General features: G+C 63.0%; 103 protein-coding genes and 8 pseudogenes (1 of these 111 running past the window's edge). 53 read left to right on the forward strand and 58 right to left on the reverse strand.

Going from position 1 to position 113,860, the window contains the following annotated elements; genetic code table 11:
- From putA to RAD04_RS07880, 3 genes are all read left to right on the forward strand, one after another.
- On the forward strand, window positions 1-1,288 hold the 3' end of the coding sequence (gene putA / locus RAD04_RS07870; protein WP_461623307.1) for a bifunctional proline dehydrogenase/L-glutamate gamma-semialdehyde dehydrogenase PutA. Its footprint begins 1,712 nt before the window's first position; 1,288 of the gene's 3,000 nt are visible here — the last part of the coding sequence; its start codon lies off the left edge, out of view; it ends in the stop codon at window positions 1,286-1,288.
- A gap of 328 nt (window positions 1,289-1,616) precedes the next feature.
- Window positions 1,617-2,822: a CaiB/BaiF CoA transferase family protein gene (locus RAD04_RS07875; protein WP_461623308.1), complete on the forward strand. Its 1,206-nt coding sequence runs from the start codon at window positions 1,617-1,619 to the stop codon at window positions 2,820-2,822.
- 169 nt (window positions 2,823-2,991) lie between these two features.
- The gene (locus RAD04_RS07880) at window positions 2,992-3,639 is read left to right on the forward strand and encodes a glutathione S-transferase family protein (protein ID WP_461623309.1); all 648 of its coding nucleotides are present in this window, start codon (window positions 2,992-2,994) and stop codon (window positions 3,637-3,639) included.
- Between the two features lie 48 nt (window positions 3,640-3,687).
- Here RAD04_RS07880 and RAD04_RS07885 read toward each other — a convergent pair whose 3' ends face one another.
- From RAD04_RS07885 to RAD04_RS07910, 6 genes are all read right to left on the reverse strand, one after another.
- Complete coding sequence (locus RAD04_RS07885; RefSeq protein ID WP_018317242.1) at window positions 3,688-3,852, reverse strand: hypothetical protein; 165 nt, start codon at window positions 3,850-3,852, stop codon at window positions 3,688-3,690.
- A gap of 75 nt (window positions 3,853-3,927) precedes the next feature.
- Entirely contained in the window at window positions 3,928-5,439 is a 1,512-nt protein-coding gene (locus RAD04_RS07890; protein ID WP_461623310.1) for a hypothetical protein, read from the reverse strand.
- Window positions 5,440-5,531: 92 nt separating this feature from the next.
- On the reverse strand, window positions 5,532-6,506 hold the full coding sequence (locus tag RAD04_RS07895; RefSeq protein WP_461623660.1) for a hypothetical protein: 975 nt from the start codon (window positions 6,504-6,506) through the stop codon (window positions 5,532-5,534).
- A 339-nt stretch (window positions 6,507-6,845) separates the two neighbouring features.
- Window positions 6,846-7,343: a TPM domain-containing protein gene (locus tag RAD04_RS07900; RefSeq protein WP_461623311.1), complete on the reverse strand. Its 498-nt coding sequence runs from the start codon at window positions 7,341-7,343 to the stop codon at window positions 6,846-6,848.
- Window positions 7,344-7,348: 5 nt separating this feature from the next.
- On the reverse strand, window positions 7,349-8,248 hold the full coding sequence (locus tag RAD04_RS07905) for a TPM domain-containing protein (RefSeq protein ID WP_461623312.1): 900 nt from the start codon (window positions 8,246-8,248) through the stop codon (window positions 7,349-7,351).
- Window positions 8,249-8,380: 132 nt separating this feature from the next.
- Window positions 8,381-8,989, reverse strand: a complete 609-nt coding sequence (locus tag RAD04_RS07910; protein ID WP_104464076.1) for a LemA family protein — start codon at window positions 8,987-8,989, stop codon at window positions 8,381-8,383.
- 269 nt (window positions 8,990-9,258) lie between these two features.
- Between RAD04_RS07910 and RAD04_RS07915 the strand changes: the two genes are divergently transcribed.
- Genes RAD04_RS07915 through RAD04_RS07925 form a run of 3 tightly spaced genes read left to right on the forward strand, consistent with a single transcriptional unit; the run spans window position 9,259 to window position 12,471 of the window.
- Window positions 9,259-10,113 (forward strand): enoyl-CoA hydratase, encoded by an 855-nt coding sequence (locus tag RAD04_RS07915; RefSeq protein ID WP_461623313.1) that lies wholly within the window; start codon window positions 9,259-9,261, stop codon window positions 10,111-10,113.
- A gap of 6 nt (window positions 10,114-10,119) precedes the next feature.
- Window positions 10,120-11,259 carry an acyl-CoA dehydrogenase family protein gene (locus tag RAD04_RS07920; protein WP_461623314.1) on the forward strand — a complete coding sequence of 380 codons (1,140 nt, stop codon included), beginning with the start codon at window positions 10,120-10,122 and terminating at the stop codon, window positions 11,257-11,259.
- Window positions 11,260-11,274: 15 nt separating this feature from the next.
- Window positions 11,275-12,471, forward strand: coding sequence for an acyl-CoA dehydrogenase family protein (locus tag RAD04_RS07925; RefSeq protein ID WP_461623315.1), 1,197 nt, complete (start codon window positions 11,275-11,277; stop codon window positions 12,469-12,471).
- Between the two features lie 215 nt (window positions 12,472-12,686).
- Here the strand turns inward: RAD04_RS07925 and RAD04_RS07930 are convergent, their stop codons facing one another.
- The 3 genes from RAD04_RS07930 to RAD04_RS07940 all read right to left on the reverse strand — a co-directional run bounded on the left by RAD04_RS07930 (window position 12,687) and on the right by RAD04_RS07940 (window position 17,124).
- Complete coding sequence (locus RAD04_RS07930) at window positions 12,687-15,011, reverse strand: xanthine dehydrogenase family protein molybdopterin-binding subunit (protein WP_461623316.1); 2,325 nt, start codon at window positions 15,009-15,011, stop codon at window positions 12,687-12,689.
- 215 nt (window positions 15,012-15,226) lie between these two features.
- Entirely contained in the window at window positions 15,227-16,102 is an 876-nt protein-coding gene (locus RAD04_RS07935; RefSeq protein WP_461623317.1) for a dihydrodipicolinate synthase family protein, read from the reverse strand.
- A gap of 56 nt (window positions 16,103-16,158) precedes the next feature.
- Window positions 16,159-17,124 (reverse strand): VOC family protein, encoded by a 966-nt coding sequence (locus tag RAD04_RS07940; RefSeq protein WP_461623318.1) that lies wholly within the window; start codon window positions 17,122-17,124, stop codon window positions 16,159-16,161.
- Window positions 17,125-17,308: 184 nt separating this feature from the next.
- Here RAD04_RS07940 and RAD04_RS07945 point away from each other — a divergent pair, with 184 nt between their 5' ends.
- Together RAD04_RS07945 and RAD04_RS07950 are read left to right on the forward strand one after the other, a co-directional pair.
- On the forward strand, window positions 17,309-18,175 hold the full coding sequence (locus tag RAD04_RS07945) for a S1C family serine protease (RefSeq protein ID WP_461623319.1): 867 nt from the start codon (window positions 17,309-17,311) through the stop codon (window positions 18,173-18,175).
- Window positions 18,172-18,543 (forward strand): response regulator transcription factor, encoded by a 372-nt coding sequence (locus RAD04_RS07950; protein ID WP_461623320.1) that lies wholly within the window; start codon window positions 18,172-18,174, stop codon window positions 18,541-18,543. Before RAD04_RS07945 ends, RAD04_RS07950 begins: the two co-directional genes overlap by 4 nt.
- Here the strand turns inward: RAD04_RS07950 and RAD04_RS07955 are convergent.
- The 4 genes from RAD04_RS07955 to RAD04_RS07970 all read right to left on the reverse strand — a co-directional run bounded on the left by RAD04_RS07955 (window position 18,538) and on the right by RAD04_RS07970 (window position 23,425).
- Entirely contained in the window at window positions 18,538-19,608 is a 1,071-nt protein-coding gene (locus tag RAD04_RS07955) for a sensor histidine kinase (RefSeq protein ID WP_461623321.1), read from the reverse strand. The genes RAD04_RS07950 and RAD04_RS07955 overlap by 6 nt on opposite strands.
- Window positions 19,595-20,287 (reverse strand): response regulator transcription factor, encoded by a 693-nt coding sequence (locus RAD04_RS07960; protein WP_461623322.1) that lies wholly within the window; start codon window positions 20,285-20,287, stop codon window positions 19,595-19,597. Before RAD04_RS07960 ends, RAD04_RS07955 begins: the two co-directional genes overlap by 14 nt.
- A 100-nt stretch (window positions 20,288-20,387) precedes the next feature.
- Window positions 20,388-20,918 (reverse strand): hypothetical protein, encoded by a 531-nt coding sequence (locus RAD04_RS07965; RefSeq protein ID WP_461623323.1) that lies wholly within the window; start codon window positions 20,916-20,918, stop codon window positions 20,388-20,390.
- A 170-nt stretch (window positions 20,919-21,088) separates the two neighbouring features.
- A complete protein-coding gene (locus tag RAD04_RS07970; protein WP_461623324.1) occupies window positions 21,089-23,425 on the reverse strand; it encodes a Tex family protein in 2,337 nt (778 codons plus the stop codon).
- A gap of 232 nt (window positions 23,426-23,657) precedes the next feature.
- On the opposite strand from RAD04_RS07970, the gene atzD reads away from it, so the two are divergent.
- Window positions 23,658-24,767 (forward strand): cyanuric acid amidohydrolase, encoded by a 1,110-nt coding sequence (atzD, locus tag RAD04_RS07975; RefSeq protein WP_461623325.1) that lies wholly within the window; start codon window positions 23,658-23,660, stop codon window positions 24,765-24,767.
- A 129-nt stretch (window positions 24,768-24,896) separates the two neighbouring features.
- The gene (locus RAD04_RS07980; RefSeq protein WP_461623326.1) at window positions 24,897-26,372 is read left to right on the forward strand and encodes an amidase; all 1,476 of its coding nucleotides are present in this window, start codon (window positions 24,897-24,899) and stop codon (window positions 26,370-26,372) included.
- 19 nt (window positions 26,373-26,391) lie between these two features.
- On the opposite strand, the gene RAD04_RS07985 is transcribed toward RAD04_RS07980, so the two are convergent.
- Entirely contained in the window at window positions 26,392-27,618 is a 1,227-nt protein-coding gene (locus RAD04_RS07985) for an LON peptidase substrate-binding domain-containing protein (protein WP_461623327.1), read from the reverse strand.
- Between the two features lie 185 nt (window positions 27,619-27,803).
- Window positions 27,804-28,124 carry a hypothetical protein gene (locus RAD04_RS07990; protein ID WP_165637419.1) on the reverse strand — a complete coding sequence of 107 codons (321 nt, stop codon included), beginning with the start codon at window positions 28,122-28,124 and terminating at the stop codon, window positions 27,804-27,806.
- A gap of 117 nt (window positions 28,125-28,241) precedes the next feature.
- Here RAD04_RS07990 and RAD04_RS07995 point away from each other — a divergent pair, with 117 nt between their 5' ends.
- Together RAD04_RS07995 and RAD04_RS08000 are read left to right on the forward strand one after the other, a co-directional pair.
- Window positions 28,242-29,150, forward strand: a complete 909-nt coding sequence (locus RAD04_RS07995) for a PaaI family thioesterase (RefSeq protein WP_461623328.1) — start codon at window positions 28,242-28,244, stop codon at window positions 29,148-29,150.
- A gap of 67 nt (window positions 29,151-29,217) precedes the next feature.
- Window positions 29,218-29,583, forward strand: a complete 366-nt coding sequence (locus RAD04_RS08000) for a hypothetical protein (RefSeq protein ID WP_165637420.1) — start codon at window positions 29,218-29,220, stop codon at window positions 29,581-29,583.
- Here the strand turns inward: RAD04_RS08000 and poxB are convergent.
- The 3 genes from poxB to RAD04_RS08015 form a co-directional block, all read right to left on the reverse strand.
- On the reverse strand, window positions 29,580-31,316 hold the full coding sequence (gene poxB / locus RAD04_RS08005) for a ubiquinone-dependent pyruvate dehydrogenase (protein WP_461623329.1): 1,737 nt from the start codon (window positions 31,314-31,316) through the stop codon (window positions 29,580-29,582). The genes RAD04_RS08000 and poxB overlap by 4 nt on opposite strands.
- A gap of 108 nt (window positions 31,317-31,424) precedes the next feature.
- Complete coding sequence (locus RAD04_RS08010) at window positions 31,425-32,057, reverse strand: 2-dehydro-3-deoxy-6-phosphogalactonate aldolase (protein ID WP_461623330.1); 633 nt, start codon at window positions 32,055-32,057, stop codon at window positions 31,425-31,427.
- A 1-nt stretch (window position 32,058) separates the two neighbouring features.
- Window positions 32,059-32,985: a 2-dehydro-3-deoxygalactonokinase gene (locus RAD04_RS08015; RefSeq protein WP_461623331.1), complete on the reverse strand. Its 927-nt coding sequence runs from the start codon at window positions 32,983-32,985 to the stop codon at window positions 32,059-32,061.
- 213 nt (window positions 32,986-33,198) lie between these two features.
- On the opposite strand from RAD04_RS08015, the gene RAD04_RS08020 reads away from it, so the two are divergent.
- Window positions 33,199-34,296 carry an LLM class flavin-dependent oxidoreductase gene (locus tag RAD04_RS08020; protein WP_091958104.1) on the forward strand — a complete coding sequence of 366 codons (1,098 nt, stop codon included), beginning with the start codon at window positions 33,199-33,201 and terminating at the stop codon, window positions 34,294-34,296.
- A 57-nt stretch (window positions 34,297-34,353) separates the two neighbouring features.
- Entirely contained in the window at window positions 34,354-34,908 is a 555-nt protein-coding gene (locus RAD04_RS08025) for a flavin reductase family protein (protein WP_461623332.1), read from the forward strand.
- Between the two features lie 160 nt (window positions 34,909-35,068).
- On the opposite strand, the gene RAD04_RS08030 is transcribed toward RAD04_RS08025, so the two are convergent.
- From RAD04_RS08030 to RAD04_RS08045, 4 genes are all read right to left on the reverse strand, one after another.
- Window positions 35,069-36,934, reverse strand: a complete 1,866-nt coding sequence (locus RAD04_RS08030; protein WP_461623333.1) for a sigma-54-dependent Fis family transcriptional regulator — start codon at window positions 36,932-36,934, stop codon at window positions 35,069-35,071.
- 223 nt (window positions 36,935-37,157) lie between these two features.
- On the reverse strand, window positions 37,158-40,463 hold the full coding sequence (locus tag RAD04_RS08035; RefSeq protein ID WP_461623334.1) for an acetyl-CoA carboxylase family protein: 3,306 nt from the start codon (window positions 40,461-40,463) through the stop codon (window positions 37,158-37,160).
- A gap of 12 nt (window positions 40,464-40,475) precedes the next feature.
- Entirely contained in the window at window positions 40,476-42,197 is a 1,722-nt protein-coding gene (locus RAD04_RS08040; protein WP_461623335.1) for an AMP-binding protein, read from the reverse strand.
- 162 nt (window positions 42,198-42,359) lie between these two features.
- On the reverse strand, window positions 42,360-44,042 hold the full coding sequence (locus tag RAD04_RS08045) for a methyl-accepting chemotaxis protein (protein WP_461623336.1): 1,683 nt from the start codon (window positions 44,040-44,042) through the stop codon (window positions 42,360-42,362).
- 285 nt (window positions 44,043-44,327) lie between these two features.
- Between RAD04_RS08045 and RAD04_RS08050 the strand changes: the two genes are divergently transcribed.
- Window positions 44,328-44,828, forward strand: a complete 501-nt coding sequence (locus tag RAD04_RS08050; protein WP_461623337.1) for a hypothetical protein — start codon at window positions 44,328-44,330, stop codon at window positions 44,826-44,828.
- An 11-nt stretch (window positions 44,829-44,839) separates the two neighbouring features.
- Window positions 44,840-45,307, forward strand: coding sequence for a hypothetical protein (locus RAD04_RS08055; protein ID WP_461623338.1), 468 nt, complete (start codon window positions 44,840-44,842; stop codon window positions 45,305-45,307).
- Between the two features lie 60 nt (window positions 45,308-45,367).
- Here the strand turns inward: RAD04_RS08055 and RAD04_RS08060 are convergent, their stop codons facing one another.
- Entirely contained in the window at window positions 45,368-45,967 is a 600-nt protein-coding gene (locus tag RAD04_RS08060; protein ID WP_461623339.1) for a TetR/AcrR family transcriptional regulator, read from the reverse strand.
- Window positions 45,968-46,127: 160 nt separating this feature from the next.
- Between RAD04_RS08060 and RAD04_RS08065 the strand changes: the two genes are divergently transcribed.
- Entirely contained in the window at window positions 46,128-46,505 is a 378-nt protein-coding gene (locus RAD04_RS08065) for a tautomerase family protein (RefSeq protein ID WP_461623340.1), read from the forward strand.
- Between the two features lie 76 nt (window positions 46,506-46,581).
- Here RAD04_RS08065 and RAD04_RS08070 read toward each other — a convergent pair whose 3' ends face one another.
- Together RAD04_RS08070 and RAD04_RS08075 are read right to left on the reverse strand one after the other, a co-directional pair.
- On the reverse strand, window positions 46,582-47,511 hold the full coding sequence (locus RAD04_RS08070; protein WP_461623341.1) for a CobW family GTP-binding protein: 930 nt from the start codon (window positions 47,509-47,511) through the stop codon (window positions 46,582-46,584).
- 3 nt (window positions 47,512-47,514) lie between these two features.
- The gene (locus RAD04_RS08075) at window positions 47,515-49,005 is read right to left on the reverse strand and encodes an amidohydrolase family protein (protein ID WP_461623342.1); all 1,491 of its coding nucleotides are present in this window, start codon (window positions 49,003-49,005) and stop codon (window positions 47,515-47,517) included.
- A gap of 805 nt (window positions 49,006-49,810) precedes the next feature.
- Between RAD04_RS08075 and RAD04_RS08080 the strand changes: the two genes are divergently transcribed.
- Window positions 49,811-50,131, forward strand: coding sequence for a HigA family addiction module antitoxin (locus RAD04_RS08080; RefSeq protein WP_461623343.1), 321 nt, complete (start codon window positions 49,811-49,813; stop codon window positions 50,129-50,131).
- Between the two features lie 189 nt (window positions 50,132-50,320).
- The gene (locus RAD04_RS08085) at window positions 50,321-51,274 is read left to right on the forward strand and encodes an alpha/beta hydrolase (protein ID WP_461623344.1); all 954 of its coding nucleotides are present in this window, start codon (window positions 50,321-50,323) and stop codon (window positions 51,272-51,274) included.
- Window positions 51,275-51,292: 18 nt separating this feature from the next.
- Here RAD04_RS08085 and RAD04_RS08090 read toward each other — a convergent pair whose 3' ends face one another.
- On the reverse strand, window positions 51,293-53,110 hold the full coding sequence (locus RAD04_RS08090) for a DEAD/DEAH box helicase (RefSeq protein ID WP_461623345.1): 1,818 nt from the start codon (window positions 53,108-53,110) through the stop codon (window positions 51,293-51,295).
- 494 nt (window positions 53,111-53,604) lie between these two features.
- Here RAD04_RS08090 and RAD04_RS08095 point away from each other — a divergent pair, with 494 nt between their 5' ends.
- Together RAD04_RS08095 and RAD04_RS08100 are read left to right on the forward strand one after the other, a co-directional pair.
- Entirely contained in the window at window positions 53,605-54,075 is a 471-nt protein-coding gene (locus RAD04_RS08095; RefSeq protein ID WP_461623346.1) for an aminoacyl-tRNA deacylase, read from the forward strand.
- A gap of 182 nt (window positions 54,076-54,257) precedes the next feature.
- Entirely contained in the window at window positions 54,258-54,677 is a 420-nt protein-coding gene (locus tag RAD04_RS08100; protein WP_461623347.1) for a CBS domain-containing protein, read from the forward strand.
- Between the two features lie 546 nt (window positions 54,678-55,223).
- On the opposite strand, the pseudogene RAD04_RS08105 reads toward RAD04_RS08100, so the two are convergent.
- From RAD04_RS08105 to RAD04_RS08120, 4 genes and pseudogenes are all read right to left on the reverse strand, one after another.
- Window positions 55,224-55,409: pseudogene (locus RAD04_RS08105) on the reverse strand (SAM-dependent methyltransferase); the annotation flags it as partial.
- A gap of 19 nt (window positions 55,410-55,428) precedes the next feature.
- Window positions 55,429-55,887, reverse strand: a pseudogene (locus RAD04_RS08110) (autoinducer binding domain-containing protein); the annotation flags it as partial.
- Window positions 55,888-55,950: 63 nt separating this feature from the next.
- On the reverse strand, window positions 55,951-57,516 hold the full coding sequence (locus RAD04_RS08115; protein WP_461623348.1) for an amidase: 1,566 nt from the start codon (window positions 57,514-57,516) through the stop codon (window positions 55,951-55,953).
- Window positions 57,517-58,024: 508 nt separating this feature from the next.
- Window positions 58,025-58,477: a hypothetical protein gene (locus RAD04_RS08120; RefSeq protein WP_461623349.1), complete on the reverse strand. Its 453-nt coding sequence runs from the start codon at window positions 58,475-58,477 to the stop codon at window positions 58,025-58,027.
- A 4-nt stretch (window positions 58,478-58,481) separates the two neighbouring features.
- Between RAD04_RS08120 and RAD04_RS08125 the strand changes: the two genes are divergently transcribed.
- The 4 genes and pseudogenes from RAD04_RS08125 to RAD04_RS08140 all read left to right on the forward strand — a co-directional run bounded on the left by RAD04_RS08125 (window position 58,482) and on the right by RAD04_RS08140 (window position 60,590).
- A complete protein-coding gene (locus RAD04_RS08125; protein ID WP_461623350.1) occupies window positions 58,482-59,216 on the forward strand; it encodes a recombinase family protein in 735 nt (244 codons plus the stop codon).
- Window positions 59,114-59,515, forward strand: a pseudogene (locus RAD04_RS08130) (recombinase family protein); the annotation flags it as partial. The gene RAD04_RS08125 and the pseudogene RAD04_RS08130, both read left to right, overlap by 103 nt.
- 27 nt (window positions 59,516-59,542) lie before the next feature.
- Window positions 59,543-60,112, forward strand: a complete 570-nt coding sequence (locus RAD04_RS08135) for a hypothetical protein (RefSeq protein WP_461623351.1) — start codon at window positions 59,543-59,545, stop codon at window positions 60,110-60,112.
- Window positions 60,113-60,410: 298 nt separating this feature from the next.
- Entirely contained in the window at window positions 60,411-60,590 is a 180-nt protein-coding gene (locus RAD04_RS08140) for a hypothetical protein (RefSeq protein WP_461623352.1), read from the forward strand.
- A 543-nt stretch (window positions 60,591-61,133) separates the two neighbouring features.
- Here RAD04_RS08140 and dsr1 read toward each other — a convergent pair.
- Window positions 61,134-64,961, reverse strand: coding sequence for an anti-phage defense-associated sirtuin Dsr1 (gene dsr1 / locus RAD04_RS08145; protein WP_461623353.1), 3,828 nt, complete (start codon window positions 64,959-64,961; stop codon window positions 61,134-61,136).
- A 767-nt stretch (window positions 64,962-65,728) separates the two neighbouring features.
- On the opposite strand from dsr1, the gene RAD04_RS08150 reads away from it, so the two are divergent.
- Window positions 65,729-65,929, forward strand: a complete 201-nt coding sequence (locus tag RAD04_RS08150) for a hypothetical protein (RefSeq protein WP_461623354.1) — start codon at window positions 65,729-65,731, stop codon at window positions 65,927-65,929.
- A gap of 26 nt (window positions 65,930-65,955) precedes the next feature.
- Here the strand turns inward: RAD04_RS08150 and RAD04_RS08155 are convergent, their stop codons facing one another.
- The 6 genes from RAD04_RS08155 to RAD04_RS08180 all read right to left on the reverse strand — a co-directional run bounded on the left by RAD04_RS08155 (window position 65,956) and on the right by RAD04_RS08180 (window position 69,750).
- Window positions 65,956-66,168 (reverse strand): hypothetical protein, encoded by a 213-nt coding sequence (locus tag RAD04_RS08155; RefSeq protein WP_461623355.1) that lies wholly within the window; start codon window positions 66,166-66,168, stop codon window positions 65,956-65,958.
- A gap of 1,371 nt (window positions 66,169-67,539) precedes the next feature.
- The gene (locus RAD04_RS08160) at window positions 67,540-67,806 is read right to left on the reverse strand and encodes a group II intron maturase-specific domain-containing protein (RefSeq protein WP_461623356.1); all 267 of its coding nucleotides are present in this window, start codon (window positions 67,804-67,806) and stop codon (window positions 67,540-67,542) included.
- Window positions 67,803-68,603: a reverse transcriptase domain-containing protein gene (locus tag RAD04_RS08165; protein ID WP_461623357.1), complete on the reverse strand. Its 801-nt coding sequence runs from the start codon at window positions 68,601-68,603 to the stop codon at window positions 67,803-67,805. Before RAD04_RS08165 ends, RAD04_RS08160 begins: the two co-directional genes overlap by 4 nt.
- Window positions 68,604-68,739: 136 nt before the next feature.
- The gene (locus RAD04_RS08170) at window positions 68,740-68,937 is read right to left on the reverse strand and encodes a hypothetical protein (protein WP_461623358.1); all 198 of its coding nucleotides are present in this window, start codon (window positions 68,935-68,937) and stop codon (window positions 68,740-68,742) included.
- Between the two features lie 112 nt (window positions 68,938-69,049).
- Entirely contained in the window at window positions 69,050-69,247 is a 198-nt protein-coding gene (locus RAD04_RS08175; protein ID WP_461623359.1) for a hypothetical protein, read from the reverse strand.
- A 254-nt stretch (window positions 69,248-69,501) separates the two neighbouring features.
- Window positions 69,502-69,750: a DUF6894 family protein gene (locus RAD04_RS08180; RefSeq protein WP_461623360.1), complete on the reverse strand. Its 249-nt coding sequence runs from the start codon at window positions 69,748-69,750 to the stop codon at window positions 69,502-69,504.
- A gap of 263 nt (window positions 69,751-70,013) precedes the next feature.
- On the opposite strand from RAD04_RS08180, the gene RAD04_RS08185 reads away from it, so the two are divergent.
- Window positions 70,014-70,721, forward strand: a complete 708-nt coding sequence (locus RAD04_RS08185; RefSeq protein WP_461623361.1) for a Crp/Fnr family transcriptional regulator — start codon at window positions 70,014-70,016, stop codon at window positions 70,719-70,721.
- A gap of 362 nt (window positions 70,722-71,083) precedes the next feature.
- Here RAD04_RS08185 and RAD04_RS08190 read toward each other — a convergent pair.
- Both RAD04_RS08190 and RAD04_RS08195 read right to left on the reverse strand, forming a co-directional pair.
- Window positions 71,084-72,116: pseudogene (locus tag RAD04_RS08190) on the reverse strand (IS110 family RNA-guided transposase).
- A 1,761-nt stretch (window positions 72,117-73,877) separates the two neighbouring features.
- Window positions 73,878-74,762, reverse strand: a complete 885-nt coding sequence (locus RAD04_RS08195) for an SDR family oxidoreductase (RefSeq protein WP_461623362.1) — start codon at window positions 74,760-74,762, stop codon at window positions 73,878-73,880.
- Window positions 74,763-74,844: 82 nt separating this feature from the next.
- Here RAD04_RS08195 and RAD04_RS08200 point away from each other — a divergent pair, with 82 nt between their 5' ends.
- Window positions 74,845-75,525, forward strand: a complete 681-nt coding sequence (locus RAD04_RS08200) for a TetR/AcrR family transcriptional regulator (RefSeq protein WP_461623363.1) — start codon at window positions 74,845-74,847, stop codon at window positions 75,523-75,525.
- Window positions 75,526-78,022: 2,497 nt separating this feature from the next.
- On the opposite strand, the gene RAD04_RS08205 is transcribed toward RAD04_RS08200, so the two are convergent.
- Window positions 78,023-78,346, reverse strand: a complete 324-nt coding sequence (locus RAD04_RS08205; protein ID WP_461623364.1) for a hypothetical protein — start codon at window positions 78,344-78,346, stop codon at window positions 78,023-78,025.
- A gap of 102 nt (window positions 78,347-78,448) precedes the next feature.
- A complete protein-coding gene (locus tag RAD04_RS08210; protein WP_461623365.1) occupies window positions 78,449-78,925 on the reverse strand; it encodes a DUF3833 family protein in 477 nt (158 codons plus the stop codon).
- A 303-nt stretch (window positions 78,926-79,228) separates the two neighbouring features.
- Here RAD04_RS08210 and RAD04_RS08215 point away from each other — a divergent pair, with 303 nt between their 5' ends.
- The gene (locus tag RAD04_RS08215) at window positions 79,229-79,438 is read left to right on the forward strand and encodes a hypothetical protein (protein ID WP_461623366.1); all 210 of its coding nucleotides are present in this window, start codon (window positions 79,229-79,231) and stop codon (window positions 79,436-79,438) included.
- Window positions 79,439-79,575: 137 nt separating this feature from the next.
- Here RAD04_RS08215 and RAD04_RS08220 read toward each other — a convergent pair whose 3' ends face one another.
- Window positions 79,576-79,914, reverse strand: a complete 339-nt coding sequence (locus tag RAD04_RS08220; protein ID WP_461623367.1) for a hypothetical protein — start codon at window positions 79,912-79,914, stop codon at window positions 79,576-79,578.
- Between the two features lie 224 nt (window positions 79,915-80,138).
- Here RAD04_RS08220 and RAD04_RS08225 point away from each other — a divergent pair, with 224 nt between their 5' ends.
- On the forward strand, window positions 80,139-80,330 hold the full coding sequence (locus tag RAD04_RS08225) for a hypothetical protein (RefSeq protein WP_461623368.1): 192 nt from the start codon (window positions 80,139-80,141) through the stop codon (window positions 80,328-80,330).
- Between the two features lie 171 nt (window positions 80,331-80,501).
- Here RAD04_RS08225 and RAD04_RS08230 read toward each other — a convergent pair whose 3' ends face one another.
- Together RAD04_RS08230 and RAD04_RS08235 are read right to left on the reverse strand one after the other, a co-directional pair.
- Window positions 80,502-80,726: a hypothetical protein gene (locus RAD04_RS08230; protein ID WP_461623369.1), complete on the reverse strand. Its 225-nt coding sequence runs from the start codon at window positions 80,724-80,726 to the stop codon at window positions 80,502-80,504.
- Between the two features lie 1,333 nt (window positions 80,727-82,059).
- Complete coding sequence (locus RAD04_RS08235; RefSeq protein WP_461623370.1) at window positions 82,060-82,758, reverse strand: outer membrane protein; 699 nt, start codon at window positions 82,756-82,758, stop codon at window positions 82,060-82,062.
- Window positions 82,759-83,005: 247 nt separating this feature from the next.
- On the opposite strand from RAD04_RS08235, the pseudogene RAD04_RS08240 reads away from it, so the two are divergent.
- The 4 genes and pseudogenes from RAD04_RS08240 to RAD04_RS08255 form a co-directional block, all read left to right on the forward strand.
- A pseudogene (locus RAD04_RS08240) lies at window positions 83,006-83,296 on the forward strand (transposase); the annotation flags it as partial.
- Between the two features lie 404 nt (window positions 83,297-83,700).
- On the forward strand, window positions 83,701-84,060 hold the full coding sequence (locus RAD04_RS08245) for a hypothetical protein (RefSeq protein ID WP_461623371.1): 360 nt from the start codon (window positions 83,701-83,703) through the stop codon (window positions 84,058-84,060).
- Window positions 84,061-84,306: 246 nt separating this feature from the next.
- A pseudogene (locus RAD04_RS08250) lies at window positions 84,307-84,503 on the forward strand (hypothetical protein).
- Window positions 84,504-84,854: 351 nt separating this feature from the next.
- Window positions 84,855-85,220, forward strand: a complete 366-nt coding sequence (locus RAD04_RS08255) for a response regulator (RefSeq protein WP_461623372.1) — start codon at window positions 84,855-84,857, stop codon at window positions 85,218-85,220.
- A 90-nt stretch (window positions 85,221-85,310) separates the two neighbouring features.
- Here the strand turns inward: RAD04_RS08255 and RAD04_RS08260 are convergent, their stop codons facing one another.
- Window positions 85,311-85,538, reverse strand: a complete 228-nt coding sequence (locus RAD04_RS08260) for a hypothetical protein (protein WP_461623373.1) — start codon at window positions 85,536-85,538, stop codon at window positions 85,311-85,313.
- A gap of 1,403 nt (window positions 85,539-86,941) precedes the next feature.
- Between RAD04_RS08260 and RAD04_RS08265 the strand changes: the two genes are divergently transcribed.
- Window positions 86,942-87,664, forward strand: a complete 723-nt coding sequence (locus RAD04_RS08265; RefSeq protein WP_461623374.1) for a hypothetical protein — start codon at window positions 86,942-86,944, stop codon at window positions 87,662-87,664.
- Window positions 87,665-87,936: 272 nt separating this feature from the next.
- Here the strand turns inward: RAD04_RS08265 and RAD04_RS08270 are convergent, their stop codons facing one another.
- Both RAD04_RS08270 and RAD04_RS08275 read right to left on the reverse strand, forming a co-directional pair.
- Window positions 87,937-88,254 carry a hypothetical protein gene (locus RAD04_RS08270; RefSeq protein ID WP_461623375.1) on the reverse strand — a complete coding sequence of 106 codons (318 nt, stop codon included), beginning with the start codon at window positions 88,252-88,254 and terminating at the stop codon, window positions 87,937-87,939.
- A 25-nt stretch (window positions 88,255-88,279) separates the two neighbouring features.
- Window positions 88,280-89,398 (reverse strand): DUF1236 domain-containing protein, encoded by a 1,119-nt coding sequence (locus tag RAD04_RS08275; protein WP_461623376.1) that lies wholly within the window; start codon window positions 89,396-89,398, stop codon window positions 88,280-88,282.
- A gap of 211 nt (window positions 89,399-89,609) precedes the next feature.
- Here RAD04_RS08275 and RAD04_RS08280 point away from each other — a divergent pair, with 211 nt between their 5' ends.
- Entirely contained in the window at window positions 89,610-89,837 is a 228-nt protein-coding gene (locus RAD04_RS08280; RefSeq protein WP_011090370.1) for a hypothetical protein, read from the forward strand.
- A gap of 285 nt (window positions 89,838-90,122) precedes the next feature.
- Here RAD04_RS08280 and RAD04_RS08285 read toward each other — a convergent pair whose 3' ends face one another.
- The 6 genes from RAD04_RS08285 to RAD04_RS08310 form a co-directional block, all read right to left on the reverse strand.
- The gene (locus RAD04_RS08285) at window positions 90,123-90,629 is read right to left on the reverse strand and encodes a PRC-barrel domain-containing protein (protein WP_461623377.1); all 507 of its coding nucleotides are present in this window, start codon (window positions 90,627-90,629) and stop codon (window positions 90,123-90,125) included.
- A gap of 144 nt (window positions 90,630-90,773) precedes the next feature.
- Window positions 90,774-90,995: a hypothetical protein gene (locus RAD04_RS08290; RefSeq protein ID WP_461623378.1), complete on the reverse strand. Its 222-nt coding sequence runs from the start codon at window positions 90,993-90,995 to the stop codon at window positions 90,774-90,776.
- A 21-nt stretch (window positions 90,996-91,016) separates the two neighbouring features.
- A complete protein-coding gene (locus tag RAD04_RS08295; protein WP_461623379.1) occupies window positions 91,017-92,114 on the reverse strand; it encodes a glycosyltransferase family 4 protein in 1,098 nt (365 codons plus the stop codon).
- Window positions 92,115-92,245: 131 nt separating this feature from the next.
- A complete protein-coding gene (locus RAD04_RS08300; RefSeq protein WP_461623380.1) occupies window positions 92,246-92,455 on the reverse strand; it encodes a hypothetical protein in 210 nt (69 codons plus the stop codon).
- Window positions 92,456-92,566: 111 nt separating this feature from the next.
- Entirely contained in the window at window positions 92,567-92,962 is a 396-nt protein-coding gene (locus RAD04_RS08305; protein WP_461623381.1) for a hypothetical protein, read from the reverse strand.
- A gap of 14 nt (window positions 92,963-92,976) precedes the next feature.
- Complete coding sequence (locus RAD04_RS08310) at window positions 92,977-93,177, reverse strand: hypothetical protein (protein WP_461623382.1); 201 nt, start codon at window positions 93,175-93,177, stop codon at window positions 92,977-92,979.
- Between the two features lie 292 nt (window positions 93,178-93,469).
- Here RAD04_RS08310 and RAD04_RS08315 point away from each other — a divergent pair, with 292 nt between their 5' ends.
- Window positions 93,470-93,868 (forward strand): hypothetical protein, encoded by a 399-nt coding sequence (locus RAD04_RS08315; RefSeq protein ID WP_461623383.1) that lies wholly within the window; start codon window positions 93,470-93,472, stop codon window positions 93,866-93,868.
- Between the two features lie 85 nt (window positions 93,869-93,953).
- On the opposite strand, the gene RAD04_RS08320 is transcribed toward RAD04_RS08315, so the two are convergent.
- Both RAD04_RS08320 and RAD04_RS08325 read right to left on the reverse strand, forming a co-directional pair.
- On the reverse strand, window positions 93,954-94,454 hold the full coding sequence (locus RAD04_RS08320; protein ID WP_461623384.1) for a hypothetical protein: 501 nt from the start codon (window positions 94,452-94,454) through the stop codon (window positions 93,954-93,956).
- Window positions 94,455-94,473: 19 nt separating this feature from the next.
- A complete protein-coding gene (locus tag RAD04_RS08325; protein WP_461623661.1) occupies window positions 94,474-94,815 on the reverse strand; it encodes a DUF1236 domain-containing protein in 342 nt (113 codons plus the stop codon).
- Window positions 94,816-95,450: 635 nt separating this feature from the next.
- Here RAD04_RS08325 and RAD04_RS08330 point away from each other — a divergent pair.
- The 4 genes from RAD04_RS08330 to RAD04_RS08345 all read left to right on the forward strand — a co-directional run bounded on the left by RAD04_RS08330 (window position 95,451) and on the right by RAD04_RS08345 (window position 97,841).
- Window positions 95,451-95,912, forward strand: a complete 462-nt coding sequence (locus tag RAD04_RS08330) for an Hsp20 family protein (protein ID WP_461623385.1) — start codon at window positions 95,451-95,453, stop codon at window positions 95,910-95,912.
- 83 nt (window positions 95,913-95,995) lie between these two features.
- Window positions 95,996-96,487: an Hsp20/alpha crystallin family protein gene (locus RAD04_RS08335; protein ID WP_461623386.1), complete on the forward strand. Its 492-nt coding sequence runs from the start codon at window positions 95,996-95,998 to the stop codon at window positions 96,485-96,487.
- 82 nt (window positions 96,488-96,569) lie between these two features.
- The gene (locus tag RAD04_RS08340) at window positions 96,570-96,899 is read left to right on the forward strand and encodes a hypothetical protein (RefSeq protein WP_461623387.1); all 330 of its coding nucleotides are present in this window, start codon (window positions 96,570-96,572) and stop codon (window positions 96,897-96,899) included.
- A 486-nt stretch (window positions 96,900-97,385) separates the two neighbouring features.
- A complete protein-coding gene (locus RAD04_RS08345) occupies window positions 97,386-97,841 on the forward strand; it encodes a YybH family protein (RefSeq protein WP_461623388.1) in 456 nt (151 codons plus the stop codon).
- A 253-nt stretch (window positions 97,842-98,094) separates the two neighbouring features.
- Here RAD04_RS08345 and RAD04_RS08350 read toward each other — a convergent pair whose 3' ends face one another.
- Both RAD04_RS08350 and RAD04_RS08355 read right to left on the reverse strand, forming a co-directional pair.
- Complete coding sequence (locus RAD04_RS08350; RefSeq protein ID WP_461623389.1) at window positions 98,095-98,457, reverse strand: PRC-barrel domain-containing protein; 363 nt, start codon at window positions 98,455-98,457, stop codon at window positions 98,095-98,097.
- Between the two features lie 239 nt (window positions 98,458-98,696).
- A pseudogene (locus tag RAD04_RS08355) lies at window positions 98,697-99,010 on the reverse strand (hypothetical protein); the annotation flags it as partial.
- A 448-nt stretch (window positions 99,011-99,458) separates the two neighbouring features.
- Here RAD04_RS08355 and rpoH point away from each other — a divergent pair.
- The 5 genes and pseudogenes from rpoH to RAD04_RS08380 all read left to right on the forward strand — a co-directional run.
- Window positions 99,459-100,320: pseudogene (rpoH, locus tag RAD04_RS08360) on the forward strand (RNA polymerase sigma factor RpoH); the annotation flags it as partial.
- Between the two features lie 69 nt (window positions 100,321-100,389).
- Window positions 100,390-101,508, forward strand: coding sequence for a glycosyltransferase family 4 protein (locus RAD04_RS08365; RefSeq protein WP_461623662.1), 1,119 nt, complete (start codon window positions 100,390-100,392; stop codon window positions 101,506-101,508).
- A gap of 239 nt (window positions 101,509-101,747) precedes the next feature.
- A complete protein-coding gene (locus tag RAD04_RS08370; protein ID WP_461623390.1) occupies window positions 101,748-102,062 on the forward strand; it encodes a co-chaperone GroES in 315 nt (104 codons plus the stop codon).
- A gap of 37 nt (window positions 102,063-102,099) precedes the next feature.
- Window positions 102,100-103,719 carry a chaperonin GroEL gene (gene groL, locus RAD04_RS08375; protein WP_461623391.1) on the forward strand — a complete coding sequence of 540 codons (1,620 nt, stop codon included), beginning with the start codon at window positions 102,100-102,102 and terminating at the stop codon, window positions 103,717-103,719.
- Between the two features lie 191 nt (window positions 103,720-103,910).
- On the forward strand, window positions 103,911-104,255 hold the full coding sequence (locus RAD04_RS08380; RefSeq protein WP_461623392.1) for a hypothetical protein: 345 nt from the start codon (window positions 103,911-103,913) through the stop codon (window positions 104,253-104,255).
- A 632-nt stretch (window positions 104,256-104,887) separates the two neighbouring features.
- Here RAD04_RS08380 and RAD04_RS08385 read toward each other — a convergent pair.
- On the reverse strand, window positions 104,888-105,451 hold the full coding sequence (locus RAD04_RS08385; protein WP_461623393.1) for a hypothetical protein: 564 nt from the start codon (window positions 105,449-105,451) through the stop codon (window positions 104,888-104,890).
- 557 nt (window positions 105,452-106,008) lie between these two features.
- Between RAD04_RS08385 and RAD04_RS08390 the strand changes: the two genes are divergently transcribed.
- The 7 genes from RAD04_RS08390 to RAD04_RS08420 all read left to right on the forward strand — a co-directional run bounded on the left by RAD04_RS08390 (window position 106,009) and on the right by RAD04_RS08420 (window position 113,726).
- A complete protein-coding gene (locus RAD04_RS08390; RefSeq protein ID WP_461623394.1) occupies window positions 106,009-106,887 on the forward strand; it encodes an N-acyl homoserine lactonase family protein in 879 nt (292 codons plus the stop codon).
- Window positions 106,884-107,921: an ABC transporter ATP-binding protein gene (locus RAD04_RS08395; protein ID WP_461623395.1), complete on the forward strand. Its 1,038-nt coding sequence runs from the start codon at window positions 106,884-106,886 to the stop codon at window positions 107,919-107,921. The genes RAD04_RS08390 and RAD04_RS08395 overlap by 4 nt, the downstream gene beginning before the upstream one ends.
- Window positions 107,918-108,619: an ABC transporter permease gene (locus RAD04_RS08400; RefSeq protein ID WP_461623396.1), complete on the forward strand. Its 702-nt coding sequence runs from the start codon at window positions 107,918-107,920 to the stop codon at window positions 108,617-108,619. The genes RAD04_RS08395 and RAD04_RS08400 overlap by 4 nt, the downstream gene beginning before the upstream one ends.
- Before the next feature lie 4 nt (window positions 108,620-108,623).
- Window positions 108,624-110,159 carry a GldG family protein gene (locus tag RAD04_RS08405; protein WP_461623397.1) on the forward strand — a complete coding sequence of 512 codons (1,536 nt, stop codon included), beginning with the start codon at window positions 108,624-108,626 and terminating at the stop codon, window positions 110,157-110,159.
- 8 nt (window positions 110,160-110,167) lie between these two features.
- The gene (locus RAD04_RS08410) at window positions 110,168-110,698 is read left to right on the forward strand and encodes a hypothetical protein (RefSeq protein WP_461623398.1); all 531 of its coding nucleotides are present in this window, start codon (window positions 110,168-110,170) and stop codon (window positions 110,696-110,698) included.
- Window positions 110,695-111,798, forward strand: a complete 1,104-nt coding sequence (locus tag RAD04_RS08415; protein WP_461623399.1) for a HupE/UreJ family protein — start codon at window positions 110,695-110,697, stop codon at window positions 111,796-111,798. The genes RAD04_RS08410 and RAD04_RS08415 overlap by 4 nt, the downstream gene beginning before the upstream one ends.
- Window positions 111,799-112,586: 788 nt before the next feature.
- Entirely contained in the window at window positions 112,587-113,726 is a 1,140-nt protein-coding gene (locus tag RAD04_RS08420; protein ID WP_461623400.1) for an FAD-dependent oxidoreductase, read from the forward strand.
- Window positions 113,727-113,860: the final 134 nt, after the last annotated feature.

Here is a 113,860-nt window from a genome sequence, read left to right on the forward strand (position 1 = left end):
GCGCGCGGCGGCGCTGGAACAGGCTGCGCATCTCCTGGAGAGCCGCAGCGCCCGTTTCATCGCGCTGCTGCAATGCGAGGGCGGCAAGACGCTCGACGATTCGCTGTCGGAGCTGCGCGAGGCCGCCGACTTCTGCCGCTATTATGCCGCAGAGGGCCGCAAGCTGTTCGGCGTTGATGCGGCAATGCCGGGTCCGACCGGCGAAAGCAACGCGCTCGCCATGCGTGGCCGCGGCGTCTTCGTCGCGATCTCGCCGTGGAATTTTCCGCTCGCGATCTTCCTCGGCCAGGTCACGGCCGCGCTGATGGCCGGCAACAGCGTCGTGGCAAAGCCGGCCGAGCAGACCCCACGCATCGCGCGCGAGGCTGTCGTCCTGCTGCACGAGGCCGGCATCCCGAAAGATGCGCTGCATCTCGTTGTCGGCGACGGCCGTATCGGTGCCGCCCTGACCGCGCACGCTGATATCGCGGGCGTCGTCTTCACCGGCTCGACCGAGGTCGCCCGCAACATCAACCGGACGCTCGCCGCCAAGGATGGGCCGATCGTGCCGCTGATCGCGGAGACCGGCGGCATCAACGCCATGATCGCGGATGCCACCGCGCTGCCCGAGCAGGTCGCAGACGACGTCGTGACCTCCGCGTTCCGCTCCGCCGGCCAGCGCTGCTCGGCGCTGCGGCTCCTGTTCGTGCAGGAGGACGTCGCCGACCGCATGATCGAGATGATCGCAGGCGCGGCACGCGAGTTGAAGATCGGCGATCCCCGTGACGTCGCGACCCATGTCGGCCCGGTGATCGACCTGGAGGCCAAGCAGCGGCTGGACGCCCATATCGTGCGGATGACGAGTGAGGCGAAACTGCACTTTGCCGGCACGGCGCCGCAAGGCTGCTTCGTCGCGCCGCATATCTTCGAGCTCAGGGACGCCGGCCAGCTTACCGAGGAAGTGTTCGGCCCGATCCTCCACGTCGTGCGTTACCGTGCCGAAAACCTCGAGCGCGTGCTTGCTGCGATCGCGCGCACCGGCTACGGCCTCACCCTCGGCGTCCATTCCCGCATCGACGACACCATCGAAGCCATCATCGATCGTGTGCAGGTCGGCAACATCTACGTCAACCGCAACATGATCGGCGCCGTCGTCGGCGTGCAGCCGTTCGGCGGCAACGGCCTGTCCGGAACCGGCCCCAAGGCCGGCGGCCCGCACTATCTCGCGCGGTTTGCGACGGAACAGACGGTGACGATCAATACGGCCGCAGCCGGCGGCAACGCGGCGTTGCTTGCGGGGGAGGAGTGAGCGGCAAGTCCCGGATCTCACAGCATCGCAATAGCAGTTCCGTCATCCTGAGGCGCGAGTGGCGCGATGCCACGCATCGCGCCGGGAGCCTCGAAGGATGAACGGCCCCGATGCAGCCGGGCCGTCGCCCTTCGAGGGCCGCTGAAGAAGCCGCCACCTCAGGGTGACGGGGATGGAATTCGCGCCCACCGGACGCACGCCGGCCGCCGCAATGGGCCCTGCGCCGAGCGCCGTTGCATCCCGGCAAAACATCAGTCTAATTGCTCCATCACCTGCCGCGCCAATTCCAGCGCGCGGGAAACGACAAGAGCGAGGGAGCAACGCCGCGATGGAAAAAGGCATCTTTTCAGGCCTGAAAGTTCTGGACTGCGCGAGCTTCATCGCAGCGCCCGCGGCCGCGACCGTGCTGTCGGATTTCGGCGCCGACGTCATCAAGATCGAGCCGCCCGGTGCCGGAGACCCCTACCGCAATCTGCCGAATTTGCCCGGCTATCCGACCGGCGAGCACAATTTTGCCTGGCTGCTGGAAGCCCGCAACAAGAAGAGCATCGCGCTCGACCTTGCCAAGCCGGAGGCGCAGGCCGTGCTCTACAAGCTGGTGGAAGAGGCCGACGTCTTCATCACCAACATGCCGCCGCCGGTGCGCGCCAAGCTCGGCATCACCCATGATCACCTCGCCCATCTCAACGACCGGCTGATCTACGCCTCCTTCACCGGCTATGGCGAGAAGGGCGAGGAGGCCAACAAGCCCGGCTTCGACAGCAACGCCTATTGGGCGCGCTCCGGCCTGATGGACCTGGTCCGCGCCGACACCGACACCACCCCGGCCCGCTCGGTCGCCGGCATGGGCGACCATCCCTGCGCCATGGCGTTCTATGGCGCCATCGTCACCGCGCTCTATCAGCGCGAGAAGACCGGCAAGGGCTCGCACGTCGCCTCCAATCTGATGGCGAACGGGGTGTGGGCCGCGAGCGTGCTGGCGCAGGCAAAACTCTGCGGCGCCAAGTTCGGCGAGCGGCGTCCGCGTGAGCGCGCGCTGAACGCAGTCGCCAACCACTATCAATGCAAGGACGGCCGCTGGCTGATCCTGTCGCTGCTGAACGAGGAGAAGCAGTTTCCGACGCTGGCGAAGTGCCTGGGACGCGAAGACCTCATCACCGATCCGCGCTTCGCCACCAAACCCGACCGTCACGCCCGCTCGGTAGAGCTGATCAAGATCTTCGACGAGACCTTCGCGACCAGGGATCTTGCCGAATGGCGCAGGATTCTCGACGGCAACGGCCTCGTGTTCGGCGTCGTCGCCATTCTAGATGACATCCCCAACGACAAGCAGATGCTCGACAACGAGGTGCTGGTGCCGTTCGAGAATGACACCATGCTGACCATCTCCAGCCCGATCTGGATCGACGGCACCAAGAAGGTCCAGCCGCGCAAGCCGCCCGCTGTGGGCGAGCACAGTGACGAGATTTTGCGCGAGGCGGGATACGACGAAACCGCGATCAAGCAGCTGCGGTCGTCGGGGGCGGTGGGCTGAGGCCGGAGCGCGCGCCACACACTCCACTGTCGTCCCGGCCTAGTGCGCAATTGCGCACCAGGCCGGGACGACACTGAGCAAGACGCATTGCTGGATTGCTTCGCTGCGCTCGCAATGACGAGGCGAGACGATGTAGCTTCATCGCCAACATCACGCCTCGCGAGGTCCCATGCCCAGCTACCGCCTGCACTACTTCCCCGAATCCGGCAACAGTTACAAGCTGGCGCTGATGCTGACGCTTTGCGGCGAGAGGTTCGAGCCGGTCTGGACCGATTTCGGCGGCGGCGTCACGCGCACGGCGGAATGGCGCAAGGCCGTCAACGAGATGGGCGAGATTCCCGTGCTCGAGGTCGATGGCGTGAAGATGACGCAGACCGCGCCGCTCCTCTTGAAGCTCGCCGAGCAATATGGGCGTTTCGGCGCCGACACGGAGGAAGAGAAGTTCGAGCTGCTGCGCTGGCTATTCTGGGACAACCACAAGCTCACGGGCTACATGGCAACCTATCGCTTCATGCGCGCCTTCACCGAGAAGAACGACCCGCAGGTGCTGAAACACTTTCGCCGCCGGCTCGAGGACTTCCTCGGCATTCTCGACGGACATCTCCAGCACAACGCCTTCGCGATCGGAGCGAAGCCGACGGTCGCCGACATCTCGATGATGGCCTATCTGCATTATCCGAGCGACGAGCACGGATTCGATTTCGCCACGAGCCATCCTGCCATCCACGCCTGGCTCGGCCGCATGGCCGCACTGCCCGGCTGGAAACCGGCGTATGAGCTGCTGCCGGGCAAGCGGATGACGAATTACGCGAAGTGAGGGCTTTTCTTTCCCCTTTCCCCGCACGCGGGGAGAGGGGAAGAGCAATTACCTCAACGACAGCCAGCCGAGCGTGAACAAAATCCCACCGACGATGACGGCCATCGCGATCGCCCAGATGCTGACGCGGGCGCTGCCGGTGACCTGCTTGACTTCCTCATTGCGCGCAATCTCGCGATTGCGCTCCTTGTTGGCGTCGCCAGTATTTGTCATGAATCATCCAAATCGCTTTGTCGTTTTGCGCATGATCTTGTCGGAAAACCGCTACACACTTTTCCGGATCATGCGCTAACGCGTCTTGATGAAGCACATGCCGATGCGGCGCGAGGCCGCGGCAGCCTGACAGGTGAGACCGTTAGCACAGCTCCATGACGTAAAACTCTCATCTCGCGTTCCCGATCCCGCATCTTGCAAGGAACAATGCGCGCCCCAGCCGTCCTGATACTCGCTCCCGGCGAGCTCCTGGCTGCCGCGGGTCTGCGGCCGGCTCGCAAATCCACGTGAGAAATCAGGGCGTTTGCCCGCGGCGAACGCGGTCAGGATGTCGCGGCGGCGGGGCTGGTCGCCGAGAAAGTGCGGCGAGGCCGGTACAATGGTGGAATTCGACGGCCTGTCCGCCAACCAATCGACGCCCGGAAAGTGAAAGCCGCCGATGCCGCGGGTCTGGTGGCAGCCTGAGCAGGTGACGTCGTTGAGACGGCGCTGAAAGCCCGCGACCGAGCGGATGTTTTGCATGTCGCCGCGCGCGACCGCCTGCTTCAACGCACCGACCACGTCGTTATCGGTGAAGACCGCTTTGCCCTCCCCCTCAGCCTGCAACATGCCGAATTCCGGCTGCAGCGTCGAAGCATCGAGGCCGGCCGGCGTCGGCATCACCGCGCTTCTGGCCAGGAATTGCTCGGGGATCAGCACGGTGCCGCGATCGAACTCGCGAAGATGCTCGGGTGCGAGCAGCCAATCCTTGAAGTCGCGCCGAAGCGCATCGTCCGCCATGATGCGGTCGCGGTCGATCTGGTTCTCCAGCGTCGATTCCTCGAAGGCCTTCGTGGCGGAATTGTACTTGAACACCTTGAGCAGATAGTCGGAGCGGAAATCGTGCAGCGCCGACTTCGCCGCGACCGAGAGCTGGATGTTGGTCTCGATGCGATCGAGCATGGCGTCGTCTCGACTGCCGATCAGCTCTTGCCAATTGCCATTGTCGAGCCAGCGCCGCGCGAGCTCGGCGCAGGTGATCGGCTTGCCGTTCGCGTCCGTCTGGCGCGCATCGCGCGCCTTCATCACCAGATTGAGCGTCATCGGCAGCCGCGTCGCGGTCTTTCCGTCGAATCGCGCCAGCCGATAGATCAGCCGGATCTCGCCGCAGGACTCCTCCGAGGCGTAGGCGCGGTCCATGCGGTTGACGATGCCGGCCAGCACGAAGCGCGTGTCGCGCGATTTCAGCACGGCCCGATCGAACAGTTGCACGTCAAAGCCCTCGCCGACGCCGATGATCTCGCTCGGATAGGCCGCCTTTTGCCCTTTGATGTAGCGGTCGAACTCCGCATCGATCGCCGGCGGAATGTCCTTGAGCTGGGACAGCTCTGAAAACAGCCGGTCGGTCGTCAGCGAACCATCCGCTTTGCGCTCCGGCGACAACAGGCGCGAGATCGTGAGAGCGTCGCCCTCATCGAGCTTGCGCAGCAGATCGGGATCGGTGATCGCGGTGCCGCGCGTCAGCGGCGCAGTCTGCGCGGCCGATAGCGCGGCGGTACCGCCGAACAACACGGCGGCAGCAAGGAGAATTCGCAACGCGCGGCTCATGCCTGAGGTAACACCGCGGCGGTCCGCCTATTCAAGCAAAAAGGCGCTTCACATGGTGGTGAAGCGCCTTTCGAAAGTCGTATCTGGGCCGCTCAGCGCGCGACGATCAGGCCCTTGCTGGTGACAACCACCCAGCGGCCGTCCTGGCGGCGGATCGCATCGACGCGGCCAAGGCCGGGGATGGGATCGCCGGGATAGACCTCATAGAGCCCGTCGCGGCCCTCGATCAGCGCACCGCCATTGGCGGCGTTGCGCAGCCGCCAGCCTTCGACCGTCGGCAGGCGGCCGACCTCGGTCTTGGGCGCGGCAGCCACTGGGGCCGGTGCGGCCGCGGCGGTCGCAACCTGGGTCGGCGCGATCGAGCCGGTGGTCTCCTTGGGCACCGCTGCTGCGGCCTGCGCGGGGGCGGCGGGCGGCGTGGCGCGGAGCTTGTCGACGGTCTCGGACAGCTTTGCGATTTTGGCCATCGGCTCGGCCTGCGCCTTCTCGAGCTTGTCGAGACGGTCATTGGCCCGGTTGAACTGGGTGACGCCGGTTTTCGAGCTGTGCTCGACATTGGCCTTGAGCGCGACGAGGTCGGCATCGATCCGGGCGACCGAAGCATCCAGCGCGCTGGTATCGGCGACCTGCACCGGCGCCTGGGCCGGGGCGGCGAAATGCATCATGCCCGCGGTCGCGAGCGCGCCGCTGATGGCGCCGACGCTCGCCGCGATCACCACCACCGCGGCCATCGCCGACAGGCGGCGCTTGCCGCCAGTCTCGCGCGGCTCCTCCGCCTTCACATGCGGGGCAAAATCCTCACGGTCCCAGGAGCGTTCCGACGGAGCCATGACGATGAGCTTGCCGGACTTCGGTTCAGGCTTGGCTTCGGCTTTGGCTTCGAGCTTCGGCACCTCGATCCGCGACGCCTCGATCTTTGGCGGCTCGACCTTCACCGGATCCGGCTTGGGTGGCGCCTCATGGTCCGGCGCAATCGAGGGAGCCTCGATCCCAGCGGCCTCGACGGCCTGCGGCGCGGTCGCCGCAGCTTCGACGACGCCGGTGTCCTGGGCAGCCTGCTCGGGCATTGGTTCGCTCACGGCTCAAATACTCCAGTCTGGGTTGACCTTTTGGTAACTTTCATTGCTTGCGAAATCCTTACCTGCGGACCCGCTTACCGAAATTTTAGGAAGTTATCCGGGGCCGAATTTGGCCGGGAAAGTGGAACCGGTGTGGCGGGCGTGAAACAAATTGTAATCGGGCGAAGATGAACGGCAGAGCAACGGGAGACTCACGGCGCGACCTCCACCCCATTGCGAGCGCAGCGAAGCAATCCAGAATCCCTCCACGGAGGCAGTCTGGATCGCTTCGTCGCAAGAGCTCCTCGCAATGACGGTGTGGATGGCGCCCGACTACATCACAGCCCGTCACATCACGACCGGCGCATCCGGCAGCTCGTTCGCATGCGATGCGCCGGGCGGAAAATACCGCGCCAGTTCGCGCGACACCGCCGCGATGCCGTCGATCACGCCGCGCTCGAACTGGCCCGACCTGAACTCCGCCTCCATCGCGCGGCAGATGCTCTCCCAGCCTTCGGCACCGACCTTGGCGTGGATGCCGCGGTCGGCGACGATCTCGACATCGCGGTCGGCGAGCAGGAGATAGATCAGGACGCCGTTGTTATGCGCGGTGTCCCAGATGCGCAGATGCGCGAACACGTCGAGCGCGCGATCGCGGGCCGGCTGGTTGCGGAACAGCGGCGCGCCGTCGAGTGCGCCTTCGACCACGAAACGGACCTGGCCGGAATGGGTGGTCTCGCCCTGCCTGATTGCCTGCTTGATGCGGGCGAGCACGGCTGGCGGAAAGATCTGCTTTGCCCGCCAATGGTGCTGCACCAGATGTCTGGCGATGCGCTTGATGCTCATGACCGCTACCAGCTCCCCGAGGCACCGCCGCCGCCAAAACTGCCGCCACCGCCGCTGAAGCCGCCACTGTCACTGCTGCTCGACGATCCGCTGCTCCAGCCGCCCGACGAAGAGCCGCTCGACCACGCGCCGCCGCGCGAGCGGCCAGTGCCCGGCGTGATCGCCGAAAACAGATCGGCGACGAATCCGATGATGAAGCCGAGCGCTCCGACAGCCATGGCGAGCGCGAAGGAGCCGAGAATGAGCCAGGTCAGCCCTGCGATGATGCCGCCGGTCACCAGGGATCCAAGCAGTCGCCCCAGCATGGCCCGGAAGAACCCGCCGACCCCGATCGAGGCCAACAGCGTCACGATGAAGATCGGCGCGAGATCGTCCAGATTGCCGAAGTTGACGGTGGGAGAAGGAACCGGCAACGGCTCGCCGTCGATGACGCGGATCATGCGATCGACGCCATCTGCGATGCCGCCGCCGAAATCGCCCGTCCGGAATTTCGGTGTGATGATCTCGTCGATGATGCGTCGCGAGGTGACGTCGGTGAGCGCGCCTTCGAGGCCGTAGCCGACCTCGATGCGCAAATGCCGGTCGTTCTTGGCGACGACGAGGATCGCGCCGTCGTCGACCCTCTTGCGGCCGATCTTCCAGGCCTCCGCAACGCGGATCGAGAACTGCTCGATCGTCTCCGGCTGCGTGCTCGGCACGATCAGGACGGCGATCTGGCTGCCCTTGCGCGTTTCGAAGTCGCGCAGCTTTTGCGACAGCGCGGCGGTCTCGCTGCTGGACAGCGTCCCGGTCTGATCGACCACGCGGCCGGTGAGCTCGGGGATGGCGACGTCGGCTGAGGCGGAGGATGCGAAGGCGAAAAGGAGTGCCGCAACGAAAACCGCGCGCCACACACTCAGTGTCATCGCCCGGCTTGACCGGGCGATCCAGTATTCCAGAGACGCCAGCGAGATACGGAGAGGCCGCGGCGTACTGGATTCCCCGCCTTCGCGGGGAATGACAGTGGTGGGTGAAACGAGCATCGGAGCCGAACGCGCTTACTTCGACGGCGCCGGCGACGGGTTGAAATCGACCTTCGGCGCGGTCGAGATTTCCTTCTCGTTTGCGACCGAGAAGTTCGGCTTCTCCTTGTAGCCGAACATCATCGCAGTGAGGTTGCTCGGGAACGAGCGAATGGTGACGTTATAATCCTGCACCGCCTTGATGTAGCGGTTGCGCGCCACCGTGATGCGGTTCTCGGTGCCCTCGAGCTGCGACATCAAATCCTTGAACAGCGCGTCCGACTTGAGCTGAGGGTAGTTCTCGGTGACGACCAGCAGCCGTGACAGCGCGCTGGAGAGTTCGCCCTGCGCGGCCTGGAACTTCTGGAAGGCGGCCGGATCGTTCAGCACCTCGGGCGTCGCCTGGATGCTGCCGACCTTGGCGCGCGCATTGGTGACGCCCAGCAGCACATCCTTCTCCTGCTGGGCAAACCCCTTCACCGAGTTGACGAGATTGGGCACGAGATCGGCGCGGCGCTGATACTGGTTCACGACCTCGGACCAGTTTGACTTGATCTGCTCGTCCTCGCTCTGGATCGCGTTGTAGCCGCAATTGGTGAGACTCAGCGAGGCCAGCGCCGCCAGCACGGTCAGGATCTTGCGCATTAAATTTCTCCCGGTGGAATCCCGTAACTCAATATCAGATAGCGATAACGCGGTACCAGCTTTTCGGGTTCATTCCGGGGCGCGAAGCGAGCTATGGTGCGCCCTTGCGCACCTGAAAATCTCGAGATTCCGGGTCTGGTCCTTCGTACCATCCCGGCATGGCTGCGCTGGATGAGCGCACCCCAGCCGACTGACGCAAGCCTCTTGCCTATCCCTGACCGACATAGTCAACTCGACGAAACAATAAGACAGAACACCGGGGGAACGCGATGACCTCGTTCGAGACCATCCTCGTGGAGAGGCCGGATCCGGCGATCACCCGGATCGTGATGAACCGGCCGGAGGCGCGCAACGCGCAGAACCTGCAAATGACCTACGACCTCAACGCCGCCTTCGACGCGGCGGTGCAGGACGATTCGGTCAAAGTGATCATCCTCGCCGGCAACGGTCCGCATTTTTCCTCCGGCCATGATCTGCGTCCCGGCAGCAAGAATACCGCCGGTGTCGATTTTCCACCGATCGGAAATTGGGGCGGCTTTGCTGAACCGAATGCCCATGGCCGCTCCGCGCGCGAGCAGGAAATCTATCTGCAGATCACCCGGCGCTGGCGCAATCTGGCGAAACCGACCATTGCCGAGGTCCACGGCAAGTGCATCGCCGGCGGGCTGATGCTGGCCTGGGCCTGCGACCTCATCGTCGCCAGCGACGATGCACAGTTCTGCGACCCCGTCGTGACCATGGGCGTCTGCGGCGTCGAATGGTTCGTGCATCCCTGGGAGCTCGGTGCGCGCAAGGCCAAGGAGTTCCTGTTCACCGCCGACAATTGGAGCGCCGAGGTGGCGCAGCAGCTCGGCATGGTCAATCAGGTCGTGCCGCGCGCGGAGCTTTCTGCGCGCACGCTGGAGCTGGCGCGCAGGATTGCGGCAAAGCCGGCCTTCGCGCTGAAGATGACCAAAGAAGCGGTGAACCGCTCGGTCGACGTGATGGGCCAGCCTGCCGCAATCGACCAGGCCTTTGCGCTGCATCAGCTTTGCCATGCCCACAACCTTCAGGAATTCGGCATGATCGTCGATCCCTCCGGCTTGCATCCCTCCGTGCGCAAGCCGCCGGCGGCCGCGGAGTAAATTGCGATGGACCTCAATCTCAGTGACGAGCAAAGGCTGCTGCGCGAGAGCGCGGAGCGCTTCGTGACCGGAAGCTACAATGCCGATCACCGCCGCAAGATGGCGAACGATCCGCTCGGCTTCAGCCCGGCCGTGTGGAAGCAGTTCGCCGAGCTCGGCTGGCTGGCGCTGCCGATCGCCGAGGAGTTCGGCGGGCTCGGCGGCGGCGCCGTCGAGATCAGCATCTTGATGGAAGCCTTTGGCCGTGGGCTGGTGACGGAGCCCTATATCGCGACGGTCGTGCTGGGGGCTGCACTGATCGACCGCTGCGGCACCAATGAGCAGAAGCAGGAGAGCCTGCCGAAGATCGCGGATGGATCATTGAAGCTTGCGTTGGCGCATTCCGAGCGCGCGGCAAGGTTCGATCTCGCCAGGGTCGCAACCACCGCCGACCGGACCGCGCAGGGCTGGCGCCTTGCCGGAAGCAAGATCGCGGTGCTCGACGGTCATGCCGCCGACGAGATCATCGTCTCCGCGCACATTCATGATCATCAGAGGCCTTCGGGACGGATCGGCCTGTTCCTGGTGCCGGCGACGACGCCTGGCCTCGTCGTCAGCGACTATCCGCGCCTCGGCGGCGGACGCGCCTGCAACATCGAGCTGTCCGACGTGCATCTGCCGGAGGACGCCCTGCTCGGTGACGGCCACGACGCGCTGCCGGCCATCGAATGGGCTGTCGACCGCGCCATGGCCGCGCTCGGCGCAGAAGCCGTCGGCATCATGCAGACGCTGCTGGACACCACGCTCGAATACACCAAGATCCGAAAGCAGTTCGGACGGCCGCTGTCGGCCAACCAGGTGATCCGCCATCGCCTCGCCGACATGGCGATGCAGGTCGACGAGTCTCGCTCGATGGCGCTACGGGCTGCGCTCAAGGCAGATGCCGCGCCGGTCGAACGGGCACGGGCCGCCTCCGGCGCGAAAGCCAAGATCGGCAAATGCGCGCGCTTCGTCGGCGAGCAGTCGATCCAGCTCCACGGCGGCATGGGTGTCACCGAGGAGCTCGAGGTCGGCGCCTATTTCAAGCGCCTCGTCGCCTTCGACACGCTGTTCGGCGGCAGCGCGCACCACTATGCCCGTCACGCCGAACTTGGCCGCAAGGCCTGATACCGGGAGAGCCTCATGGACCTGTCGTTCAATGCCCAGGAGCGCGCCTTCCAGAGCGAGGTGCGCGGTTTCATTGCCAAGAATCTCACCGAGGAGATGAAGCGCGCGACCGCGCTGACGCCGTCGGTGTTCTCCGACCCTGACATCGGCATGGCCTGGCAGCGCGCGCTACACAGGCAGGGCTGGGGCGCGCCGGGCTGGCCGGTCGAGCATGGCGGGCCGGCCTGGACGCCGGCGCAGCGCTGGATCTTCGAAACTGAGTCCGCTCGGGCCGGCGTGCCAAATGTCAACGTGATGGGCGTGAAGATGGTCGGGCCCGTCATCATCGGTTTCGGCTCGCCCGAGCAGAAGAACTTCTACTTGCCGCGGATTCTCTCCGGCGAGGATTATTGGTGCCAGGGCTATTCCGAGCCGGGCTCCGGCTCCGACCTCTCATCGCTGAAGACGCGCGCGGTGCGCGACGGCGGCGACTACATCATCAACGGCACAAAAATCTGGACCACGCATGCGCATCACGCCAACCGCATGTTCGCGCTGGTGCGCACCAGCGACGGACCGCGGCAGCAGGACGGCATCAGCTTCATCCTGATCGACATGAAGACCCCGGGCATCACCACGCGTCCCATCCTCACCATCGGCGGCGACCACGAGGTCAACCAGGTGTTCTTCGACGACGTCCGCGTGCCCGTGGCCAACCGCGTCGGCGAGGAAGGCAAGGGCTGGACCTACGGCAAATATCTGCTTGAGTTCGAGCGTGGCTCGGGCATCGCCTCAGCCAAGCTGCGCGAGGGGCTGAAAGCGATCGCCGACCTTGCCGAATCGGACCTGACCGGACGCGCCATCGACAGCCCCGATATCGCGGCGCGCATCTCGGAGGTGGAGGTCGATATCGACGCGCTTGAAATGACCGAGCTGCGCGTGCTCTCCGCGTTGCAGACCGGACAGAATCCCGGCGCGGTGTCGTCGATCCTGAAGCTGCGCAACAGCGAGATTCGCCAGGCCGTGACGCGGCTCGGGGTCGACGTGATCGGCCACGACGCCCTCGCCGTCGAGCCGACGCGACCGCTCTACCAGCTCAACCACGAGCCGGCGACGCCGGAGGAGATGCTGACAATGGTGCCGGAATATCTCAACGGCCGCGCCTACACGATCTTCGGCGGCACCTCGGAGATCCAGCGCGACATTATTGCGAAGATGATGCTGGGGATTTGAGGGCGCGGAGGGAGCCCGAGTTGGCGCCGCATTCTCCGCCGTCGTCCCCGCGAAGGCGGGGACCCATAACCGCAGGGAGATGTGGTTGCGGGGACTCGGAGTTACCAGCTCGCGCCAAACTCCTCCCTGTGGCTATGGGTCCCGGGTTCGCGCTTTGCGCGCCCCGGGACGACAGTTGAGTTTGTCGCGACAGCCACCACAACAACGCGCTGCGTCTAACCCGCCACCTTCGCATCCCTGATCGCCTGCCAGATCTTCTGCGGCGTCAGCGGCGTGTTCAGCTGGGTGATGCCGAGCTCGGCGAGCGCGTCCATCACGCCGTTGGTGACGCAAGGCGGGCCGCCGATGGCGCCAGATTCGCCGCAGCCCTTGGCGCCGAGCGGATTGGTACGGCAGGGCGCGGTGTCGTCGAGCGTCACCACGATCGGCGGCACGTCGTCGGCGCGCGGGATGCAATAGTCCTGGTAGCTCGCGGTGAGGAGCTGGCCGTCGGCATCATACGAGACGCCTTCATAGAGCGCCTGGCCGATTCCTTGCGCGACACCGCCATGAATCTGACCCGTCACCAGCATCGGGTTCACGGCGACACCGACGTCGTCGACCGTGGTGTAGCGCACGACCTTGGACACGCCGGTCTCGGGATCGATCTCGACCTCGCAGATATGCGTGCCGTTCGGCCAGCTCGGACCGTCGACCTCGCCTTCCGAATCGACGCTGAGCTTGGCGCCACTCTCTTTCTCGGCGATGTCGAACAGGCTGATGCGGCGGTCGGTGCCGACCACGGTCAGCATGCCGCCCTGATATTCGATGTCCTCGACCGAGGTCTCAAGCACGTTCGCCGCCTTCTCACGCGCCTTCTGGATCAGATCGTTGGAGGAGACTGCGACCGCGGTGCCGCCGACGAACAGCGAGCGCGAGCCGACACTGCCGAAGCCCATCGCGAGATCGGTGTCGCCCTGCACCACGTCGATCTTGTCCATGGCAATTCCGAGCGTGTCGGAGATCATCTGGGTGTAGGTGGTCTGCAGACCCTGCCCCATCGCCATGGTGCCGGAATGCAGGACGACGCGCCCTTGCGAGGTCGCGTGCAGGCTGACCTTCTCGGTGTGGGCGCGGCCGCCGGTCCATTCGATGTAGGAGGTGAGACCGCGTCCGTAGAGCAGGCCCTTCTTCTTCGCCGCCTTCTTGCGCGCGGCAAAGCCGTCCCAGTCCGCGAGCTTCACGGCGCGGTCGAGCATGTGCGCGAAGGCACCGGAGTCATAAACCTGGCCCGCGGCATTGGTGTAGGGCAGCTGACCTGGCTTGATGTAATTGGCTTTGCGGATCGCGCGCGGATCGATGCCGATCTTTCGCGCGGCGGCGTCGAACAGGCGCTCGACGATGAAGACCGCTTCGGGCCGGCCTGCGCCGCGATAGGCACCGACGGGCGCGGTGTGGGTCATCACCGACTTCACCTCGAAATGCACCAGCGGCAAATCGTAGACGCCGGTCTGCACGAACGGCCCGAGCACCAGCGGGATGATGTTGGCGGCGCCCGAGGAGTATGCGCCGGTGCAACCGATCGACTTGACGCGATAGGCCAGCACCTTGCCCTTTTCGTCCAGCGCGAAGGAGGCCGTCGAGGTGAGATCGCGGCCATGGGTGCCGCCGACGAATTCGTCGGTGCGATCGCCGCGCCAGCGGATCTTCTTGCTCAGCTTGGTCGCGGCGTAAGCGACGATGCCGTCCTCGGGATAGAGATTGGTCTTCTGGCCAAAACCGCCGCCGATGTCGCCGACCAGCACGCGGACGCTGTCCTTGGGGCGCTTCAGCACGGCCTCGGCGAGCACGTCGCGGGTCGAGGCCGGGGTCTGCGACTGCACGTGCAGCAGCAGGCGGCCGGTCTTCTTGTCGATCTCGGCAATAGTCGAGCGCGGCTCCATCGCGGAGGGAACGAGGCGCTGGCTGACGAGATCGAGCTCGACGGTGTGCGCGGCCCTGGCGAAAGCCTCGTCCACCTTGGCGGCATCGCCGTAAGCCATCGCGCCGACGATGTTGTCGGGCGCCTCCGGCCACACCACGGGCGCGCCGGGTTTTACGGCCTCAACGGGGTCGACCACCGCCGGCTGCACGTCGTATTCGACCACGATCGCTTCGGCCGCGCTCTGCGCCTCGACGCGGGACGAAGCCACGACGGCCGCCACGGCCTCGCCGGCGTAGCGCACGACCTCATGGGCCAGCAGCCGGCGCGGCGGCACCGTCATCGGGTTGCCGTCCGGGCGCTTGAAGATGCTCAGCGTCGGGATGCTGCCGACGTCGTCCTTGACGAGGTCGGCGCCGGTGTAGATCGCGGCAACGCCCGGCATCGCGGCCGCCCCGCTGGTGTCGATCGAGACGATGTTGGCGTGGGCATGCGGCGAGCGCAGCACGTAGAGCCACAGGGCGCCGTCGCCCGGCTTGTCGTCGATGAATTGCCCCTTCCCGGTCAGCAGCCGCTGGTCTTCCAAACGCTTGACGGGCTGCCCCGCTCCGAAACGCAAATTGCCGGGAAGAATGTTCATTCCGTGGGGTCCTCAGGGTCTCTTGAAATGCGGCAGCCTTTTAGCGGATCGAGGCATGCGAGGCCAGCCGCGGTTTTGGGCGGGATATCCACGATTTCGGCATGCCGTCCTGCAACCCACGAATCCGTAGGGTGAGCAAAGGCGCACTTGCGCCGTGCCCACGATGACGTCGAGAAAAGTCGTGGGCACGCTTCGCTTTGCCCACCCTACGGAAGCTACGCAAGCTCCCTCAGGGCCGCCTCCACCACCTTGCGCGCCTCGGCGGTGAGTGCGGCCTGGGGCAGGACGGGATCGCCGACGTCGTAGCCCTGGATCGAAAGCCCCGCCTTGATGCAGGCTGCGAGGTTGAAGCGGGCGAAGGCCTCGTTGATGCGCCACAGCCGGCGCTGCAGCGCCATGGCCTCGTCCCAGCGGCCGGCCTTGCAGAGGTCGTAGAGTGCGACGCTCTGGCGCGGGATGATGCAGGCCGGTCCCGCCATCCAGCCAAGCCCGCCGATCAGCATCACCGCGGCCGGGATGTGGGCGGAGGCCGAGAACACCCGCAAGGCATCGCCGCAGCGGTTCATGATCGAGAGCAGCCGGCCGGTGTTGGTCGAGGCATCCTTGATGTAGCCGATGCGCGGATGCTCGGCGAGGCGCGCGATCACGTCGAGGGTGAGGTCGGAGCGCTGGAATTGCGGATTGGTGTAGATGACGACGGGAATGTCGACGACATCCGCGATGGCGCGGAAATAGGATTCGATCTGTGCGTCGGCGAGCGGGAAGTACGCTTCCAGGATCGCCAGAATGCCGTCGGCCCCACACTTCTGGTAGGCTTTCGCCTGCGCCACCGCATCCGCCGTCGAAGTCGAGGCCACGCCGGCGACAACAGGCACGCGGCCCCTCGCCGCTTCAATCGTGGTCTGTACGACCGCGGTGCGTTGCGCGGCACTGAGATAGGCGAACTCGCCGGTCGAGCCCAGCGGCGTCAGCCCGTGCACGCCGGCGCCGATCAGATCGTCGCAGAGCTTTGCGAGGACGCCGGTGCGCACCGTGCCGTCGGCATCGACGGGGGAGACGAGGTAGGGGAAGACGCCGTGGAATTCGGACATGTCGGGGGCTCCGGAAGCTGGCACCCGACGGGTCTTAGCAATGCCCGCCCCCGCGATCAAACCTTGAGCAAGCGTACTCGCGTGCCCCAGGGATCAATCGCCTCCACGCCGTCGGCAAGCGCCGTGACCTTCGCACCGCCCTTGCGCAGGCGCTCTTCCTGCGCGGCGAGCAGCTCCGGCTTGGCCATGACCAGCGAGAACCAGGCGAGACCCGTCATCTTATCGTCGCGCTGGCCGGCGCCCTGGCTTTGCCAGACGTTCATGCCGAGGTGATGATGATAACGCCCCGACGACAGGAATGCCGCGCCGCTGCGGCTGCGGGTCGGATCGAGGCCAATCGCGCCATGATAGAAGCCTCCGGCCTGCGCGAGATCGCCGACGCGCAGGTGCATGTGGCCGATGCGCATTCCGTCCGGCGCCCTGGCGTAATCAGGCACGCGCGTATTGGTCAGCGACAACAGGTCGGGGATGTTGAGTTCGTCGGACGCCATCTTCACGCTGCCCTCGCTCCATTGCCATTGCGAGGGATCGCGGTCGGCATAGACCTCGATGCCGTTGGCTTCGGGATCGTCGAGATAAACGGACTCGCTGACGAGGTGATCGGCGAAGCCCGACAGCTTCACGCGGTGCGAGGCCGCGTGCACAAGCCAGCGCGCCAGATCCTTGCGGGTCGGCATCAGGAAGGCGGTGTGATAGAGGCCGGCGGCATTGCGCGGCTCGATTTCCGCATCGGGGCGGGCCTCCAGCACCAGTAGCGTGACGCCTGATGTGCCGAGCTTCGCCGCAATCGCCGAGCGCTCCATCACCGTGAGGCCGATCACATCGCGGTAATAGTCGGCGACCTTGTCGAGATTCTTCACCCGCAGCGTCACCATGCCGACCCGCATCGGCGTGCGGCTGGCATAGGTCGGCCCGCCGCCCTGCGGCGTGCCCTCGGCCCGTGCGGCAGCTGCGGCGGCCATGGCAAGCGAGGTCGCGCCGGCGAGTTGCAGCAGGGTGCGGCGGGTGAGGTCGATGGTCATCAGTCAGGGCTCGCTGAAACTGGTTGAGGCCGTGCGGCGCAATGTCGAGCCGATTGCTACACGTTCCCGTGAGCGGCTCCCAATCACATGTTCGTCGGCCGTAACTGGCGGTGTCCTGACCACCCGGCCAGTTTCGCGATTCCCCGCGACATCCCAGATTGAGGGGAGCTTACAGGAGCCAGCCATGACTGACCCAACTCCCCTGTCCTCATTGTCGTCCGCCCTTGCGGATGTGGTGGCGCGCACCGCGCCCTCAATCGTCTCGGTGCATTCGCATCGCTCCCGTGCGACCGGCTTTGCGTGGAAGCCAGGCCTGATCGTCACCGCCGACGAGGCGCTGGCCGATGAGGGCGAGGTCGAGATCGGCTTGCCCGACGGCAGCCGGGCGGCCGCCACGATCGTGGGCCGCGACCACACTACCGATATCGCGCTGCTGCGCACTGAGGCCGCTGCTACGCCGGTCAAGCTCGCCGCAACGGTCCCGCCCCTCGGCGCGTTGTCGATCGTGGTGGCCACCAACCGCGAGACGCCGAGTGCCGCGCTGGGGATGGTATCGGCGTCCGGCAGCGGCTGGCGCTCCCTGCGCGGCGGGGAGATCGATGCGCGGATCGAGCTCGATGTCCGCCTGCGCGGCAGCCAGCAGGGCGGCCTTGCGCTCGATGCATCGGGCGAGGCCTTCGGCATGGCCGTGCTCGGCCCGCGGCGCGTGCTGGTGATCCCGACCGCGACGATCGAGCGCGTCGCGACGCAACTCGAGACGCGCGGCCGCATCGCGCGCGGATATCTCGGCCTCGGGCTCCAGCCGGTCCGGCTCGACGACGGCGTCGGCGCGATGGTGATGAATGTCGACAAGACCGGACCTTCGGCCGCGGCCGGCATCCGCCAGGGCGACGTCATCGTCGCGGTCAACGACCAGAAGCTGTCAGGCGTGCGCGCGCTGTCGCGGACGCTGGGACCGGCGAGCGTTGGCGCGGTGGTCGATGTCGCCGCGCGCCGCGGCGGCGAGCCGATCAGCTTCAAGGTCACGGTCGGCGAGAGGCCGGAGGCGTGAGCAAGGACCTGACGCCGGAGATCGTGCTTGCCCTGGAGATCGACGATTCCGCCCTCGCCGATCGCCTGGCGGCATTGCTCGGCAATATCGCCGGGCTTCGCCTTGCCGCGCCGGGCGAGGCCGCCACGGCGACGATCGTCGCCCGCGATCCACGCATGATGCCCGCCGACATCGCGCTGACGCAGCGCGAGCTCGACGTGCTGGCGCTGATGGCCGAGGGCGCCTCCAACAAGATGATCGCCCGCCGGCTCGGCATCTCCGTGCACACCGTCAAATTCCATGTCGGCTCGCTGCTCGACAAGCTGGATGCCACCGGTCGCACCGATGCGGTGGCGCATGCGGCGCGCCGCGGCGTGATCGAGCTATGAGGCCGCCGGAAAGCTGAGCTCGACGGTCAGGCCCGGCGCATTGTCACTTAGCGCTACTCCCGCGCCGTGAAGACGCGCGACCGCTGCGACGAGGCTGAGGCCAAGACCGTTGCCCGGCGTGTAGCGGCTCTGCTCGAGCCGGTAGAAGCGCTTGAAGACGTGATCGCGCTCCTCCGTGGGAATGCCCGGACCATCGTCGGCGATGGCGATCACCGCACCGCCATCGGCGCTGCGGCACGTCACGGTCACCTGGCCGCCTTTGCAGCCGTGCTTGATCGAATTGTCGACGAGATTGGCAATGGCATCGAACAGCAGGTCGCGATCGCCCGTGATCGGCACCTCGCGGTCTCCGGCGAGGCTGAGGCGCGTTGAGACCTGCTCGGCGGCAGCGTCGTAGAGCTCGACGACCTCGCCGGCGATCTCGGCGAGATCGAGCGCGCGGAAGGCGCCGGTGCGGGCGCGGGTCTCGATCTCGGAGATGCGGGTGATGGAGGCGAACATGCCGAGCACGGCGTCGAGATCGGCGACGGTGTCGCCGATCAGCGCCGCATCCGCCTCGCTGTTGCGTTCGTGGTGATAGGCCTTTTCCAGCCGGCCGCGCATCCGCGTCAGAGGCGTGCGCAGATCGTGGGCGACGTTGTCGCTGACCTGTTTGACCTCGCCCATCAGCGTCTCGATGCGGTCGAGCATCTGGTTGAGGTTCTCGGCGACGCGGTCCCATTCGTCATGGCTGCCGCGCAAGGGAATGCGCTGGTCGAGGCCTGAGAGCATGATGGCGCGGCTGGTGGCGTTGATCTCCTCGATCCGCCCGACCGTGCGCCGCGTCACCAGCACGGCGGCAAGCCCGGCGAGCACCAGCAGCAGCACGGCAACCGCCGCCATCGCAAGCTCGATCATCGCGGTGAAGCCGCCGTGATCGCCGGCGTCGCCGACCCGGCTCCGCACATAGGCGATCGTGCCGAAATAGACATAGGCCATGATCGCCGCGACGATCAGCCCGAAGGTCGCGATCGCGATCAGCGCCAGGCGGAAGGTCGAGGAGCGGAGCGTCTTAACCAGGAGCACGGAGGCAATATCCGATGCCGCGGATGGTATGGATCAGCGGATAGGCCTGGGCATCGTCGACCTTGCGGCGGACGCGACCGACATAGACGTCGATGATGTTGGTGGAGGGATCGAAATGCAGGTCCCAGACGTGCTGGAGCAGCATCGCACGGGAGACGACGAGGCCCTCGTTGCGGACGAGATATTCGAGCAGCTGGAACTCGCGCGGCAGCAGCGGGATCTTGCGGCCCCGGCGGCTGGCGTTGCGTGCGATCAGGTCGATGGCGAGATCGCCGACCCGCAGCAGCGTCTCCTTGGCGATGGTGTCGCTGCGGCGGCCGAGCGCCTCGAGCCGCGCCAGCAATTCGGTGAAGGAGAACGGCTTGACGAGATAGTCGTCGCCGCCGGCGCGCAGGCCGCGGACGCGATCATCGACCTCGCCGAGCGCGGAGATGATCAGGAACGGCGCGGCGACGCCATCGTCGCGCAATTGCCGCATCACGCTGATGCCGTCGATATCGGGCAGCATGCGGTCGATCGTGATCACGGCATAATCGCGCGCGGCGCCGTGGCTCAGGGCTTCACGGCCGTTGGCTGCGAGATCGACGTCGTAGCCGGAGGTCGTCAATTCCTCGACGAGCTGGCCTGCGGTTTCCGGATCGTCCTCGACGACCAGGATGCGACGGTGACCTCCGGTCATGCAAAACTCCGCGCGACGATCGCCACCAGACTATCCCGTTCCGGGGCTGGACGGAACCGCCCGGTGGCGATCGCGACAATGGTGCGGTACGGCGATGCGACTACCAATAGTCTCCGCACACATTGACCCATTGCCATCCATACGGCGTCCAGCTCCTGCGCCAGCAGCCGTCGTCGTAGTAGTTGGCATAGATGAACGGCGCGCCAACGAACGCGAACCGGTGGAAGCGATGATGGTGGAAAAAGGCATGGCGGCCGATGAAGGTCCTGCCGTGCCAGCCCGTGCCGGCAAACCGCGGTCCAAAGGCGGCGCGGGTCGCCAGCGGAGCTCCGGCAAAGCGGGGTCCGATGGCGGCGCGGGCGGCCATCGGCGAACCGACGAAGCGGGCACCGCCGAAATGGGCGCCGCCCATCCCGCCAAATCTCATGCCCCCGCCACCCATGCCGCCACCGCCGACATGCATGCCGCCACCACCGAAGTGGCCACCGCCGCCAAAGCCGCCATGGCCGCCACCGCCGAAGCCGCCGTGACCTCCGCCACCCATGCCGCCACGGGCCAGCACGGGTGAAGCTGCCGCCATCGCTGCGGCGATCGTCACCGCGGTGAGGCCTTTGAGAAGCCTGCTGTTCATCGAAGCATCCTCCTTGCAGTGCGGCGGTTTGCGCGCCGCACGAGGACGATCAGATGAGAGCAAGGGGGCGGCGCGTTCAACTTACAAACGCGCCAGATTCTGACGCGGGTGTTAGGCAGGTGTCGCTCTATCACTCCCTCTCCCCGTTCTTACGGGGCGAGGTTAAGACCTCACGCCCGCTTCCCGTTGTTCTTTTCCGCCGCGCGGCGCAGCGCTTCGGCGAGGGCACCGCCGCCGGACGATTCCTGCTTTCGCGGTGCGGACGACGTCATGCGTGACGGGTTGCGCGAGCTGTTGTCGCGCTGCATGCCGGGGGCGTCCTTCTTGGCGCCGACCTCGTCGTCGAGACGCAAGGTCAGCGAGATGCGCTTGCGCGCGACCTCGAAGTCCAGCACCTTCACCTTGACGATGTCGCCGGGCTTCACCACCTCACGCGGGTCTTTGATATAGGTCTTGGACATCGCGGAGATGTGCACGAGGCCGTCCTGGTGCACGCCGATGTCGACGAAGGCGCCGAACGCGGCGACGTTGGTCACGGTGCCCTCGAGGATCATGCCCTTCTGGAGATGCTTGATCTCTTCGACGCCTTCCTTGAACACGGCGGCCTTGAACGCCGGACGCGGATCGCGGCCGGGCTTCTCCAATTCCTTCAAGATGTCGGTGACGGTCGGCAGACCGAAGGTCTCGTCGACGAACTCCTTCGGCTTCAAGGTGCGCACGATCTCGCTGCTGCCGATCAGGGCCTTGATGTCGCTCTTGGTGGCGCTGAGGATCCGGCGCACCACCGGATAGGCTTCCGGATGCACGCCGGAGGCGTCGAGCGGGTCCTCGCCGCCGAGGATGCGCAGGAAGCCCGCGCACTGCTCGAACGCCTTCGGCCCGAGCCGCGGCACCTCCTTGAGCGCCTTGCGCGACTTGAACGGGCCGTTGGCGTCACGGTGCGCCACGATGCTCTGCGCCAGACCTGAGCCAACACCCGACACGCGGGCCAGCAGCGGTGCGGACGCGGTGTTGACGTCGACACCGACGGCGTTCACGCAGTCCTCGACCACGGCGTCGAGCGATTTTGCGAGCTTGGCCTGGCCGAGATCGTGCTGATACTGACCGACGCCGATCGCCTTGGGCTCGATCTTGACGAGCTCGGCGAGCGGATCCTGCAGACGCCGCGCGATCGAGACTGCGCCGCGCAGGGTGACGTCGAGACCGGGCAATTCCTCCGAGGCGAAAGCCGAGGCCGAATAGACCGACGCGCCGGCTTCCGACACCACGATCTTGGTCATCTTCAGCTCGGCCAGACCCTTGACGAGATCGCCTGCGAGCTTGTCGGTCTCGCGCGAGGCGGTGCCGTTGCCGATCGCGATCAGCTCGACACGATGCTTCAATGCGAGCTTGCCGAGGATCGCGAGCGACTCGTTCCACTGCCGCTGCGGCTCGTGCGGATAGATCACGGCGGTATCGACGACCTTGCCGGTCGCATCGGTGACGGCGACCTTGACGCCGGTGCGATAGCCGGGATCGAGCCCCATGGTGACGCGGGTGCCGGCCGGCGCTGCCAGCAGGAGATCGCGCAAATTGGAGGCGAACACGCGCACGGCCTCGGTCTCGGCTGCGTTCCACAGCCGCATGCGCAGGTCGATATTGAGATGCACCTGGATCTTGGTGCGCCAGGCCCAGCGCACGGTGTCGATCAGCCAGCGGTCGCCGGCGCGCTTGAGGTCGGCGATGCCGAACCGCTTCATGATCTTCAGTTCATAGGCGCTGGGCACGCCCGGCGGCGGCGCCTCGGCCTCGGCCTGGATCTGCAGGTCGAGGATCTCCTCCTTCTCGCCGCGGAACATCGCGAGGATGCGGTGCGAGGGCAGCTTGGTCAGTGGCTCGGAGAACTCGAAATAGTCGGCGAACTTCTCGCCCTCGGTCTTCTTGCCGTCGCGCACCTTGGAGGCCATGCGCGCATTGGTCCACATTTCCTCGCGAAGCGTGCCGATCAGGTCGGCGTCCTCGTCGAAGCGTTCGACCAGGATGGCGCGGGCACCGTCCAGCGCGGCGGCGGCGTCCGCAACGCCCTTCTCGGCGTTGATGAAGCCTTCGGCGACCATCTTCGGATCGTTGGTCGGCTCCGCCATCAGCTGGTTGGCGAGCGGCTCGAGGCCGGCCTCCTTGGCGATCTCCGCCTTGGTGCGGCGCTTCGGCTTGAACGGCAGATAGATGTCTTCGAGACGGGCCTTGCTGTCGGCGGCGAGAATGGAGGCCTCGAGCGCGGCATCGAGCTTGCCCTGCTCGCGGACTGATTCGAGGATGGCCTTGCGGCGGTCCTCGAGCTCGCGCAGGTAACCCAGGCGCTCCTCCAGGGTGCGCAATTGCGCGTCGTCGAGCGCACCGGTCGCTTCCTTGCGGTAGCGGGCGATGAAGGGAACCGTGGCGCCGCCATCGAGCAGCGTCACCGTCGCCTCGACCTGCTCCGCCCGAACCCCAAGCTCCTGCGCAATTTTCTGGTTGATATTTGCCACGCGAGAATCCCTCTATCCAAGCACGCAACGCGGGGGCGAACCACCGGCCACGGGACGCCGCTTATGGACCAACCGGGGCTGATTTATCAAGGTACGGCCTAGCATCGTCGACAGAGGATTTTTTGTCGAGATGATGCGATCTCGCCACATTCGTAAGTGCGCGACGGCTTGACATCGGCCCCGCGTTCCGCACCTCCTTCTCTGCCGGGCTACCGAATTCCGAGGACTAATCATGCGTACGACATCGGTCGGCGTCTTCAGGATCGCCACCATTGGCCCCGGCGACGTCTCCGGCCTCATGAACCTGATCGGCTCCGGCACGATCGATCCCAGGTCGATCCTCGCCATTCTCGGCAAGACCGAAGGCAATGGCGGCGTCAATGATTTCACGCGGGAGTACGCTGTCAGCGCGCTGTGCACGGCGCTGGCGCCCCAGCTCGGCCTGTCGCCGGAGGCAGTCGAGCAACGCATCGCCTTCGTGATGTCCGGCGGCACCGAGGGCGTGCTCAGCCCGCATCTTACGGTGTTCACGCGCAGCAAGGTCGAGCGCCCGGCAGGCCCGTCCGACAAGCGCCTGTGCATCGGCATGGCGCACACGCGGGACTTCCTGCCCGAAGAGCTCGGCCGCTCCTCGCAGATCACCGAGACGGCCAAGGCCGTGCAAGTCGCGATGACGGATGCCGGCATCACTGATCCCGCCGACGTCCATTTCGTGCAGATCAAGTGCCCGCTGCTGACCAGCGAGCGTGTCGCGGCGGCAAACGCGCGCGGCAACAAGACGGTGACGACGAGCGCTTACAGCTCAATGGCCTATTCGCGCGGCGCCTCTGCGCTCGGCGTTGCGGCCGCACTCGGCGAGATCGGCTCCGATGTCCGCGACGAGGATGTGCTGCAACGCTACGATCTCTTCTCCAAGGTGGCCTCGACCTCATCGGGGATCGAGCTGATGCATAATGTTGTCATCGTGCTCGGCAAATCGATGTCGTCGGCCAGCGAGTTCGTGATCGGGCATGCCGTGATGGAGGATGCCATCGACGCCGCGGCGGTGGTATCGGCGTTGAACAGCGTCGGGCTTGGCTTGGCCCCGCAGAGCATCGCGGACCGCGAGCTCGTGAACATCTTCGCCAAGGCGGAGGCCTCGCCTGATGGCAGCGTGCGCGGCTTCCGCCACACCATGCTCGAAGACACCGACATCAGCTCGACACGCCATGCCCGCGCCGCCGTTGGTGGCCTGATCGCGGGCCTTGCCGGTACCGGCGCGGTCTACGTGTCTGGTGGCGCCGAGCATCAGGGACCAGCCGGCGGCGGACCGGTTGCAGTGATCGCGCGACTGTCGGATTGATAGGACCGGCATCCCGAATCCTCGCGACCCCTCCGCCCGGCGCAACCCTGCCCCTCGCGCCGACTCAGTTGATTCACGCGGTCCCATGCGAAAAAGGTGGCCTCAAGTATCTGAGGAGATTTGGACTTCATGACTTTGCCGATGAGCTGGACGGAATGGGCGCAGCACGATGGCGTCGCGCTGGCGGGGCGTGTCCGCAAGGGCGAGCTGACGGCGAAGGAGCTGGCGCGCCAGGCTGCCGCGGGTGTCGCCAAAGTCAATCCGGCGCTGTCGGGCGTGGTCGAGCTGTTCGAGGACGTGATCGCCGATCCCGCCAAGGACGGCGCCAATCTCGCAGGTCCCTTCGCCGGCCTGCCCTTCCTGATGAAGGACCTCGGGCCGACCATGAAGGGCCGGCTGCAGGAAATGGGCTCGCTGTTGATGCGCGGCAATCGCGCCGCGGCCGATACGTTCCTCACCGGCAAATTCCGCCAGGCCGGCCTTAACCTGATCGGACGCACCACGACGCCGGAATTCGGCGTGTGCTCTTCGGCCGACAATCCCGCCGTCTACGTCACCCGCAATCCCTGGAATACCGACTACACCACCTGCGGCTCCTCGGCGGGCAGCGCCGCGATGGTCGCGGCCGGCGTGGTGCCGATCGCGCATGCGACCGACGGCGGCGGCTCGATCCGCATTCCCGCCGGCGTCAACGGCAATATCGGGCTGAAAGTCTCGCGCGGCGTGTTCTCGCTCGCCCCCCACATGTCGGACCTCACCGGCCTCGTCTCGATCCAGGGCTGCCAGTCGCGCAGCTTGCGCGACACTGCCGCCTTCGTCGATCATGCCCGCGGGCCGGCACCCGGCGAGTTCATGCCGTTCTGGACCACGGCGCAGCCTTATTCCGAGATGATCAAGCGCGATCCCTCGAAGCTGCGCATCGCGTTGTCCCATACATGGGGCAATTACACCGCGACGCCCGAGATCGCAGCCGAGCTGGAGAAGGCCGGACGCTTCCTCGAAGGCCTCGGCCATCACGTCGACTATGCGCTGCCGGAGATCGACCTTCCCGCTGCATTCGAGGCGCAGACCACCTGCTACATTTCGAACTTCGCGGTGGTGATCTCCAACATGCTCGCCGCGCGCGGGCTGGAAAGACCGCAGGAAGATCTGATCGAGCCGATGAACATCCGCATCTGGGAAGCCGGCCGGCACACCAGCTTCGCCGAGCGGGCCAAGATGCAGGGCGTGTTCAACACCACCTCGCGCGGCTTCGGCGCCTTCTTCGAGCAATGGGACGTGATCCTGACGCCGATCACCGCGCTGCCGACGCCGAAGGTCGGCACCAGGGAGTATCTCACCATCTCCGACAATCCTGATGTGCGCGACTGGTTCGACAATCTCTGGCGCTTCTTCGCCTTCACGCCGCTGGCCAATCTCTGCGGCATGCCCGCGATCTCGATGCCGATGGCCAGCCAGGACCACGGCCTGCCGCTGGGCATCCAGGCCATCGCCAAGCAGGCCAATGACGGCCTGCTGCTGCAACTCGCCGCCCAGATCGAGCGCGCGCTCGACGGCAAGTGGAACGGCGGCAACACCGCGAAGGTGCATGTGACCAAGGCGTAAGCGGCCGCCGCTTCGTGCTCTAGTCCTTGTCCTTGGCTCTCTCCTGCGCGATGGCCTTGTCCACGCGCCAGCGCGATACGTCCTGCTCGGCGAGCAAGCGCACCGCCGGGCTTCGCGTTTCCGGAAAGAGAGCAACGAGTGCATTGGCGCCGGTCACGGCGGGATTGCCGACCTCCTGGGCGTGCAGCGCCGCCCGGCGGTCGACGCGCTGGAATGCAGCGGTCGGCGCGGCGGTGCCGGTCTCGATCACAAGGTGGGCGAGCTCCCTGTCGAGATAATCGGTCAGGCTCTGCCTGAGCATGCCGAGATCGGCGTTGCACGCCTGCAGAACGTGGGCGGCATCGCCGTCTTCGGTCAACGCCAGCAGAAGGTGTTCCAGCGTTGCAAACTGATGGCGGCGCCGGTCGGCAAGATCAAGCGCCCGGCGGCGCGTGGCGACATAGGCCGGTGTGAGCGGACGAGACGATGCATCCAGCCGTGCGTCGATCGTTTCCAGCCGCTTCACGGGATCGAGGATCGCCAGCAGCTCGTACTTGTCCTTGACCGACAGCTTCATCCGCGTCGCCATTGTGTCGGCGATATGCCCGATGTCGCGCGTCTGATCGAAGAACGACCAGACATCCGGCATGAGCAGGCCGTGGGCCGCGGCGTAATCCTCGAAGCGTTGAGCGGTTCGGCGGACCAGGTCAGGCGCGTCCGCAGCCGGGCTCTCGGGCAATTCGGAAGCCTCGGACCGGTAACCGTTGTTCGTCGCCGCGAAGCTGCGAAGCCCGACGCGACGAATTCCACGCGTCAGCACCCTGATCGAGCCGTCGGGGAGCCGTTCGAGCTCAACCAATTGGGCGAGCAAACCGACCTCGTAGACGTCGGCAAAACGCGGCTCATCGACAGTCGCGTCGCGCTGGATCGCACAGACAATCTCGCGAGCGCCCTCGAACGCATGGTTGAGGGCGAGCACCGTGTTCTCGCGCCCGACGAACAGCGGAAAGGTTGCGTTTGGAAACGGCACGAAATCGCGCAACGGGACCGCCGGATAGACCGCGGTCGAACTCTTGAGCTTGACGATCGGCACGGGCGCGTCGCGGCGCCCGGCCTGGAGCATTGCCGACAAGGTGTTCCAGTCGGCAACGCCCAGCATCCTCGACACCAGCTCGAGACTTTCGCTGTGACTGAGGGAGACGGCCTTGCTGGTCAGGGATTCGCGCAGGGTCTGCGCCATAGCCTTGGCATCGCGAAAATCGCGCATCGGTTCGTCCTCTGCATGAGCGATCCAGATGTATCAGGCGGTTGCGTTGCTGACCCGGACGCTCGGGCAAAGGGGGAGGCCGATGAAGGCTCGATACGTTCACCATTCCACAGAGGGTGCAACCGGCAGGTCGTATCAACCTGCACGGAAGGTGGCGCAAAGATAAATCGCTGTCAATTGCGATCTCAATTCTTCACCGTCGGGATCTCCTCCGTCACCGGCTGCTGCTGGCCCTGCCGGTACATCGCCAGCGCCTTGTCGAGCGCTTCGCGCAGCGCCAGCGCCGCGGCCACGCTGCAGCGCAGGTGCGCGGTCTGGATCACGTCGACCCTGACGGCGGCGCCGACTGGCATCAGCAAATTCGCGGCGAGCTCGATCTGGATCGCGCCGTTGTGATGGCCGAAGCAGGACGCGCCGTCGAAATAGATGATCGGCGCCCGCTCCGAGCTGGAGCTCGAAATGGTGACGGGCCCCTGATTGTTGGCGGGCGTTTCGGGGTCGGCCATGGGCGCTCCTTGCGGCTAGTCGGCGAACGAAGCGCCCACCATCGGTGGTTCGGCCTGCTCTGTCGAGGCCAATTCGGGGTTTTGCGCGGCGCCCGACACTGGTCTAAAACGTCCCCTATGAGCACCATACCGACCACGCTCCCGTTCGAGGAACTCGCCGACGCCATCAAGGGCCGCCGCTCCGATTACGGCCATATCAGCGGGCTCCAGCTCGACCGCTTTGCACTAGCTGAGGCCTGGTCGAGCCTGCCCTACCGGCCCGTCTTCGTCGGCGACACCGAGACCGGCGTGCTGCATGGCGGCGTCGTCACCGCGATGCTGGACGAGAGCTGCGGCATGGCGGTGCAACTTGCGCTCGACGGCACACGCGCGATCGCCACCCTCGACCTGCGCATCGACTATCAGAAGCCGGCGACGCCCGGCCTCGACATCAAGGCGCATTCGGTGTGCTACCGCACCACGCGCTCGATCGCCTTCGTGCGCTCCACCGCCTATCAGGAGTCCGAGGACGATCCGGTAGCGACTGCGACCGCCTGCTTCATGATCGGCGCCAACCGCACCAACATGCTCGCCGACCGCAGGATGGATGCGCGCAGCATCCCGGTGCTGGAGGCGCCGGAAGATCCGGATGGCCCCTTCGCGCGCAGCCCGTTCGCCCGCGCTCTCGGCATCCGTCTCAACGACGACGGTACGCTGACGATGCCGTTCTCACCGAAAATCATCGGCAACCCGATCCTGCCTGCGATCCATGGCGGCATGACCGGCGCCTTCCTCGAGACCACCGCGATCATCGGCGTCGCGCGCGAGCTCGGCGCCGCCGCGCCGCCCAAGCCGATCGGGCTCACCGTCAACTATCTGCGCTCCGGCCGTGCGCTCGATACGTTTGCCAACGTCTCGATCGTGAAGCAGGGCCGGCGCATCGTCGCCTTCGAGGCGCGCGCCTGGCAGGACGATGTGGACAAGCCGATCGCCACCGCCTTCGGCCATTTCATGCTGCGCCCGACGCCCGGAAGTGACGAGGAATAAGCGCATTTTGACTTGACGGCCGCAGCTCCGGCCACAACGATAGCACGTCCCCGCGAGAGGTATTGGATTGCGGCATCCGCTCGACATCGTCGCCATGTTCGCCGCACTCTGGCTGCTGGCCTCGATGATGCTCGACGCGTTGACGCCAAAGGAGCTGACCGCGATCATGATCGGCGTCGCGATCGGTCCCGCGATCGTCATCACCGCCGTGTTCTACTACCTGCGCTGCCCGCGAACGGACTTTGCGGTGATATTCGCAGCGCTCTGGCTGATCTCGGACATCGCCATCGCCTTCGTCTCGTCGAAGGAGCTGCCGCACTTCCTGATCGTACTCGGCTTCGTACCCGCCCTGCTGATCGGCTCCGTGATGCACTGGCAACGCTTCCAGAACCGCCACGAGCGGCTGCCCGCGCCGTCGGTGAAGCGGGGCTAACGCGGCAATAGGTTCGTCTTCGCGAGATCGAGCACCTCGTCGCCGCGACCGTTCATCACCGCGCGCAGGACCCAGAGGCTGAAACCCTTGATCTGCTCGGGCGTGATGGTCGGCGGCATCGACAGCTCCTGCTTGGCGGTGACGACGTCGAGCAGCGCAGGCCCATCATGGGCGAGCATCTCCTTCACCGCGCCCGCGAGCTCGCCGGGGTCCTCGACGCGCTTGGCAAAGATGCCCATGGCGCGCGCCATCGCTGCGAAATCGGGATTCTCTAGGTCGACATTGGTGTCGACGAAGCCCGCCGCCTTCATCTCCAGCGCGACGAAGCCGAGCACACCGTTATTGAAGATCACGACCTTCACCGGCAGCTTCTCTTGCGTCAGCGTGATCAGGTCGCCCATCATCATGGTGAAGCCGCCGTCGCCGGAGAGCGAGATCACCTGGCGGCCCGGCTGGGCGGCCTGCGCGCCGATCGCCTGCGGCATCGCGTTGGCCATCGAGCCGTGCACGAAGGAGCCGACCAGCCGGCGGCGGCCGTTCATGTCGAGATAGCGCGCGGCCCACACCGTGGGCGTGCCGACATCGGCGGTGAAGACCGCGTCGTCACTCGCGTGGTCGCTGATGACTTTTGCGAGATATTGCGGGTGGATCGGCTTGCTGCCCGGCGTGCCCTTGGCGAGCGAGTCCAAACCCTCGCGCGCCTTCTTGTAATGCGCGACGGCGTCGTCGAGATGCTTGCGCTGCGTCTTCGCTTTCAGCAGCGGCAGCAGCGCCTCGATGGTCAGCTTGACGTCGCCGACGAGGCCGAGATCGATCTTGCAGCGTCGTCCCAGGTTTTCCGGGCGGATGTCGATCTGCGCGATCTTCGCATCGGTCGGAAAGAATTGCTTGTAGGGAAAATCGGTGCCGAGCATCACCAGCGCGTCGCAGGCGTGCATGGCGGCATAGCCCGAGGAGAAGCCGATGAAGCCGGTCATGCCGACGTCATAGGGGTTGTCGTATTCGACGTGCTCCTTGCCGCCGAGCGCATGCACGATCGGGCTCTTCAGCGCTTCGGCCAGCTGCATCAGGGGCGCATGCGCGCCGGCGCAGCCGCGGCCGCAGAACAGGGTGACGCGCTCGGTGCCGTTGAGGAGGTCGGCGAGCGCCTTCAGCTCATCCGCTTGCGGCACCACATTCGGCGCCGACAGCGCGAGTCCGCGCGTGGTCGACAGCGCGCGCTTGGGCGGGCTGCGGAACGCGACGTCGCCGGGCATGGCGACGACGGCGACACCGCGCAGGCCCACCGCCGCGCGGATGGCATTCTCCAGCACGTAAGGAAGCTGGCTCGGGTCGGAAACCAGCTCGCAATAATGGCTGCATTCGCGGAACAGGTTCTGCGGATGGGTCTCCTGGAAATAGCCGCCGCCGATCTCGGCGGTCGGGATCTGCGCCGCGATCGCCAGCACGGGAACACGGCTGCGATGTGCGTCGAACAGGCCGTTGATCAGATGCAGATTGCCGGGGCCGCAGGAGCCCGCGCACACCGCAAGGCTTCCGGTCATCTCGGCTTCGCCGGCGGCGGCGAACGCTGCGACCTCCTCGTGGCGGACATGGATCCATTCGATGGTGCCGCGGCGGCGCAGCGCCTCGGTCAGGGCGTTCAGGCTGTCGCCGACGATGCCGTAGATGCGCTTGACGCCGGCCTGCTCGAGCGTTGCCACGAACAGATCGGCCACGTTGTTGATCGCCATGTCGGTCTCCTGATTCAGCCAGTCACATCACACGATGCGCAAATGTCAGCATCGCGTCTCCATGTGGCACAATAGGCTATGTCAGGATCACGGCTAGTTGTTGTCCGTTCAATCTTTCTGAATTGCCCGATCGTAAGCCGCGACCGTCGCCTTCGCGCGCGCGGCGACATCGGCGGCGCTCATGCCGGGCTTGTAGAGGCTGGAGCCGAGCCCGAAGGCGGTCACGCCGCCCTTGATGTACTCGGCAAAATTCTGATCGGAGACGCCGCCGACGGCCGCGATCATGACGCCTGACGGCAGCACGGCGCGGATCGCGGCGATGCCGGAGGCACCTAACACGCTGGCCGGAAAGAACTTCAGGCCCGATGCGCCTGAGCGCGCAGCAAGCAGCGCCTCGGTCGGCGAAAACACGCCGGGCAGCGTGACCATGGCGTATTGATGCGCACGCACGAGCACCTGCGTGTCCACATTCGGCGAGACCATCAGCTTGCCGCCGACGTCATTGAGACGATCGACATCCGCGGTCGCCAGCACCGTGCCGGCGCCGATCAGCACGCCCGGAGGTGCCTGCTTCACGGCCATTGCGATGGAGCGGAACGGATCGGGCGAGTTCAGGGGGATCTCGATCGCCGTCATGCCGGCTTCGATCAGCACGGCGACGATCGCCTCGGTCTCCTCGGGCTTGACGCCGCGCAGGATCGCAACCAACGGCCGCTTCATCGGCGGAAAGGGAATGCTCATCTCAAAAATCCTTTGATTTCGTCCAGATCGCGGCAGCCGCCATCGATAAGCCGCGGCGGACGGCTTCATCCGCATCGACCGGATTCGCGTTGACCGACAGCGCCTCGAACGCCAGCCGGTACAGCATCGCAAGCCGCCCCGACGCGATCAGCTTGACGCCCGCTTGCGGCACGAGACCCGAGAGCCCCGCCGCCAGCTCGACGCCGATCAACGTGCCCGACAGCGTCTCGCGCGCCGCGGCCGGCGTGCCGCCGAACAGCAGCTGCCGTGATCGTGCGCCGAACAAGTGATTGGCGACAAAAGCGGGCGCCTCATACGCGGCCTTCACCGCCGCCTTGAAGCTCGCGACATTCTCGGCCTCATCGGCGCCGGCGACCGCGAGCGACAGGATGGTCTCGCGCGAGACGGCGCTGAACAGCTCGCCGGTCATGAAGGTGGAGAAGCGTTCGACCACGCCGTCCTTCACGCGCACCCATTTCGAATGCGTGCCGGGCATGCAGACCAGCGCCTCGCCCGCGGCCTCGAGGCCGAGCGCGCCGAGCAGCTGCGTTTCCTCGCCGCGCATGACGTCCGGCGCTTTTGTCTCGCGCTGCGCGATGCCCGGCAGGATCCGGATGTCGCGCGCTTCGCTGGGGACGCGCACGGCCTGTTTGAGGACGGCCGAGAGCGGCGCCGGCGTGTCGACATAACCGGCTTCGACCCAGCCGTTCCTGGCACCGGCCATGCCGCAGACGAGAACCGGCAGATGATCCGGCGCTTCGATCGCCGCAAGATGTGATCGCAGCACGGCGGGAAAGCCGGCCTTCGCCGCCGCCAGCATGCCCTCGCCGCTGCGGCGCTCGGTCAGCACTTTGCCGGCACGATCGACCAGCCACAGCCGGAAACTGCTGGTGCCCCAGTCCACCGCGACATAAGCGGGTTCGGTCATTCGAAACTGTCCTCGTCTCACGGCCGGGACGCCGTCTCGCGACAATGAGACGACGTTTGCGGGTCTGTGCCGAGATACCGGCTATTGTGCGGGCAAACCAGCCCTTTCTCGTCGATTTGGAGCTGCGCCGCGCTGGCACAGCGCTTGCTGAAGCTTTTCCGCTCAACTCCGTCAACGCGCGACAAGACGCGTCAACATCAGATGAGGAAACCCATGGAGATCGGCTATTTCACTATGCCTTCGCATCCGCCGGAGTGCGGCCTGAAGGAAGGGAACGACTGGGACCTGCAGGTCATGCGCTGGCTCGACGAGCTCGGCTATCAGGAGGCCTGGGTCGGCGAGCACCACACCGCCCCCTGGGAACCCAATCCCACGCCGGACCTTCTGATCGCGCAGGCCTTGATGCAGACCAAGAAGCTCCGCATCGGGCCGGGCGGATTCCTGCTGCCCTATCACCATCCAGCCGAGCTCGCCAACCGCGTCGCGATGCTCGACCATCTTTCCGAGGGCCGGCTCAATTTCGGCGTCGCGGCTTCGGGGCTGCCGAGCGATTGGGCGATGTTCAACGTCGACGGCATGAGCGGGCAGAACCGCGACATGACGCGCGAGGCGCTGGAGATCATCCTGAAGCTGTGGACGGAGCCCGCGCCCTTCACCCATAAGGGCAAGTTCTGGACGGTGACCAAGCCGGACACGATGTTCGACTTCCTCAAGCCCCACATCAAGCCGCTGCAGGCACCGCATCCGCCGATCGGCGTCGCCGGGCTGTCGAAGAACTCGGACACGCTAAAACTCGCCGGCGAGCGCGGCTTCATCCCGATGAGCCTCAACCTGAACCCGGCCTATGTCTCGAGCCATTGGGACTCCGTCGAGATCGGCGCCGCCAAGACCGGGCGCAAGCCGAACCGTGCGGACTGGCGCCTAGTGCGCGAGGTGTTCGTCGCCGATACCGACGAGGAAGCCTGGAAGCTCTCGACCGGTGACATGATGGGCCGGATGATGAGCGAGTACTTCCTGCCGCTGCTCGGCCATTTCGGCTTCAAGGACTATCTGAAGCACGCCCCTGATGTCCCCGACAGCGACGTCACGGTCGAATATTGCGCCAAGCGGAACTGGATCGTCGGCTCGCCCGCAACCGTCGCCGAGAAGATCGAGAAGATCTACGACGAGGTCGGCGGCTTCGGCGTGCTGCTGGTGTTCGGCTTCGACTACAAGCACAAGGCCGAGGCCTGGCACCACTCGCTTTCGCTGCTGAAGAACGAGGTGATGCCGCGCCTTGCGCATCTCGGCTCCGCGAAGAAGGCGGCTTGACGCTCAGCGGGTGCGGCGCGAACGTGCCGCACCCGCATCCATTTCGGAGGCCTCGGCGTGAGCGTGGACGCAAAGGATTTCAAGCAGGCGATGCGCCAATGCGCCGGCGCCGTCGCGCTGGTCACGGTCGGCGCCGAGCACGGCAAGCGTACGGGATTGACGGTGACGTCGGCCTGCTCGCTGTCGGACAATCCGCCATCGCTGATCGTTTGCGTCAACCGCAACGCCAGCGCGCATGCGCGCATCCGCGAGGAAGGCGCGTTCGCGATCAACTTCCTGCACGAGGACCACGCCCTGCTCGCGCTGACCTTCAGCGGCCAGAAGGGCATCAACGGCGACGACCGTTTTGCGTTCGGACAGTGGACGCGCGGGGCCACGGGCGCGCCGGTGCTGACGGATGCGGTCGCCGCATTCGACTGCGTGCTGGCGCAGGAGTTCGAGACGACGACGCATTCGATCTTCGTCGGCGAAGTGCGCGGCGTGTCGCATTTGGCGTCCGCAGCGCCGCTGGTGTACCTGCGCAGCAGTTTTCACACGCCGCATGAGATGCGCGAAACGGTGACGGTCGGCGACCTCGATTCACGGCATCTGAGCTGGACGGATTTTTCGTAAACGTCACTCTCGCTGCGAATACAGTATCTAGGGTGGGCAAAGCGAAGCGTGCCCACGTACTGCAACATTCGGTTAGAGATGGTGGGCACGGCGCAAGCGCGCCTTTGCCCACCCTACGATTCCGAGCCAGCGGAGAACGCGCGCCACGTGCAGCTGATCCCTACTGCGCCGTCTCGATCTTCAACTGCTTGATCTTGCGATAGAGCGTGGCGCGGCTGAGCTTCAGCGCGCGGGCCGCTTCCGTCACGCGGCCGCCGTGCTTACGCAGGGCTTCGACGATCGTGGCGCGCTCGGCCGCTTCAAGATCGGGCTCGCTCCTCCCTCCGAACGGCGGAAGATCCAGGTCCGCATCGGAGATGACCCCGTTCTCCGCCGTGCAGCCGGCGAGCCGCAGCACGTGGCGAAGCTGGCGCATGTTGCCGGGATAGGAATAGGCCGACAGTTGCGACCACGCTTGGTCCGAAAGCCTGCAGTTCGGCGCCTCCTCGCGCGCGATCTGGCGGATGACGTCGTCCCGGTCGGCACGCTCGCGCAAGGCCGGCAGCCGCACCTCGAGGCCGCGCAGGCGGAAATAGAGATCGGCGCGGAAGCCGCCTTCTTCGGCCATGCGGCCGAGATCGCGGTGAGTGGCGCTGATGAGGCGGATGTCGACGGCGACAGGCTTGAGCGCGCCGAGCGGCCAGACCTCGCGGTTTTCCAGCACGCGTAGCAACCGCGTCTGCAGCGCGATCGGCATGTCGCCGATCTCGTCGAGGAACAGCGTGCCGCCGTCGGCCTGCACGATCAGGCCCTTCGAGCCGTCGCGCCGCGCGCCGGTGAAGGCGCCGGCCTCGTAGCCGAACAGTTCGGCGTCGATCAGGCTCTCCGGCATCGCCGCGCAGTTCAGCGCCACATAATTGCTGCGCGCCCGGTTGCTGGCGGCGTGAATGGCGCGCGCGAACACGTCCTTGCCGACGCCGGTCTCGCCATGGAGCAGCACCGGCAGATTGTGATCGCCTATGCTTCGGAGCCGCTTCACGCTTCTGATCAACCCGGGATCGCGGCCGGCGAGCCGGTGCAGCGCGTCAAAGCGATCGACAGGCGCATCGCGGCGCGGCGCGAGCGGACGCGCCGATGATCTCGCCCGCAGCGGCGGCGCGACATGCCCCTGCCCTAACGCACTGCCATCGGCGCGGCGCAACTCGACTGTCTCGTCCGCGCCGCGGGCGGCATGACGATCGAACTTGACGTAGCGCGAAAGATCGATGCCCGATGCGATCAAGCCGTCGGTGAGACCCAGCAGCGCGCGCGCCGAACGGCAGGCGCCGACGATGCGGCGATCGTCGTCATAGGCGAGCAGACCGCTGCCGCCGTCGCCCGGCACGGTCGCGATCCAGGCGTTGCGGAAATGACCGCGGAAGATCGCGCCCTCCATGCGCCGCGTCGCCTCCATCGTCACCACGAGCGCGAGCTGATGCGCCATGCGCCCGAGATCCTCGCGGCAAGAGGTGATGTTCACGGCGCCGGCGAGGCGACCGGCGTGGTCGAACAGCGGCGCCACGGCGCAGGAGAACATGTGCCACTGCGCGCGAAAATGCTCGTCACGATGCACCAGAATCGGCTTCTGCTCCGCAAGTGCGGTGCCGAGCCCGTTGGTGCCCTCAAAAGCCTCGGAAAAATTCGAGCCGGTATAGACCTTCCAGCGCATGAATATTTCAGTATCGGCCGGGCCGGGCAGTCGGCTCCACAGCATCGTCGCGCTGGGGTCGGCGAGATTGACGCAATAGCCGGCCTCGCGCAGCACCCGCGCGAGGTCTTCGAGCTCCGGCGTCGCCAGCCGGATCAGCTGCTCCATCGGTTCGGCGACATGCCGGACCTCGGCTTCAGTCAGCGTCTGCGGCGGTCCCTGGCGGGCGGGGTCGAGCTTGTGGCTGATCAGGCAGCGCCGCCAGGAATCGGCAATGCGCGAAGAGGCATCGACGTCGGCCAATTGATTGGCGACGGACAAGACACGGGCGACATGGTTCGAGGCCGACAGGCTGGCCATCGCGGACGTCTCCACCCTGTATTATTGTGCAAAGTCTGGCACCACAGGCGGGGATGTCAATCGGGAACCGGGAACGGCTTGGAGGCACGCTGTATCTTCTCGTCATCCCGGGGCGATGCGAGGCATCGAACTAGGTGTGCCCTTGCGCACCCTAGGATCTCGAGATTCCGGGTTCGCGCTGCGCGCGCCCGGAATGACGGGCTCATCTATTGCTGCACCGCCCTCACCACGTATCGATGCACGGCCGCTTCTTCCCGGCCCTGGCCGGCGGCTTCGGCACCGAACGGAGTCCGGCCATGATCCAGCGGCGCGTCTCGGCGGGGTCGATGACGTTGTCGATCTCGAATACCGAGGCGATCGAGACCGCCTTGCCGTTGGCATAGAGCTCGGCGACCTTGTTGCGGTAATAGGTCTCGCGTTCCTCGGGATCAGTGATCGCCTCCATCTCCTTGCGGAAGCCGAGACGAACATAGCCCTCTAAGCCCATGCCGCCGAACTCGCCGGTCGGCCAGGCCGCGGTGAAGAACGAGGCGTGGAAGCCGCCGCCGATCATCGACTGTGCCCCCAAGCCATAACCCTTGCGCAGCACGATGCCGAACAGCGGCACGGTGAGGCTCGCGCCCGTCACGAACATGCGCGAGACGTGGCGCACGATCGCGGTCTTCTCGGCTTCCGGGCCGACCATGAAGCCGGGCGTGTCGCAGAGCGAGACGACGGGCAAGTCGAACGCGTCGCAGAGCTGGAGGAAGCGCGCGGCCTTGTCGCCGGCATCGGCATCGATGGCGCCGCCAAGGTGACGCGGATTGTTGGCGATCAGGCCGAACGGTTTTCCTTCGATGCGGATCAGCGCGGTGATCATGCCGACGCCGTAGTCGCGGCGCAGCTCCAGCACGGAATCCTTGTCGGCAACGAGATCGATGACGCTGCGGATGTCGTAGACGCGCAGCCGGTTCTCGGGGATGGCGCGGCGGAGCAGGCGCTGGTCGGCGGCCTCCCACTCCGTCACCGAGCCCTGGAAATAGGACAGATACTTTTGCGCGACGGATGTCGCCTCCTCCTCGTCCTCGACGAGGATGTCGATGACGCCGTTCGGCGACTGGAACGAGACAGGGCCGACCTCGGCCGGATGATAGACGCCGAGGCCGCCGCCTTCGATCATCGCGGGGCCGCCCATGCCGATCGAGGCATTTTTGGTCGCGATGATCACGTCGCAGCAGCCGAGCATCGCGGCGTTGCCGGCGAAGCAATAGCCGGAGACGACACCAATCACGGGCACGAGACCGGAGAGCCTTGCGAACTGCACGAAGGACGGACCATCGAGCCCGGTCATACCGAGCCGGTCGGTGTCGCCGGGCCGGCCGCCGCCGCCCTCGGCGTAAAACACCAGCGGCACGCGCCAATCTTCCGCCAAGGTCAGCATGCGGTCGATCTTCTTGTGGTTCATGTGGCCCTGCGTGCCCGCGAGCACGGTGTAGTCATAGGCCACCACGATGCAGCGCGCACCCTCGGGCCCGAACTTCTCGCCATTCACCGTGGCGACGCCCATCACGAGGCCGTCAGCCGGCGTGTTCTTGATGAGATCGTCGAGCTTGCGGCGGCGGCGCTGCGCCGCGATGGCGAGGCTGCCATATTCCATGAACGAGCCTTCGTCGACGAGCTGGGCGACGTTCTCGCGCGCGGTGCGCTGGTTGGTGTTGCGGCGGCGCTCGACCGAGGCGGGGCGATTCGCATCCAGCGTGTTCGCCTGGCGGGCAATCAACTCGGCGAGATCGGGCCGGATGTGATCCAGATCGATGTCGGCTTCGGCCGTGGCCCTATCCGCCGCAACGTCGAGCGGCTCGAGATACATGATCGGCTCGCCATGCATCAGCGTGGCGCCGTCGCCGGCGGCGAGCGTCATGACACGGCCGCCCTGCTCGGCCATCACCAGATGTTCCATTTTCATGGACTCGATCACGGCGAGCTGCTGGCCGGGGCGCACGATCTCGCCTTCCTTCACCTGAATGGTGACGATGGTTCCCTGCAGGGGTGCAGCGACCATCACCGTGCCTTCAGGCACCACTTGCACGACGTGCGTCTCGACACCGTGAACACCACTTCCCTCACTTGGCGCAAAGTAAAGCGGCTTGGCCGCGCCATCGGCGGCATCCACGAGCTTGCCGATATTGCGATCGATGAAGTCGGTCGCGATGCGGTTGGTCCTGAAATCGGGATGCGCGAGCACGGCCTGGAGAAAGGCGATGTTGGTGACGACGCCGTCGATCCGGAATTCGCGCAGGGCACGCGAGGCTTTTGCAACGACATCATGCCAGGCTTCGCCCGGCGTATGCACGATGACTTTCGCAAGGAGCGAGTCGAAGGCCGCGCTGGTCTTGTAGCCGGCGTAACCAAAACTATCGACGCGCACGCCGGGCCCCGACGGCGGCTCGAACACGGCGAGCACGCCGCCGGTCGGATGCGTGGCGCCCGTCTCGTCCAGCGTTTCCATGTTGACGCGAAGCTGCATGGCATGGCCGCGCGGCTTCGGGATCGATCCCTGCGCAAGGCCAAGCGAGGCGAGCGTGCTGCCCGCCGCGACCGCAAGCTGGGCACGGACGAGATCGAGCCCGAGCACCTCTTCGGTCACGGTGTGCTCGACCTGAAGCCGCGGATTGGCTTCGATGAAGGCAAAACTGTCCTCGGCCGTGCCGTCGACCAGGAACTCGAACGTGCCGAGATTGTCGTAGGCCGCCGCCGTCGCAAGCTGCTTCGCCGCCTCGATGATGCGGCCGCGCAAGGGATCGCTCAGCGACGGGCTCGGCGCCACCTCGATCAGCTTCTGGTGCCGGCGCTGGATCGTGCATTCGCGCTCCCAGAGATGAGAGATCGCGCCGTGACGATCGCCGATGATCTGCACCTCGATATGACGCGCCTGCCGGATCAGCCGTTCGGCATAGACGCCATCGAAGCCGAACGCAGCCTTGGCCTCGGACTGGCAGCGCGCATAGGCCTCCGTGAGATCGGCCGCATTCTCGACGACGCGCATGCCGCGCCCACCGCCGCCAGCCATGGCCTTGATCACGATCGCAGCATTGCCGCCTAGGGAAGCAAAGAACGCCGTGATCTCCTCCAGCGAGGACGGCCCGCTGGTGCCGGCAATGATAGGCACGCCGCAACGCTTTGCCAGTTGCCGTGCCGCAACCTTGTCGCCGAACAGCTCGAGCGCCGCCGGTTTCGGCCCGACGAACGTCAGGTCTGCGTCCGCGCACGCCTTGGCGAATGCCGCGTTCTCGCTGAGGAAGCCGTAGCCGGGATGCACGGCATCGCACCCGACGCTCTTTGCCGCCGTCACCACCGCCTCGATGTCGAGATAGGCCCGGGCCCCGCGGCCGGGGATTTCGACCGCCTCGTCGGCAACGCGCACGTGCAGCGACAGCGCATCGTCGGTGGGATGGATCGCAACGGTCGCGATGCCGGCGTCGGCCGCCGCGCGCGCGATGCGGATGGCGATCTCGCCGCGATTGGCGATCAGGAGCTTCTTGAACGACATCGTCTCTCTCACTCAGACAGCAGCAGGAAGATTCGGATCGAGATCCTGCTTCTTCACCTTGCCCGTCGCCGTCAGCGGCAGGGCATCGATAATACGCACTTCCGGGATCTTATAGACGGCCATGCGCTCGGCGCACCAGGCGCGCAGATCTTCCGCAGAGATGGTGCCGACCGCCTCCGGCTTGAGCTGGATATAGGCCACCGGCACCTGCCCCTTGTCAGGATCGTCGCGCCCGACCACGCCTGAGCCCAGCACCTTCGGGTGCTGGCCCAGCAGCGCCTCGATCTCCGGCGGAAACACGCTCATGCCCTTGACCTTCAGCATCTCCTTGCGGCGACCGAGGAAGTGCAGGAAACCGTCCTTGTCGATGTTGCCGATGTCGCCGGTGCGCAGCCAACCGTCAACGAGCGACTCGGCGCTCGCCTCCGGCTTGTTCCAGTAGCTCTTGAGCAGCGAGGGCGTCCGCACGCGGATCTCGCCTTCCGCGCCGAGCGGCAGCAATGCGCCGGTCTCGAAATCGGTGATCTTGAACTCGGCGCCGGGGACCGGCAGGCCGACGAAGATCGGCTGGTTGTCGAGGTCGAAATCGTCGTCCTGGAAGCCTGCCGTGAACGTGTTGGAGGTGTGGGTCTCGGTCATGCCCCACGCCGCCTCCATCAGGATCGTGCCGGTGAGGTCCTTCCAGCGCTTGCGATAATCGGCGTTGAGCTTCTTGACGAAGGAGACGACGCGGACCTGCTGCAACGATGACAGATCGAACTCGCTCCAGCGCGGATGGTCCATCAGCTCGACCGCGCCGTCGACCGGCATCGCAGTGATCGTGACCTTGTATTTGTCGATCGCCGCCATCGCGCCGACAGCATCCCAGCGCGCCAACAGCACCAGCGTCGCGCCGGAGAACAGCGGGAAGATCAGGCCAAAGTTCTCGCCGGCGATCCAGAACTCCGGAAAGAACGACAGAAACACGCTGCTCTCGTCCGACAGCACCGAGATGCCGTAATTGGCGGCGGCCGTGTACACCATGTCGCGATGGGTATGGACGCAGCCCTTGGGCATGCCGGTGGTGCCGCCAGTGTAGTTGAGCGCGGCGACATCATCGAGTCCGGGCGGCGGCAGCGGCGTAGGTGTGGGCATTGCGGCGAGCACCGGCAGCAGATCGGTCGCGCCCGGCACCGCGACGCGCGGTGCGCGGATCGAGTCCGGCGTCGGGAACGCGGGCGTTGCCGGCACGACGTCGGCAAAACTGGTGACGATGATCTCGCGCAGGCGCACCTCGCCCCTCACCTGCTCGACGACGGGGACGAGCTGATCGAGCGCGACGATCACGTCGGCCTGGGTGTCGTTGAGCTCATAGGACAGCTCGAAGGGGCGCGACAGCGGGCTGACGGGGACGTGGATCGCACCGAGCTTCAGAATGCCGAAGAACACGATGTGGAATTGCGGGCAGTTCGGCAGGAACACGGCGACGCGGTCGCCCTTGCCGACGCCCTTGGCCTGCAGCAGCGCCGCAAAACGGTCGCTCTGCCGGTCGAGATCGGCATAGGTGGTGACGTGGCCGTAGAAGATGATTGCGGGCCGCTCCGGACTGCGCTTCGCCCAGGCGCGCAGATATTCCGTCAAGGGAACTTCGCCGTGCAGATAATTCGGCGAACGCGGCATGCCGTTCGGCCAGGCCTTGTCCCACAGGCCACGCAAGGTAGCGAGATAATCCTTCTCGTTGAGACCCGCGCTCATGACGTCTTTCCCGTGTTGCTTTTCTTTTCGAGGGCACGCACGTGCCGTCAATCGACATCGCTACACGTCGAGCACGGCAGAGGTCATGTCAAGAAAAACAGCATCGGCGTCGCGGCCGATACCGCGACGCGGAAAAAGAATGTCGTCTTGCAGCGCGTGTCGTTACGCCGCGCGCACGCCCGCGACGAAAGCGCTGACTTCGTTTTCGAGCGATTGCAGCTTCTGCGTCAACCGGCCGCTCGATTGCAGCACGAGGCCTGCGGCCTGGCCGGTCTCCGCGGTCGCGTCGCTGACGCCGGAGATGTTCTGCGAGACCTGGTCGGTGCCGGAGGCCGCCTCCTGCACGCTGTGGGCGATCGCCTGCGTCGCGGCGCCCTGCTCCTCGACCGCGGCGGCGATCGACGAGGAGATCTCGTTGACCTCCATGATGGTGGCACGGATGCTCTCGATGTTGCCGACGACCTGATTGGTCTCGGCCTGGATCGCGGTGATCTGCGCGCCGATCTCGTCGGTCGCCTTCGCGGTCTGGCTCGCCAGTGACTTCACTTCGCTCGCGACCACCGCAAAGCCCTTGCCGGCCTCGCCCGCCCGCGCCGCCTCGATCGTGGCGTTGAGCGCGAGCAGATTGGTCTGCGAGGCGATCTGGTTGATGAGGTCGATGACCTCGCCGATCTTGTGCGCGGCCGCTGCCAGCCCCTGCACGGTGTCGTTGGTACGCTGACCGTCCGCGGCGGCCTTGTCGGCCACCGTCGCGGCCTGTGCGACGCGCTGGCTGATCTCCGATATCGAGGACGACAGCTGGCCGGCGGCGGAGGCCACCGTCTGCACGTTGCTCGATGCCTGCTGGCACGCGGAAGCGACGAAGCTCGCGCGGTCGGTCGCCTTGTCCGCGGTCTCCGACATGCCCTGCGCGGCCTGCTGCATCGCGCGCGCCTCGTTGAAGACGTCGCGGACGACGGCCTGGACGCTCGCCTCGAACTTGCCGGCGAGATCGGCCATGGCCTTGCGCTTCTCGCCGTCGGCCCGCTGCTTCAGCTCCTGCTGCTCGGCATGCATCCGGCCGACGGCCGACGCATTGTCCTTGAACACGGCGAGCGCCTTGGCGAGCCCGCCGACCTCGTTGTTGCGGTCGGTATAGGGCACCTCGAACGCGCTGTCGCCGGCGGCGAGCCGCTCGGTCAGCGCGGTGATTTTTGCCAGTGGCCGGGTCACGCTGCGCCCGATCAGGAAGGAGGCACCTAGGACCAGGACCAGCACGGCCAGACAGACATAGCCGAACGTCGTCGCGGCCTGGCGGAAGACGGCGTCGACATCGTCGAGATAGATGCCGGTGCCGATGATCCAGCCCCAGGGCGCAAAACCCTTCACATAGGAGATTTTCCCGACCGGCTGGTCGAAGCCGGGCTTCGGCCAGAGGTAGCCGTAGAAGCCCGCGCCCTGCTTCTTGACGACGTCAACGAAGCCCATGAACAGCGCGTTGCCGGCGGGATCCTTCATCCCGGACAGATCCTTGCCGTCGAGCTCCGGCTTGATCGGATGCATGACCATCTTCGGGGCCATGTCGTTGATCCAGAAATACTCGACCTTGTCGTAGCGCAGGCTCTTGATCTCGGCGATCGCGGCGGCCTGGGCCTGCTCGCGCGGGAGTTTTCCGTCGCTCTCGAGCTTCTGATAGTGGGCGAGGATGCCGTAGCCGACATCAACCATCTGCTGCGTCTTGGCCTGGCGATCGGCGACCATCTGCGTGCGCAGGGTCGACAGGGCAATCGGCGCCAGGGCGATCATGCCGAGGAGGCTGATGCCGACAATCAGGACCAGCTTGAAACTGATGCGGGAGAAAATCATCGGAGCTCACGAAATTTGGCGGGACAGACATGCCAGATTATCCCGATCCCCTTAGCAAAGCTTTAAGCATTCGGGTTCCCCAAGCGGCCGCCGAAGCCCGGCGGCCGCGCACGGCTTTCGCACCCTCGCGGCGCCGCGCCCGTCTTCGAATGTAAACCTCTTCAAAACTAGAAGACCTCGATATCGCCCCTGCGAGCGTTGACTTGGAGAGGGCTCCGGCAGAACGATCGATGCAGACAATTAGCGCCAGCTGTGGCGTGAGCGCAGCCAAGGGCCAGAGGTTTCATGCATCAATCGACATCATCAGGGTCTCTCGACCTTCCCGCGCTCAGTGCGGCGGAACGGCTCTTCATCTGGGGATTCCGGGCCAAGGCACGCAGCGGAGGCGCCGTTCCGACTGCAGCGGATATCCAGGAGGTGTACGACCATTTCCGCGTGGGCGATGCCGTGCTCTCGCTGGAATCCATCATCGAGATCTTCGCCTGCACGGCCCATACCGCGATCGAAGTGCACTGCCCGACCTGTCCGCGCATGTCGGACAGCGAGCACGGGATTCTGCAGGCCATCGCCGCGGCCCAACAGGATCGCATCGACATCGTGCGCGAACGGTTCGAGAGCTGGCTGCCGCCGGTCGGCGCCGATTGGGCGCTGGCGCCCGTGCGGGGGCTCGCCACGATCTTCCGCATGGCTGGTCTCATCATGCCCGACCGGCAGGTGCGGTCATTCGACCATGACCGGACCATGGCGATGAAGAGCTGGCTGGTCGGAAGCCCGACATTGCATTGACGAGATCGGTCATGACCCCAGCTATTTGCGCCTCGGTGCCGGATGCCGGGCAATCGCGGCTCTGTCCGCTCCAGGCCGCGCTTGGAGTGGCCCCCTGCGTCGAAAGCTACGATGATTTCTGCCGCGTCGCGCTGTCGCTGTTCCGCTTCATCGGAGCGGCCTATACGACCGGCGCATCCGATTGCTGGGAAGCCGCCTATCGCTTTGCCGACGAGGCGCCTGGCATTGCCGACAGTCCGCTGCTGGTGGCGCGGGCTGCCGCGCTGGTCAGGATCCTGCGCAGCGGCCGGCCGTGCGAACTGTCCTTCATGCCGCCGTCCTGTCGCCGGCTGTCGAAGGACGAGACGGAATTGATGCGATTGCTGGCGGTCGCGCGGCGCAAGCAGCCGGGCGAGCTGGAATCCATCGTCTGCGCCTTTGTCGGCTCGGGCAAGGAAGCTGCGGCAACGCGGGCGGTCAACGCGCTGGCCTTGTGCTGAGGGTTGTTGTTTGCGCATGATCTTTCCGGAAAACCGCTTCACACTTTTCCGGATCATGCGCTAGCCGCCCTTCCTGCCGAGCAGGAGATCGATGGTGTGCGCGGCGATCTTGCGCAATTGCGGCTCGTCGCCGAAGGCACGTTCGAGCACGGCGAGGCCGCGCGTCACGGTGATGATGTGCAACGCCGCGGCCGCGGCATTACCGTTGAACTCGCCGCGCTCGGCACCTGCCGACAACGTGTCCTGAACCAGTGCTGTGATACGCGAAATAAGGCCCGCAAAGACCTGGCGCGCCTCTTCGTCCAACCCCTCGCCTTCCGCGGCGCCGAGCTCCATCAGGCCGCGCGTGGTCGGACATCCGCGCGGGGGCGTGCCCGAGCGGAAGTTGGCGATGGTCAGATCGAAGAAAGCAGTGAGGCGCTTGCGCAGGCTGCCCGTTCCGAGCGCCTTCTGCAGCGCGAGGAGATATTCCCCGGCATAGCGTTCATAGGCCTGCAGGAACAGCGCTTCCTTGCTGCCGAAGGCATTATAGAGGCTGCCGCGCTGGACGCCGGCATCGCGCGCGATGTCTGACAGCGAGGTGCCGAGCACGCCCTTGCGCCAGAACTGGTCGAACGCAATGCGCAGGACATCGTCATGGTCGAATTCGCGCGGCCTCAAGCTGGGCTCCTTTTTGAAGTATTTGACACGACGTCAAGAACATGCTTTCTCGACATCGTGTCAAAAACCAATTGGAATTGATAGCCCGTTTCAACACTGGGCCGAACAGCGGCGTACGTATTCGCTCTGCTGGTCGGGCCCGCATGCAAAGGGACGCGCGATGCCTCTGCTCCACATCTCGATGCGCGCCGGCAAGCCGCAAGCCTACCGGCAGGCGATTCTCGACGGCCTCTACCGCGCCATGCGCGAGGCGCTGAACGTGCCCGTGGACGACGCGTTCATGGCCATCACCGAGCATGAGCCGGCGAATTTCCGCTGCGGCAATGCCTACGGCGTCGAGCGCAGCGACGACGCGGTGCTGATCCAGATCACGGTGTTCGCCTCGCGCACTCCCGAGCAGAGGAAGGCATTGTATCGCCGGATCGCAACCCTTCTCGGCGAAAGCCCGGGTATCCGGCCCGAGGACGTGTTCGTGAACGTGCTCGATGCCCCCAAGGAGAACTGGTCCGTGGGTCACGGGCTGGCGCAATTCGCGTGAGCTGAGCGGACCTGCCGGTGCCCTGCCGATCGAGGATTGAGGCGCCTGATACGCCCTGCGATCGGCGCGGATTGCCCTACTCGCCAGCAACGCACGCATCCATGATGCCGTCGAGCTCGGCTTTCGACAGCACCCCGAGCTCGGCGATGAAGACGATCCGCGTCCGCGGCACCCCCGGCGCGGGCGCATCGCCCGGGGCCAGCGTGGCGCGGCCGGCGGCGAATTGAAACACCATCTGGCGCCCGGGCTGCTCGATGGTCTCGAACAGGCCTTTTGCGCGCGCAAGCTTCGGCGCCAGCTTGCCGATGGCCTGTTGCAGGCGGGGCAGCGAGATCGGCCGGTCCGAGGTCCAGCTCAGCGTCTCGAAGCGCTCCTCTGCCGGTCGTTTCGGGCCCGGATCGCGCGGCGCGGGCGCACGCTCGACGTTCGCGGGGAACAGGAGCGCGGACGGAATCTCGCCATTCCGCGCATCGACCACCACGGCGGGAAGGCGCAAGGCGCGGATGGCCTGACGCATCCGCGCACCCGCGCCCTCGTCCGCCAGATCCAGCTTGGTCAACGCCACGATATCGGCGACGCGCAGTTGCGAGCGCTGGAGGGCATCGTCCAGTGCGGCCGGCGGTGTCGCCGCGTCGATCACGCACAGCACCGTCTCCAGCAGCGCCTCGCGCAGGATCACGGGGTCCATCAGATTGCGGACGATGTCGGCGGGATCGGCAACGCCGCTGGTCTCGATGACGATATGTTCGGGCTTTGGCTCTCGCCGCAGCAGCGTCGAGAGCGTGCGCAGGAGATCGCCTTCGAGCGAGCAGCAGATGCAGCCGTTGGCGAGACTGACCACGCCGTCGCTGGCGCCCGCGATCAGCTCCGCATCGATGTTGATGGCGCCGAAATCGTTGACGATCGCGGCGATCCGCCGCCCCTCCGCATGCGCCAGGAGATGGTTCACGACCGTGGTCTTGCCCGCCCCCAGAAAGCCCGTCACCAGGAGAATGGGGACCGGCACGGGTCAGCCCCCGACGACGGGGCGGCGCACCGGCTTACCCGGACGCGCCGCCAGGTCCAACGCGCCGTCGCTGATCAGCACCTGGCCGCTGACCACGAGATGCCGCACGCCTTCGGACGGACGGTTCATCGCCGTGAAGGTCGCGCGGTCCGACAGCTTCTCGTAGTCGAACACGACGATGTCGGCGTCCGCGCCCTTCGTCAGCCGGCCCTTGGCGCGCATCGCCGGCGTGCTCTGCGACAGGATTTCCGCCGGGATCAGCGCGCATTTGCGCACACCTTCGAGCAGCGACACGGTCTTGCGCTCGCGCACCCATTCGCGGATGAAGCGGGTGAAGCAGCCCGCCGAGCGCGGATGCGAGGTGGCATCATCCGGCAGTGGCCAGGCATCGCCGGTGTAGGTCTTGCCGTCCGACGTCGTCCAGGGCATCGCATCGGACGCGATCGCGCCGCCGGGATACAGCACCGACATGTCGAGCAGGTCGCGGTGATGCGAATTGTTTTCGATGTCGAGGATGTGCCAAAGCACCAGCGAGGACGGCTCTTCGGCCTGCGCCTTCAAGAGCTCCTCGCGGTCGTGGAAGCGATAGCCGTCGGTCACGCGCTGCACGGAATCGTAGCCGGTGCCGTTGCGTTCGACGAATTCGGGGTCGCTGAAGAAGGCGGCGGCCAGCACGGTCGAGCCGGTGCCGTAAGGATAGGCCTCGACGGTGATGGGCAGGCCCTGCGCCTGCGCTTTCGCGATCAGCACGCGGCAACGCTCGACGTCGGTCTTGCTTGACGAGTTGAAATGGCAAATGTGCATGTGCGCGCCGGTGGCGCCGGCATAGCCGATCAGGCGGATATAGGCTTCCACCGCGCTCTCGGGGTCGATGCGCGACATGAAGGCGACGTGAGTGAAGGTCGGCACGTCCTTGGCGGCGGCGAGCTGGCAGACCGCGGTCAGCTCCTGCACGCCGGCGCCCGGCGCGTAGGCATTGAGGATGCCGACGCCGATGCCGCCTTCATCGAGACCGCGCCCGAGACGCTCGAGAATGCCGGCGACCTCCGCATCACTCGCCACGTTGTCCATCCAGCGGCGGTCGCGCATGGCGTTGCCGAACGCCTCCAGCGAGCTCTCCGCATTGGAGCCGGTCATCGCGCCGATGCGCGCAAACGCCCAGTTGGTGGCGGCGCCGTAGTTCAGCACGCGGCCTTTTCTCGTCTGGCGCTCGTACCAGGACCCGACCGGCAGCACGCCGGCCTCGAGATCGAGCGTGGTCGTCACCCCATCGAACGCCTGCATGCGGTCCGCCGGGATCGATTGGCCATGCGCGTGCAGGTCGATGAAGCCGGGGGCGACCACGAGGCCGGTCGCGTCGATCACCCGCTCGGCGCCGCCAAGGCCCGTGCCGACCGCGGCGACCTTGCCGTCCACCACCGCCACGTCGCCGACGGCGTCCATCCCACTCGCGGGATCTACCACCCGGCCGCCAGAGATCACCAAGCCGCTCATATCGTCACTCCCTCCACGTCGAAATCGCATCAAGGCAGATTCCGGAAGCGACGACCACCTCCACTGAAGCCGACGCAGCATGCTCGCACGGAAGGTCATTTGGCAGGCAACCCGCGGACGCGCGCTCGCGTCCTCGCGGCATGTTTTGCCCGAGTGATGCTGCTCTCCTCACCCTCTCGGAAAGAAAGGGCGCAGGGAAGGCCGGGCGCCGGCTGGCACCCGTAAAGACCCCCGTGCTGAACAGATTGCACACGCAATGCACAGGGGAGACACAGGGCAGCCGAAACCAGGCCTTCCCTGCGCGATGGTCTGACGGCCAATATGCCGCGCTCTCCCCGGAGACGAGTTCCTTCTTGCCTCCGTCACCTCCGCGAAATTCAGGCCATCACGTCGGTTGACGCGATGATGCCTTCGCGAAAGGCTTGACCGTAGCAACGACGGCCAGGACCACACGGTTTTGCCGTACGCAGGAGCGCCGTTCGTCTTTGCGGGTCACGCGCGCTCACGAGGTTCTCTCGCCCTGCACGCGCAAGCTCCGCCTTTAACGCCGCCCGCGTCCACCGCAACTCCCAGCCCGCGCTCGAAACGACGTACGACCGCCCCTTTGGTGGGCTGGAATGGCCGACACATACGGCAAATCAGAATTTCGGTAAAGTGGAATATTTTTGTGGAGAGGGGTTGACAGCGGATTGGCGTGTTTCGCTTGATGGGCACCGATCGACGTGTGGCACGCCTCGAATGCATGGTCCCATCTTGAGAAGCAAGCGGCCGCCGAGTAACCTCCGTGGTCTCCGGTCGGCGGCCTGTGGCCGACGAAAACGGGTTCGCAGATGGCAAGGAACTTCCGCCGATTCATCCGGGCGAAATCCTACGGGAAGAATTTCTCGTTCCGCTGAAGTTGACGCCCTACGCGGTCGCGGCGGCTCTGAACGTGCCGCGCACTCGGATCGAGCGCCTTGCGCGCGAAGAAAAGCCCGTCACGGCCGACACTGCGCTGCGGCTCGGAAAGTTCTTCAAGACAGGCGCCGCGTTCTGGATGAACATTCAGACCCGCTTCGACCTCGAAACGGCAGAGGACGTGCTCGCACCTCAGATCAAGAAAATTACGTCCTACGAGGCCGTTTGAGAGTGCGCCATGACTTCGAACCGGCCGCGAAGCTGCTCCGCCGTCTTCTTGCCCCCATTGTCATTCAGTGAGCTAGGCGGGGCGGCGTGAGGTGGGCAAAGTTCCCAAAGGTTCCCAGTGATCGTCCGACGTCCTCAGCAACGCGACTCCCGTCATTCCGTTTCTCGCCGTGCTTTCCTCGGCGGACTTATGTCGGCAGGAAGTGCCCTCGCGCTCGGCGGATGCGCCGGCCTGGGTGCGACCGGCGCGCGCTTCGACGCCTCGTCCCTCTCGGTTGACCCGACAGTGCTTGTCACCACCACGCGCAAGCCCGTCAACGGCGCCCGTGCCAAACCCTGGTTTGGGCCGGAACGCGCGACGGCCATGACGGTCGCGCGGGCCAAGCTTGCGGCGCCGGACGAGAGCCGTCTGTCCCTCGCCTCCGTTGGACTTGGCGATTGGCGCCTTGATCGGGTCGAACCGGTACCGGCCGACGCTGGCGATCTCGCTGCGCAGGCCGGGACAGGAGACGTGCTGATCTATGTGCACGGCTTCAAGCAGACATTCGAGACGGCCGTGCTGGATGGCGCCCATCTCTCCGATGGAATCAAGTTCCGCGGCCGGACCATGGTGTTCTCCTGGCCCTCCAAGGCCGGTCTGTTCGACTATGCCTATGACCGCGACAGCGCGATGTGGTCTCGCGACGATTTCGAACGCGTCCTCTCTGCGCTGGTGTCGGCGCCAAGCGCCGGTCGCGTGCACATCGTTGCCCACAGCATGGGAACCATGCTGACGCTCGAAAGCCTGCGTCAGCTCCATGCGCGATACGGCGACACGGTGACGAGCAAGATCGGCGCGGTCGTGTTTGCCGCGCCTGATATCGACATGGACGTGTTCTCGTCGGCGATCCAGCGCATCGGTCCGCTGGCCGGCAAGATCACCGTGATCGCCGCGACGAACGACCGCGCACTCGCGCTATCCGGACAGATCGCAGGTGGAATGACCAGGGTCGGCGCCGCCGAAAAGGCCGTCATCGCGCGGCTCGGCGTGCGCGTGGTCGATGCCTCCCAGGAAGGCTGGGGCATCATCAACCACGACCTGTTCCTGTCGAATTCGGAGGTGCAGAAGGTGATCCGCCGCTCGATCGACGGCACGACGGCGTGAGAGAGTGGCTATGCCAGTCTACGCGATCAAACGCTGCACCAATGCGGACTCGCTCGAATAGGTCAGGAGCGCCTCGTGAGTCGCCCGGGTCACCCCGACATATGTCAGTCGGACGCATTCCTCGACGGTCTCGCCATGGCGGCCGAGCAAGCCCAGGCCGGCAATGGCGACGCAGGGAAACTCCAGCCCCTTGGCGGAGTGCATGCTTAAAAACCGCACGGCCACCCGCTTGACCGAAACCCTGTTGCGATTGTCCTTGGCCATATCGATCGGCACGTCATGCGTGGCGAGTATCTGCGCGACCCGCCCGCCGATCCAGTGCTCCGGGTAGAGACACCCCATCTGCGACCACTCGTACCCGGCCTTTTTCCGGTCGAGAAACCATTCGGCGACACAGTGGGCTTCTGCGTCCACGCTCACGCACCGCCGAACGTCCGGCTCCAGTCCTTGCCGGCCGGCATCTTCGGGCAACAGGATGGCGTGCTCGTCGTCAGCTGTGATGCCGGGGGCGCCAATGACGTCTGCAGCAAAGCGTCTCGCGAAGGCGACGATTTGCGCCGTGTTGCGGTAGTTGACCTTCAACACGGTCGTTCTGCCCTTGGCTTCGATTCCGAGCTGACTCCAAACCGGGCGTTCACGTCCTTTGTAGATGGCCTGGATGTCGTCGTAGACGACCATCAGCGCCTTGGTGCGCGGGTTCACCATCTTGGCCGCAAGCGCGAGCCATTGCGGCTCGAAGTCGTGGGCCTCGTCGATGAGGACAGCGTCGTACTGCTCCATCGGGATGTGGCCTTGATCTACGGCCTTCACGACCTCTGCTACGCTCGCAGCCAGTCGCTTTGCGTAGTCAGGATAGTCTCGCTCGGATGGGGCGGAAATCCCGTAAGTCCGCAGCATCCGGTAACACCAGGAATGAAACGTGAGGACCTGAACGCGGTTCTCCACGCCCCTGCTCTGCATGGCATCCTCAAGTCGCCCGGCGATGCCATTGGCGTAACACAGGATAAGCACCGGCTTTGCCGCCGCACGGGCCAGATACTCGGCTCGAAAGGCCAGGATCAGGGTCTTGCCCGATCCGGCGACGCCGCGAATGATTCGGTGCCCCTCTCCCAGACTTCGCGCGAACTGCTCTTGATGCATATCCATGACCGCAAGCGTCCGGTCCGAGGGATCGACCCCAGTCGCATCGTCGAGAGGCAGCGCAATCTGTCGGATGCGGATCTCGGGGAAGAGCAGTGCGCGCAGTCGGTCGAACTGCGGCAGCGATAGAGGGTCTCCGAGACGGGGATAGACCATGCGCCACAATCTGGACCGGAATTCCTCGGGATCCGCGCCCTCCGTCATTTCATCCTTGAACACACAGAGATGCTCGGTGAAGACATCCTTGAGATTGGTCTGATCGAACTGCTTGCGCGTGATATTCGTGAACACGGCCCCGAAGCCGAACGGAAGAAGGGATCGGCCCATGTAGCGATGACCGGGCGGAAACAGCAATTGCCCGTCGCGCTCCAAGGTGCGCACGACCTCGAACGTATATTTGCGAGCCTGCTCGAGGGGATTGGTCTCCCGCACGACGCCACGACTTGTCAGCAGCTCCACCTTTGTCTTATCGGCCGAGACGATCGTCTCCAGGCGCCAGTCCTTCACCTCGAGCACGAGCAGACCGTTCGCGGGATGAACGATGATGAAATCCGGATGGCGGTTGAGTGGGCCAACAGGGAGGTTGTGCCAAACGACGGCGTTCTCTTCGAGGAAGTCCTTGAGCCGTTCCGCGAGTCGTAGCTCTCCACGGCTGTCGAAGCGCGCGAAGCCCAGACTGGGGATCAGGATTCCCATGCTGCGACCGCGAGGTTGATTTGAGCATCCGGCGTGACGATGGGAGCGGAAGTTCGCGAAGCGCGCTGCATATGACCCGAAGTCGCCATTGCGGACCATCCTGTGAGGCTACGTGCATAGCCGAACGGCTCTCCAGGCTCACATGGTTGCCTAGAGTGTGCAGGTTTTCAATGGCTTAGGATTTGTCCGGCGCGCCGCTCAGGAAATCGCGAACTCTTATGTAATTGAAATTACTATACAACTTCAGCGAGACCTTGTGCCCAAACGGAGCGCAGCAAGAGCCGGTTAGGTTAGAAAGAGAAAGCGCATTGGGGCATCCGCATACTCTCCGCCGCTGGATAGTACGATTATCCCGACTATCTGATGATGAATTGCAGCTTGCGGATGGAAGACCTATGTTGGGTCTCTAGTCAGGCAGCCGCCCATCGTATGGCGAGAGTCTGCAGGGTCGACCTCACGGTGGATGGTTTGCATTCCGCATCGGAGGTGATGCCATGGCCATTGCTCCCACGCTCCAGAAATACCTCGCCGCTGAGAACATCCAGTACGAGGTGATCCCGCACGAACTCAGCATGACATCCGCTCGAACGGCCGAGGCCTGCCATATCTCGGGCGACCGCCTCGCTAAGGGCATCGTGTTGCGGCGCGACGGCGGATACATGCTGGCCATCTTGCCCGCATCGCATCACCTCCGCCTGTCGGACCTGAGGACAAGCCTCGGCGACAATGTCCACATGGCCAATGAAACCGAGGTCAATCGGCTGTTCAGCGACTGTGCACACGGTGCGGTTCCCGCCGTCGGCAAATGCTACGGATTGGAAATGATCGTCGAGGACAGCATCGAGGCACAGCCAGACATCTATATGGAAGCCGGCGATCATGAGACGCTGCTCCATATGGGTCACGCGCAGTTTGCGCGCCTGACGGCCAACGCACCGCATGGGCGCTTCAGCGCGCATGACTGAGGTTTTGTAGACCGCCGATTGCCGTTGCGATCTTGGGCGGGAACTCCGGCCGCGAGGTCGCCGTCATACTGTTCCGCAGGGTGGCGGCGAGAGGGTCTGCGCTTGTCTGGTCGGAGTTCGGAAGATTGGGGGTGCCGTTACATTGCATCAACGCACTTGAAACCCACCAACGGAGGCTCGCCATGAAAGTCAAAGACGTGATGCACAAGGGTGTCGATTGGGTCAGCCCCAACACCCCAATCACCGAGCTTGCCAAACTGATGCGGGCGCATGACATCGGCTGCATTCCGATTGGCGAGGATGACAAGCTGGTCGGGATGGTGACCGACCGCGATATCGTCTGCAAAGGGCTCGCGAGCCACGGCTTCGATGCCGGCCGCGCGACGGCGCGCGACGTGATGACCGAGGGCATCCATTGCTGCCGCGAGGACGATGACCTCGCCAAGGCGATGCATCACATGGAGAAGCTGCAGGTCCGCAGGCTGCCGGTGATCAACAAGAGCAAGCGGATGGTCGGCATCATCAGCCTGGGCGACGTCGGCCATTCCGCGTCCGGCGATATGCTCACCGAGACCGTCAGGAGCGTTTCGGCGCATCACTGAACTTGCGGCCAGGACTTACGGCCAAGGCTTGCGGCCAAGGCTTGCGACCGAGGCTCTTCTCGCGATCGCCGCTCAAACGGTCATTGAGGGGAGCCCGAGCCACGCGCTCGTCATGCAACCATCGCGCGGCACAGAAGCGACGGCGCGATGTGGTTTACTTTGCGCCGGAGTGAATGTCAGGGCGGGTTCGCTCGATCGCTTCATCAGCATCAGCGTCGACGCTGCGGCGCGAACCTATGACCAAGCGAGATCACGCGGCCGGACGGGGCCGCCATCGGATGGGGTCGCAGCAAAAAGTCGAGGAATATCGCGGATTTGGCGCTCCCTAGGAGCCTCTGGTTTGATATCCGCCGATGAAGATAATGCCGATTTTCCTTCACAACTTCAACAATTTATTGCCGGTCAAGATTTCGAATGTTGTGAAGAATTTTCCCGAATGTAGGACGACATGTTGGACGTTTTTGTTGGACGTTTTGGATGGTGGACGAGCGGCCTGCATCGCCACGAACGGTACCTTGATTAACGGCCGAACCAACTTGCCGACTTCTACCTCGACAGCCTTCTGCCCGGGGCCTCCGAGCGTCGGCGTATGCGATAGACGGATGCCGGCGGCAGATTGATCGCCGTGCGCCCGACGAGGCTTGCTTTCAACCCGAGACGGTCCAGGATTGGACGCGGCACGGGGCAGCGCGGCCCGTAGGTGAATTGATAGAACGTGCCGCCCTCGCCCATAACCGGTCTCGTACCTGGTCGCGCTTTCCGAAATCGCACTGACGAACGCAAATGACCCGTTCGGCATGTGCATCGGAACGGTGATGCCGTAGTGCAGATTCTTGTCGTTCAGGTGGTCCACGCAGGCCCGCTCGCCGGCGCTCAGGCGTTCGTGGGCCTGCACGTCGACCCACCTGAGGGGCAAAGTCGTCGTGAAGCAGAACCGGTAGTAGGGGTCGCAAAGATGGCTCCAGTGCCGATCCCATCGACTTGGAAAGGCTCGCGTCTTCACGATGGGTGACGCGAAGCTGCCGTCTTGCGCTCTCGGCGTGCTGGCCATGCCATAGGCGAAGGAGGAAAAACCCAGGCCCGACAGGGTTTGATGCAACGCATCCAGGGCGGACTCGAGGTCACCCGCCCGTTCGAGGTCGGCCGCGAAGCTACCCATTAGAGCTTCGCGGTCGGCGGTGGAAAATGCGTGAGCTGCTGGGAGAGACATCAGGGTCCATCTCTCATCATGGTTCCTAATGGTCCCCCTGCGGCTCGCACGTGTCAAGCCGCGCTAGGCGGCCAGCTTCGGTCGCCGAAGCTGCCAGGGGTGCGTCGCGCCTTCGAATGCGGAGGCGATGCGGAACACCCTCAGGTCGTCATAGGCTGGACCGACAATCTGCATCCCGGTGGGCACGCTTGTTTCAGCATCGAAACCGGTGGGCACGGACATCACGGGGAGCGTGCCGACCAGGTTAAAGGGATACGTCATGAACCAGCCGATAAACGGGTTCACCGACTTACCGTTGATGGTGAGCGGCTCTTCGCTGCTTCGCCCTGCGACGATCTTCGTCGTTGCCGTCGTCGGGCAGATCAGCGCGTCGTGGGTCTCGAAGATTTTCGTCATCGATGCGTACATCTTCTGCCGCACGGTATTGAGGTTGTAGAACTTCGTGACGTCGTGCTTCTTGCCCTCTTCAAGGATCTTGATGACATACGGGTCCACGTCGTTGCGGGACTTGGTCAGAAGACTGCCCGCCAGCGCGTAGAACACGCCTTGCCACCGGGTGTTCCACGTCTCTTCGATTTCCTTGGTCCAGCCGATGTCGACTTCATCGACCACGGCGCCGAGGGAACGCAGGACCGACACAGCATTGCGTGTGTTCTTCTCGACCTCGGGGTCGACCGCGAAATAGCCGAGGTCCATCGACAGCGCGATCCTCATGCCGGCGATGCCGTCGAAGGTCGGCGGAATGACCACCTTGTCCCGCAGGGACGACATGTCGGCCGGATGCTGGCCGGACGTGACGTTCTGCATCAGCCCACAATCAACGACGCTGCGGGCCAGCCCGCCATAATGGATCAGCCATTCATTCGGGTGCTCGCGGTCGTCGGGGTTGCGTCCCCATGGCGGCTTGTAGCCGAACACGCCGTTCATCGCAGCCGGGATGCGAATGGACCCGCCACCATCCGTGCCGTCCTGCAAGGTCGTGTAGCCGGCGGCCAGGGCCGCGCCGCCTCCGCCCGTCGAGCCGCCGGGGGTATAGGCAGGGTTCCACGGGTTGTGCGTGACGCCCCAAAGCAGGGACGCCGTTACGCCTGAATGCGCGAACTCCGGTGTCGTCGTGCGGCAATGCATGATCGCCCCGGCGGCGAGAAGGCGCTCCACAGTCGGCGCGGATTGGTCCGGAACGAAATCCTTGTAGAGCCGCGAGCCGTAGGTGGTGATCTTGCCCTTGACGGAGTGATAGTCCTTGATGGAACACGTGATGCCTTCCAGCGGGCGGACTGGTTCGCCGCGCGCGTACTTTCCCTCCGCAATCCGTGCCTGTTCCAGCGCCTCGTCGAAATAGGTGTACGTCGTTGCCTTGAGCGTCGGCTCCCATGCTTCGACCTGTTTGATCTGCGCCCGCAACAGTTCGACCGGCGATAGCGTCTTGGCCTTGAATCTCGCGAGCGCCTCGCCGGCCGTCAGGTAGGCAATGCCGTCGACATCGACCTTTTCGGACGGCCCGGCGGCGGCCGCGCTCGACGCTGCTGGCAGGACCGACCCCGCGACGCTTGCAAGGGCGATGCCCAGGAGACGGCGGCGCTCCAGGTTCGGCTGGCCTTCAAAACTCTCGTAGGGGGCTTGGCTCATGATGTCTCGTCTCCCGTTGGTGGAGCTGGTGAGCGACCGGACAGCTTGCACCAATTCGACGCCGCGCGATTTCAAGTCGCAATTCCCCTAAAGGGTGAATCGATGAGGACGAGACGGAAATAGTGCTGCGTCGTCACACAAAGCAACGAAGCTGCGTTACGCGAGCGGGCATTTTGCGGTCGAAACTCGAACTCGCGCGCCGCTGCTGGTGTCGTGGTGCAAGGCTCGTGACCCGATGCCGTATCGATCTACGGCGAGGAGCATACCATGTCAGCAATCACCGCAAAGGCAGCGCGAGTACAAGCAGCGCCTGAGGGCCAGTGGGCGCTGCAGTCTGTATAACCTACTGCCCTGCTCACATTGGCTGTTGCATAATTTTTCTTGATCTCCCGGTGCACACGCGGCCTGCTAACCAATTGAAAACCCGCCAGTCCGTCATAGGGCAGACCCACGCCACTGCGGACGATCGCGACCAGTCGCGCGATGCGCGCCCAATGCACTGACCGCATTAGTTTCGCGCCAGAAACGGCAAGAACGGAACGCAACGAACGCGGTCGAAATCCAACAAAAACGCAGGAAAATCAACCAACCCGAACATTTCTCGCCGCTCATGACATTCTGGTTGCAGGCTCATGCAACTGATGGCGCAGCGTGTTCCTGACGGCGGCGCGCGCAGAATAAGACTCACTGCACCATTTTCATCTTCTGAGAATTTGTCCGTTTTGTTCCCTATCATATCCAATTCCACGATCGGCGCATAAGCGTCCTGCTTTCGCTTACCAACGCGCAGCATCTTGCCGGGATGAAGCGCGCAGGGACGAGAGAAATTCATAGTCGTGGACCACGGTTCGCAGCCTCGGCGCAAATCGATCCTGCTCTGATCAAGTTTGTTGAAGCACTTGCAATTGCCGACGCAAGACGCGATCATCTCTTCGATAGCGAGCGCCTGATGAAGAATCATCTCGATGCCGCTGGCGACAAGCGCATCAGCAGTGGTATTCGAGATGAAACCCGCAGCGATCTATGCTCGGTTCTCGACCGAGCTTCAAAACGAAAAATCGACTGAAGACCAGATTGCCCTTTGCCGCGCTTATGCGGCTCGTCATCAACTCGATGTCGTGGGTACCTTTGAAGACAAGGCGCGTTCTGGAGCCTCGGTATTCGGCCGCGATGGTTTGATGCAGCTTATGGACGCTGCGCGCCAGAATCGTTTCACAGTTGTGATCGTAGAGGCATTGGACCGTCTGTCACGCGACATGGAGGATCTAGCCGGCATTCACAAAAGGTTGTCTTTCCAGGGGATCGAGATCCAGGCTGTCCACGATGGCACTGCGGATTCGATCTTGATTGGGATCCGCGGCCTCGTCGGACAGATGCAGCGCGAGGACGGTGCGAAGAAGGTCCGCCGCGGCATGGCCGGCGTGATACGCGATGGCCGACATGCTGGAGGGCGTGCCTACGGATATCGAGCGCTACCCGGCAAACCCGGCGAGCTCGAGATCGTCGAAGATGAAGCTACGATCGTCCGACGGATTTTTACAGAATACGCAGCGGGACGGCCCCCCGAGAGATCGCGCAGGATCTCAATCGGGAAAATATCCATCCACCGCGAGGTCGGCGATGGAATGCGTCGACGATCAACGGCAACGCCAAGCGCGGGACGGGGCTCATCTTCAAGGAGCTCTATGCTGGCCGCATAGTCTGGAACAAGGTCCGGATGGTGAAGGATCCCGATACAGGTAAACGATTGTCTCGCCCGAATCCTCGTGAGGAGTGGCAGAGCATTAATGTGCCCCAACTGCGGATCGTCGAACAATCCGTTTGGGAGCAGGCGCACGCTTTGAAAACTGAGAAGGGTCATTTGGCCAGCCACATGAAGCGACGGGCGCCGCATCTCCTGTCTGGTCTTCTCCGGTGCAGTTGTTGCGGATCTGGCATGTCAGTTCACGACCGCGACAAGACCGGAAAGACCAGGATTCGTTGCTCAGCTGTGCGCGAGAGTGGCAGTTGTTCGAATCGCAGGATCATGTACCTGCGCGACGTCGAAGGACTTGTGCTCAGCGGGATGGTCGAGGAGTTGAAGGACCCACGGCTGATCGAGACCTATGTCCGCAGCTACAACAGTGAACGAGAGCGGCTTGCGGGGAACGCCTCTGCGGAGCGCCAGCGGCTAGAGGCCAAACGTGATCGGATCGAAGGCGAGCGTCAGCGCAACATTGATCTCGTGATCAAGTACGTGATTTCCGAGGAGGATGCTAAGCAACGGATAGCCGAGCTGAAGCAAGAGCGGTTGCGCGTCGAGGCGGAACTGGCTGCCCTCGAGAAGGCCCCTACGCCAATCTCACTGCGTCCGGCAACGCTGGATCGCTACATCGAAACCGTCAATGGGCTAGCCGACACGATAGCAAGCCATGCAAGCGCGGAAGACGATCGCGGCCCGTTGGTCGCCGACTTCAGGTCGCTTGTGGACAGCGTCATTGTCCATCCGAAAGGCCCTCGGGAAGGCTTCGAGATCGAGGTCAAGGGAAAGCTGGCCGCATTGGTCGGCGGAGGGGTCTTTCCGGAGCCCACCATAATAGTGGGGGATACATGGTAGCGGGAGAGCGCTACCTACGTTCCCCCCGACAGCATTTACCCGAGTTTTTGGTCTCGCTTAATTCTGCCGGTTCCCCCAGTTGATTAACTCCAGCGAGCCGGGACCCCATTTCCGTCCCGCCCCTAAGTCCCCCGCGAGTTTTTCGGCGTGGCCTGTCAACGCTTGCTTTCGGGAACAACACCCCTTACCGCGCAGTGAAATAAAACTTGATGGGATAAGTCAAAATCAAGTCTTGATCTTCCATCTTCCTTTAACGGCGCCCCTGCGATTTGAATGCGATCTGAATAGGTAAGACTCAATGACAGATCAGCAATTGGCTATTCACGCCATCAGCGAAGCCCAATGCATACTGGACGAATACCTTCAGCCTCGTCCCCACGACAATGAGCGGATGATCCTCGATAAGCTGGTGGAGGTTCTTGAGCGGCCCGATCTGGTGGTCGCCATAGCTCGGCTGCAGCAACGAAGTAGCCCGTAGCGCTCAGATGGCAAAACAGCTTCCATCAATTCGTTTTGCCACTTGCATCGCTGCGCTCCTATTGATTGGACTGCCAACTGCGCAGGCGAAACAACAATGCAGCGCCGAGGTGCCACCAAATGCGCGGGAGTATTGGTCTTGGCGCATCATCGACGGACGAAGATGCTGGTACGAAGGCAGGCCCATGCTTTCGAAGTCATTGTTGGAGTGGCCCGCTCCAGCTTCGACCCAGTCGCAATCCGATAGAGAACTTGAAGGTGCGCTTACCGAAAAGTCTAGGAATCCGATGGACGCAAAAGCCTGGGCGCCGGCTGACCGAAACACTTTCGATGCCCTTTGGCGCGCAAGGGTGGAGCAGCGCTAAGACCCGCCCCACTCTGTTAACGTCGACGGGCGGCTTCTCCCCTGGTGGGAGAAGGGAAGTCAGAATGATATTCCTATTTTGTTAGGAATATCAAGTGCTTGTAATTAGCAGCCGAAAATCGTGTCCCTGTAGGTGTCCAGATTAAAAGCGGGACGAGTGAAGGTGTCGTACAACCTGGATTAGGCGCCTCGACGGCGAGCATAATCCACTAACCGTTGATATCGAGGGTCCTTTATGAGGATGGGCGCAGCTTGATGGATCGCTGCGAGACACTGCCTGATTTCATGGTGCGCCCAGGGTTGGTCAGTCAAGATAATATCGAGCAACCGGAGCGCCGCTTCAGGAAACTGGGCGCTGAGTCCTGCCTCATGCAATCGATGGATCACATAGTGAGGATGCTCCAACGGAATTAGCCAATCCGCGATCGTAGCAAGTGCTGCGGGAAACTCATTACCTGCTGCGATACTGACGAGAGCCAGTGACTCAGCAATTTGCTTCGAGACGAGTTCGCGCGACTTGGGCCAAACCTGCACCCAAAATGGAAGAACTTTATTTTTCCAGTAGTCCTCCCGTTGGTTACCGGCTCCGCCGAGAGCCTGTGAAAGCGTGCGTGCTACCTCGTGCAATCCTTCCCGAGGCAGAACTTCAATTGCACTTCGGAAATCAGCGTACGTGTAGCCTTCAACGGGGTCCAACGCGGCGTAAGTAAGAAATGCTGCGAATTGGCGACCATGGTCACCAAGGTCCGTATAATGATGCGCCGTTGAGAGGAACTGAGCCTTAAAAGCTAGCAGAAGAGGACGGTACAATCTTGGCGACCAAAGAAAGCCATCCCAAACAGCCCGGGCCTCCACGGAGTTATTTGTCCAATCAAAGAGGGGTAATAGGTGTAACTCAGTCCAACGGCGATCCACTCGAAAAAGTGCGATGAGCCTCGAAGCGAGTAGCACTCGCCCGTGCCGGAACTTCTCGATTTTGACATCGCACAACCGCGTAAAAAATTCGGCTATGTCCGGCGGAAGCGAATCGTTGTCGTTCGGCTGGCGTTTAAACCAGTAGTTCAGCAGCGCCTCCGCAACGATTCCCACTGGATGGTTGATCGCGTCAGTCACCGGACTTATGCGCGTTTCGGTGTCTCCGCGGACAATCGTAGTCGGCTCGAAATGCAATGCCAGAACGCGCCGGCACAGGTCCATCAGAATGTCCTGATGGCTATCCATCAGCTTGGAGGTCACTTCCATCCATCGAGTCAAGCTGTGTGCGAGCGCCGATATCATTGCTTCGGGCATGGCACCGACTAAAGGTGCGCCATAACGCCATGACCTGCGAGCTAAGTTCGGCTCGCTCCACACTTGGAGCGCTTCCCTCCAGCGTTCGACCGGCCAGATTTGCTCCTCGGCGAGGTCACCTAGGGCAAGGCAACTGTGGAAGAAGCGCGTGCGACAGATATCACGCCAATTGTCCTCTGCATCGTAACGCCGCTCAGACTCCGGCTTGGCTTGCTTGAGCCATTCTGTGAGCTCCTTTCGCTTGCGCGGCGCAGCTTCGACGTAACGCCGACTCTCGTAATCGGGATCACCGGTGCCGCTCATCCAATGCGAGAATTCATCCGATTGATTATCCTCAAGGCGCCAATCGGGATATTGCGCTGATAACGCATCGAAGTGACTCGCTGCACTCGTTCCAAGTTGCGCCCCTCCTTCGCGCAACTTCGCTAGGTATAACCAAACAGAGTGGTCAACCCGCCACTTCCAGCGTTCCGGCTCAAGGTCATCGCGATACATTGACCTAGGCGGACCAGCAAGGATCGCATCCTCGAGTTTAGCTTGAGACTCTTGCGAAAGGTTCGCACCTTGTTGAACGAGCAAACGCATGACTTCGCGTCGCACATCGACCGTCCAAAGCCACCATCTTTCTTCTGATATCAGCCACTCAACCCACTTAATCTCGTCGACGCAATCCTCTTGAGTAGCGGCGAAGAGCGCCAGCCGCTTGAACGTTGAGTAAGGTTCTTCAAACCATAATAACGCAATCTGCTGCGCGCGTCTGGGCGCAAGTTTTCGCAGGCCGAGCCATCCATCTCGCAGCAGCTCAATCAACACCACCCAGTCTCGGAAACCACGGTTCTGCCAATGCGGGCTGATCGACGGCAAATCCCAATGGGAGTGATCACTGCGCTCATCCGCTGCGCCCAGTTCACGAAGCAAGTCTAGCGCATCTCGCAGCAATTGCTGAAAGTCACCGATAAGGGTTGGCAACGCCGCGCGCCATGTATCATGGGTAAAATCGCTAATGGAGGCATGGACATGGTCTGCGGTAAGGACTAGTTCCCAGTCCACCAAATCCTTTACGCGCGTCGGTTGCTCAACATCTTGCTCCGAGCCCCATCGAAATGGCTTTCTTAGGGATATTTTGGGCGACAGTAGTTCGCGCAACTCAATTCGTAGAGAAGCCGTTAAACCATCGCGTTTCAAACGATCGTTCCAGCGATAAAGGTCCAGCTCCAACAAAGGCGACTTTACTCTTCCTGTGAGTAGCAGCCGCCACAGAATTTGCATCAACGGTCCGGCGATCGCATTCGGCGCACTGGTCCGAATATCATCGATCTCGGCGGATTTGCCGTCACGCTGCAAGCCGGCAACGCGGTTTAGCTCGTGGTCGATTTGCAACAGCCAGCGATCGTGCAATCGGCCTCCTTGTGCAGCCACCCAGATGATCAAAGAGGGATCGTTCAGATGACGTACCAACCAACGCCCCAAATAGAACATGACGTCGTCCCAATGGCCGCATTCAGCTCCATGCGACACCAACGCCATCAGAGGTGCGTGGGAATAGGGCGCAGGTCGGCGGATTAAGCTGAACTGCAGCTTGCCCTCGGCCTTTTTCTTAGGTGAAATGCCGAAGCGGCTCAGATCGGCATGGCCGTATCGATCTATTGAAAACGCTTCTAGCCAATCGAGAGCGGGTGCCGGGTTGAATTCTGCGAAGCGCTTCGCAGGCAATCCAGACTCATGGGAAACAGCCCAAAGCAGTCGTCCAACAAAGTCATCCTGCCGCGTACTCGCGGACGGCTTCGCCAAAGCATAGTCAACGACGATGCTTTCTTTGCCAAGCGTGCCGTCCCGGTGCGTTTCAGCCCACGCTTTCAGTGTTTTGTGTAGTGCGGAATGATCGTGTCCGCCGGGGGGCACGTCGTACAGAATGGGAATGACTCCCTTTGCTTCCCATTCGTTTTGCTGTCTGGTTTCATCCCCTGGTCTACAATCGCCGAAAGCATAGGCTTCCGGCGTGACCTCGCCTTGCATCCGATCCGCAGCCAATGCATCCATCATGTAACGAAGCACTGGATCATTGATGCTGTATCCGACAAAGCAAACTACGTAGTTTCTAAACAGTTCGCCGACGAAGCGTGCGGCCCAACGTTCGGTCAGGTAGGCGAGACCAAAATCGCCACTAGTTAGTACTAGGCGATGAAGCGCGCTATCGTCCCCTCGTTCGGGAAGTAAGCCGTGGAGATAGACTACCCCGTTCCAACGACTGTTCTTTGGTATTGGCAACATAGGTGCTGCAAACGAATTAAAAGCCTTGCCCGGGCGTTTCTTCACTCGTTCAAAAATGCGGTCGAAGTTCGTTGTCACTAGGCGGACAGCGCCGTCACGACAGCGAGCGAGCTCTAGCAAAGCTGTGTGCGTATCCGTTGCACCCTTGCGGTGCCATTTTGGCTTCAGTACTTCAGGCAGCTTTTGCCGCACAGCAAGACGTTGTCCCGGCATTCGACGCTCTAGCAGGTCGAGCGTGGCATCGAACTGACTTCGGCCGTAAGCTTGCTCCTCAATGGCAGTGCGTTTCGTGCCGAGGCGGTTGTAGATGTCGTCTACTAGCCCAGCAAATCCTGGCAACCCTGCCGGATACGAAATTCCAGCGCCGCAAAAGAAGATAACGCGACCTTCCTCATGCGCCTCCAAGAGATGATCGGGGATATCAGGGCCGTTTGCGACAAATTGCATAGTAAAATCGAAGGGCTGCGGGAAAATGACTGAGCGGTTATGGTAGTGAGTCGATCAGTACCGGGACAACCGGCTAACCGCAATGACGACTTTAGGTCGAGCCACGCCCCGCCCGTTGATTCGCGGCTTCACCCGAGCTGCTGCACATTCGCTGCCTGTCTCGAACGCCGAGGAGCGGGCGGGACGGTCTTGATCCACTCGTCCTGGCGCTGCTCTCGTTTCTTCAATGCAGCCCGATCGGGCCGCTCACCGCGCTATACGGAGAGGGACGCTACAACGAATATTTTAGGCGCCCAGCCAACTTGGAATTTGCGATGGTATCGGGAGGCAACGGGAGCAACGCCAAGGCGTTCATCCGCAACGGGCCTCCAGCATCAGTTATCACCACGCGCCAGCTTAGCGACAGCCCGACGGAGCTTGATCTCGATACACCGAGCGCAGATCAACTCGCCGTCACCAGCCGGTGGCGCGAGAACGGTTAGCTCTTCGGGCGCGAACTCTTCTTCGCAATGATCACAGCGGGGGGATTTCGAGCATCCGCGCATTTGCTCACGCAGTTGCGGCGGAATTCGGTAGGTTCTTACTACCACCCGATGGTCGGTCCGGCCTTTGCATCAGTTCGTTCAAATTCCGGAACGCGGCGAAGCAAAAGTCGCGCACGTTGCAGATTTATCACCCGCAGAAGCATTTCAGATACTAAGCTCATCCATTGATACGGCCGAAACATACTTTCATAGCTTACTTCATACGAACAGCGGGGACGCAAGGTGTTTGATGTCTATCGCAATGAGAGGCGCGACTTTCTCGTTCTAAGCACGGGCTCTGCGATACCCGTAATTTGCTCTCCGAATAGGTGGCGCAAGAGCAGAAAACGAGTTCTCAAAGTCAGCGACGAGATCAAGGCAGCCGTTCAGGGGCAAGGCTATTACATTCGCAGTTTGCGGGTCGCCAAGGAGCGGATGATCTAGGTCGAGCGCGAAAGGTCCTGGGGCGGTTAGGTCTTCGCCGCATCATCTAGCTGCGCCAGCCCAGCCTCGATCACGATGATATCTTCCTCGATCTTCTGAATGGTTGTCCGGCAGTCAAAGCCGGTCCGTGCCTTTAGGTCAACGGCCAGCTTCCGGCGCTGTATGCGCAAATCGTCGAGAGCTAACCTGTCATTGAGGCGAACGTAACCGTCCACAATAAGCTCGATTGCGCTTGGCATCTTCGATCCTAGTCTTAATGAACACCCGCAACGAATTTAGCCTGCGACACCCTTCACAACGGCATCCCTTCGCAGATTGTGGCCGGTTGCCGTCAAATGGGACCCTATGATTAGGCCGAGCCGCCTTAACGTCAGGAGGGCAAGAGGGTCGCAGAGTCCAATGGAAAGCCCGGCTCCCAATATCGCAATGGCGCGTTTTTGATCGCTATCGAGATCGGCCCATGAAATGTCCATCACGCGCCTCCGCGCTAAAAGGAATTATCTAAAACCCAAACGCGTGCCTGATTTGCCGCAGCATATCCGTGGCCGCGTCGGTGTACCGACCGTTGGTTAGATATCGATCCAACTGCGCTGTGCTAATCAGCGCCACAACTGCCACCGTGAAGCCCTTAAACATTGGGCCTCTCCTTCAAGAGACCGCTAACCGGGCGTATCGAAGTATCGAACCGGCCGCTTATGGCGACCTAATACAGCAAATGGTGACAGCGACTAGTAACGAGTTCCTTAACGATCGCAAGTATGGATGCGAGCGCCATGAGCAAAGACGCTGCAAGGCCGTCGCGCGGTGATGGCGGCTCCGAAGAAAGATCGAGCCTGAGCACAAGGTTCGGAACACTTGTCACGGCGTGCTTTGGCCCCATATTCGACGTATGCAACTCACCGATATCCATGACCAACCCATCCAAGCTCGCATGGCGCTAATCGTCGGCGCAAGGACGTTCGACCGTCTGTTCGCAGGCATGCGGTTCGATGAAGTCGATGGGGACATCCTGTTCGTCTTACGCCAAGGACGAGGACACCGCCGCCAAGATCGAGGATGAATTTGCGTTGCACATATCGATCATTGCCCTCAAAGATACTGGAGCGGGAGATCAACATCGTGATGGTGTTGCCGAGGCAGCTCGTCAGTTGAGCTTACAAGTTAGGACGGGGGATCGGCGGTGGACGCGGCAATGTCCGGTCTTCTGACGATAGCCGACATGGAATTCGGCTGGTGCATCTTCGGCTCAAGGTAGAGTCGAGATGTGGCGCGGTGGCGGTAGGCTGAACATATCTGTTTGCCGCCTCTTTCGTCTGGCGGTGCCTTAGTGGTTCACCCTTGGCTCCGTTTCCACATCGCGCTCATCGAACCGGACAGGCAGATTTCCCGCATCCGGCTCTCGGACAAGACCTCACGCCTTCGCCCACGGCAGGTCGCGCCCAAGCGCGGTTAGGCGTACGAGCCCGAAGTACCCGTAGAGGTGCGAGAGTGGATAGGTCCCGCCCTTGCGTCGGCCTGACCTTGTGCTTGAAGCGCAACCACCGGCGCAACCGCACAGCGGTGTAGTTGTCGATCGCCCGATACGCTTTGGTGACGGTGCCTACATTGAGTTAGTTCGCCCATCCGCGCAGCGTGCGGTTCAACTTGCCCACCAGCTCTGTGGTGTCTTGCCATGTCCCCGATTGGGCGGTCAGCGCATGAATGTTCTCCACCATGCGCCTGATGCTCTTCCGCGATGGCCGGTAACCCAGGCGGGCCTGGCCGGTTCTCGCAGAATACATTCGCCCGAACGAATAGCCCAAGAAGTCGAACTCTCCTTCCGGGACCTTGCAGATTCGTGTTTTCTCATCGTTGACCGTGAGCTTCAGCTTTCTCATGTCTCGCGCAGTTGCTGCAAGGCTTCTTCGGCTTTGCCTCTCCGGCACAAGATCACGAGGTCGTCGGCGTAGGTCACGATGCGAGAGCCGAGGCTTTGCTCCAGCCCGAGCATCTTCCATCCCAACACGAACCGGCGCATGTAGAGATTCGCCAGCAATGGGGAGATGGGTGACCCTTGCGGAATGCCGCGCCGGTTGTCCCGGGCTTCGGTCGTGCGTGTCTTCCTTCCTCGGTCGTCGGTTTCTTCCACGGGGCATTCCAGCCACATCTTGATCAGATGCAGCACGCGCCGATCAACAATCCGGCGCGCTACCGACTTTAGAAGTTCGGCATGCGGAATGCTCCCGAAGTAGTCCGCGAGGTCGGCGTCCACGACTTCCGGGTGGCCACGAAACAGCTGCGCTTCCACCTCGACCACCGCCTGTTGGGCGTTGCGCCCGGGACGGTAGGCGTACTGTTCTGGTGGAAGGTCGGCTTCAAAGATCGGTTCCAGCACCAGCATCGCTGCTGTCATGCAGACCCGATCACGCAGGGTCGAGATGCCCAGCGGCCTGAGTTTGCCGTTGACCTTCGGTATGAACACTCTTCTGATGGGGTCCGGTCGGTAAGTCTCCTCCCTGAGCGCAAGCGCCAGTTCGCCAAGCCACCGCTGCACCCCATACGCCTCGATGTCCGCAAAATCCTGACCGTCCACACCCGGTGCGCCCTTGTTGGAGCGGCACTGGGCATAAGCATGGGCCAGGATGTCTTCGCGGCTGATCTTGTCGTACAGGGCATATCCGAAGGCTTCAGCCACTTCGTTACCTCCATAGCTGCTCCGGTTGCTTCCATGGAGCGTTTGCCGGGTGGGGCTTGCACCCACTGGAAAGCGCCGCCTTTTCACGGCGCACGCCAGAAGCGGCCAACCTAACCGTATAGCCTAGACGTCCTTCTTAATTCGGAGTCGCGGGCTCGAATACGCTAAGGATGACCCCTTCTTGATCTCTCACCGTCACCTGCCGCCCCGTTTCCAGTGCAAGCTTGCGGCCGAGCTCAAGGGCTGTTTCGGTATTTGGGAGATCGAGAGAGATCATGGATAAGGTCCGGATACCTGTGCCGATGATCGCAACGCTTGGCTTGGTAGCAGGCATGGACAACGTCCATTTCGACCGCGGAGGCGCTTACCAGACGAGTAAGTTGACCAAGCCGGCGACTAACGCCAGCCACATCAGCGCTGCCTAAAGATGAGTAGATCGGGCCGCATCATTTTAGTGGTTGCAGCCCCGCAGACGAAAGCCACGCGCCAATACGCGCAGCGACTTCGGCCTGCCTTGCCCGGCGAATTAAGCGATCGCGCTCGATGCCGGGAGGAGAGCCACGCGCTTCTTTCCGTAGGCGATTTGCCTGGTCTTCGAGGCGATGATCCAGCGTGGTGACCTGCTTGAAACGACGTCTCTCCATGACGCGCTCCTTTTCCCGTTCGGGTGATGGGCGGTTCTTCTTGGAGGTTAATTCCTGCCAAATTTGATCGTCGGTCCGGTAGGAGACACAACTCTATTTTTTCTCCGACGTGACGTGGATAACGGCTTTTTCACTCGTCATCTGCGCGATCAGTCGGTCGATCCCGTCTAAAATTTGCTTATCAGTGAAACGAGTTGCTATCAGCCGTAATGTGCAGCCTTCTCGTCCAGCTCTTCGCATCTGGTGTACATACCTCACCGCAGCGCGGGAGGGGGTTCGCTCATCGTGAAGCGAAGCCGCAACACAGCATCATTGCTCGCGTTCGTGACGATGAGTTGCCATTCCAAGCCGTCGGGATATTTGGCGGCCAAGTCCCGCAGGCACTCGCCGGCCGTCCTTATGGCTTGCTCGCGCATATCCTCATGGCTTGCGCAAAATTCGCCAACGGTATCGACGATCAACTTGCCATCAAGGATGGAGAAAAAATAGCGGCCTGCTTCCATGGCAGGGGCCTTCCCGATCCAGGCGGGAGCGTGAAGCACTCTCAGTCACCGATAGATGCCAAGCGTCGGGCGGTGATGGATCACCCTACGCCTTATGTCCGGTTCCTGACATAGCAAACTTGCCTTTATTTCCGCCAAAGAGAGGAACTAAAGCTTGCTTTGTCGTCCCCGGGCCTACCCTTTGAAGATTATCGGCTACACCAATGGGCGCCGATAGCTGAGAGTGCATTTGCTCCCGCCTGAATGGCAGAGGAGCGCACTCGGTGCCGCACAGAAAGAACTTTCTTCTAAACAGGCTCAGCCCTGAACTTTTCGGTCGAATCTCGTCCGACCTGGTTGTTAAAGCTTTGGCCCATGGCGAGGTTCTTGCCGAAACACACGCAACTATAGACAAGGTCTACTTCCCTCACAGCGGTATTATCTCGTGCGTTGTCGAAACCATCGGCGGCGGTGCCATCGAAACCGGCATGATCGGAAAAGACGGAGTTTTCGGCGGATTGCAGGCGCTCGATGACAAGGTATCGCTAAACCACGTCGTCATGCAGGTGCCGGGCGACGCATCGGTTATCGCCTCTGACCGATTGCGAGAGATCGCGGATGCGGCGCCAGCCCTTCGCGGGTTGCTCGTGAAATACGATCAGTTCTTTTTAGCGCAGGTGCAGCAAACAGCAGCTTGTAACGCTCTGCATTCGGTTCAGGCACGAACGTGTAAATGGCTGCTGCGGATGCAGGATCTGGCGGGAGCGGACATTCCGCTTACTCAGGATTTTCTGGCTCAAATGATGGGAGTAAGGCGCACAAGCGTCACCGAGGTGGCCGGCGATCTCCAAAAAGCTGGAATGATCACTTATGCCAGGGGCCACATTCGTATTCTTGACCTCGACATGATTCAGCAGCGTGCATGTGAGTGCGAGGGTGATATCCGATCCCACTATCGCCGGGTGTTCCATTCCAACGAGGCAGACACATAGATGTCTTGTCTGCGGTCAAAAGCGGCGGTCGAGGCAAGGGTGGCGCCGCGTCAGCTTCGCAGCCGATAGCCGACTTCCGAATTGGCTCAGCGTTGTTCAGCTAAGGGCCATGTGTGGACGGCTCCTGGTTGGCAAGGAGAATCTTCACTTTGCGGCGTTGGTCGGAGCGGCCATGTGTTCGGCCTGTTTGCGCGGTCCACATGACCGCTGGCCATAATGCCCTCCGCGGATCAGGTCCCGATATTCGAAGATGCCATGGCCCATGTGGGTTGTCCTGATCGCCGGATCGACCGGCGCTGCATTAGTGCTGTTCGTCCTTCCCAACCGTTACGTCACACCCGGATGACCGGCTGTGATCTCGTTCACGCCGTAAGAGCGGCGGGTTCCTTGTAGCGTTCGTTCCTGGCCATCATCGCCCATGCCATCCTGGCGAGTTTGTTGGCGAGCGCGATGGCAGCGACCTTGGTGGGGCGCCGCGCCAGCAATGCGGAGAGCCAGGGTCGATGCCCCGTTCCGTGGATCTTGGCATAGCGGATCACGGCGAGTGCGCCCGCCGTGAACAGGCTGCGCAAATAGCGATCGCCCTTCTTGCTGATGCTGCCAAGCTTGTCCTTGCCACCGCTCGAGTTCTGCTTCGGCACGAGCCCAACCCAGGCCGAGAAGTCTCGCCCCGATCGGAACGCCTTGGCATCAGCGACGCTCGCGACCAGCGCCGTTGCCAGCGCCGGACCGACACCAGGGATCGCGTCCAGTCGCTTGCTCCTCGCGCTCGATCGATGCCAGGCGACAATGCGCCTGTCGAACTCCAGGATTTGGGCCCTCAGCCCCCGCAGTTGACTGCCGAGAGCAGCAAGACATGCGCGGGCCACCTCCGGGAGACGGCGGTCAGCTGTATCGGCGACGACCTCCAGCAACTGCTCGACACCCCGGCGCCCGACCGGGGCGACAATCCCGAACTCGGCAAGATAGGCACGGATTGAATTGATGACAGCAGTCTGCTGGCGGATGAAGAGGTGGCGCGCTCGGTGAAGCATCAGACAGCTCTGTTGCTCGACCGTCTTGGTCGGCACGAACCGCATGTTGGGTCTCGTGACCGCTTCGCAAATCGCCTCCGCGTCGGTGCTGTCGTTCTTTTGCCGCTTGACGTACGGCTTCACATAGGCCGGAGGCATCAATCGAACCGTATGTCCCAACGCCTGCAACTCACGGGACCAATAATGCGATGATGCGCAAGCCTCGATACCCACCAGGGACGGCGGCAACTTCTCAAAGTAGGACAGCACGAAACGCCGCTTGAGTTGACGCCGTATGACCACTTGCCCGGCTGCATCGACGCCATGCACTTGAAAGACCGACTTCAGCAATATCCAGACCGATCGTCGAAATTGACTGCATAGGCTGCTCCTCCGAATCGTGGGAGCCTAAAAAACGGCGCCCATACCTTGGCACCCTCGTGCCGGTGGAGGAGCCGTCCACAGCATCAAAAGGGGGAAGTCAACGTCTGGCTGAGTGAAAGAGGTCGCAGAATGAGGCGGCCTTATTTCACGCGTCGCGACTGTTCTTCGTGCGCGATCTCGGTCAGCATCTCATACTGCTTCGCGAGTCCTGTAAGACTATTGGCGATGTTTTTGAGCACATTGGCCGTCCTGGGCGATACCCCAGCGACCTCAGCCTTGCTCCGATAGGCCGATGCCAACTTCCGGCATTGCTCGGCAGTCTGCATATCACCACCACCACGGGTTACAGTGCCTATCGTTGCACGCCCGTGGCGATTTGGGAACCCTCGACCTAAAGCCCGCAAAATCCAGGATCTCATCATATGCGCGCCATTCCGTTTCCCGTCTGGGGCAAGGCAACGCCCGGACTTGGATGCGCTATTTGAGAGATCAACGGGCGGCGTTACTTCCGCTCCGGTGGAGCGCGGCCTTTCGGGCCTCTATTTCAGCCAGCCCGGACTTGAGCCGCTCCGTGGTTTAGCGCGTCAAAGTTGTTCGAGACGGCGCGGCGGAACTGATCGATCCGGCGTTGGAGGTCGTCGCACGGCACTGGGCGGCCCACTCCGGGTTATGTAGCCACCGAATCCACCCAGGACGTAACGGTATCTCCACCTTAAGGGTGCGGCTGCTTTATTCCATGAAGATAATTTGGGTCAAATTCCGCGATATTTTCAAGTTCTTCACGTTGGCGCAGTTCGATGGTTCGGCCTTGCCAGTCGATGAGTGCTTGGCGCCGAAGTTCCTGTATGGTCCGGTTTGGTTAGGGGACAGGTGAAAGCGTTGTTCTGGACGAGACCGACGAACTCGAGGCGGGCAACAATCTCGCAAATTAGGTGAGCAACCCGCGGTAGCGCCTGCCGCGAGCCCAAGTTATCTACCCATTCCCTGTGGATGGCCCCTTGGATGAGGGTCTCACGCCAGAATGCGTTCAATAGCCCCGTTGATCCTTCGAGCATCGTTCTAAGATCGGAGTGCTTTACCAAGGCTATCGTGGAGGCTCCCACGCTACAAAAGTCATGATCGAGAATCGGCAAGTGCAAGGCGTGAAGATCCGGCATGTCGCCGGACACGTAGAAGGAAGAAATTTGATTTCGCTCTGCGACGACTCTCTGACGAGATAGAAAGCTCGCCTTCACGACAGTGCAGCTCGAAGGTCGCTCCCCTTGACGGGCGGCATACTCACCGTCCGCCAAGTTCCTGACTGTATAGCGCAAGTTTCTGAGGGCCTCTCGGTCTTGCTTGGAGACGAGACTGACGGCGAGTAGCCGTGCGATCAGGTTGTGATGTGGCATAGAAGTTTCCCAACACGAGAGGAGACAGCACGCTTCTGAAGAATGTCTACAAGGATCCCTCTGGATGGCATCATAGCTGATTTGTTTGCGTCCACTTTGGGTCGAGATGCGAAGAACTCAGATTGAGCAAATCTAGTCCGCTCTGCCGCAATGAGCGGACCTCCGTCAGACGAGGCGCAACTTCGCCGATGGGCCTGCAACTGACATTGGAAGTAAAGTGTTCCGCTTATAAATACACGCGCAGGGAACAAAGGAGGATCTATATATTATAGCGGTTGTTCTGATCAGGAGAACATGGCCCCCGCTGAGGCAGCCTTACTTCGGCTTCTCGGCGAGGATGCGGTGCCAAACTGGCCTTCTCAACCTCGCTATTTGCGGAACTTCGAGATGTTTTCGCTCAGCCAACCCGCGACAGATCGCGGGGCGTGGCTCGTCAATTCCTTGACCGTTGAGGTCGTTTCAGCGAGCGCCGACTGGTAAAAGAGGCGATCCAATCCGAGCAGCAAGTCAGCAACAAACTCGTTCAGTCCCGAGGCGAGCAGCTTCTCGCGCTGCTCCGCAGGGCTTCGCTGCTGATATGTGACGGTCCGACCAAGTAGTTTGGATATTTCTTCGGCGACCTCAGGCATGCTCACGGCCCTTGGCCCAGTCAGGTGATAGGCGCGCTGAGCAGTCGGGTGCGCGTCATCCAGAAGAGCAACGCGTGCGGCATCGGCGACATCGCGCGTGTCGATCAGGTTGACCATTCCATCGCCCGCCGCGCCGCCCCACGAGTCATCGGCAACTTGAGCGCCGGCCCGCGCCAAGACGTCGACGAAGGTTGTTGGTCGCAAAACGGTGTAGCCGATGTCGAGGGTCGCGAGATGCGCCTCGATCTGCATGTGCCAGTCCATCGGGTGCAACCTTGAGGGCGGACCCATCGTGGACAATTTCACGATTTGACCGACGCCAGCGGCGACGGCTGCGTCGATCAATGCGATCTCGTTGGCGACCTGCCGAGGTGACGTGGCGTGGGCAAGGAAAAGCCGATCGGCGCCCCGCAGTGCCTCGTCGAGAGTAGAGGGCACATCGAAGTCCACGGCCGCGAGAGAAACACCGGAGGGCAAGCGTCCAGCATCCGGCTTTCGGCTCAGCGCCACCAGGTCGAGAGGTTCGGATGCCAGGCTTGCGATCAGGGCGGATCCAACGCGACCAGTGGCGCCGGCGATGGCGATCCGGGGTCGGTTGCCGTTGGGCTGGGAGGGCTTGAGCATTTGAGCATCCTTAGGTATCTTGGAACGATCAGTCCATAATATTTTTTGGAACGATCGTTCCAAGATGTCAAGCGAGAATCCGATGAGCGGAAAGCCCCAATTTGATGACAGCGCCGTGATCACCGCCGCGATGGAGGTCTTCTGGCGCCACGGTTACGCAGCGTCGTCGATCGATGAACTGACGATGGCGATGGGTCTGTCACGCTCCAGCATGTACAAGCGATTTCGGGACAAGGACGGGTTGTTCCAGGAAGTTCTTTCGACGTACGCGCAGCGCGTCTTGAAGCGGATGAATGCGGTTCACGCCGGGACGAAGCGCCAACAACTCGAAGCTCTGTTTCACGAATTCCTGCCCGGAGACAAGACGGCGCGTCCTGCCGGCTGCATGCTCGCTCGATCCTGCGCCGAAATGGCTGATCTGCCACCGGCAAGCCAAGCGGTCGCGCGGGAGGGACTCATGGGGCAGCGCGCCATCCTCAGCAGAATTTTGCGCGAGGCGGTCGCAAGCGGAGAATTGGCACCGGCGTCCGACATCGACGGTCTGTCCTGGCACTTTCTCGGCGTTCTGCACGCCATGATGAACTTGCCGCAGGCCGGCGCCACGTCGGGAGAGCTTCGCCGAGTTGTCGAACTTGCGATGTTGGCATGGCCATCGGCACCAGCGGCTGCGTCGCGACGGTCTCGTGAACGGAGATCATTCAGCGCAACGTCCGGCGAGGTCAGTGTGCCGAGGCATGCCAGGAGGAACGAAGATCTGTCGTAAGGGGCGCTTCACATCTTCATCGACCAGATCCGTCGCCGCCGGGCGTGCGCCCCGCGTGAGAGCAGATCGAACGCGTAGCCGCCGAACTTGGCCGCCACGCCGGATCGGTGAGGCGCATGGCGCGAACATTGGGGCTGCTGTTGAAGAAATAGAATAGTCCCGAGCGATCTTGAGCGCAGCGCGGCTGACCTACAGCCCAAAGCCTCGGCCAATCTCCCGCGCAAGCTTGAGCGCAGCGTCGGTATTGCGGCCATAGAAGAACGCTCGATCAAGCTGCGAAAAGATGCCCATTCCAAATAGCGCGATGGCAATGCCCCTAAACATGGTTGTAAACCGTATTGAACGATGGGTGCGAAAGTTCAAAACGGCCTCAGCCGCAGGATTGGGGTAAACAGCCGGGGCCGGCATTCCCATTCCAATGTGCCGCAATCGGCGGTAATCGGCACGCCCTCAGCAAGCCACAAGAAAGCTAACGAACTCTTTCTCGCGCCGTCCCGGGCGTCGTCAGTGCAACTTGCGGGCTAGTTTTCTGATGATCTCACGGAGATCGGCGGCGTACTCCTCAATGACGCGCCGCGCCTCGTCCAAGCGGGACGGCTTCGCTTCCTTATCCTCAGTCGGTTTGCTGGGATCGGGCATGGCCCGATGGTCTGCCCCGAAAGCCGATACCGCTTAAGATAGATCAAGGGATGGGCGGTAACTGAGGCGGCCTTACTCCTTAGATGGCAGCACGGCTACCCGACGGGCAAGGTCCCATACTTCGACGGCGACGCGCCCACGCCGTTGAGGTTGGATCAATGTGAAGCGCAGCGTGGGCGCTCCCCATCTGCTGCTTTGCTGAGCTGCCGTGCGATGCTCTTGTCTGAGGTCTTGCGTTTCCCAATTCGCGGCATCGCTCCTAACGATCGGGATGGCAGGCTCTCACTTTGATGCTTGCAAGCCCCCTCGGGCCAGCCTTGGCCCCCTGGGGCTGGAGGGGACAGTGCGGGCCAAGGCGGTCCGACGGCTGGCGTTGAGGAGCGCCATGCAATTGGAGGCTAGTCCCAGTCGGCGATATCGCTGTGTTCACTTGTGACCGGGAATCCTTTAAAGGAACACGGCGGCTGGCTCTGAAAGATATGCAGGCACGGTCCGAAAGGCTTCGCCGAGATGCCACTGAGTGCGCCCTTATTCGCGACTTGGCGACTGATCCCAAGAAGTGCGAGCTATTTGCTGGATTAGCCGAACACCTTGATGCGCTCGCATCGGCAGTGGAGCAAGCTATTGCCGACAGCGGTAGGACCGACATCGCTCCCGATCTGCTGCCCAGGCCATGACGGGAAGTGCAGTTTCTGTGCCTTCGACATTCTTGCCGAAGGCGGTGACGACCTCCGCATGCTTTCGTTGTCGATGCGGAAGACGAACTTGGAGCGTCTGCTGGCCCGTCGTACTGAAGGTGCCTTCATTAATCCCTTTGAGCGCGGCAACCTTGGGCCTGATTTGTTTCGCGCTGCCTGCAAACTAGCACTTGAAGGGCTGGTATCGAAGCGACGGGACGGGCCGTATCAGGGCGAGCGGTAGCGCGATGCGCTCAGGAGGCGAGGACCTGAAGTGCCTACGAGCCCCCGGGTTGCCCCACAGATGGCCTCGGCGGGCGACCTGCCATCAATCAGTGAATCGTTGACTTCACCGGGTTTGTAGATTGATCGAGAGCTATACTCTCTTCGGCCTCTCGCACTCGGCCTCGAAGGGTCTCAAGTTCGGCAAGCTGAGAAAGAAGCGCCTGAGCGCGCAGGCACAGGACGACACGGTTGTACGCACGATTACGGTTACCCATTGCACGCCCGCGATGTTTGAAGAGTTGGCCCATTGGACCGATTTCGTGTGGCAGGAGCTTTCTCACCCGGCCGGATCAAGCGAGCTGGTCGAGCGACCGACGTTGCATTCCCGGAAGTGGGACGACAGCTCAAGCTCAGCCAAGTGCTCCCAGCATTCCGCGTCCGCGAGGAGTTTCCATTTGTTATGCTGTTGTACGCGGCCTGTTGACGGCAGAGCGAACCCTTCGCGCGCAAGCGTCGCACCTTCTCCACTGCGAATCTCCTTCGGGCTTGTTCTTCGCAAGCCGTTGTTTGTGGCGGATTAAAAGTCTCGCAGATTAAAGTGACGACTGATAGTCCGGTGTTTTGACTGGTTTAGATGACAGCGCAATCGTCTTACTTTTCGTTTGGTCTCCTGAGCATTGACGACAGTGAAAAGAAGCGCAGAATGATGGTCTCTTCCGAGCCCTCTAAGCCCCCCAAAGTCGAGGCGCTCTTTAGGAAGGTCACGGCTCCAGTCCCACAACTGGAGCCGTTTTTCTTTGGTCGCGAAATCAGCTATGCAGCGCTTGAAAGCGCGCAAATACTTAGGCCGCGGCGCACTCGGCTCTATTTCAGAACTGCAACTATATTTGTGAGGCAGCGCTCGCTGAACGATGGTTAGCTGTAATCAGTTCGGGCCGAGTACTTTTAATCCCGATTTATTGTGGCCCGGTGCCTTGCACTGAAAAGACCGCCTGCGGGCGGTCTTTTTCCATCTCATAGATCATAAGGCCCCGACGATGTTGCAGGTCGGGGCCCTTCAAGATCATCAGGCCGGTTACGCCCGCCGCGCCTCCCGATCCTTGATGTCGCCGATTACCGCATCCGATCTGGTGCAGAACGACGTGGCTCGCTGACGGCATCGGCGTGATCGCATGCAGCACGAAAGTGGCGCGCAGCCATTTCGGCCTTTCGCCACTCAGCGCAACATGAACGCCCACCGAATTAGCCACAACTGCGTGAGTCAATGCGCTGATGCTCAAAAGCCCGCGCCGCTGCGATCAGTGCAATGAAGAGTTCGCGCCAGAAGAGCTCACCGTTCCTGCGCCGGCCAGGCACCGTGGCAGTGGCGGACACCAGCGAAGCTAAAGCTTGTGGTAAGTAACGTGCGCCGTCGCAAACGGGATGCCAGCACGACCAGCACGGCCGCGGACTATGCAAGCTCGCTCATCGATTCCATAAAACCAATCATCGAAATTCAACTTGAACGATTTGCCGTCCCCTTGCGGTGTATCCCGCGTGTATTTCCAATGGAATGCGCAACCGGCTTGCTCCCCAATGGCTTCACCTTCCAGTCGGTTTTCCAGGCCGGTGTACTTGCCTTCTTCACCCTTTCGGATCGTCCAATGCAGAGTGTCGCTATGACCATCGTCAAATGTATATGCCTCGATGAAAAGCACTGTATCACTGTCCGCATCTAGTTCGCCGTGACCAGCAATCGTTGCGCGCTTCAGTAGTCCACCAACTAAACTTTCGAGCACTGCCCAACCTTCTAGCCGCCCGATGAAAAAACGTTCAGGAAGAAACAGCGGCGTTGTTCCTCTAAAAGCAGCGATCGCCATAGGTAAACCCTTCGAAATGCATCTAGTAAACCAAATCTCCTTTCTGCCAATGGTTCCTACTTGGCTCTCCGGCACATGCTCCGCTCGGAGCGCTCAACAATCCACAGCCCGCACTTCACATTACGATCGGAATTAATACCGCTCGGCAGCAGGTTCACTGTGCCGGGCTTATCGCCGCGTCACCGGCATAGCTCTCCTTTGGAGCCGCGCGTTGCGCTGACCTCTTCTTGTCTTGAAACTTCGCGACTTCGGGCGGATACTTGGATCAAGTCCTTAGCCATCATCATTCCGAGGAAGACGATCATGGCGATCCAAATCGTGATGGACAGCACCGGTGACACCCGTCACTTTTTCAATCCAGACGACGGACGAGAACTCGCGAAGGCGGAGCGGCGGTTCTACGAACTGACCGATGCCGGCTTCACCGCGGCGGTCCGGACGGGTCCGGGTCAAGTATCGCAAATGCGATCGTTTGACCCGAACGCGGAATTCCCCAGGCTGGTCGGCGGGTGATCGGCGCGGGCCATGTTGGCTTCAGACCATCGCGCCGACATGAACGCCGGCGGGCGACAGCCATTCGGGCTCTCTTCATCAGACATGGCGCCGAGCGAACTCCGGAGGGCCGCTCGCTGCAGCTCTTGCGGACGTGGCTATCGCCGGCCCAGCGTGCACAGTTCGCGGGAAAAGGCTATTTCGAGGTCATCGGTGGCGACACCGGCAGGCAATATCGGATCTACGCGGGCGCGTCGACGAACGTCTGCGAGATCGACGAGAAGGGCCGCCCTACGCGCGGCCTGTGTTTCACGCCGAGTGGCAATCTGCCGGTCGGAGACGTCATGCTCTCCCAGAAGATTGCGCTGGAAAGCTGCGAAAGCCGCGCGCTTGAGGTCTCCAGAAAATTCGTTCCGACTGGTTTCATGTTCCGGCGAAATCGCCTTCTCGGTTAGAGCCGCGAACGCGGTCGGACTTGGATAAATCAGCTGAGTCATGGGCAATGCCCCTGCTCCGCGACGTGAATCTCGGGCCGTGGGAACGCTGGGAAATCACCGCGCTCTCGGAACGAATACCGTAAATTGGATCGCCTGCTGTGGGGCCTCGACCGCGATCCCCAGAGCTGAGGCCTTTTTGTCGGCTGTGTACATTTTGCACAGAGCACCGGAACGCAGTCCGGCTTTCTGAATCATCCCATGGGGACTTCGATGGGATAGAACACGTGCCGCGCTACAACTCATTCGCCCGAGAGGCCGCAGCAACGCTGCTGCGAATGGCCAAAACAACAAAGGACCCGCAGGTTGCGTCCGGATTGATCCAGCGCGCAGCTGACCTGAAGGACCGCACGGGCGAACTGCCCCCGGTTATTGAGATGGCGGCCGAGGAGGCAAAAAAGCCATTGACGAAGAACTGAGCCTGCCCAGTTGGCGGCCCCTTTCGTTTCGGAACTCATGTGAAAAATGGCCCCAGCTCCGGGGGGCGATGGGGATGAAGCTGGGGCCGAACGGAGTCGCCCTTGGGGAAGGGCATCGGGAAAACTTGGCAATCGGCAAAGCGTTCCCGGGATTTTTCTTCCCCTCAGGCATCAGCGATCCTTATCAGGCTTGCCGTTGGGGCTGCCGTCACCGCCCCCATTGCCATAGCCGTTGTTGCCCCGAGGGCCATGAACCAAGCTGCCGCCCGACTGGGCAATTGCCGTGCTGGTGAGGGAGGTTGAGAGCAACGCGGTGATGGTCGGAGGCGTTACGACGGCAAACTTACCGCAGGTTTTCAGGAATTCGCGCCGGTCGTCGTCTTCTTGTTCAGGCATTGCAATCTCCCAGAGCTCAACCGCGACACTATATTAATGTAACCCTAATTAAATAAATTAAATCATTAAGAGGTTCAATCACGAAATGTGACCAACACCACGCTCCTAGCTGCCCTCTGCAGCTTTACGCTTATTCGCGAATTGCACCTTGACGGATGTTAGTGCCCAGGTTGTACTGCATTCTATTATTTTGCCTGGGCTGGGTTGTTTAATGTAAGTATTATTTAGGGCGTTCCATGAGTAAGTATGATCGCGTGGCTGTCCTCCGCCAGCATCTTGATGCGCTCGCCTCCGAGCTATCTGAACTGGAACATCTTCGGTCCCGTGTACTGAAGGCGGAGCAAAGAAGAAGCCTTGGCGCTGCACTTCCAAGAAGGCGAGGATTAGTCAAGAAGGCTGGCCGAGCTCGATGGAGAACGCTGCCACACTGGTTCCACGCCTGAGACCTGCATCTTGGGCACAAGCACCGCTATCAGGCTCGGTCTCGACAAACTGATAGCGAATCAGCAGCTGGACATTTCGCAATCAGCCTTTCGCAGCGGAGGAGCGATCTTGGCTGAACGCGAAGTCTCAGCACGAGCAAGGTCCAGCCATGCCAAGGCAACGCGCAGCCATTTCGCACGCTCAACTGCGCATATCGAGCGTGCGGCTTCACGCATTGCCGCGTCCGCTTCGGTGCGAGGGTCAACGTCTCGGCACATAGCATATCGTATAAGCGCTACGGCTTAATAGCTGAAGAACGCGGGGCCTCCGGAAGAATACGGTCGCTGAGGATTGCAGCTCTTTCAGCAAGCAAGGCTTTCTCACGACTGGAGCGTCAGAAAACTGCTGTTGCGGACACCAAAACTCGAAAGCCAAAGATTGCGGGCAGATCCGAGGCCGCCTTCGCGAGGCCACCCGGTGAAAGTCCAGAGGCAGTAAGGTCAGCGACGTGCACGCCTCTCTTGCAAAGCAAATGCCTGCTCGGAGCTGTCGCGGCGAGTCGCTTGATCGCCTGACATGTCCAGTCAGGGCGACACCACTTACATGGTAGCTGGAGTCCTAGCGAGTTGAGCCAGTCATGTATCGCCAAGCTTGTTTCAGCCCGACGTGCGCTCTTACGGCGGCATCCTCTGGCGAGAGCAGTTCCCCAGCTGAGCGAAAAGACGAGCCGCTTGATCGTCTGCTCGTCCTAGATGCCGGCGACCGTTGAGAACCGCAAGTCGCCAGTGAACTTCATCAGAAGCGGGTCAGATCCAGCACCGATAGATACGCAATCCTCGCGCCACTCATTCCCGCTTATGAGAAAGGGCCAGCCCGTATGGCTGACCCTTTCAGTCTATCATGTAAGCCGTCAGTAACGAGAAGCCGAGGCAGCGCCCCAATTGAACCGATAGTTCAGGCCGGCCTTGATGGTGTGCTCGTCATTGCGGAACCCGACGGCGGTAACAACACCAGCGGCGCTGGTGAAGAGAGCGTTCCGGGTGCCGAAGTCATAGTACTGGTATTCGACCTTGCCCGACCAGTTCTGGGCGAACATGTATTCGAGACCACCGCCTACGGTGTAGCCGTCGCGACCGCCGCCGTTGTTGGTGAAGGTGCCGCCGCCGAAGCCGTTCGTAAGGCGGGAGTCAGCCCAGGCATAACCGCCTTTGACGTACACCATCGCCGGACCCCAGGTGTAGCCGAGGCGACCGGTGACCGAACCGAGCCCACGGTTGACGAAGGGATTGTCATTGGTATCGAGGAAGCTGTAGTTCGCTTCAATGCCCAGCACCCAGTTCGGTGAGAACTGATGGTCGTAACCGACCTGCGCGCCGCCCATGAACACACCGTCGTTGCTGTTTGTGCCGGTGAAGCCAGGGGCCAGAATGTTATTGTTGCCACCGAATGCGCCGCCGACGTGACCGCCTATGTAAAAGCCGGTCCAGTTGTAAATCGGCGAGGCCTCCATCGCTGGGGCTTTGGTGTAAGGACGCGCGGCCATATCAGCTGCCGATGCTGTACCCGCTAGGGCGGCAAAAGCGACAGTCGCGAGAAGGAACTTTTTCATTTCGAGTCTCTCAGGTTTCAAAAGCTGTGCCAAACGCTACCCTAACTCACCGAATTTGCTGTAGCGCGACAGACACACGTGGTCATCATCGTTAGGAATACGATCATTTGTTAATTGAGGAACCGTGTAGACCCGCAACGGGGCGGCCCATGTGCGAAGTGCATGATCTCGACAAGAAGATCGACCGATACAGAGAGATGGCTCCCATTGTGAGATTGCGAGGGCAGGCATCGCCGCGTCAGTGCCGGCCTGGGTTGGCCTCGTGCCAAAGCAGAGCTCGAGCGGGGGTAAAGACAAGCTTGGCAGCATCAGCAAGCAGGGCGATCGCTATTTGCGTGCCTGTTCAAGGCTGGCGCTCGCCGTAATCCGCTACGCAAAGATCCATGGCACCGATCATCGGCCATGGCTCACGCGATTGTTGGCGGGGCGGCCCACCAAGGTCGCGGCCATCGCGCTTGCCAATAAGCTCGCCAGGATGGCCTGGGCGATGATGGCGAGGAACGAACGCTACCAGGAACCCGCCGCTCTCATGGCGTAAACGAGATTACGCCGGGCATGCTGGTGACGTAACGGTTGGAAGGACGATCAGCACTTAATGCAGCGCTGGTCGATCCGGCGATTGACAACCCACACGGGCCACGGCATCTCCGAATGCGTGCTTTTGATCGGGATCTGCGGAGGGCATTATGGCCAGCGGTCACGCGAACCGCAAACAAGCCGAACACATGGCCGCTCCGGCCAACGGCCGTCCACACATGGCCCGTTTGAGACGTACTCGCCGCGGCTGGCGATGTCTGCTTATCGGGTTCGACCGGAAGCTGCCGGGTAAAGGGCGAACGACGTAAATGACCCGCGCCCGACATCACTCCTCCGGCCCCCAGTGAGCCGCATTGATCTCGCCGGCTCCGCTCGCCATGTATCGGAGACAGTTTGGAGCAAACAATGAAGAAGCTTTTCACCTGTGTGGCGGCCATGGGCTGCCTGGTCGCCTTCCACTCCGTCGCGCAAGCCCGCTCTGTATTCGACGGCTCCTGGGACCTCACTTTCATGACGCAAAGAGGATCTTGCGATGCGACCTATAATTTCACCGTCAACATCACCGACGGAATAGTTACGCATCCGAATTTGGTCAGGTTCAGAGGCCGCGTGGCGCGTTCCGGCGCAGTTCGGGCGTCGGTGACAGTTCAGGACAAATTCGCCTCCGGTTCAGGCCGGCTCTCTAGCAATTCCGGGCGCGGGACGTGGAGCGGTCATTCAGGAAACGCGCACTGTTCAGGCTACTGGACCGCACAGCGCAATTGAGGGCGCTGAGCCCAGGCCGGAAGTGGGCCGCAGGGAGCAGAGGATGCTCGCGGAGTGCCTACAGCCCTTATCGATAGAAATCAACCGGCGAATGGTTGACAGTTTACGGAGCTCCTGCGCAGTGCCAAAGTGCGCGGATGTACCTGTGGAATAGACTACTGAACTCGCTCTCGGCATCAATCTCAAGACGGTCTCCGAGCGCCTACGTCAGGCCGGATATCGACCGTCCAGGCCAGGGCTGGCGTCATGGAAGAGTTCTACAGCGGCTTCGCGCAACGGGCGCGCGATCTGGCGGAGAAGGCAGACCCGTTCACACGCAGAAGGTGCTCGATCTGGCCAAAAGGTACGACGCCAAGAGCAAGCCCCCCGGCAGCACAAGGCCGCTACCGCCGCCGCGCACCACCCCGCCCTCAACGCTCTTCGCCGGCGCCGGCGAAGCGTGAGGAAAGGCTGGGCCGCAGAGGTCAAGTGCGACGCCTGCGGTGGCACTGGGCATCAACCGACGGAAGAGACCGAGCCGGGCCGTAGGGTCTTTCCGGGCCGCTGCACGAAGTGCGGCGGCAAGAGACGGATGCCCAAGACCGAATGAGCTTCTCTCTCTGCCGGCGCCCGCTATTCCCGTGCGCGGCGCAGAGATCATAGAACCCGAGCGACGTCTGAATGATCCTGAGCTTTCAGGGCATAGACCGCTTGAACGGCCCTCCAGTACGCTCGCCGACGCGCTGCCGTCGGGAACGACTACGCAGTTGGATCGTTCGACATGCGTAACTGATGCTATCCTAATTGAGCCGCCAGTGAGCGTACTTCTCGTCGAAGACGACCCCCTGATCCGCGAATTCGTCGTCGAAGCGCTGCGGGATGCGGGCTATCACGTCGTCCACGCGAGCACTGGTGAGGAGGCAATGGTCTGGTGCAAGCGCCACGTTGCCGACGTGCTGGTCACCGACGTCAGGCTGCCCGGACAAGTCGATGGGTGGCAGATCGCGGAACGCTGCCGCGAGCAGGATCCGGAGCTGCCGGTTATCTACGCCACCGGCTTCTCGCCCAGTCCCCCACGCCCCGTGCCGGGCAGCCGCATTTTACAGAAGCCCTTCCATCCGGACGAGATCGTCCGGACGATCCGGGAGCTCAGCGAGGGAAAAGGCGTGCCGCCGGGTTAGCTGCTCTACTCGCGGCTGACCCGTTCCCGCGATCCGCTGCAGCGTGGTCCGCCATCGGATTCGTGTGTCGGTCGCGCCCCTTCTGCGGAATCATCCTTTCGACAGGCCAAATTCGTCGACGGCGCGACCGCAGATGTCAGACGGGTCCTTGAGGCCGGTCTGCCCGATCTCGATGATCTTCTTGGCAATCAGTTCCGTGAGAGGCTCGTTGCGGTCCTGTACGCCAATCGTGCGGAGAGCCTGTTCGTAGGCTTTTGAAAGCCGCGTGATCTCTTCGGGCCCAAGAGGCGAGTTCTGAAGTATTCGGTAGATGGCCAACTGTATGTCCCCCGTGGAGATACCGTAGCACGCTTCCACTGAGGGAATATTGAAACTTCGGAGCCAACTTTAGGCTTTGCATAGGGGGACATTTTAGATTTGGGCCGCTGGCCAAGGACGATCGAAGAGACCGTTCTGGAGGTTGGACCGGGACCTCCGTCCGGATCGCTGAGCGGCTCTCGCACGCACCTCCATGCTGGCGCAGGATAGCTCGGTCGCAAAGGCCGATCAAAATTGCGGCGCCGGCTTGCGTCCCAAATGATACAGACGTTTCCCCTGGCCGTGCTATCCTCCACCCGAGGGACTCGGCCAAATGGTAGATCGTCTGAAGCACTCACTCACCGAACTGGAGCCGCCCATCTGCATGAGATGCAGAATCGGGATGCGATGGTTCATGTCGAAGCTTGAGAGCCAACAGCCGTTCGCCACGGTCGTCCATAGCTTTGTGTGCCCCGGTTGTGAAGGCGTGGTGGAAACCGAAACCGAGTTCAAGCCGGTGCGGGTTCTACCGGACAAGCTCGCCGCGCCGAGAACCGTCACGCGCGCGCTGCCTGAGTGTCTCCGCACTGACGCGCACAGGTACATACCCGCACGACGGCCCAATCCCTGATCGGAAAAGGCTAGGAGGCACGTTGGCCTCCAATGGAAGCCTTTCTGCAACGCCTCTTCACGGCCAAGTCAGACTTTCCGATCTGGGTGCGATACGTCCTCACGACGGGCCTGGTTGGCATTGCCTTCGTTGCCAGGGTGATGGCGGACGAATACCTTCGATCCTACCCCCTTCTGCTGTTCGTGCCCGCCATCTTCCTGTCATCTGTGCTTTTCGGTCGCGGGTGCGGCATCGCTGCGTCCCTAGCGGCGTCCGTTCTCGCCGCTACGTACCTCATGCCAAGTTCGCCCTCCTCCGCGGCGATCCCGCTCGTCCTGTTCATCATCACCGGACTGTGCATCGCGGCCGTGACCGAGCTCCTGCGGACGACGTTGCGCAAGCTTTCGGAAGCCAAACGATATGGGGACGTTCTCCTTCAGGAGCTCGCACATCGGAGGAGACGCGATGCGGCTGGTGTCTGCTGTGTCGCGCAGCCGGTCATGAACCTTAGCGACGACGTCCACCCGGCTTACCGCGGATGCGCTGGCGCCGTATATCGAATCATTGTGCGCCAGCCTTGCCGACTTTCATCGCGGTGTACGCACGATTTCGATCAGGGTACGCTGCGAGGACATTCAGGTGCGGAGTTCGCAGGCGGCTTCGATAGACTGATCGTCAACGAGCTGGTGACGAACTGCGACGGAATAGGGTTGTCCTTTGGAAACAAAAAGCGGACTTGGTACCCGGCTCGTCAACCTTCTTGCCACCCAGATGAAGGGCAGCGTGGCAAGAATGCCTCTTCCGCAAGTGCGAGGTGCAGGTCGCCCTCGCGCTCGATGTCGGACGAGGATTTATGGTCCGACAGTCCCCAAAAGAGATCGAAGAACTGGATCGGTTCCGAAGGCTGTATGCGGAAACGACCGACCCTCTAGCTGCACGGCTGCTGGAGGACATCATAGCCGAGCTGGAGACAGGTCTGGTTCGGCCCGAGCCAGAGAGCGGCTCGGGGGGAACGCGGCTAGTCTTCATGGTTCGCCAACGCCGCGCGGATCGCTCGATCGAGCTCATCCAGCTGGAATGGCTTGCACAGCATCTGCCTGTCCCTGAACGTCTCGGGGGCGTCACTCCCCCCATAGCCGCTCGCAAAGACGAACGGCACGCCTCTCCTGGTGAGGATTTCCGCAACCGGTACGCTCGTCGTTCCCCCAAGGTTTATGTCCAGGATGGCGATATCGAATACCGGCTGGTGCGCCAGAAGTGCATCCTCGATGCGCCCGGCCTCGGCCACGACAGCGTGTCCGAGCTCCTCGATCATCTCGACGAGCATCATTCGGATCAAGGCTTCGTCTTCGACGAGGAAAAACGATCTTCTGGGCGACTTCACTTGAATCCTTTGGAGAGGTTCGATGGGCGCGCGTTCAGCGGGCGCTCGAGCATCTTTCGCACGCTATGCGCCGCCTGGATCAACTGCCGGCGAACGCTCATAACTCATCGTGTCACGGCCGCGGAGTTTTCCGACCACGTTCAAAAGTGCTAAGGTAAAACGACCTCGACCGCGGTCGAGGTCGCCAACCTAGGACTAGGTTTCACTCCCGGCTTGGGGCTTGGGGGCAGGGGGAGCCGAGAGCAAAGATTCGACGCGTTGCCTGAACTCGGGGCGCCTTCGATTTTCGCGCGGTACCTGCAACCCTGGAAGAGTTCTGACGTAAAAGGTGGAATGCCGATCGTTCCTTGTGCCGGAGCAACGCCCGACAGACTGCACCGTCGATCCTTGCGGAAACGCCGCCCCGAAGGGCGGCGCTTTGACGTTTACCAACGGGCAGTGCCGAAGCTGAAACCGATGCTCGGGCCCCCGCCGTAATAACCGTAGCCGCGGTTGTAGTAGCCCGGCCCTCCATAGGAGCCGTAGCTCCGACGGACCACATAGCCGTCGTCTCCGCCGTAGTACCGCTGGACGTAGCGGGGACCGCGGGTGCGGTAGCAGCGGCCGTACTCATTGCAGACTAGGCGAACCTGGTCGACGTTGGCCGCCTCCGCCGACCCGATCGAGGTGGCATTGAGCGGAGTTGCCGACGCAGCCGACGCCAACAGGACCGTCGCGAAAGCTCCGAGCGCAATTGTCTTCATGTTCGTATTCCTCCGTTTGGCGAGATCAGTCGATCTCTTCGATGACGCGACGTTCCTGCGGTTCGACGATGTAGGTGCGGCTATCCCGGTGAATGTACCGGTACTCCCGCAGACTCGGCGCGTCGCGATAGACCTCGTCGGGGAAGGCATCGATTTCGACGCCCTCAGGCACGCGCTCGCCTCGGCGGATCTCGGTTCGGACCGTGCTGCCGGTCGTTTGCCGCTCGCGCTCGACGGGACGGGCCTTGGCGTGCTTCCGGATCACCTCGCGATCACGGTCGCTGAATGTCACCTTGCGCTGCTCAGTGCGCGCCGGCGCCGACGCCGTGGAGCGCCCCGAGTACGGCAGGACGGTCACGATCTTGTAGCTGGACGGCTCTACGATCACGATCTCGTCCTTCACCAGGACAAAGTTGTAGCCACGATACTGCGGCACGATCTCGACGACCTCGGCCGGCAGGGGCTGCAGGCGGACGTCGCGCGGCACGACGGTGCCGACGGACAGGGAGAAGTTGACGTTGGTCAGCGGCTGCACGTTCAGATGCGAAATCGACGTGCTGATCCGGGTCCGCTGCTGGTCGTTGATGTTCACCGACGCGTTCACGTTCGTGTTCGACGAACGATCGGCCGTGTTCTGCTGACTGTTCGGCTGCTGGACCGTATTGGTCGACCCGCTACCCGTCGGCGACCGGGCCTGGCTGGAGCCTGAGGCGGGCGGGTTGGCGCTCTGCGTCTGGGTGTTCGTGTTCGAAGGAGAGTTGGTTTGCGCCTGGTTCGAAGGCGTCGTGGTCGGGTTGGACGGTTGATTGGCCTGGGGCTGGTTGGTCGAGTTGTTTGAAGTGGGCGCCTGCGTGGTGTTGCTGCCCGTGCCGGAGTTGGACGACTGACCTGCAGCGGTCTGACCCGCTGACGGCGGAGACTGCGTCTGGGCGGAATTCGTCGAAGGATTGGTCTGGGCCGATCCTGAAGATGGGCTGGATGACGGCGCCGAAGTCGAAGACGACGGCGACGAGGTCGATGTGGAATCCTGTTGACGCTGCGTAGCCGACGGCGTGGAGCTCGAGGTGCTGGGAGAAGATTGCGCGAAAGCCGAGGTCGCGATCGCGACCGCAGCGGTCGTAGCTAAAAATAAACGCTTGTTCATCTGAAACCTCCAAAAAGCGGACGTCGATCAACACTCGATGCGGTGCGCGGTTCCACTTCGGGAAAACTCGGCAATGTCGGATTTCTTGCCTAGGACAACATTGCCCTGTCGCGAAATGAGACGCGCGGCGGCGTCGGGAACAACTGGAACTTCGATCGCTCCTTCTCGTTGGCAGTGACTACTTACGAAGGAATTTTTTTAGGAGGACAGCATGAAGAAGCTGATCGTATGCGGCGCTCTCGCTGCTTTCGCTCTCGGCACCCAGGCCGCCAGCGCCGCCGAGTTCTACATCGTGCGCGACGCGACCACCAAGAAGTGCACCGTGGTCGACACCAAGCCGACGACGACCACCACGACGGTCGTGGGCAACGGCGTCTACAAGACCAAGGTCGAGGCCGAGTCCGCCGTCAAGACCACGAAGGTCTGCACCGAACAGTGAACGGTCGTCGCAGGGCCTAGCCGGCCACGCGAAACGTTGTTGACGGCAAATGGAGGAGAAAATGCCCGTACTGATTTTGTGGGCCATTCCCGCCGTGCTCGTAGTTGGCGGCGTCGGCTATTGGCTAGTTCACATGCACTGAGCGAATAGACCGCTCGCGTGAATGGCCCACCCGATGATTCGGGCGGGCCTTTTTTTACCCACGGAACGGCCGACTGGTTGCCACGGGGCAGAAAAAAAAGGGCCCCATGGGGGGCCCTGATCTCAGTGAGCAAACGCCCTACTCTAGTTGTAATCCGAGTATTTGAACTGCGGCAGCGCTTTCAGTTGCTCTTTGTTGCCGCTCATGACGGCGTGGTCGGGCACCCAATCGTTCGCGTTGCGGTTCGTGGTGGTTGTCGGCGCGGCGCCGGTGGTGGTGTCGCGCGAGGTTGTCGAGGTGCTGGTCGAGCTGGTCCGGACAGGCTCTTCCACAAACTTCAGCTTGTCGATCGAGACGGCGATGTCGTGCTCGCCCATTCCGAGGAAGCCGCCGATGCCGATCACCACCGCGTTGATCTTGCCGGTCTTGTCGACGAGCAATTCGTTGATGTCGCCGAGCTTCTCGTTGGCTTCGTTGTAAACGTTCAGCCCCATCAACTTCGAGGCGCGCCAGCTGCTCTTCAGCGTGGCATCGGCCGGCTGACCGGTGGCCGCCTGGGCGGCGCGGTCGGCCGGCTGAGTGGATTGCGCGAACGCGGCGCCGCCGATCACGGCAGTGCCGAGCAGAGCGACGGCAAGAAAGCTTTTCATCGATTATCTCCTCCAACGTGAGCCCGCACCCTTTCAGATGCCCGGCCCAACGCCCGCCAATTGCCACTTGTTCCTGATCACCTTCAGCTCGAAATGGCCTGAAAGAATTCGATCCAAAACTTCGCGGCGTCCGGACCCGGTCCACTACCGACGTTCGGTGGTCACAAGCCGCACGGCAATCCCCTTGCCTTCCGAGCGAAGGCAAGCCCGCGAGAAATGCGGCCAAACCTGCTTCGAACAGTCGTCCGCTTCCTTCGCGGAGTCGCCGGCCTGCTGGACCTTTGGCTGTGGAGGAGGCACTTCGTCTGCAAGAGCGGCCGTCGAGAGAATGACCAAAGCCGCCGCCGCGGATAGAATGGTTTTCATGGGAGCCTCCTGATCGGCAACTCAACGAAGAGGCTCCGAAGCCGTTCCGACCGCGAGACGAGATATAGCGCCCTTTTCGAATCCATCGCGTAATCCGCGACTGAGCAGCTCGCGATATCGGCGTTCGTACTCCTTCGCCATCCGGCTCGCGGCGAAACGCTCCTCGAACCGGGCGCGAACCACTCGTCTGTCCAGCCGCTCCAGTTGGTCCACTGCCCTGTTCGCCTGCTCCTCACCATCGACGATGAAGCCGGTGACGCCGTGCTCTATGACTTCCGGCACCGAGCCTGAGCGATAGGCGATTACGGGCGTTCCGCATGCCATCGCTTCGATCATGACGAGACCGAACGGCTCCGGCCAATCGATCGGAAACAGCAGGCCTGCTGCGTTCGCGAGGAAAGATTGCTTCTTCGCATCATCGACTTCGCCGACGAGCTGGACCTTCTGGCCATCGATGTTCGGCTCGAGCTTGTTCTTGAAGTAGGCCGTCTCCGCGCGAGGTATCTTGGCCGCCATCCGCAGCGGCATCCGCGCGGCGCGTGCGATGCGCATGGCGGCTTCCGGTCCCTTGTCCGCCGTCAGCCGCCCGAGAAAGGCGAGGTATGAACCACGTTCGTAGGACGGCCTAAGCAGATCCTTGGGCAGCCCGTGCTGGATCGTCGCGATCCAGTTCGCGTTCGGAAGGGGTCGACGCTGGTTGTCGGAAATTGAGATGAAGGCCGCGTTCGGAAAAGCCCCGATCACGTCGGACAGACCGGGAAGGTCGAGGCGGCCATGCATCGTCGTCAGGAACGGCACGCCGGTCCGGCTCAGCACAGGAAGAGGCAGCCAGTCGACGTGGGAGTGGATTAGGTCGAAGTCGCCCGCGCGCTCGGCGATCGCTTCGATCAGCAGCGCGCAGGCGGCGTTCGGATCAGTGCCCCTCCGCCCCAGGCGCAGCGCGCGCGGCCAGACAGGGTGGAGCTTTCCCTTAGTCCTCGAATCCCCGCTCGCGAACAGGGTGACGTCGTGTCCGAGCTCGACCAGTTCGTCGACAAGCCAGGCGATCACGCGCTCCGTGCCGCCATAAAGCTTCGGTGGAACGCTCTCGGCCAACGGAGCAAGCTGGGCGATCCGCATCGGCTAGGCCCCGACCACGCACCGCAGGGCAATCACGATGACCGCGGAAATGACATATGAAATCGCGAGCAGCGTCCAACTGGGCCTTGTGCTCTCGCGAACCACGCGCGCGACGAACGTCTTCATGCCCGTCAACATTCGTCTTCGGGAAGCTGGTGCAGGTAGGCTATCCCGAAGCTGACGAGTTCTTCGGCATCGCTCTCTCGCTCTTCCCGTCTCCTGTGCAGATAGCGCTCGAGCAGGCAGCGGCGGCTGTCCTGAACGTCGACGTCAGGGTGGGCCGCCCGGTACACGGTCCAAGCCGTCTCTGCCGCCCTTCTCACCGCGTCTTCGTCGACCATCCTCACGCTCCAAGCGACCGCATCTAGTCGCTGCCAACTCAGCGCGATGGTGAAAGTTTCCAGTTTTTCCCGAGGCCTAGACCGTTGGCGGAGAAGCGCTCGGTAGGTCTATCAGGAAGCTTTCGCCCGCGTGCGCTCGCGGACGGCTCGGCGGCGTTGCCGGCGTTGGGCTCGACCAAGCCGTGCTGAGTCGTGAAGGCGAGGCGCCGGCAACGGTTCAGCTACGGGTGGTTCGATTGCCGGATCCGGCTCGCTAGGCCGGGCTTCCATGAACTCCAATAGTCCGCGGCCTTTCTCGGTGATGCGCCAACCCCCGTTCAGGCGCTCGACCAGTCCTTGCGAGAAGATGTCCAGATCCGGCACGCGTGCGGCCAGGCGCTTGGTCCGCTCGGCCCAGTCCCGTCCGCTCGTCGCAAGGATCGCCATGTCGCGCTTGATGTCCGCCATGACGGCGAAACCGTCGGGATAGCTGACCAGGATCTTCAGCACCGTCACCTGGAAGTTCACCCCCGCTCTCCTCCCTATCGCCACATCGTTGGCGCATCGTGGGGAGCCTCGCGGCCGACCTGCTTCAGCCTGTCGCGCGAAGTGCCGCCCTTCGTGGCGGCTTCCAGAATCCTGAACGCCACGTGAGTGCGGGCGCCGGTCTCATAGCGCGAGACGTCTTCGCAGACTCCGTCGAGGACGGCGCGCAGAAGAGCGGTCGTTGCCGGATCGAACATGGGAGACCCCAAAGGAAAAATGATCGTAGCGCAATCGCACGGGCGAAGAATTCAAGAGTGTTAAGCGCCCCAATATCCCGCCAAGTCTACACGCGAAGTCCAGCTCGACAAGCTCCGAAAGTCGCCGCACCGCACGCGGATTGCACCCTCTTCGGTCGAAATGTTTGTGTCTAAGCACGAAAACTTTCGAATGCCGACCACCCCATTTGCCCCTGGCGCCCGGCCAAAAAGCAACCATTGCCTGTTTTTCCCGTTATTCGGCCGGGCAAGAAGCGTGGAAAGGAGTAATCCGATGAGGAAGATTGCAATGGTGGCCGCGACGGTCGGCGCTCTCGGTCTCAGCTCGGTCGCTGCGACGTCGCCCGCCGAAGCTCATTGGCGAGGTGGCTGGGGACCCGGCATCGCCGGCGGCCTGATCGCCGGCGCGTTGATCGGCGGGCTTGTCTCCTCGGCGTATGGCTGGGGGCCGGGCTACTACGACTACGGTCCCGGCTACTACGGCGCGGGGTATTATGGCGGACCCTACGCCTACGATGCGCCCTATCGATGGGGCGGCGGCTATGCCACGACCTACTACACCGCGCCGGTGTCCTATGGCTACCGGTACCGTCGCGTCGTCCGGCCCGCCTACGCCTATTACGGCGGCGCCTATCCGGTGGTGCGGCACCGCTGGCATCATCACCATTGGTGAGACGGCGCCTTTCCCTCAAGGCCCCGTCAGGCCGCGGTCTGAAACGAGCGCGGCCTTCTCGTTGCGTGAAGCAGGATATTGGAGGTTACCACCATCCGCCGGTGAAGAAATCGTGCCGTTCGAACGCCAGCCGTGGTTCGGCTGACCTTCTCGCGGATTTCGCCCACCGCTTCGCCTGCGGACGAGCTTCCGCGCGTTTGCGCTCCGGCGGCTCTTTCTTAGCGTCGAGAGGTAGTGCTGCAGGCAACGAGGCCATCGCCTCTCGCGCCGATTGCCGCGGTTCCTCCGGCATCGGATGAGTCTGCGCCATCTTCGGAAGATCGGCGCGCGGCCGCGTGTCGAAGACGATCTTCTCCGGAATGCTCCTCGCCGACCGGATTCTGATGGTCGTCCTGTCGGGATCGGTCGCGTCGTTGCGCTCGACCGGCGCCGGCAGGTAGCGGTCCGCGGCGAAGAGCAGTGCCAGCAGCAGCCCACCCACGAATACGAAGTATCGGACGATCGGCATGGACCGGCGCTTTGCTGTGCCAGGGATGGTTTTTCGGCGGGTGCCGGGCGTGGGCGTGAGGCGGGCCGCATCCTCCACGCGACCCGCCGCGGTGGACTTAGTCCACCTCTTGGACCACGGTGCGCGTCGACGGATCGACCAGCATCACGCGTTCGCCGGAGTAGACGTAGCGGTATTTGGTGAGCGAGGGACCCCAGTCGGCGGGTACCGCCTCGAGCTCGACATCGCGCGGCACGGGCTGACCCACGACGATCTTCTCGCGCGTCTCGACCGGGCGAATCTTGTGCTCCGTCACGTAGGTGCGGATCTTGGTGCGGTATTCCGGCTCGATCTGCACGGCGGCATGACCGGCGCCTGTGGTGGTGACCACCGTCGACTGAGCCATCGTGCCCGTCGAGATGAGCGCGGCGGCCACGGACATCAGCAGCAGCTTCTTCAACATCAGCAGCAGCTTCTTCATGAGTCTCTCCTGGCCGCTGGATGCGGCGCTGCGTGAACCCGTGAACGATGGCAATCGTTCCAGAAGAGCGGCAGGAGGACTCCTCTTTTCCCGAGGGGAGATCGGACCCAATTGCCACACGGCTACCGGAGCTGCACGCGGCGCCTATTCGAGAGCTATGTCTGCGCGCTGCGAGCCGGTCATCCCGATGCGAAAGCGGGTGCGCTCTCGATCGACCACCTCTGTGCGACGTTTCCTATAGGGCGAATGCTTCCGGGGCGTCACAGACGACCGTGGAGATCGGGCGGCAGCGTCGCGTCGCGTGGTCGGTCACCAGCTTTTGCGGTTTCGAAAAGTCGGAAGAGCAAGCTTCCGGGAGAGATTTCTTTGGCCCGACGTGACGATCAAGGGTCTCCGCCACTGGTCCTGAATCGTGCGCCAGCGCGCCGTTTCAAATTTTTTTCGGCGGCATCTTGAAACGCTTTTGCGCCTTTCTAGTTTTTTTCTTGCCGCGAGAGCGGTGTGCCGGATGCCAGCTCGGGTCCGGCGCGGGCGCCGGTCTGGAAACTTCGGACCCCTCTGGATTTCCGCCCAGCGCTCCTTCGTACCCATCTTGCTCTTTGGAGGACTTGGTTATGAGGACCACGTTTGACTTCGCGCCCCTGTGGCGCTCCACCATCGGCTTCGACCACCTGGCCGATCTCGTCGACAGCACGCTGCGGCAGACGAACGAGGACAACTATCCCCCCTACAACATCGAACGCTCCAGCGAGGATCACTACCGGATCACGTTGGCCGTCGCAGGCTTCGGCGCGGACGACATCGCGGTGACGGCCGAGCAGAATGCGCTCACCATCGAGGGCAGGAAGCCCGAGAAGCTGGCCGGCGAATATCTCTTCCAGGGGATCGCGGCACGTCCGTTCCGGCGCGTGTTCAACCTCGCCGACTACGTCCAGGTCAAGCAAGCCTCGTTCCAGGACGGGCTGCTGATCATCGACCTCGTCCGCGAGGTGCCGGAAGCCATGAAGCCGCGCCGGATCCAGATTGGCGGCGGCGCTTCTTCCTCGGCGCAGATCGAGCAGAAAAAGGCAGCCTGACGCCAATTCGAAGTTCGACGGGAACGCGGCGTGCGCAAGCGCGACCGCGCTCCCTGCCGCACCTGATGATGGAGAACAATCAAATGGCAATTCGTGATCTCATCCCCTGGTCAAGAAACCAGGAGATCGCGCCTGCGCGCGGCAGCTACGATCCGTTCATGACGCTGCATCGCGAGATGAACCGTCTGTTCGACGATGTCTTCCGCGGCTTCGGCGGCACGGGCCTGTCACCGCTGATGGAAGGGCAATTCGGCTGGCCCAAGATCGAGCTCAGCGAGACCGACAAGGCGCTCACCATCACGGCCGAACTGCCCGGCATGACGGAGAACGACGTCCAGATCGAGATCGCCGGCGGCGTCCTGACTCTCCGAGGCGAGAAGAAGAACGAGGGCAAGGACGAAGGCAGATACTTCACAGAGCGGACGTACGGCGCCTTCGAGCGGCGGCTCCCGCTCGAGGACGTCGAGGAGGACAAGGCGGAGGCTTCGTTCAAGAACGGCGTCCTAACCGTATCTCTGCCGAAGTCCGAGAACCCGCGGGCGGGCGTCAAACGCATCGCCATCAACACCCAGTAGCGACATCCGGACGGCGGCCCCGCCGCCGTCCGGCAGGTAATCGAAACCGTCCCCCGAAGAAAGGAGCGTAGGGAGGCAACCGATGAACAATGCCAACACGATCAAGGGCAATCTCGATCCCCTTTTCCACCCGGCCGCGCACTATGCGTCTCCGGACGATGTCCTGAACGACAGTGAACTCTCCGTCCCGGAGAAGAGGATCATCCTCTCGTCCTGGGCATCCGACATGTTCGCGGTCGAATCCTGTCCCGCCCTGCGAGAAGTCCCGGGCATGGGCTACACCCTTAGCCTGGCCGATATTCTCACCGCGTTGCGACGGCTGGACGGAGAGGACGACGATCCGCCCCGACCGGGCGGCGTCCCCATGCGGCTGCGGCGGCCTTGGGCCGCCGCGCAGCGGCAGTCCGCATGATGTTCACGCAGGCCATTCTCACGATGGTGTTGTTCGGGCACGCAACCGCGGCCTTCGCCATTCCGATTGTCGCGTGCCTGAATGGACGAGGCGGCACTACCGAACTCAGCGTAGCAGCTCCCGCCGGAGCATCCTAATCCGCAGGGCCTCTCGCATACCAACATCGCTATGAAGACCAACTCGCGCCAGCATCTCGGATCCAAGCAGCGCCTGGAACCGAACCTACCTCGAGTCGCTGATCCGCGAGGATTTCGAGCGCTGCCATCCCGGCGAGACGCTCGAGGATCTCAAGCGGCGCGCATCCTTTTCGAGAGAGGACAGAGGCCTGCTGCGGGACTGGATGGCGGTCGCGGCGGCTCGCGCCGCGGCCGCATGCAGGGCTAAGGGATGGCACTAAGCCGCGCGCTCATAAAATCGACCGCTTGTGGGCGGCGCTGTACCGGGTCAATCTGCGGAAATTGCCGCTCGCAACGGAGCCAACCACATATGAACCCTTTCAGTCGCTCGCTCATACCCATGCTCTTGGTCGCAGGTGGAGCGGTCTCAGCACGCGCAGATGATAAGGCCGACGTGCTTGCAGCGAACACGCAGGTCGAACAGGCTTTCTCCAAGCTGGACGTCAAGGCTATCGAGGCGACTTGGGCCCAGGACGGATCTGTTTCTGTCATACACCCCGCAAGTAAAGCACCGCTCCTGGGTTGGGAGGCCGTCCAAAAAAGTTATGCGGACCATCCAGTTCGGTACAAGGACTTCTCCGTTGTGATGGACAATCCGCAGATAGCGATCAACGGCAACATCGCTTGGGTCGTAGGTGTTGAAACGGTGTACGCGCATCGAGCGAACGGTGACGTGCTCGACATTTCGGCGCTTGCGACGAAGATATTCGAAAAGCGCAGTGGCGAGTGGCTGCTGGTGCACCATCATGCCAGCCGTATGCCTTAACCGCTGAACACGCGTTGGAAGCGCCGTTGGTCGCGTCAGGCAGGCTGTGGCCGCTCTCACGGCGCCCTGGCACTCGGCGATCCGCTGCCCACCGTTGCCGGCCCGACCGAAAGACCGGAAGCTTACAACAATTCCGGTTCAACTAGGCGAGGCCCCGGTGTCGAGCAACTGCGAGACGGCCGCAGCCGGTTGCACCGGCGCGACCGAGCCGGGTCGTCGCGCGTGCGGCAGTGCGTTGGTCCGCGGCGCCGTGTCAAGCCACTGGCACACCGTAATAGGCGTTCACGGAGCGCGTCGTCGCGGGGTCGCGCCAATTCCAAGTGCTCTCGTCGGCGTATTTAGGGGCGCCGCGGAGCTGGTCCTGGGATATGCCGGTGACGTAGCCGCCGAGGTTGGTATCGTATTTCAGCGCCTGCCAGGGCAACGGATAGTGATCGTCGCCGATGCCGAGCAGGCCGCCGAAGCTGAGCACTGCGTACGACACCTTGCCGCTGACCTTGTCGATCATGACGCGCTCAATATAGCCGACCTTTTCGCCGTCGGATCCGTACACGTTCGTGCCCTCGACCTTATCGCTTCCTATCAGGCTGAACGTCTCGCGATCTTCCATGACCATGTTGACCTCCTTGGATGTTGTCTTCTGGAGGCAACGGGACCGCGATGGCTCCGTTCCTGACTGGTTGCCGCGGTCTCGCCCTCCGCAACGGGTGAATTGGTCGGCTACCGGACCGACAAAGGCGTCGGCGAGCGAGGAAGAAGAGCGAGACTCGATACAACAGGTGGATGGCATCGGCTGAATGCAGCCGCGCTAGGGCAGCCCTGACCGCCGGGACTGAGAAGCCTCGGCAGGTTCTCCTATGACGCGTTAGCCCGGGCTCGCTCCCGGGAGGCCCACCTTCGCTGGCCGCGTTCGCGCCGCCGCAGCCAGCCTCGGCGGGAGGCTGCAGCACGGGCAGAGATTTGGGCTGGGCAGGCACCGCCTCCTCGACCCGCTGCGGTTCGGAGGCGCCTGGCGGGGCCTCCATGAGCTCAAGCACGTGCCGCCCCTTTTCGGTGATGCGCCAGCCACCGTTCAGGCGTTCGATGAGACCTTGCGAAAAGATATCCCAGATCCGGCACGCGCGATGCCAGCCGCTGGTGCATTCAGCCCAGTCCCGCCCGCTGGTTGCGTCCTAGCCCGACTTCGAGAAACCGCGCGCACCGAACGTTTGGCGCTGCGCAACCAACCCGCTTGAGCCGCCACGTCCGAGCTCTCTCCTCTCGACGCCGCACGAGGCTTCCCTACGGTGGACAGCTAACACGGCCAGCATAAGCTTTAACCGTCACGGCGAACTTTGCGTCGTGACGCGATGCCCCTCCCGCTCGGCTTTAACAGCCATTAAGCCGGCCATTGCACGATAACGGGCGGGCCCGGTTGCTTCGTCCCCGCCCCTGTAGGTGGGGCCCGTGCTCCCGGCTGTCTGGTCCGCCGGCTTTCAAATCTCGAAGGAACAAACCGCGGGGTTCGACATTATGTGGACGCCGCCGGCCTGACGCGCTTGGGCGCCGTTTCCGGGCCCAAGCCATGCTCGGTAGCTCGAACCCACTTCGCTCTGAGGAGGAATTGGAGATGAGCACCTGTCGGTTCTATCGAATCTGCCCGCGATCCATTCGGACGGCGGGCTCTCCCGCTACCTCGCCACCATTCGCAAGTTTCCGCTGCTCAGTCCGGCCGATGAGGCTACATACGCGCGCCGCTGGCGCGAGCACGGCGATCGCGACGCGGCCTATTGCCTGGTCACAAGTCACCTCCGGTTGGCCGCCAAGCTGGCCCTGCGGTATCGCGGCTATGGCCTTCCCGTCGCCGACTTGATCTCGGAGGCGAATGTCGGCCTGATGCTGGCGGTGAGGCGCTTCCAGCCCGAGAAAGGCGTTCGGCTCGCGACCTATGCGATGTGGTGGATCAAGGCGACGGTCCACGAATACATTCTCAGGTCCTGGTCGCTGGTGAAAATAGGCACCACTGCAGCCCAAAAGAAGCTGTTCTTCAACCTGCGAAAACTCAAGAACCGGATTTCTGCAAGCGAGGACGTCGACCTATCGCCGCAGCAGGCCGAATATATCGCCGGCGAACTAAAAGTAGCTCCGGGTGAGGTCGTCGAGATGAACGGGAGGATCCGGGGTGACACTTCGCTCAACCTGCCCATGACTTGGGAGGACGGATCCGAGGAAATCCAGAACCGGCTGATTGATCCGGCCCCAGACCCGGAAACGCTGCTATCGGAAACGGAGGATCGCAACCGGGTAAGGATTCGCACTGGACGACGCGCTCGCGCTCCTTAACCCCCGCGAGCGCCGTATCGTCGGCGCGCGATTCCTGGCCGAACGGCCGAAGACCCTGGAGGAGCTCGCCACCACCTTCGGCGTGTCGCGCGAGCGTGTCCGCCAGATCGAGGTTCGCGCACTACAAAAGATGAGGGGCGCGCTCAGGGCTCGCTTGGATGGATTGCCTCCTGGCTTTCCCGGCGGATGCCCCGTCCGGCGCAGCGGCTACTGCGGAGAGATAGAAATGAGGATTGCACAGATAGCCCCGCTATTCGAGAGCGTCCCGCCCCGGCTCTATGGGGGAACGGAGCGGGTCGTTTCCTGGCTGACCGAGGAACTGGTCCGACAAGGCCACCAGGTGACGCTGTTCGCGAGCGAGGATTCCATCACCTCCGCCGAGCTCGTCCCCTGCACGCCTCGCGCGCTGCGCCTCGACCCCGACGTCCGCGACGCTCTTCCCCACCAGATGATCATGCTCGACAAGGTGCGCGAGCGCGCCGACGAGTTCGACATTCTCCACTTCCACTCCGACTATCTGCATTTTCCGCTGTTCCGATCTGAACGCGGCAGGACACTGACTACGCTGCACGGCAGGCAGGATCTTCCGGATCATATGCCGTTCTACCGCCGGTTTGCGGACATGCCGCTGGTTTCGATTTCGAATGCGCAACGGTCGCCGCTTCCAGGGGCGAATTTCGTGGCAACGGTGTATCATGGCCTTCCACTCGATCTGCACATTCCGAGCTACAATCCGAAAGGCGGCTATCTGGCGTTTCTCGGCCGGATCTCACCGGAGAAACGTCCCGACCGCGCCATCGCAATCGCGCGGGCGTCCGGCCTTCCGCTGAAGATAGCTGCGAAGGTCGACAAGGCCGACGACGCCTATTTCCGCGGTGTCATCGCCCCGATGCTGGACGAGCCGGGAACTGAGTTCATCGGCGAGATCAATGAGAGCGCCAAGAGCGAATTTCTCGGCGAAGCGGCCGCGCTGCTCTTTCCAATCGACTGGCCGGAGCCTTTCGGCCTAGTCATGATTGAAGCCATGGCCTGCGGCACGCCGGTGCTCGCATTCCATTGCGGATCGGTCCCGGAAATCGTCGAGGACGGACTGACCGGACGCATCGCGTCCGACGTCGATGAGGCTGTGCGGGCCATTCCCGGATTGCTGCAACCCGACCGCAAGGGCGTCCGTGCCCGTTTCGAGGAACGTTTCTCCTCCGCCCGCATGGCCGCGGACTACGGCCGGATCTACCAGAGGATGCTTCGCAGGCTTCCGACACCCGGCTCCCGCCATCGGCACTCGCTGCGCGTTCGGCCACCCTCCACGGACAGGGCCCCAGAAGCGCCGCCCACGGCCACGTAAATTGAAGGCACGACCTGCGGCACTGCGGAAAGTCGGCGAGAGGAGCCGCGCGCCGTTGAGATCACCCACTGACGGCTCGCGGTGGCGCGGCAATGTCATCGCGGAAACGTCTGCCCGCGGTTCGAAAAATTTAGGTGACTCCTCTTGACCTCAGCTTTGCCTCGCCTAAGTCGATTTTGCCGGAGGGCCGGTTACGGCCCCGGTTCTGATGACATCGCTGAATTGCAGGGAGGATGTGCATGCATTTCCGTCCATCGCACGATCGCGTGCTGGTGCGACGCATCGATGCCGAGGAGAGGACTGCCGGCGGCATCATCATTCCGGACACCGCGAAGGAAAAGCCGCAAGAGGGCGAGGTGATCGCCGCCGGTCCGGGCGGCCGTAACGAACAGGGCCAATTGGTGCCGCTCGACGTGAAGCCTGGCGATCGGGTCCTGTTCGGCAAATGGTCCGGTACGGAGGTCAAGATCGACGGCAAAGAACTTCTCATCATGAAAGAGAGCGACCTCCTGGGTGTCGTCGAGAAGACCTCCGCGACGAAGAATGCCGCTTGAAGCGCTGACAGTCATAAAGGGGAAAGGAGAGAACGTCATGGCTGCCAAGGAGGTAAAATTCTCAACGGAAGCTCGCGATCGCATGCTGCGCGGCGTCGATACGCTGGCAAACGCCGTCAAGGTGACACTCGGGCCGAAAGGCCGCAACGTCGTGATCGAGAAATCCTTCGGCGCGCCGCGCATCACCAAGGATGGTGTCACGGTCGCCAAGGAAATCGAGCTCGAAGACAAGTTTGAGAACATGGGCGCGCAGATGGTCCGCGAGGTGGCGTCCAAAACCAGCGACATCGCCGGCGACGGCACGACGACCGCGACCGTGCTGGCGCAATCGATCGTCAAGGAAGGCGCGAAGTCCGTTGCTGCGGGCATGAACCCGATGGACCTCAAGCGGGGCATCGACCTAGCGGTCGAGGCGATCGTCAATGATCTCCGATCGCACGCCAAGAAGGTCACCGCGAACGACGAGATCGCCCAGGTCGCTACGATCTCGGCGAATGGCGACACCGAGATCGGCCGCTTCCTCGCCGAGGCCATGCAGAAAGTCGGCAATGAAGGCGTCATTACGGTGGAGGAGGCAAAGAGCCTTAATACGGAGTTGGAGGTGGTCGAGGGCATGCAGTTCGACCGCGGCTACATCTCGCCTTATTTCGTCACCAATGCCGAAAAGATGCGAGCCGAGCTCGAAGACCCCTACATCCTGATCCATGAGAAGAAGCTGTCCGCACTGCAATCGATGCTGCCGCTGCTCGAGTCGGTGGTGCAGTCGGGCAAGCCGCTGCTGATCATCGCCGAGGACATCGAAGGCGAGGCGTTGGCGACGCTGGTCGTCAACAAACTGCGCGGCGGGCTGAAAATCGCAGCCGTCAAGGCACCGGGCTTCGGCGATCGCCGCAAGGCGATGCTGGAGGATATCGCGATCCTCACCGGTGGCACAATGATCGCCGAAGATCTCGGCATCAAGCTCGAGAACGTCACGCTCAACATGCTCGGCCGGGCCAAGAAGGTGGTAATCGACAAGGAGAATACCACCATCGTCAACGGCGCCGGCGCCAAGAAGGACATCGAGGCGCGCGTCGCCCAGATCAAGCTGCAGATCGAGAAGACGACCTCGGATTACGATCGCGAGAAGCTGCAGGAGCGGCTTGCCAAGCTCGCCGGCGGCGTGGCCGTGATCCGGGTCGGCGGCGCCACCGAAGTCGAGGTCAAGGAGCGCAAGGATCGCGTTGACGATGCGATGCATGCGACGCGCGCCGCTGTGGAAGAAGGCATCCTGCCGGGCGGCGGAGTGGCGCTATTGCGCGCGCTCAAGGCGCTTGAACGCGTCAAGACCGCCAACGACGACCAAAAAGCCGGCGTCGATATCGTGCGGCGCGCGATCCAGATGCCGGCCAGGCAGATCGTCGAGAATGCCGGAGAAGACGGCTCGCTGGTGGTCGGCAAGCTGATGGAGAAAAGTGACTACAATTGGGGCTTCAACGCGGCGACCGGCGAGTACCAGGATCTGGTGCGGGCCGGTGTGATCGACCCGGCCAAGGTGGTTCGCACGGCCTTGCAAGATGCCGCATCTATCGCCGCCCTCCTGATCACCACCGAGGCGCTCGTCGCCGAGAAGCCGACGAAGGCGGAAGCCCCCGCCGCGCCGCCGATGGACTTCTAACTTGGCGGACAAGCCAACGGACCTATCCCTCGAACCAGGAAAGGACACATCGACAATAGGAGCTATCAGATGAGCAGGAATCTTCAGCGAAGGCTGCGTAGGAATGGAGCGGCGACCGTGCACTGGCTGATGTTCACCCTGCTGCACCACGATCGCTTGGATCAGTCTTTTTCGAACGATAGGAGGATGAGATGATCGCCGATCACACCATTATCTCCGCTCGGGCGGAGAAATCCCAGATGGTCCCCGCGCAACGCCTGGTGCGGCGGATACTCACGGCGTCCATGGCTGCGCTACTCATGCTGCCGTCGCTGGCGGCCTGGGGAACGGATCGTATGCCGGGCAAACCTGGTTCGGCCGACGCCTTCGAAAGGAAGATCGCGCTCCCGCCGATTCCCCATCTCGAGTCGATGCCATGGATGACGTGGAATGCGGGCGTGAACACCCTGAAGGTCGATACGCTGCGGCCGCCGCAAACGCCACATTGGCTCGCGCCGGTGCCACGCGAGTTCACGGCACCATCGTTCAGCTCTTGACGGCGTGAGCGAACAATCTCGCTCGCCGACTGCTCGGGGCACAAGCTCGGTACCATGATCAAAATCATCGTCGGCCGGGGCGCAGGCTTTCAGCCGCAGCAGGGGAGCCGTCGGGGACGGCGAAGGTGATCTGGACGGCTGGGGCATGTGCCCGGGCCCGGCCACACATGCTTTATGATCCGGAGAGCAGGCCGCCGGCTCACCATGGCTCGGTTTTGCCGGAACTTGGGGTGATCGCGCGACCAGGGGCGTTCGGGAAGGTTCACAGTGGGTCTTAATCGCCGCCCTGCTCGAGGTTCTCACGTTCGAGCCTCCGACGACGCGGGCGCCGGCGCTCGCGCTACTGCTCGAAACCGCCCGCAAGCCGACGTTGCGGGTCTGGGCGGAGCAAACCGCATTCGAACTCGAGGACTCCTTAAAAGGCCGGGGTACCGTTGGAATGACCGCAGCGAAGGTCGTCCGAAGAGATGGTACATCGACGTCTGTGAGACCGCCGGAGACGACGAGATCGCGTTTGTGCGAACCGAGATCTACATGCGTGACTATCGATCCCGGCATGCAGCGGCTGACCGCCCTCACTCGCTTTCCTGCAGGGCCTGAAGGCGCCCGCCGGACCGATCGGGAGCGTTGGCCTAACGGCCGAGCCGCTTCTCGACGCGCTTGCGGCTGTTGCCGATGGCGTAGGCGATCTGCGCCTCGTCATCATCGGGATAGCGCGCCGCGACGGCCTCAGTTGCCTTGAGATAGGCCTGCGCGCGCTGGCCAAACGTCGTCTTCTCGTCCCCCGAGTAGAAGGCCAGAAGCGCGTGGACATAGTCGCGTTCGCGGTCGCTCTTGATGCCGAGTGCTTTGGCCTTCTGCAGCGCGGCGAGCCCCTCCACGAGGTTTTCCTTTGGCGCAGGAAAATGGGGATTGTAGAGCAGCCTCAGTGCAATTCCCCAATAGGCGATCGCGCATTCCGGATCGGCCTGCAAAGTCTCTTCGAAAATCTCTTTCGCGGGCCGGTACCAGAACGAGTGCTGATAGCGCATGCCGCGATCAAAGCGGCGCTGCGGCACCTCGTTGCAGGAGGTCTGGAAGTGAACCTTGCCAAACTGCTCGTCAGTCGCATCCTGTGCGTGTGCGCTGGACGTGGCGGAGATCGAACCGAGGGTAGCGAGGAGAAGAGAGACACTTTTCAAGGCGAGAGCGCGCATGAGCCCTCCGTTTCTGGCCAGAAAATGGATTCAGAAGGCGCCGATAAAACCTGTGCGCCGAAGTTCGTCGCGCTGAAATTACGTGTTGGAAGGATTTGCCCATTCGACGGGTGTCAATAGGAGGGAGTGAGGTGGTTAGGTTAGTACGCCTGTCAGACTTCATTCTCCCGTCAACCAAATTTTTCGGAAAGCGAAGCGTCACCCGCAAAGCCGCCAAGATGCAAAGTCGATGGCGCAGGTGCAAAGAAGGCTGCATGACGGCGATTGGCCTTCAGCCGAAGGATCACGTCGAGCTCAGCATGACAGCAATTGAGGCCACACCGGACGTGCGGAGAACGCGGCCAGATCGACGGGAATGACCCATACCCCAGCCATCCACTCACGCAACGAGCCTCGGGGAATCCTGACCACCGGCACCGTCGGGTAGCCGAGACACCGTCCAGAATTATTGACAGGTCTACCGCGGCGTGTTGAACTTAAGTGCATCCTGCCGGCGCCTCTGCGGCTTTGCACAGAAGCAAAACATAACAAAATTTGCGCGACGAGGGAGGCAAAGAATGACTGGCAAATATTTGACGGCAATGGTCGCTCTTCTCGCGGGTGTATTGTCGAGTACGGCACTAAGCGCGCAAGACCTTAAGCTCTACGCGTTCAGTTCCGGCGCGTTGACTCTCGGCAAAGGATTTTTGGTGAACGGCGCCCCCATGGAGCCGGCGATCCAGGTTCCGGTCGGTTTTTACGTGATCAAACATCCGAAAGGGAATGTTCTTTTCGATACGGGTAACAACGACAAGATTATCACCGACCCAGGCTACTGGGGTGCCGCGTTCACCGGGTTGAAGCCGGTCAACACGCCAGATGTCGCGATCGATACGCAGCTGAAGAAAATCGATCTCACGCCCGACGATATCACCTACGTCGTGGTGAGCCACCTCCACCTCGACCACGGCGGCAACGTGGCCAAGTTCCCGAAGTCGACGCTCGTCGTGCAAAAGAGCGAGCTTCAGAACTTCTTCTGGCCGGAGCCCGGCACCGGCTCCAATTACGTTCTCGGCGACGTCCTGCCGCTGCGCGGGAACATGACACCAAGCGCAAACGCGGTGAAGATGTTGCAGCTCGAAGGCGATCAGGACCTGTTTGGAGATGGCACGCTCATCGTGAAGCGCTGGGTTGCCCACACGCCGGGTAGCCAGATGATGACGGTGCGGCTGAAGAACACCGGCCTCACCATCCTCACCGGGGACAACGTCTATTTGCGGGAGAACGTCGAGCAGAACATACCGCCAAGCACCCCGTTGGTCTATTCGACATCGGGATTCTACTCGGCCTTCGAGTGGATCAGGCGGGAGATGGCGACGCAGAAGGCAAATTTCTTCACCGCCCACGACCCGGACGCGTTCAAGGCGATGAAGAAGGCGCCGGAATTCTACGATTGACCGGCTCGACGCCGACACTGGACCTGCACCTGACCGATCGACCGGGCCGAGCCCCGGCGGGGCTTGGCATTACGCCGGCCGAAAGCTCGCGGCACGGCATCGCCGTCGCCTCCGTCGAACGGCTTGGCAAACGTTACGGCCGCCGCCAGGCACTGGACGGCGTCTCGTTCGAGGTGAACGAGCGGGAAGTGGTGGGCCTGCTTGGTCCCAACGGCTCGGGTAAGACCACCATCTTGCGCATCATCACCGGCTATCTGCGGCCGAGCGAAGGAACTGTCCGCATCGACGGCTTCGACGTGGTCCGCGACGGACACCAGGCGCGCGCGCGGATCGGCTACGTACCGGAGAACGCCCCGCTCTACGGCCATATGCGGGTGGACGAATTTCTCGACTTCATGGGACGGTTGCGGGGCTTACGGGGAGGTGCATTGCGCCGAGGCATCGAGTCCGCCCGCGCGCGGCTCGCGCTCGAGCCAGTCGGCGACGCCGTGATTGGCCGGCTGTCGCGCGGCTATCGGCAGCGCGTCTCAATCGCCCAGGCCGTGCTGAACGAACCCAAGCTGTTGGTGCTCGACGAGCCGACCAACGGCCTTGACCCGCGTCAGGTCATCGAGCTGCGCGGTCTGCTGCGGACCTTGGCCCGCGATAGCGCGGTTCTTGTCACCTCGCACGTCCTTGCCGAGATGGAACGCGTGGCCGATCGGGTCGCGATCCTGCTCGACGGGCGGCTGCTCACCGTCCACCACCTGGCCGGCGCCAGGCGCGGCGCCTCGCTCCGGGTCCGCGCCCGAGCAGATCGGGCGGACGAGGTCGCGGCGGCCTTGTCGGGCCTGGCGGGGATCGACAGCGTGACCCGGGAGCAGCCGGATGGGGACTTGGCCGGCTGGCGGGTGGAGGTGTCGGAGGCCGGCGCAGCGCCGCACGTCGCCGAGACCCTTTGCCTCGCCGGCATCGCCAGCGTCGAGACGGTCGAGACGGCTTCAGACCTGGAGGAGCTGTTCCTCCGGCTAACGGCGAGCCGAGCGCTCCAGTGACGGCGTTCCTCGCCCTGGTTGCCAAGGAGTTGCGCGCGCTGTTCGTCTCGCCGATCGCTTACGCCGTCATTGCCGTCTTCCTTGTGCTCAACGGCTACGGCTTCGCCGTCACGCTCATCGCCACCAAGCAGGCGACGCTGGTGAACGTCTTCTTTCAGGCGGCCGTGCAGCTGGTCCTGTTCGTGCCACTCGTTACCATGCGGCAGTTCGCCGAGGAACGCCGGGGCGGCACCCTCGAGCTGCTGCTGACGGCGCCGGTGCGCGAGGGCGACATCGTGCTGGCCAAGTTCGCAGCCTCGATGGGCATGCTGCTCGCGATGGTCGCGCTCACTTTGGTGTATTCAGGGATATTGGCGCGGTTCAGCACTCCCGATTGGGGCCCGATCTACAGCGGCTACCTCGGCCTCACCCTGCTTGCCAGCGCCCTGGTCTCGATCGGTCTTGCCGTTTCCGCGCTCACCGCCAACCAGGTCGTGGCCGCGGTCGTTTCGCTCGGCGTGTTCGGGATGCTGTGGGCGATCGACGCCTGGGCCGCGTTGCTGCCGTCGCCGATCGACAATTGGGTGCTCGGGCTGTCGCTGCTGGCGCGCTTCCAGCCTTTTGCCCTCGGTGCCATGTACGCTTCGGATTTCGGCTTCTTCCTCGCGGTGACCCTGCTCGGGCTGTTCCTCGCCGTGCGCGGGCTGGCCCGGCGCTGACGCCATGGAGCACCCCGAGCTAGACTGGAACGCATTGCTCTGGGCTGGTGGCTGGCTCGCCGCCGTCCTGGTACTGTTCGCGACCGGGCTGAGGCTGCCGCTGCAGACCGGGCTCGCGGGCTGGCGGGGGCGGGCCTACTCGGCCGGAGTCATCCTGATCGCGCTCGGCGCCGCGGTGCTGGCCAATGTCGCGCTGCATCTGCATGACGCGCATTTCGACCTGACTCGCGAGAAGGTCTATACGCCCTCGGGGGCGGCCATGCGGGCGATTGACGAGGTCTCCCGCGAGGTAACCGTCACCTACTTTTATCGGTCGCAGGATCCCGCGGGGCGGCGCGCGCGCGACCTCCTTGCGATCATGGCCCGGCGCAACCCGCTGCTCAAAGTCGTCGCGGTCGATCCGGACCGGGACCCGAGACTCGCGCGCGAGAAGGCAATCCAGATCTACAATGCCGCGGTCGTGGAGGCGGAGGGACGTCGGGTGTTGGTGCAAGGTACGGACGAGACGGAGATCGCGATAGGTATCCAGCGCGTATTGCGCGGGCGCGCGATTACGGCCTGCTTCCTCGAGGGCCACGGCGAGCTGCCGATGGACAACTTCGAGTACCACACGCACCTGGAAAGCGGCGCTGGCCACAGCCACGACGACGCCAGCTCGCAGGTGGTGGAGATGCCGGGCCACGGCGCGGGGCGGCTGCGCCGCGCGCTCGAAGCGCAGGGTTATGAGGCGCGGAAGCTCATCCTCGCCACCGAGGGCGACGTGCCGACCGGGTGCACCCTCCTCGTCGCGGCCAATCCGCGGACCACGTTCCTGCCGGCTGAAAGCGCGGCCTTGCGCGCCTATCTGAAGCGCGGCGGGTCGGCCCTTCTCCTGCTGGACCTGGGTTTCGTGCTCGAACCCGGGCTCGCCCGGCTCGTGGCCGAGCTCGGCGTCCGCCCGGAGCAGGAGGTCGTCGTCGATCCCTTGAGCCACTACTCGACCAACCCCGAGATCGTGGCGGTCACGGGCTACGACCCTCACCCGGTTACGCGCTCGGTCTCGCTCACCTTCTACCCCGGCATCCGCCCCATCACGATGCTGTCGACGGCGGGCGACCTCCGCGTCACCCCGCTGCTGCTCAGCAGCCGGGACAGCTACACGCGCCCGGTCAAACCGGTGGGGTCACACGCGGTCGAGCCTGACGCAGCGAGTGATAAGGACGCGGCAGCGCCCCCGGTCCCCGGCCCGCGCGTGTTGGGCGTCGCCGTGGAAGGGCGCCTTGACGGCAACTCCGAACCCATGCGCGCCATCGTCGTCGGCGACAGCGACTTCGCCAGCAACTCGTTCTTTCCTTATATGGCAAACAGTGACCTTTTGCTCTCGGCGGCCCGCTGGCTGGCACGTGAAGAGCGCACGGCGGCCGTCGCCGCGCGCGTTCCCGTGCCCTCCCTCATCGCGTTGACCGGGCGGCAGTCGAATGCGGTCTTCTTTCTGGTGGTCTTCGCAATGCCGCTCCTGGTGGTCGCGCTCGGCTGCGTCGTTTGGTGGCGGCGCCGATGAGGCGGCACGTGCTGCACCCCGTCCTCGCGGCGCTCGCGCTCCTCTACCTCGCGGCGATGGTGGTGAGCGGCGCCATGCCGGTGCAGCGCCAGCTCGTGCGGTTCGAGGCCAAGGGCGTGCTCAAGCGCGCGCCGGAAGAGGTCACGCGGGTGGAGTTGAGCCGCGGCACGCGGCGCGTTACCCTGCTTCGCGCGGGCGAGACGGCGTGGGCGACGCCTGACGGCGTCAACATCGGCACCGCCGGGCTCCGGGTCAGCAAGGCCGTCCAGATCATGCACAATTCGGGGCCTGTCCGCGAGATCGAGGCGGCGGAGCTGGCGGGCAGCGACCCGGCGCCGTTCGGCCTCGACCCGCCGCAGCTCTCCGTGAAGCTCTACGGAGGGGACGGCGAGCCGGTTCTCAGCGCCAGCTTCGGCGAGTTCAACCCCGAGGGGTACCTCCAGTACATGCGCATCGATGGCAATCCGCGGCTCTACCTCATGTCCCGCTTCGTCGGCGGCGAATGGGCCGAGGTCATGACTGAAGCGGCTGCGCGATGACCCCTCCTGCCTCTCTCCGCCGCGCGGCGCCGTGGGCTGCTCTCGCGCTGCTGCTACTGCTCGGACCAGCGCAAGGGCACATCGCCGGCTCGATGGGCTATGCCACCGTGAGCCTGCACGACGGAACTGTCCGATACAGCCTCACCCTCGGCCCCGATGCGCTCGCGGCGGCCGGCGGCGAGGCCGCCGGGGTGCGGCTGGCGCCCCGTGGAGACTACGCCACGCTGGCCGATTTGGTCGCGCGCAAAGTCGGCATTTCCGCGAATGGGGTGGGATGCGAGCCGGTGCCCGGAACGGTCACGCCGCCCACGCCCGACCGCGCCAATGCAGTAGTGATCATCGATTACGCCTGCCCTCGTACGCCGCGCGAACTTGTGCTGCGCGACGACCTGTCCGACGTCCTCGGCAACGACTACCACACGCTTGTCCGAGTCGAAGCCCTGGGGAGCGTGCAGCAATACACCCTCGAACGCGACCGGCGCGAGGCTCGCCTCGCTGTCGCAGCACCGAGCGGGAGCCCGGCGCCCGAGGTTACCGCCGGGAGCGGCGTCTTCGCCTTCTTTCGGCTTGGCATCGAGCACATCCTGACGGGAGTTGATCACCTCCTGTTCGTGCTGGCCCTCGTCCTGGGCGGCGGAGGAATCGGATCCTTGTTCGCCGTCATCACCGCCTTCACGGTGGCGCACAGCATCACCTTGGCCGTGGCGGTACTGGGCGCGGCGTCGCCGCCTAGTTGGATCGTCGAGCCGGTGATCGCGCTGTCGATCGTCTACGTCGCGGCCGAAAACATTTTCCTCAGACGCACGGCGTCGTGGCGCTGGGCCGTGGGCTTCGCGCTTGGCCTCGTCCATGGCTTCGGCTTTGCCGGCGCGTTGCTCGATCTCGATCTGCCCCCGGCCGCCCTGGCCGGCGCGCTCGTGTCGTTCAACCTCGGCGTTGAAGCCGGCCAGGCAGCGGTGATCGCCGCTTTCTTGCCGGTCCTCCTCTGGTTTCGGCGCGCCGCATGGGAGCGGCGGGCGGTAACGGCGCTCTCCGCGCTCGTGCTGGTCGCTGGGCTCGCCTTCCTCGTCGATCGCGTTCTGGTCGCCGCGAACTGGTGAAATTCCGCCAAGTCGGGCGACCGCCGCGTTATGTTGACCTCCTCAACTGGTGCGGCTGGTCATCTTCAAGTCGGGGAGGGCTTTCGATGCATCATCTGCTTCTGGGCCTGTTGCAGATATTGCAGGTAATTGGCATCGTCGCGCGATGATCAACAACTGGCTTGCCGATATTCGTACATCGGCTGTCTGTTTGATTGCTATTGCGCTGCTTACGCTGGCGCAGTCGCCTCTGCGCTGCCGGGTACACTCGCATCACTTAGAAGCATCCTCTTCGAGCACGTCCCGACCGACATCGACGCACCCGTTGGTGCGGATGTCTCCTGTTCGGCCCTTGGCGGACCTTCGCCAAGTCCCTGCCATGTCTGCTTTGGAGAGGTGAGCTGACCAGCAGGCTATTGAGGCTTCGGCTGCCAAACGCTGCCGCGGTTTGAATGGACTTGATCGGAGACGCCTTGAAATCGCTCGAGTGGACGGCTCGCCGGACCGAATAAGTGGTACACAGCGGTGGTCACAAAATTTGGCCGGGCTTTTCGGGAATCCTTGTTTCCTGCGGGTTTTTGCGCAATCCGGGCAAAGCGGATGAGAGTCCCGCTCTCTCCGCCAAAGTGCGCTTTAAAGAGCATGATGCGCCCTTGAGAATGACCGAAGGTGATTTCGTCGAGCCGCTCGGAAACCGCTGACGGGGCGAGGCTAATCGATGCCGGCTGTAATCGCCCTCGCGTAGACCTTGTAAACCCGCGAAATCATCAGGATGATCGGCGAGTCGTAGCATCGCTCGCGAGGCCTTCATGCGAAAATGCGAAGTCGCCGTGCTGGGTCTGGGACTCATGGGCGGAGCAGCGCTCAACTCATTGTTGGATGCCGGCGTCGATGCGCTCGGCTTCGACCCTGTCGGACCTGGTTCGGATCGAGGCTCGTCACATGGTTCATGTCGAATTTTCCGTCGCTTCAATTTCGAAAACCTCAACTACACCAGCCTGAGCGACGAGGCTCATGCCGGTTGGATCCGGCTGCAGACCGAAAGCCGTCAAACGGTTCTGACGGAAACCCCTGTTTTGGAGGCCGGCCTCCCTGGCTCTGCGATGGTGGCGTCGTCACGCGCGGCCGCGATCGCGAAAGGGCGCCCTGATCCGATGTTGACCGCGACCGTAGCGAACAAGGAATTTCCGGCTTTCGCCCTGCCCGACGACTGGGACGTCGTAGTACAAGACGGTGGCGCGATACTGCGGACCGGTGTCGTCATGAGACTGATGCGCTCACGCGCCGGCGAGCGCGTGATTCCGGAACGCGCGAGCTTCGCGCCCCGCCAGGACGGCGTGTCGATCCGCACGGCCAACCAGGAGTTCTTCGCCGAGCGCGCGATTCTGGCGTTAGGCCCATGGCTCGGTCGCGCACTCCCGAGGCTTGGCGCGCTGCTTAACGTAACCCGACAGGCGGTAGGCTGGTTCGAGCCGACCCGCCCCGACACTGTGGCGCTCGGTCATTTCCCTATCTTCATTCTGGAGCGAGGTCCGAACGACGTGGTCTACGGCTTTCCGGACTTCGAACAGCGCGGCGTCAAAGCGGCGCCTCACAACCACGGGCCCGTGGTCGGCCCCGACGACTGGCGTCCGCAGGCCACCGAGGCCGAACTCCGCCCGGTCGGCGAAGCGTTGGCCGCCCTTGTCCCGGGCGCGGCCGGGCCAATCATCTATCGAGACGTCTGCCTCTACACCAACACCGTGCCCGCCGACCGCCTGCCCGATGCTGGCGAGGAATTCATCATCGATCGCTGGCCGGATTCCCGCCTGATCGTCTGTTCCGCGTGTTCAGGCCATGGTGCGAAGTTCGCGCCCGCCATCGGGCAAAGGCTTGCCCGACTGGCTACCGATCCGTCCTACGAAGCAGAATCCTTCTTTCAGCTCTCCCGATATTCTCAATTCGCCTGAGCGGATATCGCGGCGTGGACGTATCGGCTACGTGACCCTGGCGGTGTCACTGGTCGATCTGTTCTGCGCCGGCGAGCTTCGGCGCGGGACCTCCGAATTCGCGCGCGAAGACTCTTCAAGCGCGAATTGAGCCT

This window comes from Bradyrhizobium sp. 25ACV (genome assembly GCF_054863005.1).

Excerpts from the sequence above, each read along its gene's own strand:
- RAD04_RS07875 (WP_461623308.1), top strand. The coding sequence starts at position 1,617 with ATGGAAAAAGGCATCTTTTCAGGCCTGAAAGTTCTGGACTGCGCGAGC.
- RAD04_RS07880 (WP_461623309.1), top strand. The coding sequence starts at position 2,992 with ATGCCCAGCTACCGCCTGCACTACTTCCCCGAATCCGGCAACAGTTAC.
- RAD04_RS07885 (WP_018317242.1), bottom strand. The coding sequence starts at position 3,852 with ATGACAAATACTGGCGACGCCAACAAGGAGCGCAATCGCGAGATTGCG.
- RAD04_RS07890 (WP_461623310.1), bottom strand. The coding sequence starts at position 5,439 with ATGAGCCGCGCGTTGCGAATTCTCCTTGCTGCCGCCGTGTTGTTCGGC.
- RAD04_RS07895 (WP_461623660.1), bottom strand. The coding sequence starts at position 6,506 with ATGCCCGAGCAGGCTGCCCAGGACACCGGCGTCGTCGAAGCTGCGGCG.
- RAD04_RS07900 (WP_461623311.1), bottom strand. The coding sequence starts at position 7,343 with ATGAGCATCAAGCGCATCGCCAGACATCTGGTGCAGCACCATTGGCGG.
- RAD04_RS07905 (WP_461623312.1), bottom strand. The coding sequence starts at position 8,248 with ATGACACTGAGTGTGTGGCGCGCGGTTTTCGTTGCGGCACTCCTTTTC.
- RAD04_RS07910 (WP_104464076.1), bottom strand. The coding sequence starts at position 8,989 with ATGCGCAAGATCCTGACCGTGCTGGCGGCGCTGGCCTCGCTGAGTCTC.
- RAD04_RS07915 (WP_461623313.1), top strand. The coding sequence starts at position 9,259 with ATGACCTCGTTCGAGACCATCCTCGTGGAGAGGCCGGATCCGGCGATC.
- RAD04_RS07920 (WP_461623314.1), top strand. The coding sequence starts at position 10,120 with ATGGACCTCAATCTCAGTGACGAGCAAAGGCTGCTGCGCGAGAGCGCG.
- RAD04_RS07925 (WP_461623315.1), top strand. The coding sequence starts at position 11,275 with ATGGACCTGTCGTTCAATGCCCAGGAGCGCGCCTTCCAGAGCGAGGTG.
- RAD04_RS07930 (WP_461623316.1), bottom strand. The coding sequence starts at position 15,011 with ATGAACATTCTTCCCGGCAATTTGCGTTTCGGAGCGGGGCAGCCCGTC.
- RAD04_RS07935 (WP_461623317.1), bottom strand. The coding sequence starts at position 16,102 with ATGTCCGAATTCCACGGCGTCTTCCCCTACCTCGTCTCCCCCGTCGAT.
- RAD04_RS07940 (WP_461623318.1), bottom strand. The coding sequence starts at position 17,124 with ATGACCATCGACCTCACCCGCCGCACCCTGCTGCAACTCGCCGGCGCG.
- RAD04_RS07945 (WP_461623319.1), top strand. The coding sequence starts at position 17,309 with ATGACTGACCCAACTCCCCTGTCCTCATTGTCGTCCGCCCTTGCGGAT.
- RAD04_RS07960 (WP_461623322.1), bottom strand. The coding sequence starts at position 20,287 with ATGACCGGAGGTCACCGTCGCATCCTGGTCGTCGAGGACGATCCGGAA.
- RAD04_RS07965 (WP_461623323.1), bottom strand. The coding sequence starts at position 20,918 with ATGAACAGCAGGCTTCTCAAAGGCCTCACCGCGGTGACGATCGCCGCA.
- atzD (WP_461623325.1), top strand. The coding sequence starts at position 23,658 with ATGCGTACGACATCGGTCGGCGTCTTCAGGATCGCCACCATTGGCCCC.
- RAD04_RS07980 (WP_461623326.1), top strand. The coding sequence starts at position 24,897 with ATGACTTTGCCGATGAGCTGGACGGAATGGGCGCAGCACGATGGCGTC.
- RAD04_RS07985 (WP_461623327.1), bottom strand. The coding sequence starts at position 27,618 with ATGCGCGATTTTCGCGATGCCAAGGCTATGGCGCAGACCCTGCGCGAA.
- RAD04_RS07990 (WP_165637419.1), bottom strand. The coding sequence starts at position 28,124 with ATGGCCGACCCCGAAACGCCCGCCAACAATCAGGGGCCCGTCACCATT.
- RAD04_RS07995 (WP_461623328.1), top strand. The coding sequence starts at position 28,242 with ATGAGCACCATACCGACCACGCTCCCGTTCGAGGAACTCGCCGACGCC.
- poxB (WP_461623329.1), bottom strand. The coding sequence starts at position 31,316 with ATGGCGATCAACAACGTGGCCGATCTGTTCGTGGCAACGCTCGAGCAG.
- RAD04_RS08010 (WP_461623330.1), bottom strand. The coding sequence starts at position 32,057 with ATGAGCATTCCCTTTCCGCCGATGAAGCGGCCGTTGGTTGCGATCCTG.
- RAD04_RS08015 (WP_461623331.1), bottom strand. The coding sequence starts at position 32,985 with ATGACCGAACCCGCTTATGTCGCGGTGGACTGGGGCACCAGCAGTTTC.
- RAD04_RS08020 (WP_091958104.1), top strand. The coding sequence starts at position 33,199 with ATGGAGATCGGCTATTTCACTATGCCTTCGCATCCGCCGGAGTGCGGC.
- RAD04_RS08030 (WP_461623333.1), bottom strand. The coding sequence starts at position 36,934 with ATGGCCAGCCTGTCGGCCTCGAACCATGTCGCCCGTGTCTTGTCCGTC.
- RAD04_RS08035 (WP_461623334.1), bottom strand. The coding sequence starts at position 40,463 with ATGTCGTTCAAGAAGCTCCTGATCGCCAATCGCGGCGAGATCGCCATC.
- RAD04_RS08040 (WP_461623335.1), bottom strand. The coding sequence starts at position 42,197 with ATGAGCGCGGGTCTCAACGAGAAGGATTATCTCGCTACCTTGCGTGGC.
- RAD04_RS08045 (WP_461623336.1), bottom strand. The coding sequence starts at position 44,042 with ATGATTTTCTCCCGCATCAGTTTCAAGCTGGTCCTGATTGTCGGCATC.
- RAD04_RS08050 (WP_461623337.1), top strand. The coding sequence starts at position 44,328 with ATGCATCAATCGACATCATCAGGGTCTCTCGACCTTCCCGCGCTCAGT.
- RAD04_RS08055 (WP_461623338.1), top strand. The coding sequence starts at position 44,840 with ATGACCCCAGCTATTTGCGCCTCGGTGCCGGATGCCGGGCAATCGCGG.
- RAD04_RS08065 (WP_461623340.1), top strand. The coding sequence starts at position 46,128 with ATGCCTCTGCTCCACATCTCGATGCGCGCCGGCAAGCCGCAAGCCTAC.
- RAD04_RS08075 (WP_461623342.1), bottom strand. The coding sequence starts at position 49,005 with ATGAGCGGCTTGGTGATCTCTGGCGGCCGGGTGGTAGATCCCGCGAGT.
- RAD04_RS08085 (WP_461623344.1), top strand. The coding sequence starts at position 50,321 with ATGTCGGCAGGAAGTGCCCTCGCGCTCGGCGGATGCGCCGGCCTGGGT.
- RAD04_RS08090 (WP_461623345.1), bottom strand. The coding sequence starts at position 53,110 with ATGGGAATCCTGATCCCCAGTCTGGGCTTCGCGCGCTTCGACAGCCGT.
- RAD04_RS08095 (WP_461623346.1), top strand. The coding sequence starts at position 53,605 with ATGGCCATTGCTCCCACGCTCCAGAAATACCTCGCCGCTGAGAACATC.
- RAD04_RS08100 (WP_461623347.1), top strand. The coding sequence starts at position 54,258 with ATGAAAGTCAAAGACGTGATGCACAAGGGTGTCGATTGGGTCAGCCCC.
- RAD04_RS08115 (WP_461623348.1), bottom strand. The coding sequence starts at position 57,516 with ATGAGCCAAGCCCCCTACGAGAGTTTTGAAGGCCAGCCGAACCTGGAG.
- RAD04_RS08120 (WP_461623349.1), bottom strand. The coding sequence starts at position 58,477 with ATGATTCTTCATCAGGCGCTCGCTATCGAAGAGATGATCGCGTCTTGC.
- RAD04_RS08125 (WP_461623350.1), top strand. The coding sequence starts at position 58,482 with ATGCCGCTGGCGACAAGCGCATCAGCAGTGGTATTCGAGATGAAACCC.
- RAD04_RS08135 (WP_461623351.1), top strand. The coding sequence starts at position 59,543 with ATGTACCTGCGCGACGTCGAAGGACTTGTGCTCAGCGGGATGGTCGAG.
- RAD04_RS08140 (WP_461623352.1), top strand. The coding sequence starts at position 60,411 with ATGACAGATCAGCAATTGGCTATTCACGCCATCAGCGAAGCCCAATGC.
- dsr1 (WP_461623353.1), bottom strand. The coding sequence starts at position 64,961 with ATGCAATTTGTCGCAAACGGCCCTGATATCCCCGATCATCTCTTGGAG.
- RAD04_RS08155 (WP_461623355.1), bottom strand. The coding sequence starts at position 66,168 with ATGCCAAGCGCAATCGAGCTTATTGTGGACGGTTACGTTCGCCTCAAT.
- RAD04_RS08160 (WP_461623356.1), bottom strand. The coding sequence starts at position 67,806 with ATGAGAAAGCTGAAGCTCACGGTCAACGATGAGAAAACACGAATCTGC.
- RAD04_RS08170 (WP_461623358.1), bottom strand. The coding sequence starts at position 68,937 with ATGCCTGCTACCAAGCCAAGCGTTGCGATCATCGGCACAGGTATCCGG.
- RAD04_RS08175 (WP_461623359.1), bottom strand. The coding sequence starts at position 69,247 with ATGGAGAGACGTCGTTTCAAGCAGGTCACCACGCTGGATCATCGCCTC.
- RAD04_RS08180 (WP_461623360.1), bottom strand. The coding sequence starts at position 69,750 with ATGGAAGCAGGCCGCTATTTTTTCTCCATCCTTGATGGCAAGTTGATC.
- RAD04_RS08195 (WP_461623362.1), bottom strand. The coding sequence starts at position 74,762 with ATGCTCAAGCCCTCCCAGCCCAACGGCAACCGACCCCGGATCGCCATC.
- RAD04_RS08200 (WP_461623363.1), top strand. The coding sequence starts at position 74,845 with ATGAGCGGAAAGCCCCAATTTGATGACAGCGCCGTGATCACCGCCGCG.
- RAD04_RS08210 (WP_461623365.1), bottom strand. The coding sequence starts at position 78,925 with ATGGCGATCGCTGCTTTTAGAGGAACAACGCCGCTGTTTCTTCCTGAA.
- RAD04_RS08215 (WP_461623366.1), top strand. The coding sequence starts at position 79,229 with ATGGCGATCCAAATCGTGATGGACAGCACCGGTGACACCCGTCACTTT.
- RAD04_RS08220 (WP_461623367.1), bottom strand. The coding sequence starts at position 79,914 with ATGACTCAGCTGATTTATCCAAGTCCGACCGCGTTCGCGGCTCTAACC.
- RAD04_RS08230 (WP_461623369.1), bottom strand. The coding sequence starts at position 80,726 with ATGCCTGAACAAGAAGACGACGACCGGCGCGAATTCCTGAAAACCTGC.
- RAD04_RS08235 (WP_461623370.1), bottom strand. The coding sequence starts at position 82,758 with ATGAAAAAGTTCCTTCTCGCGACTGTCGCTTTTGCCGCCCTAGCGGGT.
- RAD04_RS08245 (WP_461623371.1), top strand. The coding sequence starts at position 83,701 with ATGAAGAAGCTTTTCACCTGTGTGGCGGCCATGGGCTGCCTGGTCGCC.
- RAD04_RS08270 (WP_461623375.1), bottom strand. The coding sequence starts at position 88,254 with ATGAAGACAATTGCGCTCGGAGCTTTCGCGACGGTCCTGTTGGCGTCG.
- RAD04_RS08275 (WP_461623376.1), bottom strand. The coding sequence starts at position 89,398 with ATGAACAAGCGTTTATTTTTAGCTACGACCGCTGCGGTCGCGATCGCG.
- RAD04_RS08280 (WP_011090370.1), top strand. The coding sequence starts at position 89,610 with ATGAAGAAGCTGATCGTATGCGGCGCTCTCGCTGCTTTCGCTCTCGGC.
- RAD04_RS08285 (WP_461623377.1), bottom strand. The coding sequence starts at position 90,629 with ATGAAAAGCTTTCTTGCCGTCGCTCTGCTCGGCACTGCCGTGATCGGC.
- RAD04_RS08290 (WP_461623378.1), bottom strand. The coding sequence starts at position 90,995 with ATGAAAACCATTCTATCCGCGGCGGCGGCTTTGGTCATTCTCTCGACG.
- RAD04_RS08295 (WP_461623379.1), bottom strand. The coding sequence starts at position 92,114 with ATGCGGATCGCCCAGCTTGCTCCGTTGGCCGAGAGCGTTCCACCGAAG.
- RAD04_RS08300 (WP_461623380.1), bottom strand. The coding sequence starts at position 92,455 with ATGGTCGACGAAGACGCGGTGAGAAGGGCGGCAGAGACGGCTTGGACC.
- RAD04_RS08310 (WP_461623382.1), bottom strand. The coding sequence starts at position 93,177 with ATGTTCGATCCGGCAACGACCGCTCTTCTGCGCGCCGTCCTCGACGGA.
- RAD04_RS08315 (WP_461623383.1), top strand. The coding sequence starts at position 93,470 with ATGAGGAAGATTGCAATGGTGGCCGCGACGGTCGGCGCTCTCGGTCTC.
- RAD04_RS08330 (WP_461623385.1), top strand. The coding sequence starts at position 95,451 with ATGAGGACCACGTTTGACTTCGCGCCCCTGTGGCGCTCCACCATCGGC.
- RAD04_RS08335 (WP_461623386.1), top strand. The coding sequence starts at position 95,996 with ATGGCAATTCGTGATCTCATCCCCTGGTCAAGAAACCAGGAGATCGCG.
- RAD04_RS08340 (WP_461623387.1), top strand. The coding sequence starts at position 96,570 with ATGAACAATGCCAACACGATCAAGGGCAATCTCGATCCCCTTTTCCAC.
- RAD04_RS08345 (WP_461623388.1), top strand. The coding sequence starts at position 97,386 with ATGAACCCTTTCAGTCGCTCGCTCATACCCATGCTCTTGGTCGCAGGT.
- RAD04_RS08350 (WP_461623389.1), bottom strand. The coding sequence starts at position 98,457 with ATGGTCATGGAAGATCGCGAGACGTTCAGCCTGATAGGAAGCGATAAG.
- RAD04_RS08365 (WP_461623662.1), top strand. The coding sequence starts at position 100,390 with ATGAGGATTGCACAGATAGCCCCGCTATTCGAGAGCGTCCCGCCCCGG.
- RAD04_RS08370 (WP_461623390.1), top strand. The coding sequence starts at position 101,748 with ATGCATTTCCGTCCATCGCACGATCGCGTGCTGGTGCGACGCATCGAT.
- groL (WP_461623391.1), top strand. The coding sequence starts at position 102,100 with ATGGCTGCCAAGGAGGTAAAATTCTCAACGGAAGCTCGCGATCGCATG.
- RAD04_RS08380 (WP_461623392.1), top strand. The coding sequence starts at position 103,911 with ATGATCGCCGATCACACCATTATCTCCGCTCGGGCGGAGAAATCCCAG.
- RAD04_RS08385 (WP_461623393.1), bottom strand. The coding sequence starts at position 105,451 with ATGCGCGCTCTCGCCTTGAAAAGTGTCTCTCTTCTCCTCGCTACCCTC.
- RAD04_RS08390 (WP_461623394.1), top strand. The coding sequence starts at position 106,009 with ATGACTGGCAAATATTTGACGGCAATGGTCGCTCTTCTCGCGGGTGTA.
- RAD04_RS08405 (WP_461623397.1), top strand. The coding sequence starts at position 108,624 with ATGGAGCACCCCGAGCTAGACTGGAACGCATTGCTCTGGGCTGGTGGC.
- RAD04_RS08415 (WP_461623399.1), top strand. The coding sequence starts at position 110,695 with ATGACCCCTCCTGCCTCTCTCCGCCGCGCGGCGCCGTGGGCTGCTCTC.
- RAD04_RS08420 (WP_461623400.1), top strand. The coding sequence starts at position 112,587 with ATGCGAAAATGCGAAGTCGCCGTGCTGGGTCTGGGACTCATGGGCGGA.